This window comes from Methylobacterium sp. J-076 (genome assembly GCF_022829405.1).
In the GTDB taxonomy this organism is placed as follows: Bacteria; Pseudomonadota; Alphaproteobacteria; order Rhizobiales; family Beijerinckiaceae; genus Methylobacterium.
In genome coordinates this window covers 57,672-168,284 of sequence record NZ_JAKSXW010000090.1, presented here as the reverse complement: position 1 = coordinate 168,284, position 110,613 = coordinate 57,672, and the positions used below count along the sequence as shown (strand labels likewise).

Here is a 110,613-nt window from a genome sequence, read left to right as displayed (position 1 = left end):
GCAGGGCCGTCTTGGCCTCCCAGGCGCCGTCCGCGTCGAGGTCGCCGTAGAGGTAGGCCCGGACGAGGGCCGACGCCGCCTGCGCCCGGCGGTCCGCCGGGGCGTTCAGCGTCAGTGCCAGGAATTGGCGGATGATCATGGACTTCTTGATCATGGGCCTCTCCATCGCGGGCATCGCCATCACGGGCCCCTCCTCTGTGCGAACAGGCTGTTGGGGGACGGCCCCGCGCCGAACTCCGCCGGGCGGCGGGGCGGCAGGGGGGCGTTGACGAGGGGCGATCCCGGCCGCGCCGGGGGGGGCGCGAGGGAGCCCGTCGTCAGCGGAAGGGCGTCGGGGTCGGCCGAGGCGACGGCGACGGGCGCCGCCCGCTCGGTCTCGGCCTCGTCCGAGCGCGGGAAGTAGGAGGGCGCCGGCCGCGCCGTGGCGGTGCCGGAGGTCCGGCCCTGCCAGAGCTTGGCGGCGGCGTCCGAGACGGTGGCGCGCCGGTCGGTCTGGAACAGGCTGCGCAGGTCGGATCCGCCGCCGAAGGCGGTCGCCGTCATGGCGGAGGAGGCCGCCTGCGGCGGCTCCCCGGTGGCCTGGGCGGGGCCGTCCAGGCGCACCGCCTGCGTCACGCCGGCCGGGGCCGCGTGGGCCGCCGCCGCCAGGCTCGCGTAGAGCTCCGCCGCCGTGCGGGGGCGGCCGGTGCGGTCGTAGAACAGGGCGCGGTTGGCGGCGGCGGCCTCCGGCAGGTCGAGGGCGGCCGAGCGTTCGGGGAAGGTCTTGGCGGTGGCGATGAGGCTCGCCGCGCCCTTCGCCCCGAGGACGTGGGCGGCGTAGAGGTCGCCCGGCGTGGGCTCCTGGCCGGTGGCCGCCTGCAGCGCCTGCGCGTTCTTCTGGGTGAGGGCGCCGGCCAGCACCGCCGCCACCTTCGGGTCCCGGCGCAGGTCGAGGATCGCCTGTTTCTGGCCGGGGTCGGGCACGGCGTAGGTGCCGTCCGTCTGCCGGACGATGGCGTCCGCCTCGGCTTGGAGGCCGAGCTGCGGCCCGGCATTCTTCATCGTCCCGAGCCAGGTCTGCTCGATGAACTGGAACAGCCCCGTGGCGGACGAGGTCGGCGCCTTGGCCGAGGGGTCGAGGGCGGATTCACGCCGCGCCGTGGCGAGCAGGTAGTCGAAGCCGACGCCCGTGGCGCTGGCCCCGTCGCGGATCGCCTGCACCACCGGCGCCGGCGCGGGGCGCACCAGGGCCGGCGGCGTCGGGATCTCCGGGGGGCTGGCCGTGGTGGTGAACAGGAACATCCGGCTTCGGCCAGTCTGATGGGACCGGCCGAACCTGCGCCCTTATGGTAAACAAAGCCTCAAGGTTGACGGGGACTTAACCATCGCCTCAGGACCCGGTGAACTCCCCCGCGCCCTTCGGCCGGCGCATGGTGAAGCGAGTCTCGGCGGTGGCGTGGAAATAGTCGAAGTAGCCGCCCCGCATGATCGGATGCATCGCGGCGGTGTCGACCATGCCATCGACGACGAAGCGCTCGTCCACGTAGATCGACACCACCTGGCCGATGACGAGGAAGTTCTCCGCCGCGCTCCCGTCCAGGGGCACGAGGGGCACCGTCTGGAGCCAGCGGCATTCGAGGGCGGCCGGCGACCCCGCCACCCGGGGCGGGCGGACCTTGTGGGAGGGCGCGGTCCCGAGCTTCGCGAAGGCGAACTCGCTCTCGCCGCGGGGCAGGGGCGCCGAGGAATCGTTCATCCCGTCGCGCAGGTCCCAGGTGGCGAGGCTGCACACGAACTCGCCCCCCTCCTCCGCGAAGGTCATGGCGTCCTTCCGGCCCGAGGAGGAGAAGGCGACCATGGTGTCGGCCACCGCGTTGAAGAACGAGTAGGGCGCGAGGTTCAGGCGCCCGGCCCCGTCCATGGCGCTGATCCAGCCGATGGGCCGGGGCGCGACGATCGCCTTCAGGGGGTTGTGGGGCAGGCCGCGCGCGTCGCGGGGAAGGTCGAGATCGTAATGCACGTGCGCCTCACAGATAGGTGACGATGTCGGCGAGGGCCGGCCGTGGCCGGTCGGAGGGGATCTCCCGCGCCCGGCCGAGATGGATGTGCCCGGCCAGCCGCTCGTCCGGCGCGAGGCCGAGGGCCTCGAGGACCCGCCGGTCGTAGGCATGCCATTCCGTCAGCCAGGAGGTGGCGTAGCCCATGGCGTTGGCCGCCACGACGAGGTTCATCGCGACGGCCCCGGCCGAGAGCACCTGCTCCCAGTCCGGGATCTTCACGTGCGGCCCGGCCCGGGACACGACGGCGACCACGACCGGCGCGTGCGTCAGGCGGCGGCGCTCCTGCTCCAGCCGCTCGGGCCCGGCCTCCGGGTTGTCGGCGGCGAAGGCCGCGGCGATGGCCTCGCCGATCCGCGCCCTCGCCTCGCCCTCCATGACGACGAACCGCCAGGGGGCGAGCTTGCCGTGGTCCGGCACCCGCGAGGCCAGGGTGAGGAGGGTCGTCAGCTCCTCGCGGGACGGGCCCGGCCCGTCGAGGAGGGGCGGCGGCACCGAGCGGCGGGTCTTGAGCAGGTCGAGGGTGGCGTTCATGGGTCCGTCCGAAAGGCGTCGCGAAGCGGTCCAGCGCCGATGTGGCACGGGGCGCCCCGGTGCGAAAGGGCGTCGCGCGGGTGAGTCGCGGGCGAGTCGCGGGCCATGCGCGGGCCGCCGCGGCCTTGCCGCCGCCACGGTCGCGGGCCAGAGGGGGCGGTCGGGCGCGGAGGCGGCGGGGACGATGGTGGGACGGCGGACGAGGTGGTGTGCGGTGCTCGCGGCGATGCCGTCGGCGCTGGCGCCCTCCATGGCCCTGGCCCAGCAGGGCCTCGTCCAGCCGGGGGGCGGCCCCCTGCCCTCGCCCTCGATCACCAGCCCCACCCTGCCGCCCGCCCTGCCCCGGGCCGAGCCCGACGCGCAGCTCACCCTGTCGGCGATCCTCTCCGGGGCGGCGACGCCCCTGCAGGACGGCCTCGCGTGGCGCATCTTCGACGACCGGGGCGAGGGGGCGCGGCCGGCGATCGTGGCGCGCTCCACCGAGGCCGAGCCGCATTTCACCCTGCCGCCCGGCGCCTACGTCGCCACCGTCACCTACGGTTTCGCCAGCGCCTCGAAGCGGATCGTGCTCGGCGGACAGGCGGCGAGCGACACCCTGCGGGTCGCCGCGGGGGCGCTGCGCCTCTCCGGGGCGGTGGGCGACGTGAAGATCCCGCCGGATCAGGTGACCTTCTCGGTCTTCGTGCCGGTGGGCACCAACTCCGAGGGGCGGCTCGTGCGCGCGGGCATCCATACGGGGGAGCTGCTGCGCCTGCCGGAGGGCACCTACCACGTGGTCTCGACCTACGGGGAATCGAACGCGATCCAGCGGGCCGACCTCAAGGTCGAGAACGGCAAAGTCACCGAGGCGACCCTCAACCACCGGGCGGCGACCGTCACCCTGAAGCTCGTGGCCGCGCCCGGCAGCGAGGCCTTCGCGGGCACCGCCTTCTCCGTGCTCACGCCGGGCGGCGACACGATCCGCGAGGCCATCGGCGCCTTCCCGCAGGTGACCCTGGCCGAGGGCGACTACGTCCTGATCGCCCGCCACGACGGGCAGGTCTACACCCGCGAGTTCAAGGTGGAGAGCGGCCTCGACCGGGACATCGAGGTGACGACCAAGGCGGACGCGCCCGCCGCCAACTGAGCCCCGCCCCCTGCTTCCGGATGAGGCAGATCGGTTCCATGTTCCGGGCATTTACATTTCTGCGAGGGGGGGGAACGATCTCCGGCGACGCGTCATTTCCTGCCGCCCATCACGGGCACTCGGAGATTCTCATGCGTCGTCTCGTTCTCGCCTCCCTCGCCGCCGCGATGCTCGCCGGCCCCGCCCTGGCCGCCGAAAACCACTCTGCCCCGCCGACCGTGGCGCCGAAGTTCGTGAACGTGCCGCAGGACGCGGTGCTGAGCTACAACCTGATCGGCCTGAACGTCACCGACGCGCAGAACAACACCGTGGGCGAGATCAAGGATCTCGTGATCGAGAACCAGAAGCTCTCGGGCTACATCATGTCGGTCGGCGGCTTCCTCGGCATGGGCGAGCACTACGTGGTGGTCTCCCCCGACTCCGTGGCCCTGGGTTACGACGCCAACGCCAAGAAGTGGAAGGCGATCATCGGCGCCAGCAAGGACCAGCTGAAGTCCGCGCCGGAGTTCAAGTACGACGGCAAGTTCAAGCGCTGATCCCGCGCGGTCGCTGACGGGGCCGGCGGCCTGACACTTTCCCCGTCATTGCGAGCGTAAGCGAAGCAACCCAGGGCAGCGGGCCGTATCCGACCTGTGGCAGATCCTTGGATCGCTTCGCTGCGCTCGCAAAGACGGGGGCTGTCGTCGTCCCGGTCAGACTCGCAGGATGAGGGGGATGGGTGGGGCCGGCGGCCTCACGCCCTCCCCGTCATCGCTTCGGCTCCGCCTCGCGAAGACGCGAGGTGCGCGGACTACGTCTCCTCCCCCGAGCGCAGCAGCTCCCCGGCCACGTCGGCCAGGCGCGGCGGCTCGGTGCGCACGAAGGGCAGCGGGCGGCAGACTGCCAGGGCGGCGAGGCCGAAGCGGGCGGTCATCAGGCCGTTGAGCACCCCCTCCCCGAGCTTGGCGGAGACCCGGGCGGCGAGGCCGAGGCCGAGCACCTGCTGGATCACGCTCTCGCCCACGGCCATGCCCCCGGTGACGGTGAGGTGCGCCACCGCCGAGCGGGCGAGCCGCAGGAAGCCGAGGAAGCCGGGGCGTCCGCCGTAGATCGTCGCGATCCGGCGCAGCAGGCGCACGGCGGCGAACAGCACGAAGGCGACGTCCACGATGGCCCGGGGGCTCAGCGCCGTCACCGCCGAGACCTGCTTGGCCGCCACCGCGATGGCGTTGCGGGCCTGCCGGTCGAGGTCCACCAGAAGCTCGCGCTCTGCCAGGCCGATCCGGTCGTCCACGTCGAGGATCGCGTCGGCGGTGCCGTCCAGGCGGGCGCGGGCGGCGGCGAGGCGCTCCCGGCCTGCGTAGAGCGCCGAGACCTCTCGCACCACCGCCATCGCGCCGGTGTGGTCCCGGGCCGCGATGGCGTCGATGGCCGACTGGCGCAGGCGCTCGATCCGCTTCTCCCGCCGCAGCCCGGCGAGCTCCCGCCCGAGGATCACGGCCAGCGCCAGCAGGGCGAGGCCGAGCAGCGCCACCGCGACCCAGCCGAGCCAGGGCGCCGCCTGGAACAGGTCGGCGATCATCCGCTCCACGGACAGGCCGACCCCGAGGGAGACGAGGCCGCCGGCCGCCGACAGGAACAGCCCCCCCCAGGGGGACCGGCGCTTGGGCGCCACCGGGACCGGCACGCCATCGGCCGCGTCCACGATCTCGAACGGCTCCTCCACGATCACCGGCATCGGCGGCGGTGGGGCGAACCCGGCGGCGGGGGGCGGCTCGGGGGACAGGCGGAAGGCGCGGGGTTTCTGGCCCGAAGTCATCGACCGTTCCTCATGACACGACACCAAGCCCCTCTCCGTCTTCGCGAGCGCCGCGACGCAATCCAGGGCAGCGGGACGTTTCCGAACGGGGCGGATCCCTGGATTGCTTCGCTGACGCTCGCAAGGACGGGTTGGGTATCCGCGACGGGCAGGGACGCGGCGACGGGCGACCTTCCCCCACCTGCGCCGAGGGGCGCGTCACCGCGCGGCTGGAATCCGAAGGCCGTCACAGCCGGTCGCCGATCAGGAACTGCATCGCCCGGTCGAGGCGGATCTGCGGCAGGTGGCCGGGGCGGCCGAGGCTGTCGGGGCGGATGAGCGGCGGGCGGAAGCGGGGGAAGCGCAGGGAGCCCGGCGGCACCGCGCCCTCCAGCACCGCCTCCGGCCGGGCCGGCAGCTCGCCGGGGAAGATCGCCGCCTCGCTCTGCCCGTCGAAGGTCTCGTCGCCCACCACCTCGCCGGCCTCCGGGGTGCCGGCGACCGCGCGCAGGGTCTCGCCGCCGTCGTGGACCGTGGTCTCGCGGGTGGCGCGCACGGAGGCGAGGGCCACGGTGCCGACCCGGGCGCCCGCGGCCTCCGTCCGGCGCATGGAGCGGGAGACGAGGAGGCGCAGCAGGGCGTCCAACCGGTCGTGGCTGGTCTGGTGGAGGTGGTCGGCCTTGGTGGCGGCGAACAGCACCCGGTCGGCCCGGGGGGCGAACAGCCGCGACAGGATCGAGTTGCGGCCGATGTTGAGGCTGAGCAGCACCGCGTCGAGGGCCTCCTCCAGCTCGGCGACCGCCGTCGGCCCGGCATCCACCGCCGAGAGCACGTCCACCAGCACGATCTGCCGGTCGACCCGCTGGAAGTGGTCGCGGAAGAAGGGCGTGACCACCTTCGCCTTGTACGCCTCGAACCGCCGCTGCATCAGCCCGGCGAGGCTGTCGGGGTCGATGGTGTCGGGCAGGCGGTCGAGGGGGGCGAAGGTCAGGGCCGGGGAGCCGGCGAGGTCGCCGGGCATCAGGAACCGCCCTGGCGGCGTGGTGGCCACCGCCTCCGGGCCCGCGCGCAGCGCCGACAGGTAGGTCTTGAAGGCGTCGCTCGCCCGCTCGGCCGCCACCTCGTCGAGGGGCCCGGCCGGGTCGAACCCGGCCAAGGCGGCGAGCCAGGGGGCGGCCACCGTCGCCCGGCCGGGCCGGCGGGTGCCGGCGATGGTGGAGCGCGACCACGACACGTAGTCGGTCTCGATCAGCGCGAGGTCGAGGAGCCACTCGCCGGGATAGTCCACCACGTCGAGCATCAGGGTCGCCGGGCCGGAGCGCCAGCCGGCGGCGCGCTCGTAGGCGATCTCCAGGCGGAATTGGCTGATCCGGTCGGTGGAGCGGGGCCAGGCGCGGGCCTCGGTGAGGGTCGCGAAATGCTCCTCGAAGGGGAAGCGCGGCACGTCGTCGTCCGGCTGCGGCACGAGGCGGGCCCGGCGCAGGCGCCCCTCCTGCGCGGGGGCGAAGGCCGGCAGGGCGTGGGTCTCCACGAGGTGGTGGATCAGCGCCGTGGTGAACACGGTCTTGCCCGAGCGGGCGAGGCCGGTGACTCCCAGGCGAAGGGTCGGCTGGACGAGGAGGTCCTGGGACGCCTCGGCGAAGGCGCGCAGGGCCGAGCCGGCGCGGGAGGTGAAGTCGGTCAAGGGTGGGGGCACGGGCCGGCGACGGTTGAACGGGGGCGGGCGTCAGGTGGCGCGGCGGAGGCTCGGCCGCAAGGGTGTCGCGTTCCGTCCCGACAGCCGCGGCCCCCCGGAATCCGGACAAGGCTCTCCCTCCCCCCTCTGCGGGGGAGGGTGGCCCCCGAAGGGGGGCGGGAGAGGGGCAGCGCGACGGTCGAGGCTATGGCCCGGGGCGCGGCCTTTCCGGATAGGTCGCTCCCCCCTCCTCCGCGAGGCGGGTGACCGCCCCGGCCACCAGCTCCGGGCCGGCGCGGAGGGTGCCGAGCTCCACCGCCGACATGGCGAGCATCACCGGGGCGAGGTTCGGCAGGGGCGCCCCGTCCGGGCCGAACAGCAGGAGGTCGTCGTCGGGCGTGAGGCCGACGCTGCCCGCGATCCGGCCGGCATAGGCGCGGATGCGCACCTCGTCGCCCGTGCAGAGGGGGGCGGGGAGCCGCAGGTCGAGGAGGGGCAGGCCTGCGGCGAGGGCCGGCAGGCGGGCCGATTCGGCCACCATCCGCTCCGGGCTCGGCACGTGGGACCCGGCGAGGAGGGAGGCCGGGTCGTCGGCACCGCGCCTCCGCGGCGCCGCGGTGGGTGTCGCCCCGATCCCGGCGGCGATGTCCGCTACCGGCTGCGGGGCGGCGATCCGGGGAATCGCCCTGCTCGGCGGGCGGGCGCCCGCGCGGCCGGCGAGGCGGGCCAGCGGCGACCAGGGCTGCACCCGCAGGGCGGCGGCCCGCCCGCCTCGGGCCGCGGCGAGGCGGGGGGCGCCGCCGGGGCGGTGCCGGGCGAGGAAGCGGGCCCGGAGCGTGCCGCCGAGACCCCGGGGGGCGAGGCCCGCCGACACCGGGGCGGCGGCGACGGCCCGGCCGCCTGGGGAGGCGATCCGGCATTCCGAGGGCGCCCAGCGGCGCACGATGGCCAGCGCGCTGCGGCGGCCGTAGTCGCGGTAGTAGCGCCGCAGCAGGTGGGCGGCGGCGTCGGCCCCGTCGGCCAGGGTCGCGAAGGCGGTGTGCCCCTCCCCGTCCGCGCCGATCTCCCCCGGCCAGCGGGCCGACTTGATGCACCAGCCGTTGTTGAGCCGCACGCAGCGGGCGACGTAGGGCGGGTCCCGGGCGAGGCTCGCGGTGAGGGCGAGCGCCTGCGGGCGCAGGGCCGCCGCGGTCTGCCCATGCCAGTTCGACACCGCCCGCGCCGCCGGGTCGAAGCGGGGGGACTCGGCCGGAACGGCGGCGGCCGGGCGCGGCAGGGCGCGCAGGAGCGCCTCGGCACCCTCCCCGGCCTGGGCGGCGAGGCCCGCGAGCAGGACGATGGCCGCCAGCATCATGCGGGGACGCGGCGGCGGGCCGGGTTCCCCTCCCGCCCGTGCCCGCAGGGCAGGCCTCCGCCCGGTGCGGAGGAGGCCCCCCGGTCGGCCCCCCGGCCGGCCCTCCGGCGCAGGGGCGGGGGGGACGGCAGGGTCGCCCTCACGGGTTCAGCACGCGCAGGGCCGCCTCGTGCAGGCGCGGGTCGCCCGCGGCGATCACCCGGCCCCCGGAGGCGGCGGAGCCGCCGTCCCAGGCGGTGACCCGGCCCCCGGCGCCCTCGACGATCGGGATCAGGGCGCAGATGTCGTAGGGCTTCAGCCCCGCCTCGACCACGAGGTCGATTTGCCCGGCGGCGAGCATGCAATAGGCGTAGCAATCGGCCCCGTAGCGGGAGAGGCGCACTTGGCCCTCCAGGGCGCGGAAGCGCTCCGCCTCCTCGACCCCCGCGAACAGGCGCGGATCGGTGGTGGCCAGCAGCGCCTGCCCGAGGTCGGCGCAGCGGCGGGTGCGCAGGGTGCGCTCCCCGGCGGGCCCCCGCAGCCGGGCGGTGCGGCCATCGCCGGTGAACATCTCGCCGAGATAGGGCTGGTGCATCAGCCCCCGCACCGGCACCCCGTTGCGGGTGAGGCCGATCAGCGTGCCCCAGGTCGGCAGGCCGGCGATGAAGGCGCGGGTGCCGTCGATGGGGTCGAGCACCCAGACGCATTCCGCATCCGCCCGCTCGGTGCCGAACTCCTCGCCGAGGATGCCGTGGCCGGGGAAGGCCTTGCCGATCATGGCGCGCAGGACGACCTCCGCCGCCCGGTCGGCCTCGGTGACCGGATCGAAGGGCGAGCCCCCCCGGGCCTTGTCCTCCAGGGCGAACTGCGCCCGGAAGAACGGCATGATCGCCTGGCCCGAGGCCTGGGCGAGATCGTCCATGAACCGGCCGAGTTCGACGACGCTCATCGGGTCCTGTCTCCGACCTGCCGGCCCTGCGCCGACGGCCAGACGAAGGCGGTCGGTCGGGTCTGCGTCAAGCCCCCTGCCCCATCGCCGGCGTGCCGGGCGCGGGGCTCCGGGCGGGATCGGCCTCCGCCGCGGCGAGCACCCTCTCGATCGCGTCGTGCAGCGAGCCCGCCGTGATGTCGGCGTTCACCGTGAAGCCGGTCCGGCGCTCGCCCTCGTCGGCGAGCCACAGCCCCGCCAGGACCGGCACCGCGGGCATGTGCCGCTTCAGCCGCTCGACGAGGCGGTTGAGGTGCTGCGGCTCGCCGCCATGGGAGATGGAGACCACGCAGGTGAGGCGGACCGCCCCCGGATCGAGCCGGGCGATCCGCGCCGAGGCGGTCTCGGCGAAGGGCAGCGTCCGGGCGCCGATGCCGCGCTTGGCGAGGATCTGCGCCAGGATCGCCACGGCGGCCGGATCGAGGAAGCCCCGGCCGGAGACGCAGAGCACCGCGCCCTCCCGGCTCCAGCCATCGGCCACGTCGTCCGGCCCCGCATGGGCGGGGTGGGGGCTGCAGGAGCCCTGCGCCTCGCAGGGGTCGGCGGCCGTGGGCGTGCCCTTGCGAGCGGCGTCCGTGGGGCCGTCCGAGCGGTCGGCGAGGTCGTCGATGAGTTCGGAGAGCGTGCTGCGCATGGCGCTCTTCTGGGTCGGGGTCAGCACGCCCCGCGCCGCGTCGCGGGCGGCGAGTTCCAGCCCCTTCAGGACCACGTCCTCGTAATAGGACGAGAGGGAGCAGTGCTGCAGGATCAGCTCGGCATGGCCGAGCACCTCCTCCGAATCGCCCGCCAGGATGCGCTGGTAGAAGTTCTGCACGGGGGTCAGGGCCGGCCTGTCGCCGAACAGGACGTCGAGGAATTCGAGGTGCTCGGCGTGGCGCCCGAGCACGACGAGGCAGGCGGTGAGCGGCGTGGAGAGCAGCAGGCCGACGGGCCCCCACAGCCACGTCCAGAACAGGGCCGAGACCAGCACGGCGGTGGGCGAGAGGCCGGTGGACTGGCCGTAGAGCATCGGCTCGATGACCTGCCCGGTCAGGGGTTCGAGGATCAGGAACAGGATCGCGGTGGCGATGGTCATGTTCCAGCCGGGCTCGATGGCGGCGGCGAGCAGCATCGGCAGCAGGGCCGAGAGGAATGCGCCGAGATAGGGCACGAAGCGCATCAGCGCCGAGACGATCCCGCACAGGACGGGGTTCGGCACGCCGATCAGGTAGAGGCCCACGCCGATGACCACGCCGAAGGCGGTGTTGAGGGCGAGCTGGGCGACGAAGTAGCGGGAGAGGCGCCGCGCCGCGTCGTCCATCGCCACCGTGGTCCGGTGCAGGTCCTTGGAGCCCGCGAGCCGGATCAACCGGTCGCGCAGGTCCTCCCGCTGCATCAGCACGAACAGCAGCACCACGAAGACGATGCCGGCGGTGGCGAGCGGCTGCAGGGCCGGCGAGAGCAGGGTGCTCGCCGTCTCCAGGGGGCTCGGCGGGGTCGCCGCCATCTCCACCAGCATCGGCTTGCGCTCGACGGGGGCGGCGTCGGCGGCGGGTTTCGCCTTGGTCTCGGGTTTGGGCGCGGGCTCGGGCGTCGGCTGCGCCTCGGTGTTGCCGGCGTTGTGGATCACCCGGCCGATGTTGGCGACATAGTCGGTGAGGCGCCCGGCCGGGCTGGTGCGCAGGCTCTCGAGCTTGCGCTCGATGGTGGCGCGGTAGCGCGGCACGTCGCCGGCGAGGTCGGCGACCTGGATCCCGATGAGCGTGGCCAGGGCCCCGACGATGCCGAGGGTCATGAGCACGGCGAGGCCCACCGCCACGAGGCGCGGCAGGCGGAAGCGGCGCAGGGCGTTGACCAGCGGTCCGAGGACGAAGGACAGCAGCAGCGCGATCGCGATCGGGATGAAGATCTCCCGGCCGAAATACAGCCCCGCCACGAGGATCGCCCCGACGAGGAGCGGCGAGGCGAGCGCCGCCCGGGGCGTCTCGGCGGCGGCGACGCGGGTCGGCCGGGGACGGACCAGCGGATCGTCCCTGCCGGGAACCCCGGTGTGTCTGCTGACCATGCCCGCCCGATGCCCCCGACGACGCCACCCGGACGCCAAGCTGGGCCACGGCGTCGCATGGACGGGGAACGGCACGGGGCCGCAAAACGATCCCACCGCGGACAGGGTCAGCCGGTGAGGACCCTCAGAGGCCGGCGGGACGATCCGTGTCGTCCCACCCTCCCCCCCTGCATCCTGAGTGTTTCCCGCGAAAGTCCGCGCCCTCCCGTCCTTGCGAGCGCAACGGAGCAAGGACGGGCTGGATCACGACGGGCGGTCCATCCCCCCGATCTTTTCGGCCAGACGCTCAGGCGCGGGAATCGACCAGGAGCAGCGCGAGGATGTCGGTGAGTTCCGCGCCGTCGATCCGGGCGAGGGCCTGTGTGGCCCGATCGGCCGAATCGCAGGCATCGAGGGCGTCTGCAGGGCGGAAAACGACCTGCGGGTTGTAGTCGGCGACGTGCCTCAGCGCCTGCAGGCGGTGGAAGCTCTCGGCGAACTCCCGCGTCGCATCGGACACCGTCCGTCGCCCCAGGATCTGCTGATACCGGCGGGCGAGGTTCGGCCGCTCGATGGAGAGGCAGATGTCTTTCATGCGGGCGTGGGAGTAGCCCCGGTACAGGAGGCCGTAGGCCGGTGCTTCCCCCTCCGCCGGCCCCACGAACCGTTCGGCCGCGGCCTTCAGCGTCGCGTGGAAGAGCGCGTAATACGAGGTGGAGATCGATCGTCTCAGCTCGCCGTCGCGGGCCGACCGTCTTTCGGCCAGCTCGCGGGCGAGGCCCAGCAGCTCACAGGGGTCGAGCACGGAGGTCGACCGTCACATCGCTTCGGGCGAGAAAACGCACGAAGGGATAGTGCTCGTCCCCGCCGTTCACGAGGACATCCCGGATCGTTCGCCTGATCCGGCTCTTGGTCGCCGGAGGCAGCGGAGGATCGTCGTCCTCGTGCACGATGGTGATTTGCCAGACGAGGTCGTCCGTCCAATCGAGCCCGAGTTCGGCCCGCACGTCACCGGCCGGGCGGCCGGCGACGCGGTTCACCGAATCGAGGCTGATCGCGCGGACAGCGGATGGCTCGAACTCACCCATGCCCGGAGAGTGCCGCCCGGCTAAAGCCCCGTCAACACACGTTTAACGGGTGATCGCTCACGCCCCCAGCACGCCGGCCCGGGCGACGTCCCCCGCGTCCTTGAGGTCGGGCAGCGTCCGGCACAGCGCCATCACCCGCGCGGCCTGCGCCGCCGGGAGGACGCCGTCGGCGAGGTCCCTGAACTTCGCCTCGAGCTGCGCGTCGGTCATCGGCGTCTCGACGCTGCCGATGGCGTGGACGATGTGGCGGTGGAGGGTGCGCCCGTCGTTCAGCGTCACGGTCATGTCGACCTGCGCCGCGTCGATGCCGGGGGTGACCACCGGGTTCACCTTCTGGCGGAGCGCCACGACGCGGGGGTCGTTCACCGCCCGGTCGCTGAACTGCTTCTCGCCGCCCGCCCCTTCCACGAAGGCCACCGCCGCCGCGTGGTAGATGCTGAACTTGCCCTCCAGCCCGGTCTTGGGTGCGGTCTTGCCGGTGAGCTCCAGCACCAGCGGGTGGACCTTGAGGTCGATGCTCCGGATGTCCTCCGGCTTCACGTGCTCCTCGTCGCGGATCTGGATCGCCGCGTCGATGGTCGGGTGCATGACGATCCCGCAGGCGAAGGGCTTGTAGGTGTTGAGCGCGCTCTCGTAGCGGGTGCCGAGCCCGTCGGTGATCTGCGACCAGTCCTGCTTGGTGGAGATGGTCTGCGCCCAGCCGCGCCGCACCTCGATCATCCGGTCGGAGGAGGTGAAGCCCTTGGCGGCCAGGATCGCCGCGAACAGCCCGTTGGCGGCGGCGCGGCCGGGGTTGAAGCTCTTGTTCATGGAGCCGAACGATTCGCGCAGGCCCACCGGCTGCGAGGCGGCGAGGCCCAGCGCGTAGACCGTCTGCTCCTGCGTCAGCCCCATCAGCTTCGCCGCCGCCGCGGCGGCGCCGAACACCCCGCAGGTGCCGGTGATGTGCCAGCCGGCATCGTAGTGGTTCGGATAGACCATGTTGCCGATCCGGCATTCCACCTCGATCCCCACCACCAGGGCGTCGAGGAAGTCCTTACCGGAAACGGGCTTCATCTCCGCATAGGCGAGGATCGCCGAGGCCACCGGGCCGGCGGGGTGGATGATGGTCTTCAGGTGGGTGTCGTCGAAATCGAAGATGTGGCTCGACACGCCGTTGAGGAAGGCGGCGTTCATGATGTCGAACCGCTCGGAGCGCCCGAACAGCCCCGCCTGTGGCGGCCCGGAGAAGGGCTGCAGCGCCGAGACGGCGATGTCGAGGGTCTCGTGGTGCGAGCCGCCGATCGCCACGCCCACCCAGTTGAGGAAGCTGCGCACGCCCTCCCGGCGGACCTCCTCCGGCAGGGACTCGTAGGACGAGCCGCGGATCCATTCGGCGAGGATCTTGGTGACCGGCGGGGGCGGGGGCGCCTTGGCCGCGCCCGGGGCGGCCCCCTCCGCGGCCTGGGCCACCGGGAGGGCGGGGACGCTGAGGGCGAGGCCGGCGGCCCCGATGAGCGAGCGGCGGTTCATGGTCATCGCATCCTCCCGTGCGGGCATCCGGGTGCCCGTCACGGTGGAGAGTATACCAGCGTATGCGAGAATGCAGGGTCCCTCGCGCCGTCCCTTCCCCTGGTCGGGAGGGGGTCAGGGGTGGGGGTGGTGCCGGATGGGGCGCAGCGGTGCCTTCTGCCCCGCCCCCACCTCCACCTCCTCCCCACGAGGAGGAGAGCTTCCCCCTCTCACACCACCACCGGCAGCGCCGCCTGCTCGCCCACGGCGAACACCCGCCGGTAGCGGGCGATCTCGTCCGCCGGCCCCTGCGCCTTGGTCGGGTTGTCGGAGAGCTTCACGGTGGGGTGGCCGTCCGCGGCGGTGACCTTGCAGACCACCGAGACCGGATCGAGCCGCCCGTCGGGCATCAGCCCGCGGAAGTCGTTGGTGAGCAGGGTGCCCCAGCCGTAGCCGATCCGCATCCGCCCGTGGAACCGGGCGTGGATGCGCTCGATCTCGGCGATGTCGAGGCCGTCGGAGAAGATCGCGAGCTTCTCGCGCGGGTCGCGCCCGTGCTCCTGCCAGAAGCGGATCGCCTCCTCGCCGCCCTCGATCGGGTCCTTGGAGTCGATGCGGATGCCGGTCCAGTCGGCCACCCAGTCCGGGGCGTGGGCGAGGAAGCCGGTGGTGCCGTAGGTGTCGGGCAGGACGATGCGCAGGTTGCCCGCGTAATCCTCCTGCCAGTCGGAGAGGACCGCGTAGGGGGCCGCCGCCAGCGCCGCGTCATCGGGGGCGAGCGCCGCGTAGACCATCGGCAGTTCGTGGGCGTTGGTGCCCACCGGCTCCACCTCGCGGGTGGCGGCGATCAGGCAGTTCGAGGTGCCGAGGAAGCGCGGCTCGCCCAGGCCCTCGGCCATGGCCTGCACGCACCAGTCCTGCCACAGGAAGCCGTGGCGGCGGCGCGTGCCGAAATCGGCGATCGACAGGTCGGGCAGGCGCTGCAGCCGCTCGATCTTCTCCCACACCCGGGTCATGGCGCGGGCGTAGAGCACCTGCAGGGCGAGCTTGCCGAGCCCGCGCAGGACGGCCCGCGCCCGGAGCTCGTTGAGGATCGCCAGGGCCGGCACCTCCCACATCGTGGTCTCGACCCAGGGGCCGTGGAAGGTCAGCTCGTACTGCCCGTCACGGGTGGCGAGCTCGTATTCGGGCAGCTGGAAGGTCTCGAACCACGCCACGAAGTCCGGTTCGAGGATCCGCCCCTGCCCGCGGAACACGTTGCCCCGCAGCCACGTCACCTCGCCCTTCGACAGGCGCAGGGAGCGGGCATGGTCGAGCTGCTCCCGCAGCAGGCCCTCATCCACCTCGTCGGCGATCCGCACCCGGGCGGTGCGGTTGGCAATGCCGAAGGTCGTCGTCACCTGCGGGTGCCGGCGCAGGATCGTCTGCGCCATCAACAGCTTGTAGAAATCCGTGTCGAGCAGCGACCGCACGATCGGATCGATGCGGAAGCTGTGGTCGTACACCCGCTTCGCCAGATCGAGCATTTTTTCGGGACTTCGGGTCGCGCCGGGGGATCGGGAGGGCGCATGGTTTCGGGGCGCGCGTCAATGTTCGCGGTCGTGGAACCGCGCCTTTGTCCCACGCCCATCGTCATTGCGCGTGAAAGCGAAGCCATCCGGGGAGACGCCGACGCCTGAGACGTCCCGCTGCCCTGGATGGCTTCGCGTAAGTCCGCAAAGACGGTGGAGGGTGTGAGGACGGGCGGCGACCGTCTCCGGCCTGCCGCCCTTCCTGACGTTGGGCGGTCTTACGACAGACCGACCTTCTTGGTCTCGGTCTTCGGGCTCTCGCCGGTGAGGGCGGCCTTCACGGTGCCGTAGAGGTGCAGCATCGTCGCGTTCGGGCTGTCCCAGTACTCGCCCTTCTCCGGGCAGACGCGGATCAGGGCGACCTCGGGGTCGTCCTTGCCGTTGGGAAACCAGGTCTTGAGGCTGGCATTCCACTTCGAATCGATGAGCGCCTGGTCGCGGATCACCTCGGCCTTTCCGGCGACCGACACGTAGTTCTGGCTCGACGGGTCGGAATAGGCGAGGTTCACCTGGTCGTCCCGGCTGATCTCGGCGGTCTTGGGCGAGTGCAGCTTGGTGAAGAACCACAGGTCGCCGTTCTCGTCGATGTCGTTGTTCCACATCGGCCGGCTGTTGAGCGTGCCGTCGGTATCGACGGTGGTCATCATCGCGACCTTCACGTCCTTGATGAGTGCGAACAGCTTCTCGGCGCCCTCGTGATCGCGGTGGTTCTGGTGCACGTCGTCGCTCCTGCCTTGGGTGGCGGGGCATCGCACACGCGTCACCCCGGCCGGATTCGCCTCGACAACGGGCGACGCCCCGGTTGGTTCAGGTCGGGCGCCGGGGTGGTGTTTCCGGCGGGCGCGTATAGATGGGGGGTTCACGCGACAATGACGATCTGGCGCCGCCTCCGACCCGGCGGCCCCTGCGAGTTCCGGAGCCTCCCGCCTTGGCCATCACCCGCGACGACGTGCTGCGCGCCCTGCAATCGGTGACGATCGACGCCGCCGGCACCACCCTGCCGGGGTCCGGGCGCCTGTCGCAGGTCGTGGTCGATCCCAACAACCGGGTGATGTTCTCGATCCTGATCGACGCGAGCGAGGCGGAGCGGTTCGAGCCGGTGCGGCGGCAGGCGGAGGGCGCCGCCCTGCGGATTCCCGGCGTCTCGGGGGTCTTCGCGAGCCTCACCTCCGAGCGCGGCCCCGGCCACCCGGCCCAGAGCGATGCGGCGCCCCGGCCGGTCACGCCGCCCCCCGTCGCCCCGCCCCGGCCCGGCGCCCCGCCGCAGCAGGGGCCGAAGCTTCCGGGCGTGCGCCACATCGTGGCGGTGGCCTCCGGCAAGGGCGGCGTCGGCAAGTCCACCACCGCCTGCAACCTCGCCCTGGCGCTCCAGGCGCAGGGGCTGAAGGTCGGGCTGCTCGATGCCGACATCTACGGCCCCTCGGTGCCCAAGCTGTTCGGCCTCACCGGCAAGCCCAACGTGGTCGACAACAAGGCGATGGAGCCGATGGTCGGCTACGGCCTCAAGGTCATGTCGATCGGCTTCCTGATCGAGCCCGAGGCGGCGATGATCTGGCGCGGGCCGATGGTCCAGTCGGCGATCACGCAGATGCTGCGCGACGTGCTCTGGGGCGAGCTCGACGTGCTCCTCGTGGACATGCCCCCCGGCACGGGCGACGCGCAGCTCACCATGGCCCAGGCCACGCCGCTGTCCGGCGCGGTGATCGTCTCGACGCCCCAGGACCTCGCCCTGATCGACGCCCGGCGCGGGGTGACGATGTTCAAGAAGGTGGCGGTGCCGATCCTCGGCATCGTCGAGAACATGGCGACCTTCATCTGCCCGAATTGCGGCCATGCCTCGCACATCTTCGGTCATGGCGGGGCGCGCCACGAGGCGCAGCGCCTGGGCGTGCCGTTCCTGGGCGAGGTGCCCCTGAACATGACGATCCGCGAGACCTCCGACGCCGGCCGCCCGGTGGTCGCCACCGATCCGGACGGGCCGCAGGCCAAGGTCTACCGGGAGATCGCGGCGGCGCTCTGGACGAACCTGTCCGGCGCCCCCGCCGGGCGGACGGCGCCGAAGATCGTCTTCGAGTAGGCGCGCGGTGGCGGGTCCCGTCCTCGGCCTGATCCTCGCGGGCGGCCTCGGGCGGCGGATGGGCGGGGTGGACAAGACCCTGCTCCCCCTCGGCGGACAGCCGCTGCTGGCGCGGATCGCCGGGCGGCTGCGCCCGCAATGCCCCGCCGGGCTGATGCTCAGCGCCAACGGCGATCCGGCGCGGTTCGGCGATGCCTTCGATGGGCCGATCCTGCCCGATCCCGTGCCGGGCCTTCCGGGGCCGCTGGCGGGGATCCTCGCCGGGCTGGAGCATGGCGCGGCCCGGCACGGGGTTACCCATGTGCTGAGCGTGCCGGGGGATGCCCCGTTCCTGCCGGACGATCTGGTGACGCGCCTCGCGGCCTCCCCCGGCTCAGGCCCCATCGCGGTGGCGGCCTCGGGCGGGCGGGAGCACTACACGGTGGCCCTCTGGCCGGTCGCCCTCCGCGACGACCTGCGGGCGTGGCTCGCGGCGGGCGAGCGCCGGGTCGGCGGCTTCATCGCCCGCCACGGGAGTGCGGTGGTGGAATGGCCGGTGGAACCGGTCGATCCGTTCCTGAACCTCAACGCGCCGGAGGATTTTTCCCGGGCGGAAGGCATCGTCCAAGCTCGATCCTCATCCTGAGAGTCAGACCGAGACGTCGGTGATTCTTCCACACCCGACCTCATCCTGAGGTGTTGGAGCGGAGCGAAGGCCTCGAAGGAGGGCTCCAGGGATCGCGGAGCCTTCCGGGGCCCTCCTTCGAGGCCGCTTCGCGGCACCTCAGGATGAGGGGAGTGATGGGAGTAGGCGGCTTACCGGCCAGACACCGAGACGCGGCGCGGGCCGCCTCGAAGGGAGGGCTCCAGGGCCCGCGAGGGCGCCTGGAGATTTCCTTCGAGTCGGCCCGCTCTCGCGGGCGCCTCAGGATGAGGGAGGCGGGTGGGACGGACGGGTCCCTTACGCGGCCGCGCCGACGGTGACCTTCACGATCTTGTCCGGCGAACGCGGCGGCTCGCCCTTGTTGAGGGTGTCGACCACGTCCATGCCTTCGGTCACTTTGCCCCACACGGTGTACTGCTTGTCGAGGAAGCGGGCGTCCTCGAAGCAGATGAAGAACTGCGAGTTCGCCGAGTGCGGGAAGTTGGTGCGGGCCATCGAGCAGGTGCCGCGGGTGTGCGGCTCGGCGTTGAACTCGGCCTTCAGGTCCGGCAGCTCGGAGCCGCCCGAGCCGGTGCCGGTCGGGTCGCCGGTCTGGGCCATGAAGCCGTCGATCACCCGGTGGAACGGCACGCCGTCGTAGAAGCCCTGGGAGGCCAGGGTCTTGATCCGCTCCACGTGGTTCGGGGCGAGGTCGGGGCGCAGGGCGATGACGACGCGGCCCTTGGTGGTCTCGAGGGTGATGGTGTCGGTGTCGGCCATGAACGATTCTCCGTAGGTTCGGGTGGGGGACAGGGGCGAGCCGGGCGGCCGGGTCAGGCCGGCGGCCGGTAGACGAAGCGCAGGGCCACGGGGCGGCCGGCGATCGCCCGGCCCAGGCCGGGCGTGATCCGGGCCGGCGTGCAGCTCCGGAGCGCGGCCAGGGTGGCGCGGGTGAGGGCCGGCCGGTCGCCGCCCGCGACGCCGGTGGCGTAGGTGATCCGCGGCGGCCCGATCAGGCTGCCGTCGCGCCGCAGGGAGAGTCGCGCCGTCACCTCCACATCCGGCCCCTGGACCTTCCCCGTCAGATGGGGCGCGGTCCAGCAGGCGGCCAGCGCCGGGTAGAGCGCGGCGAGGGTGTCTGCGGGGGCCTCGGCCGGCCTGTCCTTCAACGGCACGGCGACCGTGGCCCGCAGGGTGTCCGGCAGGCTGAGGAAATAGCCGCCGCCGGGGCCGTAGGCGTAGCCGGCATAGGCATGGCCCCCGTCATAGGCGTGCGCCGTCGGCGCCCCGGCGACGAGGGCGCCGACCAACAGGGACCGGAGGACCGGCTTTCCCCGCCCTCCCCTCACTTGCCCTTCTCGGCCAGCGTCATGCGGACGATCTTGTCCGGGTCCTGCACCGCGCCGCCGGCGGCGCCGGGGGGCGCCTTCTTGATCTTGTCGAGGACGTCGAGCCCGTCGGTGACGTTGCCGACCACCGTGTACTGGCCGTTCAGGAACGGCGCGTCGCCGAGGCAGAGGAAGAACTGCGAGTTGGCCGAGTTCGGGTTGCCCGAGCGGGCCATGCCCACCGTGCCGCGCTTGAACTGGGCGGTCTGCGAGAACTCGGCCGGGATGTCGGGCAGGTCCGAGCCGCCGGTGCCGTTGCCCTTCGGGTCGCCGGTCTGGGCCATAAAGCCGTCGATCACCCGGTGGAACTTCAGCCCGTCATAGAAGCCGCGGGCGATCAGGGTCTTGATCTGCTTGACGTGCTTGGGGGCGAGGTCCGGGCGCAGCTCGATGGTGATGCGGCCGTCCTTGGTCTGCAGGTAGACGGTGTTGGAATCGGCGGCGAAGGCCGGGGCGGACAGGCCGAGCGAGAGGGCGAGCGCGAGGAGCGTGCGGCGTTTCATGGCTCTCAAGGGTCCTTGTGGGCTTAAGGGTGGGACGGCGCGAACCGCGCCTTGAGCCGGGCGGCGACCTCGGCCGGCACGAAGGGCGACACGTCGCCCCCCATCCCGGCGATCTGCCGCACCAGGGTCGCGGTGATGGGCCGGGCGCTGGTGGAGGCCGGCAGGAACACGGTCTGGACCTCGGGGGCCATGGCGCCGTTCATCCCGGCGAGCTGCATCTCGTAGTCGAGGTCGGTGCCGTCGCGCAGGCCGCGGATGAAGATCGCGGCGCCGCAGCGCCGGGCCGCCGAGACGGCGAGGTCGTCGAAGGTCACGACGTCGAGGGTCGCCCCCTCGGCCGTCGCCACCGGCCCGCAGGTCTCGCGGAGCAGGTCGGCCCGCTCCTGCGCGGAGAAGAGCGGCGCCTTGCCGGGGTGCACGCCGATGGCGATCACCAGCCGGTCGACCAGGCGGCAGGCCTGGCGCACGACGTCGAGGTGGCCGTTCGTGACCGGATCGAACGAGCCTGCGTAGAGGGCGGTGCGGGTCATCGCCGACCGCCCTAGCGTGTTTTGAGGGCGGACGGAACCTGTCGAGACAAGTTCCCCCTCTCCCCGCCGGCGGGGAGAGGGCTCCGGCGACCTTGTCGTCGCCGGAGCGAGGCGGCAGCCGGAGGTGAGGGGGGCATCCGGACGAGCCCCTTTCGTGGAACCCCCTCACCATCGCCCTTCGGGGCTCGCCTCGCCCCCGACAAGGGGGGCTCGGCCCTCTCCCCACATGTGGGGAGAGGGGAACATCCGCGCCTCTACGGAACCGCACTCTCCCCATGGTGCGAATCCAGCACCGTGTCGCTGGTCGGGACGGTCTCGGCCACCGCCTCGGCGCGGCGGCGGTCGGGGCTGGTCGCCTCGTCCACGAAGCTCGCCACCGCCTCCGCGAGGGGCAGGGTGCGGGTCTGCTGGCTGCCGAGCCGGCGGATCGAGACGGTGCCCTCCTCCGCCTCGCGCTTGCCGAGCGCCAGCAGCACCGGCACCTTGGCGAGCGAGTGCTCCCGGACCTTGTAGTTGATTTTTTCGTTGCGCAGGTCCGTCTCCACGCGGAGGCCGGCGCGCTCGAGTGCCCGCACGACCTTGGCGGCGTAGGGGTCCGCCTCGCCGGTGATGGTGGCGACCACCACCTGCACCGGGGCGAGCCAGAGCGGGAAATGCCCGGCGAAATGCTCGATCAGGATGCCGGTGAAGCGCTCCATCGAGCCGCAGATCGCCCGGTGGACCATGACCGGCGGCTTCTTCTGCCCGTCCGCATCGACGTAGAAGGCGCCGAACCGCTCGGGCAGGTTGAAGTCCACCTGCGTCGTCCCGCACTGCCAGTCGCGGCCGATGGCGTCGCGGAGCACGTACTCGAATTTCGGGCCGTAGAAGGCCCCCTCGCCCGGGTTCACGGCGGTCTTGATCCGCCCGCCCGACTGCGCCTCGATCTGCGCCAGCACCCGGGTCATCACGTCTTCCGCGTGGTCCCACAGGGCGTCCGAGCCGACGCGCTTCTCCGGCCGGGTGGACAGCTTCACGACGATCTCGCCGAAGCCGAAATCCGCGTAGGTGGAGAGGATCAGGTCGTTGATCTTCAGGCACTCGTCGGCCAGCTGGTCCTCCGTGCAGAAGATGTGCGCGTCGTCCTGGGTGAAGCCGCGCACCCGCATCAGCCCGTGCATGGCGCCCGACGGCTCGTAGCGGTGCACCACGCCAAATTCCGCCATCCGCAGAGGCAGATCGCGGTAACTCTTCAAGCCATGCTTGAAGATCTGGACGTGGCCGGGGCAGTTCATCGGCTTGAGGGCGAACCAGCGCTTGTCCTCGGCCTCGTCGCCGGCCGACTGGGCGGCGAACATGTTCTCCCGGTACCAGCCCCAGTGGCCGGAGGTCTCCCACAGGGCCTTGTCGAGGATCTGCGGGGCGTTCACCTCGGCATAGTCGCCGCGCAGCCGCCGGCGCATGTAGGCGATCAGCTCCTGGAAGATCGTCCAGCCCTTGGCGTGCCAGAAGATGACGCCCGGCCCCTCCTCCTGGAAGTGGAACAGGTCCATCTCCCGGCCGAGGCGGCGGTGGTCCCGGCGCTCGGCCTCCTCCAGGCGGTGGAGGTAGGCGTCGAGGTCCTCCTTCGTGGCCCAGGCGGTGCCGTAGATGCGGGTCAGCATCGGGTTGTCGGAATTGCCCCGCCAGTAGGCGCCCGCGACCTTCATCAGCTTGAACGCCGCGCCGACCTTGCCGGTGGAGGTCATGTGCGGGCCGCGGCAGAGGTCGAACCACTCGCCCTGGCGGTAGATCTTCAGGTCCTGGCCCGGCGGGATCGCGTCCACCAGCTCGACCTTGAAGCCCTCCTCCTTGCCCGCGAACAGGGCGCGCACGTCCTCGCGCGTCCACACCTCCTTGGTGAACGGGGCGTCGCGGGCGATGATCTCGCGCATCTTCGCCTCGATCGCCGGGAAGTCCTCCGGCGTGAACGGGGCCTGCCGGTGGAAGTCGTAGTAGAACCCGTTCTCGATCACCGGGCCGATGGTGACCTGGGTCTCCGGCCAGAGGGCCTGCACCGCCTCGGCCAGCACGTGGGCGCAATCGTGCCGGATCAGCTCCAGGGCGCGGGGATCGGCCCGGTCGAGGAACTCGATCCGCGCGTCCCCCGCGATGGGGTCGTCGAGGTCGCAGACCGTCCCGTCCAGCGCCATGGCCACGGTGCGCTTGGCGAGCGACTTGGCGATTCCCTCGACCACGCTGCGGCCGGTGGTGCCGGCGGCGACCTCGCGGGTGTTGCCATCGGGGAAGGTGAGGACGGGCATGGGCGGTCTCCTGGCTCACTCCTGCGAACGGGGCAGGTAAGCGGGTCTTCGGGGGCAATCGCGAGGCGGGCCGTGTAGACCGTTTCGCCGCGCGATGGAATGTGGGGCGGGGCTCGTCCCGCCTACTCCGCCCGTCTCAGGCGGCTCGCGAAGAAGCCGTCGAGGCCGTGGGACGGCAGGGTGCGCAGGTCGCCGTCGCCGTCGATCAGCTCGCCCCGCCCGCCGACCTCCTCCGGGGTCACCGGCACCCGCGCGAAGTTCGCGTTGCGGGCGAGGAAGGCGGCGATCTGCGCCTCGCCCTCCTCGGGCTCCAGGGAGCAGGTGCAGTAGACCAGCCGGCCCCCCGGGCGCACCAGCGTGGCGGCCCGGTCGAGGAGGCGCCGCTGCAGGCCGGCGAGGCGGGCGATGTCGGCCTCGACCTTGGTCCAGGCGACGTCCGGGTGGCGGCGGATCGTGCCGGTGGCCGAGCAGGGGGCGTCGAGGAGCACCGCGTCGAACGGCGCGGCGGCGTAGGCCGTGGCGTCGGCCACCGCGATCTCGGCGGTGAGGCCGAGGCGCGACAGGTTCTCCCGCAGCCGCTCTAGGCGCGGCGCCGACCGGTCCAGGGCCGTCACCGCGGCGTCGCGGCTGGCGAGCTGCATCGTCTTGCCCCCCGGCGCGGCGCAGAGGTCGAGCACCCGCTCGCCCGGCGCCACCGCCAGGAGCCGCGCGGGGATCGCCGCCGCCGCATCCTGCACCCACCACGCCGCCTCCCCGAAGCCCGGCAGGGCGGGGATCGCCGCGCCGTCCGGCGGCAGGCGCAACGAGCCGGTCGGCAGGCGCGTCGCGCCGAGGCGCTCGGCCCAGGTCTTCGCCTCGTCCTCCCGGCGCAGGGTCAGGTCGATGGCCGCGCCGGTGAGGTGCGCGCGGGCGATGGCGGCCGCCGTCTCCGGCCCGTAGGCCGCCCCCCAGCGCCGGGCGAGCCATTCGGGCGTGTTGTCGGCCAGCGGGTCCGCCCCGGCGAGGATCGCCTCGCGCTCCCGCGCCACCCGGCGCAGGACGGCGTTCACCACCCCCGCGAAGCCGGCCGTGCGCGGGTCGGCCTTGGCGAGGCGCACGGCGAGGTCCACGGCGGCGTGGTCCGGCACGGCGAGGTCGAGGATCTGCGCGCAGCCCGTGGCGAGGAGCGACAGCAGGCGCGGCTTGGCCACGGGCAGGCCCTTGGCGAGCCGCTCGGCCAGGACCCGGCGGATCTGGCCCAGGCGGCGGAAGGTCGCCACCGCGATGGCCCGGGCCAGGGCCGCGTCGCCCGATTCGAGCCCTTCGGCCCGGATCGCCGCGCCGAGCGCCTCGTCGAGGGCCGGCGGCCGGTCCTGCCCGATCAGGTCGGCCACCGCCTGCGCCGCCGCCCGGCGGGTGGCGAGGCCGGCCACGTCCTCACCCGCGCCCTGGCCGGTGTCGATGTCATCCGCCGCGTTGCGGACCTTGTCCCGAGATGCCACGTGTCGTCACAATCCCTGTCGATCAGGACACGCCCTCACACCCGAGCGAGCCCGATGCAAGACCGCACCGACGATTCCGTCCCCGCAGGGGCGTCGCGCCGCCCCCTCAGCCCCGCCGCCGAGCGCGCCCTGGCCGAGGCGGCCGAGCGCCGCGCCGCCATCGACGCCCGCGCCGCCGCGATCCAGGCCAGCCCCGAACGCCAGGGCCGGGGGGGGCTGGAGCCGGTGCGCTACGAGGACTGGGAGGTGAAGGGGCTGGCCGTCGACTTCTGACGGCGTTCGCCAGCCCCGGCGCCGTCGCCGCGGGAGGAAGGGCGGGGTGGTGGGCCACCCCGATGGCGCGGCCCGTTTCCCGCCCGGCCCCGTCGGCCCCTCGCCGGAAGGCGGAACAGGCCTTCCCCCAACCCGTTGCCCCGCCATTCACGGAGGTTGGCGATGGCGACGAAGGTTTCGGCGAAGCAGGCGGTCGAGGGTCCGCACGGGGAGATCGGCCTCGCCAAGGGCGAGCGGATCGGCATGCGGATGTGGCGCAACGAGGAGCCGAACTCCGACAAGCCGGCGACCCGGTCCGAGCATGAGACGGTGGGCTACGTGGTGAGCGGGCGGGCGGAGCTCGTCGTGGCGGGCGAGACGGTGACGCTGGCCCCCGGCGATTCCTACCTCGTCCCCGCTGGGGCCGAGCACACCTACCGCATCCTGGAGACCTTCACCGCGGTGGAGGCGACGTCGCCCCCGGCGAAGTAGGATCTCCTCACGCGAAGCGCCGCGCCCCGGCGACGCACAGCACCACCACGGCGCTGGCGGCGAACATCGTCCCCGAGACGGGTTCGCCGACCAGCAGCGCCGCGAGGGCGAGGCCGAGGAAGGGCTGGAGCAGCTGCAACTGCCCGACCCCGGCGATGCTGCCGAGCGCCAGCCCCCGGTACCAGAACAGAAACCCGATCAGCATGCTGAAGACGGAGACGTAGGCCAGCCCGCCCCAGGCCCCCGGGCCGACGCCGTCCCATCGCTCGGGCCACGTGGCGAGGGCGAGGGGCGCCATGGCGGGCAGCGCCAGCAGCAGCGCCCAGGAGATCACCTGCCAGCCGCCGAGCCGCCGCGACAGGGCGGCGCCCTCCGCGTAGCCGAGGCCGCAGAGCAGGATCGCCCCGAGCATCAGCAGGCTCGGGCCCGCCCCCGCCGCCCCGCCCTGCCCCAGGGCGAAGCCCGCCACCGCGGCGCTGCCGAGGAGCGAGAACAGCCAGAAGGCCGGGCGCGGCCTCTCGCCGCCCCGCAGCACCCCGAACAGGGCCGTGGCCAGGGGCAGCATGCCGACGAAGACGACGGACTGCGCCGCAGCGATCTGGCGCAGGGCCAGAGCCGTTAGCTGGGGGAAGCCGACCACCACCCCGAGCGACACGAGGGCCAGGGCGGCGAGGTCGCCCCGCGCCGGGCGCTTCTCCCGCAGGGCCCAGAGCAGCAGCCCGCCGAGGGAGGCGGCGATCACCGCCCGCGCCGCCGTCAGGAACAACGGCGCGAAGCCCGCCACGGCGAGGCGGGTCGCCGGCAGCGCCCCGCTGAAGATGAGGACGCCGAGGAGCCCGCTCCCCCACCCTGCCGTCGTCCGCCGCATGATCCGCCCGCCTCCGCCCCCATGGGCTTAGGCAAGGGGCCGTGGGGGCGACACGGACGCAGGCGGAAGCCGGCGCCGAACTGTACCGCCCCGCCGGCCCGGACGGATCGGGCGGCTCAATGGGTCATGTAGACCGGCGTGCCGACATCGACCCGCTCGTACAGGTCGACCACGTCCTGATTGTACATGCGGATGCAGCCGTAGGACGCCCAGGTGCCGATGGAGCTCGGGCGGTTGGTGCCGTGGATCGCGTACTGGCCGCCGGCCAGGGTCATGGCGGCGGCGCCCATCGGGTTGTGCGGCGAGCCTCCGGCGATGACGTTCGGCAGGCGCGGGTTGTCGCGCTTCACCTCCCACGGGGGTGACCAGGCCGGGGCGACGTACTTCCCGTCGATCGTCGCCGTGCCGAACCATTGCTTGCCCGGCTTGCCCACCGCCACGGGGTAGCGGATCGCCGTCCCGTCGCCGTTCACGAGGTAGAGCTTGCGCTGGGAGACGCTGATCACCACCGTCCCCGCCGCGCCCTCGCCGAACGGGACCACCTCCCGGGCCGAGGCCGCCCCCGCGGCCAGGGTGGCGGCCAACCCGACTGCAATCGATACGCGACGAGACATCCCGGCGACTCCGCAAGCGTGAGCATATGCGGCGCATCAATCCACGGTCGCTGCCGCCGTTCCAGCGAAAGCTATGGTTGATCGGTGGAGGACCACTGAAACCCAAGATGAGGGTAAAGGAGATCAGTGAATCGGGTGCGGAGATGGTGTGAACGACGCGTTCACGACTCTTGCCCGACCCTCGCCCGACCCACCCAAGACTGGCGCCGGCCCCGCCGGTCCATCGCCGTCCTCGCGCGCGCAGCGACGCAATCGGGTGCCGCGGACGCCGCGGATCCCCGCATCGGTTCGCCTCGTCGGCATGATTGGGGCGGCGCGGCTACCGCTCGTAGAGTTCGGCCCCCCTCCGATCCTCCGGCTGCCAGCCATGGCGCTCCAGCTCCGGATCGGGGTGCTCCTCCTGCGGCAGGCCGAGGCAGAGATACGCCACGAGCCGCCAGGATTGCGGCACCGCCAGGATCTCCGTCACCGCGGCGGGATCGAGGATCGAGACCCAGCCGACGCCGATCCCCCGCGCCCGGGCGGCGAGCCACAGGCACTGCACCGCGCCGACCACCGAATAGGCCAGGGTCTCCGGCATCGTCGCCCGGCCGAGGCCGAGCCCGGCCGCGGTGTCCCCATCGCAGAAGGCGGCGAGATGGACCGGCGCCTCCTTCAGCCCCGCCAGCTTCAGCGCCCGGTAGCGCGCGGCCCGCTCGCCCGCGTAGGCCGCCGCCGCCTGCGCGTTGCAGCGGGCGAAGCTGGCGACCACCGCGTCCCGCCTCGCGGGATCGGAGATCCGCACGAACCGCCACGGGCGGCTGTTGCCGACGGAGGGCGCCCGGTGCGCCGCCGCGAGGCAGGCCCGCAGGGCGTCCTCGTCCAGGGGGGTGGTGCGGAAGCGGCGCACGTCCCGGCGCCACGCGAACAGCGCGTCGAGCCGTGCTGCGAAGGCGTCGTCGAAGTCGGGCGGGTCCATGGTCACGCCAGGACATAGCCGGTCGGGCCCCCCCAGCGCAAAAGCCAAAAAGAAGGCCGCCCGGGAAGGACGGCCTTCAAGTCTCTTGGGTCTCGAAACCTCGGAGTGCCGGCTCAGGCAAGGTCGGACGGGGGCCGAGGCTGGGGAGCACGGGTTCGGCCGCCGGCCGGGCAAGACCCGGCGAGGTTCGATGCCTGTTGTCGTGTTGCAACGCGGCCCCGGAAAGGCGCGAATAGGGCGAAAGCATGAAGTTTGTCGCTTGGATGTGTCTTGTCCATCACGCTCCCGTCATCGCCGGGGCGGATCGCGGCGGCGCCCCCGTCCTCCCCTTGCAGCCCGCTCCGGCGCGGACCATCATCCCGGCTAAGGGTTTCCCGCATGGGGCGCGCCGCTGGACGGGGCCGTCGCGGGGACCCTGCCACGCGCGCCAGGAGCGACGATGAGCGAATGGACAGGCGTCGGATCTCGGTCCGACGAATCGGCAGGACACGTCATCCCCTTCCCGTCCCGTGCCGAACCCCCGCAGGTCGCCTTCCAGCGCGACGAGCTGCGGGTGATCTTCAACCTCTACGGCCGTCAGGTCGCCGGGGGCGAGTGGCGGGACTACGCCCTGGACTTCCGCCGGGACAAGGCGGTGTTCTCGATCTACCGCCGGTCCTCCGAGATGCCGCTCTACCGTATCGAGAAGGATCCGAAGCTCGCCCGCCGCCAGGGGGCCTATGCGGTGATCGCCGCGGACGGGCGCGTGCTGAAACGCGGCACGGACCTCGCCCGGGTCATCAGCGTGCTGGAGCCCGGCCCGCGGGCGGTGTGAGGCGGGCTCAGGCGAGCCCCATCTCCCGCACCGTCGCGAGGGCCTGCGCCCGGACCGGCTCCGGCAGGGGCAGGATCGGGCGCGGCGGCACCGCCCGGCACAGGCCGAGGGATTCGGCGAGCCCGTAGGCGATCCGCAGGCTCGAATGGGCCTTGAACAGGTCCCAGAGGGGCGCCATCGCCGCATCGAGCCTGCGCGCCCGGGCGACGTCTCCCGCGCGCACGGCGCGCACGATCTCCAGGCAGGGGCGCGGGAACAGCCCGGCGGCGACGCCGTACCACGCCACTCCCCCGGCGATCAGCGCCTCGGTCGCGTTCCAGTCCCCGCTGAAACCCACCGGGAACCCCTCCGGCACGGCGGCCCGCAGGTCCGCGACGGTCTGGGCCGCCGCCTCGGGGGCCGGGCCGGGGCACTTCGCCGCGACGATCCCCGGCAACCGGGCGAGGCGCCCGATCAGCGCCGGGGTGAAGCGGAAATGGGTGGTGGCGGGGTTGTCGTAGATCACGAGGGGCAACCCGCCCTCCTCCGCCACGGCGGCGAAGTGGGCGACGACCTCCTCCTCGGTCAGCGGCGTGTACGAGACCGGAGCGAGCAGCCCCGCCGCCGCCCCCGCCGCCTTCGCCTCGCGGGCGAGGTGGACGGCCTCGTCGGTGCGCAGGGCGCCGACGCCGACCAGCAGCGGCACCCGCCCGGCCACCACCTCGGCGGCGACGGCGACGGCGCGGCGGCGCTCCTCCCGGGTCAGGTAGGCGTAGGTGCCGGTGCTGCCGAGCGGCCCGATCGAGTCGACCCCCTCCGCCACTAGGGGCGCGAGCAGGCGCCGCAGCCCGTCCTCATCGAGCCGCCCGGCGGCATCGCAGGGCGTGATCGGGAAGGCGGAGAGGCCGGTGAACGCGCTCATGCCGTGGCTCGGGGTGCGGGGATTCCGGAGGGCGAGCCCTCCGGTGGGGTCTCGGGGCAGCGCCCCGGGGTGCGGCAGGGTTCCACCCCGCCGCCGCCCCACGGCTCGCCCTTCGCGAGGACCCCCACGAAAAAGGCCCCGGCGGTCTCCCGCCGGGGCCTTCGCGTCCGGATCCGTCAGCGTCCCTCAGCGGCGGTCGCCGACCAGGGAGAGCAGGAACTGGAACATGTTGATGAAGTCGAGGTAGAGCGTCAGGGCGCCGTTCACCGACATCTTGGCCGCCATCTCACCGTCGAAGCCGCCGTAGAGATACATCTCCTTGAGCTTCTGGGTGTCGTAGGCGGTCAGGCCCGCGAAGATCAGCACGCCGAGCACCGAGATGGCGAACTGCATCGCCGAGGAGGCGAGGAAGATGTTCACCAGCGAGGCGATGATGATGCCGATGAGGCCCATCATCAGGAACGAGCCCATGCCCGACAGGCTGCGGCGCGTGGTGTAACCCCACAGGCTGAGGCCGCTGAAGGCCGCCGCCGTGATGAAGAACACCTGCACCACGCTCGCCCCCGTGAAGACGAGGAGGAGGGTGGACATCGACGCGCCCATCACCGCCGCGAAGCCGAAGAACATCGTCCGCGCCGAAGAGGCCGACATGCGGTCCATGCGGAACGAGAAGACGAAGATGAAGGCCAGCGGCGCGAGCATCAGCAGCCACTTGAGGGGGCTGGTGTAGAGCGCGACGCCGAAGGGCGTCAGCACCGGCCGCGTGCCCTGGTAGGCCGCGACGGACGCCATGTTGAGACCCAGCGCCACGAGGCCGGAGATCCCGAGCCCCACGATCATGTTGTTGTAGACGCCGAGCATGAAGGAACGCAGACCCTGGTCGACTTCGACCTGGGTCCCCGCATAGCCGGCCGGCTGCTGCTGCTGGCCGTATCGGAAGGGGCTGTTTTCGAAGGCCATGGGAGTATCCTCGCGGAGGCTCTCTCAGCGTGGTGTTTCGGGCGAGGCCCACGCAGGACCTCTGGCGCCGGCTGGCGCCTCGTCCCAGAATATGTTGCGGGACGCCCCCGCGCACAAGGCCCGGCCGAGGTTCACGGCGCGGTTTTCGGCGCCGCACGCCTGTAAATTTGTTCATGAAATCCGGGATTAAACTCGGTCCCCACGGGAACGACCGGACTTCCACTGGCAGGCGCGGCGGCGCGACTCCTATAACTCGCGCAGGTAGGGTGCCGGCTTCTGGCCGAGGATCCGCGCCGTGCCGGCAAGCCCGAGCACCACCGCCAGCAGCACCGCCGCGCCCGCGGCCAGCAGCGCCCCCGACAGGTCGAGCTCGAAGCCGAGGTGCATCACCTTGGCGACGATGACCCAGCCCGCGAGGCTCCCGGCGATCAGCCCGAAGACGGCGGTGGCGAGCCCCAGCGCCGCGTACTCGATGGCGTAGGCCGAGAGCAGCCGCCGCCGGCTCGCACCGAGCACTTTGAGCACCACGGCGTCGTAGAGCCGCGCCCGGTGGCCCGCCGCCACGGCGCCGCCGAGGACGAGGAGGCTCGCCAGGATCGCCACGCCGCTCGCCCCGCGGATCGCCAGGACGAGGCGCCCGACGAGATCGCCCACCGCGTCGAGGGCGTCCTTCACCCGCACGGAGGTGACGGAGGGGAACGCCTTGGCGACGCCCCGGAGGATGCGGTTCTCGGCGGCGGGGTCCGCCCCCCCCGGCAGGCTCAGGGTGGCGAGGTCCGAATGCGGCGCCCCGCGGAAGGTGCCCGGCGAGAACACCATCACGAAGTTGATGCCGAGGTTGCGCCACTCGACCTTGCGCAGGTTGAAGATCGTGGCGGTCACGTCCCGCCCGAGCACGTTGACGGTGACGCTGTCGCCCACCTTCAGGCCGAGCAGCCGGGCGAGGTCGCGCTCGAAGGAGACGAGGTGGCCGGCGCCCTCCCCCGCATCCCACCAGCGGCCCTCCTCCACCTTCGTGCCCTCCGGCACCGAATCGGCGTAGGTGATGCCCCGGTCGCCGTCGAGGACCCAGGCGGCGTCCTCCGGCGGGCGGATCTGGCGCACGGGCACGCCGTTCAGGGCGACGATGCGCCCGCGCATCATCGGCACGTCCTCGATCCGCCCGGCCGGGGCCTCGGCGCGGAGGTAGTCCCGGAACCGGCCGGCGTCCCGGGAGGGGATGTCGAGGAAGAACAGGTTCGGCGCCTTGGCCGGCAGGGTCGCGCTGATCGTGCGGCTGACGTTGGCGTCGATCAGGCTGAGCGCCACGAGGAGCGTCACCCCGAGGCCGAGGGAGAGCACGATGGTCGGCGTCAGGGCGCCGGGCCGGTGGAGGTTGGCGAGCGCCATCCGCGGCGCCGCCCCCTTCGGATGCGGCAGGCGCCGCGCCCCCGCCATCAGCCCGACGGCCACGAGGCGGAGGAGCGCGAAGGCGATCCCCGCCGCCGCGATGAAGATCAGCGCCACCCGCCGGTCGAAGGCCGTGGCCACCGAGAGCCCGACGAGGAGCGCCAGGGCGAGGGCGAGCCAGATCCGGTAGCGCCGCCGCGGCGCCACGCCGGACGGATCGACGGTGTCGCGGAACAGCCCCGAGACGGGGACGTCGTGGGCCCGGCCGAGGGGGGTGATCGCGAAGGCGAAGGCGGTGATGAGCCCGTAGGCCGCCGCGAGGGCCAGCTCGCCGGGGGCGACGGTCGGGTTGAGGGGAAGGGGCAGGCTGCCGGAGAACAGGGCGTCCACCAGGAAGGGCAGGCTCGCCCCCGCCGCGAGGCCGATCCCCGTGCCGAGCCCGGCGATCAGCATGACCTGCGTCAGGTACAGGGCGACCACGGTCGAGCCCGGCGCGCCGATGCTCTTGAGGGTGGCGATGGACCCGCGCTTGCGCTCCACGAAGGCGTGGACGGCGTTGGCCACCCCGACCCCGCCGACGATCAGCGCGGTGAGGCCGACCAGCGTCAGGAACTGGGTGAACCGCTCGATGCTCTGGGCGAAGCGCGGATCGGCATTGGCCCGGCTGCGGACCTGCCAGCCGGCCTCCGGGGCGGCCGTGCGCACCCGGGCCTCGGTGGCGTCGAGGTCGGCCCCGGGGGGCAGCTGCACCCGGTAGCTCCAGCGGCTCAGGCTGCCCGGCTGGACGAGGCCGGTCTCGCGCAGGGCCTCCTGCGACACCATCAGCCGCGGCCCGAAGCCGATGCCGCCGGCGATCTTGTCGGGCTCCGACTGGATCGTCCCGCGCAGGATGAGCGGGTGGCCGGCGAGGGTGATCCGGTCGCCGGGCTTGAGGTCCAGGCGGGTGAGGAGGGCCGGGTCGGCCAGCGCGCCGGGCACGCCGTCCTTGCCCGCCAGCAGGTCGGCGAGGGGGCTCGCCGGCTCGGTGACGAGCTCCCCCGCCGCCGGGTAGGTGGCGGGGTCGACGGCCTTCAGCTCCACCAGGGTCGCGTCGCCGCCCGGCGCCACGGCCATGGCGCGCAGCGAGCCGACGACGTCGAGCCCGCCCTCGCGGGCCAGCGCCGCCCGCTCGTCCCCGCTCGCCTCGCGGTTGATGAGGCTGTAGCTGAGGTCGCCGCCGATGATCCGCCGCCCCTCGCGCCCGAGCCCGTCCGACAGGGAGCGCGACACCGAGGCGATGCCCGCGATGGCCGCGACGCCCAGCGCGATGCAGGCGAGGAACACCCCGAAGCCGGAGAGCCCGCCGCGCAGTTCGCGCAGGGCGAGGCGCAGGACCAGGGGCCGGCGGGGGGCGGGACGGGGGCGGGTCAGGGTGCCGTGCATGTCTTTAAGTTCTCACCGGCGAAGGGGGCTCCCCTCCCGATAGGAGGCGTGTCGCGACCCCCACAGGCCCCACCGTCTCTGCTTCGCTGACGCTCGCAAAGACGGCGTGGGTTTCAAGCCTTGCCGTGAAGAGCGGGCGTTGCGGCGTCCGGTGGGGCCTCACGCCGCCACCGCCTCCTCGACCACGCCGGAGCGCAGCCGCACCGTCCGGTCGCAGAGGCGGGCGAGGCCGCTATCGTGGGTCACGAGGACGAGGGTCGCCCCCCGGTCGCGCTTGAGGCGGAACAGGAGGTCCACGATCTGCCGGCCGGTTGCCTCGTCGAGGTTGCCGGTGGGCTCGTCGGCCACGAGGATCGCCGGGTCCGGCGCCACGGCCCGGGCGATGGCGACGCGCTGCTGCTCGCCCCCCGAGAGCTGGGCCGGGTAATGGTGCAGCCGGTGCCCGAGGCCCACCGCCTCCAGCTCCGCGCGGGCGCGCTCCAGGGCGCCCGGCCGGTCGGCGAGCTCCAGGGGCAGCGCCACGTTCTCCAGGGCCGTCATGGTCGGCACGAGGTGGAAGGACTGGAAGACGATGCCGATCCGCCGGCCGCGGAAGCGGGCGAGCGCATCCTCGTCGAGCCCCACGAGGTCGGTGTCCTCCACCAGCACCCGCCCGGAATCGGGCCGTTCCAGGCCGGCCATCACCATGAGCAGCGTCGACTTGCCCGAGCCGGAGGGCCCGACGAGGCCCACGGCCTCGCCCCGGCCCACGGTGAGCGAGATCCCCCGCAGCACGTGGACCCTGGCGGGGCCGCGCCCGAGGCTGAGGTCGATCGCGTCGAGGGCGATCGCCGGGGAGTCCGCCGCGGTGGGGGACACCTTGCCGTCGGTCATGGCCGGTCCGATCTGTGGGCGATGACGAGCATGAGACGCACGGCTCCGCGCCGGGTTGGGTTGCGGCGCGATATGGGTGCCGCATTGCGGCTGCGCCATGACAGGCGACGTCGTTTCGCACTCCCCCCGCTGATTGGCCTGCTGATGAGCCTGATCTTCACCGCCCCGGCCGCCCTGGCCGCCCCCCGCCCGGTCAGGCTCGTGGCCTTCGGGGACAGCCTCACGGCGGGCTACCGCCTGCCCGCCGACGCCGCCTTCCCCGCCGTGCTGGAGCGGATGCTGAAGGCGAAGGGCCGGGACGTGCAGATCGCCAATGCCGGCGTCTCCGGCGACACGACGACGGGGGGGCTGGATCGGATCGACTGGTCGGTGCCGGACGGGACGGACGGGGTGATCCTCGAACTCGGCGCCAACGACATGCTGCGCGGGACCGACCCGGCCGTGACCCGGCGCACCCTCGCGGCGATCCTCGACGCGCTGAAGGCCCGGCACGTCCCGGTGCTGCTCGCCGGGATGCGGGCGGCGCCCAATCTCGGCCCGGACTACCGGGCGAAGTTCGACGCGATCTTCCCCGACCTCGCCCACCAGGACGGCCTGATCCTCTACCCGTTCTTCCTCGACGGGATCGTCGGCGATGCCGGCCAGCACCTCGATGACGGGCTGCACCCGAACGTGAAGGGCGTCGAGACCATCGCCGCGCGGATGCTGCCCACCGTCGAGCGGTTCCTCGACGGCCTGCCGCCCCGGGCGGACCGCTGATGCCGCGGCTGTTCACCGGGCTGGCCCTTCCGCCGGAGGTCGCGGCGGCGCTGTCCGCCCACCGGGGCGGACTGGCCGGGGCCCGGTGGATCGAGCCCCGGGACTACCACGTCACCCTGCGCTTCCTCGGGGATGTGGAGCGGACGGTCGCGGAGGATTTCCTCGACCTCCTCGGCGAGATGCGGCAGCGGGGGCCGCTCACCGTGACGCTGGACGGGCTCGGGGTGTTCGGCGGGGACAAGCCGCGGGCGCTCTACGCCGCGGTCCACCCGGGCCCGGACCTCCTCGACTTGCAGGCCGAGCAGGAACGCCTCGCCCGCCGGGCGGGCCTCGCCCCGGAGACGCGCCGGTTCACCCCGCATGTCACCCTGGCGCGCCTGCGCCGGGAGGCGAGCCCCGAGGCGGTGGCGATGGCCCTCTCGCAGGCCCCGGTCTCCCCGCCGCTGAGCTTCACCGCCGAGCGGGTGACGGTGTTTTCGGCCCGCGAATCGACCGGCGGCGGGCCGTATCTGGCGGAGGCCGAGGTGCCGTTCGCCTGACGGCGAGGCGCCGTCAGCTCGCCCTCAGGAAGGTCTCCATGCTGGCGCCGAGGCCCGCGGAGTGGCCGGCGAGGCGCTCGGAGATCTCCCGCACCGTCTCGGCGAACCGGCCCGTCGAGCCCGCCGCGGTGGAGACGCCGGAGATGTTCACCGTCATCTCCTGCGTCGAGGCCGCCTGCTGCTCCACGGCGCCCGCGATGGCCAGGGTGAGCCGCGACAGCTCCTCCACCGCGCCGGTGATCATGCCGATGGCCGACACGGCCTCGCCGGTGGCGGACTGGATGGCGTGGATCTGCTGGGTGATCTCGTCGGTGGCCCGGGCGGTCTGGCCGGCGAGCTCCTTCACCTCGGCCGCCACCACGGCGAAGCCGCGGCCCGCCTCCCCGGCCCGGGCCGCCTCGATGGTGGCGTTCAGGGCCAGCAGGTTGGTCTGGTCGGCGATCGACTTGATCATCGCGACGACCGAATCGACCTTGCCGGTCTTCTCGGCGAGCGCCCGCACGGTCATGTCGGTGGCCCCGGCCTGGTCGGCGATCTGGTTCGCCCGCTCCGAGACCCGGCCGACCTGGCCGGAGATCTCCTTGACGGTGCTCGACATCTCCTCCGAGCCGGCCGCGACGTTGGCGGCGAGGCTGCTCGCCTCGTCGGCGGAGTGGCCCAGCCCTTCGGCCGATCGCCGCATCTCCTCGATGGCCTGGCCGAGGGCATCGACCACCCGCGTCACCTCGCCGGCCATGGCGAGCTGCGCCGAGATGACCGACCACGTCAGCATCGGGCCGAGGTAGTTGCCCTCCGGATCCTTGATCGCCGAGACCTGCAGGTCGAGGGTTTCCGGCCCGACCTTGATCCGCGTCCGGTGCGGCAGGCGGCTCGCATCGGCCAGCATGGTGCGCTGGTGGTGCGGGTTCTTGTGGAAGACGTCGAAGGACCTTCCGATCATCTCCGAAGCCTTGATCGGCAGGTACTGCTCGATCGTCCCCAGCGTCTTGGTGGACGTCCGGTTCAGGTAGTTGATCTTGAAGTTGTCCTTCGGGTCGGCGGTCATCACCGCCACCGGCATGTCGTCGATCATGGTGAGGAGGCGGCTGACCTCGTTCTTCTTGGCGGTGATGTTCGCGGCGAACTTCACGACCTTGACCGGTTTGCCGGCCTGATCGAGACCGGGGTTGTAGGTGGCTTCCAGCCATACCCGCCGCTTGTCCTTGTCGAGGCGCATGAACTCGCCCGAGGCGAACTCGCCGGCCCGCAGCTTCGCCCAGAACTGCTCGTATTCGGGGCTGCGCGCGGCGTCCTCCTCGATGAAGATGCGATGGTGGCGCCCCTGGAGCTCCGCGAGTTCGTACCCCACGACGGACAGGAAGTTGGCATTGGCCGTCAGGATCGTCCCGTCCATGCCGAACTCGATGATCGCCAGCGAGCGATCGAGCGCTTCGATCGTGGACTGCGATTCGTTGTACTTCGATCGCCTGAACATCCGCGGGCGTTCCTCTCGATGGATGGATTGACTCTAATTAGGGGGAAAGTTTTAAAACTTTTTACTGCTGGTTGAGTGATCGACGACTGCACATCCGGGATTTGTGGACCGTTTCCGGTCACGGCGAGAACCCCCCGAAAACTGTGCCCGGCGATATCCGCGCAATCGACGGGCATGGCGGCGGCCCGGAAAGACTGTCGCGCTCCCTCACGCCTGCCGGGGTCGTGGGGGGGAAGGCGGCTCCGGCCGATGTTGCAACCTGGACGGGAACGGCCCTAGCCTCCGCCGGATACCCCATCGTCTGCCGCCCGGAGGTTCCCGTGGTCCGTTCCCTGCCGACCGCCGCCGCGTCACTCCTCGCCCTGGGCCTTCTCGGCGGCGGGGCCCTCGCCCAGGGCGTGGCGGCACCCCCGGCCGACGGGGCCGCCGCCACCTCGGCCGACGCCATCCTGCTCACGGTCTTCCTCCGGCACGATCAATCGCGCCCCCTCGCCGAGCTGAACCAGCAGCTCGCCCGCCAGGGGTTCTACAAGGCCTTCCCGCCTGCCGGCATGGAGGTGGTGTCGTGGAACGTGGTGATGGGGATCGGGCAGGTGATCGTCCTGCGCCTGCCGGCCTCGCGCCTGCGGGAGGTGAACCGGGTGCTCGAGGACACCGCCTGGGGGGCCTACCGGACGGAGTTCTACCCGACCTACGATTACCGGGCGATCGGCCTCTCCGAGCACGAGAAGGCCCGGTAGGCCGGGCCCGTCCGCTGCGGCGCACAACGCCGCCGCCGGGCGGGGGATGCGGCCAACGCAGGGCGGATATGGCGCCACCGCCCTCACCGCCGGACGGAGTTTGCCCCATGATGCTGCGACGCACCATGATGGGGATCGACCCCGCCGGAGGTTGCCTTGACCCTGCTCGCCAAGACCGTGCTCTCCACGACCGTCGTCCGCGGGATCGCCGCCTCCGCCCCGCGCCTCGCGCGCCGGATCGGCCGGGCCTTCGACCGCTCGGTGGCGGCGCGTTACGAGGAGCAGCGCGCCCAGGTCGAGCGCACCGGCTTCGGCGGGATGCTCTGAGCCCCCTCCCCCGCCCGCCCGGCCCGGCGGCGACGTAGTTTCGTCGCTTTCCCCCGGCATGCCGTGACGCGCCGGCCGCGTTCCGTCGGCGGCCTGGGGGCGGGACCGAGAGGGCGATGGCGATTGGCCTGACGACGAGCGTGCGGGACGGCGACCGGCTGAGCCCGCTCGAATCCTACCTGCACGTCCTCCACGCCCTGATGCTGCGCGACATGCGCACCCGCTTCGGGGGCACGCTGTGGGGCTACGCCGTGGTCGTGCTGTGGCCCTGCGTGCACATCTTCATGCTGATCGGGATCTACACCTTCCAGCATCTCCCCGCGCCCATCGGCAACAGCGCGCCGCTCTTCTTCGCCACCGGCGCCGTCCCCGTGCTGATCTTCCAGTACATCTCCCGGGAGGTGATGAAGGCGACCATCGTCAACAAGCCGTTGACCTACTATCCGCAGGTCAAGCTGTTCGATCTGATCCTCGCCCGGGTGCTGGTGGAGATCGTGACGGGGTTCCTCGGCCTGATCGTCGTCGTGAGCCTGCTCACCGCCCTGGGCACGGATCCCCGCCCGGCGGACAGCTTCATCGCGGTGACGGCGTATCTGGCGGCGATCCTGTTGGGCATCGGCGTCGGGGTGGTGAACGTCGCCATCGTGGGCTTCTTTCCCGGCTGGCTCGTGGGCTACGCGCTCTTCAACATCCTCATGTACGTCGCCAGCGGCGTCATGTTCATGCCGAGCTTCCTACCGGAAAAAATCTACTACTGGCTCAAGTTCAATCCGGCGCTCCAGCTCTGCGAATGGATGAGGCTGGGGTATTACCCCACATCGGGCCTGAAGATCGACTATCTCTACATCATCATGTTCGCCCTGACGTGCCTTTCGATGGGTCTGCTGATCCTCAAGCACATCGTCAGCAAGCGGAACTGAGGCGCCTCGGCGGGGTTCGTCCGCCGGCTTGCGCCGTGCGGGGGCGCCGGGAGGAACCGACCGGCGCGGATGCCGTTGGCGCCGTGTCCGGCGGATCCCCGCCAGGCACGGTGCGGCCCGAGGGGGCTGCCGGGAGCCCCCATGCGCCGGTCCGTTCCGATTCAGGATCTCCTCGCCGCGGCCATGCGCGACGGCGCGGGGCATATCGGCCAAGTCCTCACGCTGGCGCGGATCGAGACCGACGCCAACCTGCGGGCGTGGCTCCGGCTCGCGGGGATCCTCGGGACGATCCCGATCCTCCTGGTGGCGACGTTCTTCCTGGGCCTCGACGCCATCGTGAAGATGATCGCCGCGGTGAGCGGCGCCCCGCTGCTCTCCGCCCTGGTGGTCGCCGCGCCGTTCCTGATCGTCGCGCTGGTGCTCGCCCGCCTGGGCGCCAAGCGCATGGCCCTGTCGAACCTGGAGCCCTGGCGGACGTGGCGCGCCACGGGCCGGCCGTCCGGCCTCGCCCGCCTCCGGTCCCCGGCGTGAGCCCCCTCCCCGTTTCGCGGGGTCCCCGGGTGGCCCCGCGCCTGCGTCCCCGGGTGGCCCCGCGCCTGCGGGGCGCCGGGCGACCGGACTGGGCCGGTCAGCGCGCCGGGCGGATGCGCGTCACCGTCGCGGTGCGCAGGGCAGGCTCGCGCGAGACCGCGGCCCTGCCGCCGAGATGGAGGAAGCTGCGTTCGCCGGTGGCGGCCTCGGCCACGTGCTCGATCGCGTCGAGCAGCTCCGCCACGGGCCGGGCGCCCCCCGGGCGGAAACAGGCGAGCCCCGTGACACGGCGCGGTTCCATCCGCCCGGCCGCGAGCTGCGCCTCGCTCAGCATGTCGAAGTTCCGGCGTTTGGCCATGCCTCAGCTCCTCCCCCCGGAGCCTGGGTCCGTCATGGTTGACGAAAGGTTAACGAAGGCCTGGCGCCGGGCCCGCGGCTCCGTCCGGGGGGGGGCGGCATGACGAGCGCGGTCGTCGTCGGCGCGTCGGGCGGGATCGGTCGCGCCCTGGTGCGCCGGCTCGCCGAGCGCGGCGGCGCGGACGCGATCTTCGCCCTCTCGCGATCGGAGGCCGAGGGGCCCTCGCCGTCGGTCCCCGGGCGGATCGACGTGACCGACGAGGAGTCCGTCCGCGCGGCGGCGGAGCGGGTGGCCCGGGGGGGACCCGTCGGCCTCATCCTCGTGGCGAGCGGGCAGCTGCACGGCGCCGGCCTCGCGCCGGAGAAGGCGCTGAGGGCCCTCGACCCGGCGGCGATGGCGCATCTGTTCGCCGCCAACACGATCGGGCCGGCGCTGGTGGCCAAACACTTCGTGCCCCTGATGCCGCGGGCGGGCCGGAGCGTGTTCGCGGCCCTGTCCGCCCGGGTCGGCTCGATCGGCGACAACCGCCTGGGCGGCTGGTACAGCTACCGCGCCTCCAAGGCGGCGCTGAACCAGATCCTGCGCACGCTGGCGGTCGAGGTCCGCCGCACCCATCCGGAGGCCATCGTGGCGGGTCTTCACCCCGGCACCGTGCGGACGGCCCTGTCGCATCCGTTCCGGCCCGACGCCGACGCGCCCGGCACGTTCACACCCGACGAGGCGGCCGGCCACCTGCTCACCGTCCTCGACGGCCTGACCCCGGCCGAGAGCGGCGGCGTCTTCGCGTGGGACGGCCGACCCGTCCCCCCCTAGCGCCCACCCATGGAGAAGGCTTGCCACGGCGAGGGCAGCCGTCTAGGACGGCGCGGTCCTTGGGGCGTCGCCAAGTGGTAAGGCAGCGGTTTTTGGTACCGCCATTCCCAGGTTCGAATCCTGGCGCCCCAGCCAAGCCTCCGTTAAGTCATTGATCTGATTGCATTCGGCTCTCGGCCGCTTCAGCGGCCATGCCGATTGTACGCGGAGCTGTTGCACGCGCTTGTCCACAGGGGCAGGCCGTTGACGATTTGTTCTAACGTGTTCCGCCGCGGGGCGGTATACTGGTGGCGAAGGCGATTCCGTTGCGATGAGCGGACGCGACCCTCTGGTGCCCCAGTTAGGGGGAAGTCCATCACGGTCGCTCTGAGCCTGGGCACCTCCGACCCAGCAAGTGCGCGCACACTCGGCTGGGGGCTTAACGCGGAAAGCCTCCGCGTCCGGGATGACCCCGCCATGCAAACAGCGGCTCAAATCCGCGACCACCTCCGCGCCTTCGTCGACCGGGAGCGAAGCGCGCGGATCGCGCGCTTGCAGCGTGACCTCAATCCACCGCGCGCGCCTCTCATCGGCGACTGGTCCACGCTCATGGAGAAACGGGAGCGGGAGTACCGGATCTTCGGACGCCTGCAGGCGCTGGCGGCGGAGGAAGGCTTCGACGCAGGGTACGACAGTGAACTCGATGCGCGCCTGAAGCGGGACGGCTTCAGCCTACCGGAGCGTCAAGCCATTCGACGGCGCATCGAGAACGGTTACCTGCGCGATCTCGGTCGGCCAGACGAGACTGGTCGGCTCACGCCACCGCGCGCTTATCTTCAGACGATGCTGACCAGCATGAACGAGCCTTTGACGGAGGCTGGCCTCAATCGCTGCCTCCGTGGCCTCGCGGCGCTCTCCAGCCATGTTTCACGCGAATTCGCCTCCACCTATGCCGAGGCGCGTGCGGATCCACGGGAGGCTTGGGCCAACCTCTCGGCGATGCGTGCCAGGGGTGAGATGCCGCGTGACACGCTGGGCTGGGCCACATCCGACTTCGACGGCGCTGACAGCTTCGAGTGGGGCGACTTCGAAGTCCAGGCCTCCACAACAGCGCCGCTGTCAGAAAGCAGTTATACAGATCCGGCCACTCTCAAATCCGAACCCGTCGGCCAGCCAGCACCCGAGCAAGGCCCCATAGTCGACCGGAACCATCCACCCGCGGCGCCAGCTCCTGCGTCGTACCCTCCAAAAACGGAGGCCGCCGCGCCGGAAGAGGCGTCAAGGCCATCGTCTGGATCTTCGGAGCGCGACGGAGCGGATCATGGTCCAGCCTTCACCGATTGCGCTCCAGGCCTCGACCAGCGAGGCCTGAACGATGCGCATGTGGGTAGCGAAGTCGGTTCTGGCCCGGTCACGAACTCGCTGACCGAAATGGTCGAAGAGCTCATCACGCACAAGGGCGCCACTTGGGACGAGAAGACCCAACGGCAGCATCGGGCGGTCGCGGCAATGCTCGGCGACATCGCTGGCACCGATGACCTGCGGCAGATCCGGCATGCCCATCTCACTGCCTATATCCAGAATCTCTCCAACCTGCCGAAATCCTACGGCAAGAGTTCACGTGATGCGGCACTGTCGATCGCGGACCTAGTCGAACGCGGCCGAACGATGCGGGCCGCGGGGCAGACAGAGAAAGTGGGGCTCAGCCCCGCGACCGTGAACCGACATATCACGCAGCTCTCGACGATCGCGAAGTACTGTCGGGCCAAGCAGCGTCCGATTGGGCAGGTCGAACTTCTGGGCGACTTCCGCCTGATCGACCCGGAGCGGGATGGCGAAAAGCGACCGGCCTTCGAGATCGACGAGTTGAAGACCCTGTTCGCGCACCCCGTCTGGACGTCGACGGCCTCGGAAGCGGAGATGCTGCGGGTCGCACGGGGGCAGCAGATCTTCGCGGCCGTCTACTGGCTGCCGCTCCTGGGCTACTACACCTGCGCGCGCCTATCCGAGTTGGTCTACCTCGAGCTCGGTGACATCGACCTGGAGCAGGCCACGCTCAAGATCCGGCCGACACGCAGACGGCGCCTGAAAAACGCGGTGTCGCGTAGGACGCTGCCGCTCCATCCAGAGCTGATCCGCCTCGGCTTCCTAGATTACGTGCGGGGCAGATCCGGTGCACGAAGCGATCTGATCTTCGCGGAGATCGCGCAATTTGGCGAGAACACGCCGTTGTCGAACCTGTTCGACAAGCGCTGGGCGGTCGTTCTGGACGAAGCCGTGCCCTCGGCCCGTGAGGAGCGCAAGACATTCCATTCCTTCCGGCATTTCGGCAATACGGAGATGATCCGGCGGCTGGTGCTCGATCCGATCCGCGAGTCGATGATGGGCCATGAGGGCTCCACCGTGAACTCACGGAACTACAAGAAGACGCTCAAGCCTGAAGATCTGCGGACGGCCATTGCCGCCATTCCCGAAGTCACGCGTGGACTTCGGGCGTGTGACTGGGCGCTCATTGGATCATCGTTGACGCTCGGCTCTCTGGAAGGCCAAGAATCGGCAGAGGGGCGTTGCTTGCGCCGCCGATGGCTCTCGTCTTCGTCTCCTCACTACGCGCGCAAAGCTGCGGCGAAAGGACCTGGACGGTCCTCCCCATATACGGAAGCTTGTCCGCGCCGAAACCAGAAGCCGTTTAACGTGCCGTGAAAACCCATGCGGCACGTCAGCTTCGGCAACCAACTCGCTGAAGCTGCGGTGCCGCTTTGTGGTCCATCTCGGCCATTCAGCAGACTTCCGGCATCTCAGAGGCGGACACTCTTCTACGCGGCAGCCGTCATGAACCTCGTCAGGCGGCTTGCCCGCTCAGCCTGACTTCTCGGATGGACTCTCAGATGCGCCAAGAGCTGACATCAGCTCGCTGCCCGAAACCAGACGTTCGGCTTCGCGCCCAATTCAGCCATTCAGGGGCATCTGCCGACATCTCCGAAGCGGACATCGGCGCGGAGCGAGTCAGATGTCACAGTTACGTCGCTTCCGAACCTTCATCTGTAGCCAGCGGATGCTCGCTCGTGACATGACGAATATAGCGGATGCGGACGGCCCTAAACTCGAAGCTCGGGTTTCCCGTTCTGGGTCGGGCTTCGCGACGCTTCCGGAGATCCTGCGGCGCCGGAACAGGCCCCGGAAGATGCGGAACTGCAGGAAGCGAGCTTCAGGACGGCCCGGGCGAGCAGGACCGCTAGCAACGCGAGGACGGCCAGGAAAGTGTTAAGCACCGCCGACGACCGCCGATGCCTGGCCCGGAAGGCCGACCGGGTCATTCGGAAGGGGGGATTCTTCCTGTCGGACCTGGCGGATGCGGTCAGGCCGTTCGTCATGCCCGAGCCCGAAGTGGTCGAGAGCCGAGGGTCGGATCACAGGGGTGTCCAAGTCTGGAAACGCGTGTCAGGCCGAGGCGACGACCTTCCCGACGAAGGCAAGGATGTCGGCCGGCAATGTCCGGGGTACTGCCCGACCCATCGTTTGGGACGTTGGCACCCATGCGTGGTTGCGAGGCGGCCACTGACGCCCTTCGAACGAGCCGAGCCATCATGACCCAGTTCGAGCAGCGGCAACTGGCACAGGTCGTCGCCGGCCTCGCCGAGGGCGTGATCCTGATCGAGCCGGATCACACCATCGCCTACGCCAACGACGCCGCCCTCGCAATGCATGGAGTCGCCGAGATCGGCGACCTCGGAGCCACGGTCGCCGAGTACCGGGCCAACTTCGTCCTGCGCTACCGCAACCACCGCGAGGTCGGCCCCCTGCAGCATCCGGTCGAGCGCATCCTGGCCGGCGAGGCGTTTCGCGACGCGGTGGTCGAAGTCCACAATTTCCGGGATCCCGCGAGGATATGGACGCATCGGATGCGGGGACTGGTGACGACGAACGATGCCGGTGCACCGACCGGCCTCGCGCTTCTGATGCAGGACGCCAGCGACCTTTACGAGGCGGAGGAGCGGTTCGAGTGCATGTTCCGGGCGAACCCGGCCCCAGCCGTGGTCTGCCGGCTCTCCGACCTGCGCTACCTCAAGGTAAACCAGGGTTTCGTCGAGCTCACCGGATACGTACGCGACCAGGTCATCGGCCGGACATTCACCGAAGTCGACCTTCTCGGACAGGGCGAGCATCGCGCCTCCGCGGTCGAGCACCTCCATGCCGGCACGACCATCAGGCAGCGGGAGGCGTGCCTCTCGGTCCCGTCCGATGCCGAGAAATATGTCATCGTCGCCGGCCATCCCATCGAGATGCCGGGCGGCGAACGTTGCATGCTGTTCACGTTCGCCGACCTGGAGGACCGGCGGAAGGCGGAGGCCGAGCTCCGTCTCAGCGAGGAGCGCTTCGCCAAGGCGTTCGAGCTCAGCCCGATCCCGACGGTCCTCCTCAGCTCGGCCACCGACCTGCCGACCAACGTCAACGACGCCTACGCCTCCACCTTCGGCGATGCCGAAAGCGCTTCCGTGATGCCCTGGGTGGAGGAGGCGGAGCGGACGCGCTTCAAATGGGAACTCCAGCGCTACGGCAGGGTGCGCGCCTTCGAGGGGCGCCTGCGCACGCGCGACGGCGACGTCCTCGACTGCCTCGTCTCCGCCGAGAAGGTCACCGTCGGCGGCGGCGAGGGCCTCCTCTGTGCCGTGCAGGACATCTCGTCCCGAAAGCGGACCGAGACTGAACTCATCTCGGCCATCGAATCCGTCATGGCTGACGCGTCGTGGTTCAGCCACGGCGTGATCGAGAAGCTTGCCCTGCTGCGCAACCCGCCCAGGCCGGGCAAGCCGCAGGCGGTGGCCGAAAAACTCACGACCCGCGAGTGTGACATGCTGGAGGGCATTTGCCGCGGCGACACGGACGAGGAGATCTCCAAGGCGCTCGGCGTCTCGCTGAGCACCGTGCGCAACCACGTTGCCAGCCTGTATCGCAAGATCGGCGTCAACCGACGAAGCGCCGTGGTCGTCTGGGCCAGGGAACGCGGCATAGGCGAGAAAACATCATTTGAGCATTACGGCAAAAATACAACGCGAAAACCAGGTCGAAAACACTAAGCGGCCTAAGCTGAAATACTTTAATGTAAATCGGCGGAACATTGGTTCGATAGAATTATTCGGTGGGTGTAGCTCTGCTCGTTCCGGGCATCTCGACGACGGCTAAGCCGGACAGAGAGGTGCCGCGAATGGGCAAGGGCCGCAAGGTTCTGTCGAGCGATCACGCCCGTGCCCTGATCAAGCAGGCCATCGGCATGATCTTCGGGGACACCAAGGTTGAGGCGGAGGCCACGACCGAGATCGCTACGATTGAAGCGCGGCACACCACGGACAAGCCAACCCGACCCCGGCGCCCCGCGCGCACCTAGCCCCGGCCCCGCAGGCCATCGAGACCCATGCCCCAGCCCGCGCAGGCCCTGCGTCGGGACCCTTCCGCACGCCGAAAACCGGAGCCCGTCATGTCCCTCCTCGCCTGGATCGTCCTCGGCCTGATCGCCGGCTTCATCGGCAGCAAGATCGTCAACAACACCGGCCAGGGCCTGCTTGTCGACATCCTGCTCGGCGTCGTCGGCGCGGTCGTCGGCGGGTTCCTGTTCAACCAGTTCGGCGAGCCCGGCGTGTCGGGGGTCAACCTCTACAGCCTGCTCGTCGCCATCGTCGGCGCCGTGATCGTGCTGTGGCTCTACCACATCGTCATGGGCCGCCGCCGGGTCGTCTGACCCACCGCGCCCTTCCAGCTTACCGACCTCACAACTCAGGAATACCACCATGGCCACCGTTACCGAGCCCACCCCCGTATCCCCCAGTCGTCCGATCACGGATCGCACCGTCGTCGACCGCGACCTGCCGCAGACCACCATGGTCACTCCGGCCGAGGACATGCGCACGATGATGCTGTATTCCGTCTCTTGGGGTGCGGTCCTCGCCGGAGCCACGGTCGCGCTGATCTCGCAGGTCATCCTGAATATGCTGGGGCTCGGCATCGGCCTCTCGACAGTCGATCCGATGGGCGACGGCACCCCGGCGGCGAGTTCGCTCGGCATCGGTGCCGGCTTGTGGTTCGTCGTCTCCGGCGTGCTGGCGGCTGTAGCCGGCGGCTACTTCGCCGGACGCCTGTCCGGCAAGCCGTCGACCTCAACGGCGGGCTATCACGGCCTCCTCGCCTGGGCGGTCTCGACGCTCGTGGTCCTGTACATGCTGTCGTCGGCTGCCAGCGGCATCGTCAGCGGCGCCCTCGGCACCGCCTCCTCGGCCATCGGCGGGGTCGGCAACGCCATGGGCGGCTCCGCCTCGACCCTGGCGCAGGCTGCCGCCCCGTCGCTGACCAAGGTCACCGACCCGTTCTCGAACATCGAGTCCAATGTCCGCAACGGCACCGGGTCCGATCCGGCCGCGCTGAAGGACGCCGCTGTGACCGCGATGCGCGCCGCCGTCTCGGGTGACGGCGCACAACAGGCCGCCGCCCAGGAGAAGGCCGCCGTGGCCCTTTCCAAGGCGCAGAACATCCCGGTCGAGCAGGCCCGGACCCAGGTCGCGCAGTACACCCAGCAGTTCAGGGAGACCGTCACCTCGGCCAAGGAGCAGTCCAAGCAGATTGCCGACGCCACCGCGCGCCGTGTCTCCCAGGGCGCGCTGTTCGGAGCCCTCGCGCTGATCTTCGGGGCGCTCGCATCCTTCTTCGCCGGCCGTGGTTCGGCCGTCGATCCGACCGTCACCCGCACCGCCCCAAACACCTTGACGCCTCGCCGGGCATGAGCGTCGGCGACCGCGCCGCGACCGAGCCCCGCGGGCTCGGGACGCCCTTCGGTACCGCGGCGGAGGTCGCCATCGGCGAGGAGGCGGTTCTCTCGCTGATCGAGGAGACCGCGCGCATCGAGAAGCGTGCGGTGGAGACCGAACGGGTCCGTGTCAGCACGCGAACCGACACCGTCGACCAGGTCCTGCGCGAGACTCTGCGCCGCGACATGGTCGGCGTGACCCGGGTGCCCGTCAACCGGACCCTCGTCGAGGGCGAGGTACCCCCGGTGGTCAGGACGGAGGCCGGGGTGACCATCATCCCGGTGCTGGAAGAGATCCTCGTCGTCGAGAAGCGCCTCTTCCTGAAGGAGGAGGTGCACATCCGTCGGACCACGGCGGACGAGGACGTCGAGATGCCGGTGACGCTGCGCAGGCAGCACGCCGTGATCGAACGCGTGTCCCCCGAGGGGCACGTCACGGAACAGGCCGCCATGCACCCGTCACAGGAGCCGACATCATGACCCAGACCATCACCGCCATGTACGACACTCATCCCGAGGCGGTCGCCGCCCAGGGCAAGCTCGTCGGCCTCGGCATTCCCGCCGGTGCCATCAAGCTCATCTCCGGTACCCAGGCCGGCGCGGCCGGAACCGCGACCAAGGCCGACGAAGGCATGTGGGGCTCGATCAAGGACTTCTTCATGCCGGAGGAGGACCGTCACGCCTACGGCGAGGGCCTGCACCGCGGCGGCACGATGCTGAGCGCCGAGGTTGACGACGCGCACGTCCACGCCGCCTCCGATATCCTGGAGGAGCACGGTTCGGTCGATCTCGACGAGCGCGAGGCCGCCTGGCGCAAGGAAGGTTGGGACGGCCGTGCGACCGGTTCCACCACAGGGACCGCGCCGGTTGCCACCGCAGCGCTCGGTGAGGGTGCGATGTCGTCCGACCACGCCGCCACGACCCGCGACACCGGCCTGCACGCCGCCGCAACGTCCGAGGCCGTCGCCGCCCACGGTACCGCCACAGGCACCGATTACATCCCTGTGGTCGAGGAGCGCCTCAACGTCGGCAAGCGCATGGTCGATGCCGGCCGGGTCCGGGTTCGGTCCTACGCCGTCGAGAAGGATGTCAGCGAGAACGTCACCCTCCACGACGAGAAGGTGAACGTCGACCGTCGCGTCGTCGACCGCGCCGTCACCCCGGGCGACATGGCGCTGTTCGAGGACAAGGTCATCGAGGCGACGGAGATGCGCGAGCAGGCGGTGGTGTCGAAGAACGCCCGCGTCGTTGGTGAGGTCGGCATCCGCAAGGATGCGGCCCAGCGGGTGGAGACCGTGACCGACAAGGTCCGCCACACCGAGGTCGAGGTCGAGGACGGTCGGGGGGCGGTCAGCCGTACCGGCACCACCGGCACCTCCACGGAAACCACCCCGCGCAAGCCGCTCTGAGCTCAAGTCCGGGACCGATTCGAGCCGGTCCCGGCTCCGTACGATTCCATGTCCACCTATCGCGAAAGCCCCGTCGCCGTGACCAATCTCCGCCACCTCGTCGTATTCGCGGCCCTCGCATCGTCATGCGTCCCGCTCGGCGCGCAGGCTCTTGAGAAGACCGGTTCAAGGGCATCGCTGAAGCCGTTCTGTTCGGCCGACTACGCCCGTTTCTGCAACGGCCTCGACCTAAACGGACCCGAGGTCGTCGCCTGCTTCCGCAAGAACGCCCGGGAGGTCTCGCCTGGCTGCCGGGCTGCCATTGCCGACTACGTCGTGACGGCCTCCGAACAGTCCGCCCCCTCGCGGTAGCGGTCCCTCGCCTGCCCGGTCCGCATCCTATCCCAACCCGAAGGAAACCCCATGAAGATCCTCAACACCCTGTCCGTAGCGGCGGCGATAACGCTCCTTGGCGCCGGCATCGCCTCGGCCAAGCCATGTGCGGTCGGGACGACCACGAACAGCACCGGCCAGGTGGGCTCGGCCGACGCTTCCTCGAAGGTCGACGGTGACACGACCGCGAAGGTCTCGCCCGGTGCCAAGGCAGAATCCCCCGGGACGGTCGGCGCGATGAACAATGTCGGCTCGAATGCGACGCCCGCCACCAACGAGGCCAAGCCGCCCGAGGGCAAGGTCGTGAAGCCCGGCGACGACGATTGCTGATCGGCCCAAAGGTTTCATCGAAACGGAACGGAGACACCCGATGAGTGACGGCTTTCCCTCGATGACCGCGCTGCTCGGCCTGTTGGCCGTGGCGGGCTTCCAGAACCGGGACAAGATCCAAGAGATGCTCGGCGGATCTGGCCACGGTGGTCCCGCAACCGCAGGTACGCCCGCCGGACAGGGCGGGATCGCGGGACAGGATGGTCTCGGCGGCCTGCTCGGTAATCTCGGAGGCGCCCTTGGGGGTGCTGGTGCCGGTGGCCTGCTCAGCGGCGGCCTTGGCCAACTCGTTGACCGCTTTCGCGAGAACGGCCACGGCGAGGCGGCCGACTCTTGGGTCAACCACGGGCCGAACGCCGAGATGAAGCCCGATCATTTGAGATCGGCCATCGGTCCTGACGTCCTCGATACGCTGTCGAGGCAGACCGGCCTCTCGCACGACGACCTTCTGTCCAGGCTCTCGCGCGAACTGCCGTCCGCGGTGGACCGCTACACCCCTGACGGCAGGCTTCCGTCCGCGGTCGCTGGCATGCCCGCCTGAGAAGCCACCCGGTCGATCCCGCTGGTATCGAAGCCGCAGAACCGACCGGCCACACGTTTGCACCGGGGCACGTAAATCCCCGTCACGGGAGGGACAGATGTCCGGAAGCGTGCACGCCAAGGCCGCCGAACACCACAAGGCGGCGGCCAAGTCACACCAGAAGGCCGCTCGCCACCTCGACGACGGCAACGAGAAGAAGGCCGCCAAGCACGCTTCGAAGGCCGACGACCGGGCGAAGAAGGCCAACCAAAGCTCGATCAAAGCGCGACCCAGGAAGGCCGTGTCGAAGAATTAGTCAGCGCCTCGCATCGGCTCTAAGCATGTTTTGCTGCGGGCCGGCTCTACTTTGAACCAAACGGAGATTGATCAGAGGACGAGAACCGCATCACCGGCGCCGCCAAGGAACTCGGCGGCAAGGTTCAGGGCGCTGTCGGTGACGTCACGGGCGACCGGGAGACCCAGGCCAAGGGTACGGCTAACGAGGTCAAGGGGGCCGCCGAGAACCTCGTCGGACAGGCCAAGGACGCCGTGCGCGACGTTGCCAGACAGGCGAGCGACCTCGCCGACAAGGCGATCAACCGGAGCCGCGACGCCTTCCCCGAGGCCGAGCGTGCCTACCGGCAGGGTGGCGATGCCGTCGCACAGTATGCGAAGGAGTCCCCGCTGGTGCTGGCGGCCATGGCCGGAGCCATCGGATACCTGCTCGCGATGGTCGTTCACGGCCGTCGCTGAACGGTCGTCGCCCACGGCTACGCTTCCGACGAGGGCGGTCCTCGGACGGGGACGAGACATGGCGGACCCTCCGATGTCACCCATGCGCACGCTGATCCATGACGGGTCGAACGACGACCGCTGGTACCTATGCCGCGGCGGCGACCCTGCCGACGTGTACGTCTTCCATGAACCAAACGGGCCATCCGGCGGGAGGCCGTCATGCATCGAGATCGCGGATTTCCTCGCCTCGGCGAACGGATCCCCGAGCACCGCGCGCTCCTCGTCATGATCGGCTCCCTGGTCGGGGCGGGTCATGGCGGTCTCGCATCGAGTGTTTCCACCCCCGAGCCGGGGGCTGCCAGTGCCGAACCGACGCCTGGCGAGGCTGCCTCGTCGATCTGATCCGTTCCCTCCAACGCCCGCGAGAACGCCATGGCCATCGACTACCGTTCCGAACTTCGCAGGCCCCTTCCGTTCAGCCTCGCCGTCGTGGCGGTGGTACTCCTGGTCTGGCTCGTCGTTGCCTCCATTGCGGGCGCACGGCAGAGGACCGCCCGGGACCATCGCATCCAGGACCTGGAGACGCGGCAGGTCTCCCTGCAATCGGACCTCGATCAGCAGCGGGCGGCGGCGGGTACCCTCGACGGGCTCCAGGCGAGGATCGCATCGGCCCAGCAGCAGGAGCGGGATATCACTCGGGCCGGCGAACAGGCCAAGACGAAGGCGGCAAGCCTGGCGACGGAACAACAGGAGGCCGAGCGCAAGGCCGGCGAGGCCAAGGCCACCACCGAGGCCGAGACGACCAAGCTCACCGGGCTGCAGGCCCAGGTCACCCAGGCTGAGCAGAAGCTCGCTCCTATGAAGGAGGCCACCACGGCAGCCGGGCAGGCGGCGACCGCCAGGACCAAGGAACTGTCCGACGTCGGGCGCCGGCTGGAAGAGACGCGCCAGCAGGAGGCAAAGCTGCGGTCCGATATCGCCGCCATGTCCCAGGAGGCGACCGCTAAGACTGCCGACCTCGCCAAGGCCGAGGAGAGCCAGCAGAAGGCGCGCGAGGGCTCGGCTGCCGCTCAGAAGGAGCTGGCCGATGCCCGCGCCGCGACTGAGCAGGCGACGAGGCAGAAGGCCGAACTGGAGCGGGCCGTCGACGGTCTGACCGCCAATCGTGAAAAGCTGGCGAGCGACGTCTCGCAGGCTGGCCAGCAGGTGCAGCAAGCCAAGGATGGGTTGGCTTCGACGCAGAAGCAACTCGCCAAGGCGCAGTCCGAGCGGGACAGTGTGATCTTGGAACGGAGCCAGGCTGAGCAGGCTGTCCAGAAGCTGGCTTCCGACCGCGACGGCGCGGCCTCGGCGGTAGAGGCGCTGCAGAAGCGGCAGGCCGACGCCCAGGCGCAGTTGGCGACCCTGACCGAGACGCTGGCCTCCCGCAACAAGGAGATGGCTGCCCTTGAGGACCGGCTGGGAACGACCCGTCATGACCTTGCCGCGGCCCAGGCTAAGCTCGCCGAGGCACGTCAGCAGCTATCGGACCATCCTCCTGCCATGACGGTGCATCCCGGCCCATCCCAGCCGCAAGCGCCTGCCATCGCTCCCAAGTCCGAATGAATCCCGCGGGACGGGGGTCGAAGGGGGCTGAACCAGGATGAGCCCAGCCTCAGATGAGGCTGGGCCCGTTTTTTCGCCGGGCAGGGAACGGACAGGGGGCTGCAGATCGGCGGGATAGGGAGGAAGCGCTCTGACCGGCGGATTTTCGGACATGGCGTCACAGACGCCCAGGGTGGGTGCTTGCTGCGATTTGAACCGTAGTGGTCAATGCAGCTTCGGATTGCATTGTGAATTCCACCCTCGCGTCCGTATTAACGGTTCGCCACCGGAACGGTCCCGCGCGCCGGCCCTTTGCCAAAGACGATGGAAGTCGATCCCGAATGTTCTTTCGAGGTCCTTCCGGACCCATCGACAATAAACCGGAGGCGACATGTCCAGGACGATCTCAGCCGATTTCAAATCCCGCCGGGATGCGGAGATGGCCGTCGAGCACATCGTGCAGGATCACGGCCTTGATCGGAACGCGGTGCAGGTCGGCCCTGCCTCGGACGAGAACACGGCTGGGACCGAGGCGGCGCGGGCGGATGTCGAGGACGGGCACCTGAAGGCCGGGAATGAGGGCGAACCCGCGCTGGCCGGCAAGGTCAGGGTTTCCGTCGCGGTCGACGACGCCATCGCCGAGAAGGTGCTGTCGTCCTTCGCGACCTTCCACGGTGACGTCGGCGGCTGAACCGGCACCCGACGGTCACTCACGGGGGTTGGTCGGCACGGCCGACGCCGGCCCACGGGGGACGGCTCCCACCCATCCGCCCTGACGGAAAGAACCGATGACCGATCCCCTCCATGACCTCGCAGCGGCCGGCGTCGCCATTTGGTTGGATGACCTCAGCCGGCCCATGATCGAGTCCGGCGCCCTTGCGGAAGCGGTCGAGCGCGATGGTGTCATCGGCATCACCACCAACCCGACCATTTTCGCCAAGGCCATCGGGGCCGGCGAGGGCTACGACGGCCACGTGCGCGATCTGGCGCTGCGTGGGACCGCCATCGGCGAGACGGTTCGGCTGCTGACCGCCTGGGACGTCCGGACCGCCTGCGACGTCCTCCGTCCGGTCTACGACCGTACCGGCGGCCGCGACGGCCGGGTATCCATCGAGGTCGATCCGCGCATCTCGGGCGATACCGAGCGCACTGTGGCCGAGGCGCGCGGCCTGTGGTGGCTGGTCGACAGACCGAACCTCTATATCAAGATCCCCGCGACAGATGCCGGCCTGCCCGCCATCTCGACCTGCCTGGCGGAGGGCATCTCGGTCAACGTGACCCTGATTTTCTCGGTGGCCCGCTACGAGGCGGTGCTCGACGGGTTCCTCACTGGACTCGAACGTCGGGCGGCCGCCGGCGAAAGCCTCGTTGGGGTGGAGAGCGTCGCCTCGTTCTTCCTCAGCCGCGTCGACATCGAGGTGGACCGCCGGCTGGCGGAGGGGGCAGGCAATGCCGTCGAACGCGACCGCGTCCGTGGCCAGGCGGCCATCGCCAACGCCCGCCTCGCATACGGGGTATGGGAGGACAGCGTCGCCTCCGCGCGCTGGCACGCCCTGAAGGGAGCACGGCCCCAACGCCTTCTATGGGCATCCACCGGGGTGAAGGACAAGGCCCTCGACGACACCCGTTACGTCGTCGAGCTCGCCGGGCCCGAGACGGTCAACACCATGGCGCAGCCGACGCTTCGCGCCGTAGCAGATCATGGCCGTATCCGGCCGGACACGATCCATGCGCCCGCCGGCGCGGCCCAGGCCATTCTCAACGAATTGGAGCGGCTCGGCATCGACATGGCTGACGTCGCCACCACGCTGGAGGCCAAGGCCGTCGCCTCGTTCGAGGCGAGCTGGAACGAGCTCATCGCCTCGGTCACCGGACAACTCGAACGGGCCGGCGCCGGCGTCATGCCGGCCGAGGCGGTCTGCCCTGCATCCGGCCAGGACGCCCCGAAGGGTGCCCCGGCCGCGGCGGCCCCGGTGCGATCAGGGAACGGCGCTCGGACATGAACTTTTCCACGCCGATTGTCCGTTTTTCGACCCGACCGAAACCAGGGGCGAGGCATACGATATGAGCGACACGGTCCCGAACGTCTCCGATGGCCCACACCTGCGCACCATCGCCATGCCACGCGACACCAACGCGGCCGGCGCCATCTTCGGCGGCTGGACGGTGTCCCAGATGGACCTGGCGGGCGGAACCTTCGCCGCCCAGCGCACCAGGGGGCGCGTCGCGACCGTCAGCATCGACGCGATGCGCTTCCTACGGCCGATTGCGGTCGGCGACGAGGTGAGTTGCTACTGCGCCCTGCAGCAGGTCGGCGAGACGTCGTTGGGCGTGAAGGTCGAGGTCTGGGTGCGTGATAGGACAGGCGGCGATCCCGAGAAGGTCACCGAAGGGGTCTTTACCTACGTCGCCCTTGACGACGATGGAAAGCCGCGGAAGTAGGAGGGGGCCGGCGGAACTGGACATGGCGACATCCTCGGTCCGCGGGCATTCCATCAGACTTGTCCGACCGGCCCGGTCGGCACGGACCTGTCGCCATCGTCGCGGATAGTTCGATTCATTGAACCGAGGTTTCCGAAATCACTTGAGTCCACATGGAAACCTATGTCGTCGTCGCCGGGTTCGGTGTCCTGGTGCTTCTGACGGCTTGGTTGCCGATGGTGCTTCGGGCTCTGCCCCTGTCGCTTCCCATCTGTTGCGTCGGGATCGGCGCAGCCCTGTCGGTCATCCCCGCCATCGGTGAGCTCACGCCCCATCCTGGCTCCCATGCCAAGCTCATCGAGCATGCCACCGAGGCCGTGGTCGTGATCTCGCTGATGGGGGCCGGCCTCAAGATCGACCGCCTCTTCGGTTGGCGGAGCTGGTCGATGACGTGGCGCCTCCTCGGCATCGGCATGCCCCTGACCATTCTCGCGCTGACCGCGCTGGGGTCGGCCCTTCTCGGGCTCGGTCTTGCCTCGGCCCTTCTCCTAGGGTCGTCCCTGGCCCCGACGGACCCGGTTCTGGCATCCGACGTCCAGGTCGGCCACCCCGACGAGGCCCACGAGGACGAGCCGCGGTTCGCCCTGACCTCCGAGGCGGGTCTCAATGACGGCCTCGCCTTCCCGTTCGTGAACCTCGCCATCGCTCTGGCTGGTACCGGCGGCCTGGCCGGTTTTTCGTGGTCTCACTGGCTTGCCGTCGACGTGCTCTGGAAGATCGCCGTCGGCGCCGTCCTCGGGGCGGCGATAGGGCGGGCGCTAGGATGGCTGATGTTCCACCTGCCCAACCTGTCGAAGCTCTCCCGCACCGGCGACGGCTTCGTGGCACTCGGCGTGACCTGCATCGCCTACGGATGCGTCCAGATCGTCGACGGCTACGGCTTCGTTGGCGTGTTCGCGTCGGCCGTCGCGCTGCGCTCTTCCAGCCGCGGGCATGACTACCATCGCAAGATGCATGACTACGCCGAGCAGCTCGAACGTCTCCTGATGATGGTTCTGCTCGTCGGGTTCGGGGCGGTGCTCATCGGCGGGGGACTGCTATACGACCTGACTTGGCCCGCCGTCGCCTTCGCGCTGGTCGCCGTCCTGATCGTCCGGCCCCTTAGCTGCTGGATTGGCCTGATCGGTAGCGGTCGGTCCTCGGAGGACCGTGCCGTCGTCAGCTTCTTCGGCATCCGCGGGCTGGGGACGGTCTACTACTTGGCGTTCGCGACGGGTCACGCGTCCTTTGATGGAACGGATCTTCTGTGGTCGACGGCCGGCCTCACCGTCCTGATCTCCATCCTCCTACACGGCTTCACGGTTACGCTGGTGCTGCGCGCCCTCGACCGCAGGATGGGACGGGACACGGAAAGCGCTCAGCTGGACCTGACCCTTCCCCGTCCCACGGCCTGACCGCGCGTGGCTAAAGGCCGTTTCCTCGTGCCCCCCTCATCAATAGTCGATCAACGGAATACTGCCGAATGCCGATGGACCGGGTGAACCAGTCGACAGCGAACCGAGCTCGCCGACGGGTCGTCCGGCTCGGCGCCATGCCGAAACGCAATCTAGTCCCGCGTCTGATATTGCAGTGCAACAACACGCCTTCTCCGCCGTTGTACCGACGCTACCCTTGCAGTGCCGCGTGAGGGACGGCATCGAGTTAATCGCTCGTCGAGCGCAACTGCGATGCTGCCACCCACCGAAAGCACCCCAATGCGCTTAGCACCCATCCTGGCAACCCTCAGCCTCACAATCTCGCCGCTTCCGGCCCTGGCGTCCTCCTGCGCCGAGCAGATCGGCACCATCGAGCGCCGCCTCGACAGTGCAGGTGCGGTGCAGGTCGCTGGCCTGCAGGCCGGGCGCTCGTTGCGGACGGGCTCGCCGCGCGGGGTGACCGCCGCCCGCAAAGACACGCCCAGCGACCCCGCTACGGTCTCGACGGCCGACCATGTCGTCGGCGCGCGGACCCTGATCCTGCGGGCGGGCGAGGAGGACCGGCGTGGAGACCAGCGCGCCTGCGAGAACACGATGACCGAGGCCAAGGGCATGATCGGCGCCCTGCCATAGGCACGCGTTCAGACGCATGGACCTGCCGACACCAGCATAGGGAAGCCCGGACATGATCGGACCTGCCGAGATCGATGACATGCGGCTGGATCTTCTAGCCATGAACGAGCGGGCACGTCTTTACGATGCCGCCCTGATCCCCCTGAACCGGCACTGGGCCGAGCGCGGCGCCGCCTCCGTCGGCAGCGTCAGCCAGATTTGCGAGCGCGTCTTCGCCCGGGCGGAAGACCGCCCGCTCTCGGACTGGAAGGCGGTCGCCACCGAGGCCGTCGCGGATGCCGGGTTCGGCATCGTCTGGAACGGCGACGCGGTGGCCTCGCTTGAAGCCCACAGGTGATCCGCCAAACTTACGTGGCGGTCTCGATCCCAACGCACCGCCGTCAAGCTGGCGCCGTGCACTCTTAACCGGAGGGGCAAATTCAGCCAGGTCCGACATCGGGATCTCGGCGATGGCGGACCTCCAACCTGAGGGCCTCTAGGCGTAACGGCCGCCGGGGGTCGGCAGGAAGCCTCGGGAGCATCCGTATGGCCGCAGGCACCGGAAGATCCGAGGCTGACCTCCGACGCTTTCGGACACCATCGCGCGAGGAGCGCGTTGAACACGCTCTTACGTTGGAAGTCGGTGCGACAGGGCAGCCCTAAGACCGACGCCTCCGACCCGCATCTCAGGATGCAGACCCCGTCCACGCAATACGTGCAGCCGCCGTTCAACGACCAACGTAGGCAGGCGTAGGGTCACGCCTGCAGTTGGCCTTTCTATAAGCTCCGCGCGATAGGAGTCTCGCACGTGCGATCCAGCGCCCGGAGAGCGGTTTTAGTCGCTCAGACGAGTCTTCCCTCGACCCTGGCATAGGTCCCGGAGGACACCTGGTCGGCAAGCTGTGCCTTGAAGTCCGCGATGCCGAGGACCTGCACCGGGTTTCCGCTGTCGTCGAGGAACTCGTAGAGCGCGTCTTCTATGTTGCGATTGCTAAAAAACACGATGGCGTCCTCATCGCCGCCGCCCTCCATGTGAGGCTCGCCGTTGGCAGCACCGGAGACGTAGCTTCCGGTCGGACGGACCTCCTTCATCTCCCCGTTCTCGCGGTAGAACCGAAGCTCGCCCTGCATCACCAGGGTGACGTAGGGGCACTTGTGCCGATGGAGCATCACCTTTTGGTTGGCCGCGAACTTGAACACGACGTCGACGATGCGGCTCTCCTCGTCGACCTTGTAGACGAAGAACGCGATGTGCGGGAGCCAGTCCAGCGTCCGCCAGGTGATGTTGCCCTCTTCGAAAGCATAGTTCGGCATCGGTTGTCATCCATTTATTATTGTTGTTTGGGGCCAGATGTGCTTGGCGCACGTGTTCCGGCCCCGTCGGGGGTGTTCAGCCGTGCGGCTTGAACACGACCTTGGTGCAGTTGTCCTTCTTGTCCCGGAACATGTCGTACAGCGCCGGGCCATCCTCCAGGTTGGTGGAGCGGTGGCTGATGATGAAGGACGGGTCGATGTCGCCGTTCTGGATGCGCTCCATCAGCGGCTTCATGTATCGGACCATGTGGGTCTGGCCGGTCTTCAGGGTCAGGCCCTTGTTCATCAGGACGCCGAGGGCGACGGGACCGACCGGCCCCGCGAAGACGCCCGGCATCGAGACGTTTCCGCCCGGACGGCAGGCCAGGATTGCCTGGTTTAGGGCGAAGGGACGCTCCAGGCTGACGGTGTGCTCCATGATGGCGGAGGACACCTTCTGGAGGGTGGTGTCGGCCCCGTGCGACTCCATGCCGACCGCCTCGATGACCGAATCCGGACCCAGGCCATGGGTCATCTCCATCAGTGTGTTTTGGACGTTCTCGGTCGACAGGTCGATGGTCTCGGCGCCGGCCTCGCGGGCCAGGGCGAGGCGCTCCGGCACGCTGTCGATGGCGATGACGCGCTTTGCGCCCAGCATCAGGCAGCACTTCACCGCGAGTACGCCGACCGGGCCGCAGCCCCAGATGGCGACGGTGTCCTCCGGGCCGATGTCGCAGTGCTCGGCGGCCTGATAGGCCGTCGGGAAGATGTCGCTGAGGAACAGAACCTGCTCGTCACTGAGACCCTCGGGGACCACGATGGGGCCGACGTCGGCGTAGGGCACCCGCAGGTACTCGGCCTGGCCGCCGGCGAACCCCCCGGTGATGTGCGAGAAGCCGAACAGGCCGGCCAGGGGGTAGCCGTAGGTCTCGGCCTGGAGCTTGCCGTTCGGGTTGGTGCGCTCGCAGCAACTCCAGTTGCCCCACTTGCACTGCCGGCACTCGCCGCAGCAGATGGTGAAGGGCACCACGATGCGGTCGCCGACCTTGAGCTTCCGGTTGTCGCGCCCGACCTCGATGACCTCGCCCATCGTCTCGTGCCCAAGGACGTCGCCGCACTCCATCGTCGGCATGAACCCGCCCATGAGGTGGAGGTCGGATCCGCAGATCGCGCAGGCAGTCACCTTGATGATGACGTCACGGCCATGTTCGATCTTCGGGTCGGGAACGGTCTCGCAGGAGATCTTGCCCCTGCTTTGCCAAGTCAGCGCCTTCATGCGTGTCATTTTCTCCAGTGGCGCCGAACCACTGGATGGAAGAGCCTTCCACCGGTCGACGCCAGTCCAGGATCAATCGCTTCGGAAGCGCGGATGATCCTCCGCCACCGGAATTAGGTTGCCTCGAACGGGGAGTGATGCCGCAGCAAGTAGGCCGGCGTGGAGGCTTTGCTCGGTCCACGCCCTGTCACCCACCAGCCACCACTACGACGAGTAGCAGTGGGGCGATGATGTTGGTGATCTTGATCGCCGAGTTCACGGCGAGTTCGGCGTTGCCATAAGCAAGGTAGCTTGACCGACCGGAGAGGTGCCGTTTGCGTCTAACCGAACGCTCGAAGCCGGGGGGTCGAGGTCCGGTTACCTACCGCATAAACTCCGAAGCAGCCATTCCGCTTACGGCCAAATCCAGCCCCGCCGGCATGGTTCTCTGAATGACCGGGGTGGGTGGTTTGTGGTTAGTCCGCTCGTGGTCGTAAACGGGTTGAAGCGGACACCGCGAATGTCCGGCTGAGGAGCATCCCATGCCGATCGAGCAAGTTACGATCCGGACGCGCGACGGCGACTGCCCTTCACACGTTGTGACCCCCGCAAGCGGCGGACCATGGACTGCGGTGATCTTCTACATGGACGCAGGTGGCATCAGGCCGGCGATGCTCGACATGGCTCAGCAGCTCGCTGACGCTGGCTACATCGTCCTGCTCCCGGATCTCTTCTACCGCTACGGACCCTACGGGCCATTCGTGCCGAAGGAAGTGTTCGCGGGTGACTTCCGCGCAGTCCTCGGGCCGCTGATGGCCACAACGAGCCCTTTAAAGGCCGCTGAAGATGCAGAGGCCATGCTGGCTTACCTCGACACGCGTGACGACGTCGAAGGCCGGAAGATCGGGGTGGTGGGCTTCTGCATGGGCGGCGGCATGGCCTTGGCCACAGCGGGAACCTATCCCGAGCGGTTCGCCGCGGCTGCAAGCTTTCACGGGGGCAATCTTGCGACCGATGCGCCGACGAGCCCCCACCTGTTCGCTGCCAAACTAAGGGCGGAAGTTTACATCGGCGCGGCGGAGAACGATGGCAGCTATCCGCCTGCAATGGCTGAGCGACTGGAGGGGGCACTGACGGAGGCTGGCGTGCGGTTCACAACGCGGACGTATCCGGCCGCGCATGGCTGGATGATGCCGGACTTCCCTGTCTACGACCCTGCTGCGGCCGAACAGGGTTGGAGCGCAATGCTTGCGCTCTTCGGCCGGTCCCTGCACGTCGGAGAGCGATGACGTGGGCGCTGATCCCACGTCCGTTTACGGGCAGGCCGTAGAGTACCCTTGACGGCGAGGTTGGGTCGGAAGCGGGAGGGCCGTTTCCCTACGAACGACCCAGATGCGATCACGATGAGCTGCAGGCACGACGCCATCTTTTCAGTCGGTGGAGTGCTTCGGCCTCAGCATCGACCAAGGTCGACTCTCGGGATTCATGAATGTGGACGATAGGGTCGTTCGTTGGACTAAGTTCCTCCCGGACAACCCATAGGCGAGTTTGGGGGGAAGCGCATTCGAGCCGTTGACACAATGGCATAGGCGGTCGTGCCCAAGCATCGGTGGGACATCGGGCTCGCCCTGCACAGGCTAAACGGTACCGCTCAAGCGCGGTGCCGTGACTGTTCTACGATTGCGCAAACCTGCCGAAGTGCCCGTTCTCAATCTCATCAACTCGCACCTGGCACGGGCGAGCCGCGAAGATCTGTAAATGGCACGTGTCAGTGTGCGACGTCTGAGGCCTGAGCCGCGACCAGGATGCGCCGGGCTTTGTAGACGAAGGGATAATCGATGAACTGGCCGTCGACGCGGATCGCCGCCGAGCCCGTACGTTCCGCCTCCTCGAAGGCCGCGACAACCTTCGTCGCCCATGTGATCTGATCGGCGGACGGCGAGAAGGCGGCGTGCACTACGGCGACCTGATCCGGGTGGATGCAGAGCTTGCCCTGGAAGCCTAGGGCCCGCGCCCTGGCAGCCGAGCGTGCGAAGCCGTCCGTGTCCGGCAGGTTGACCCAGACCGTATCGATCGGCGGCTCGAGGCCCGCCGCCCGCGAGGCCAGCACCATGGCGGCGCGGTAGGGAGCGAATTCGGCCTCGTCGGGCGACCATGCGATGTCCAGGTCGAGGGTGAAGTCGCCCGCCCCGAAGGCGAGGCGGTGCACCCGGGTGCCGGCCTCGGCGATGGCGCGGACATTGGCGAGCCCGAGGCCGGTCTCGATGATCGGGAGGAGGTCGAGGGCCCCGGGCTCAAGGCCCTGCTCACGCTCGATCTGCTCCACGAGCCAGACCGCGGTGCGCAACTCGTCGGCCCGCTCGATCTTCGGGATCACGAGCCCGTCGACGCCGGCCCGCACCGTCGCGACGATGTCGCCGTAGCCGTACTCCGTGGAGAGAGGGTTCACCCGGACATAGCCCCGGGCCTTCCGCGGCCGCTGGAGCGCCTCCACCACGACGGCCCGGGTGGCGATCTTCTCCGCAGCGGGACAGGCATCCTCGAGATCGAGGATGACGGCGTCGGCGCCTAGGGAGAGCGCCTTCTCCGTGCGCCTCGCATGGTTGCCGGGGGCGAACAGGAACGAGCGGTAGAGGGACATGCCGGGAGTCCTTGATGGTTAGTCTGTCAGCCCCGGCCCGCACCGAGCCGGGCCACGCGCCTGTCGACGGCCAGGAGCAGCGCGCCCGCCCCGGTCGCGACAGTGACGAGGAACAGGGCGAGGGCGATCAGCAGACGGACGTCGTTCGTCTCCATGGCCCGGATCACCATGTGTCCGAGACCTCGTTGCGAGGCGAACATCTCGCCGATCAGCGTGCCGAGGAGGGTCAGGGAGAAGCCGATCCGCAGGCCGGAGACGATGCCGGGCAGGCAGGCGGGCAGAATGATGTGGCGGGCGGTCGCCAAGGGGCCGAGCCGGAGCGAACGCGCGGTCCGGAAATAGACCGGCCGCACGCCCCGGACCGCGGCCATGGTGAACAGGGCGACCGGCACGATCCCGTGGATGGCGCCGAAGGCGACCCGCGCGGGCATGCCGAGGCCGAAGAACAGCAGGATCACCGGGTAAAGGGTGATCTTCGGGATCGAGTAGAGCGCCGTCAGGATAGGTTCCGCGACCTCGCCGGTCAGGCGGTGGGCACCCAGCATCATGCCGATCGCCAGTCCGCTCGCCCAGGCGATGGCCAGCGCCAGCGAGAAGGCCCTGGTCGTCTCCCAGACACTCGCCCGGAACTCGGGATCCGCGAAGAGCCCGCCGAGATAGCCGATCGTCTCGACGGGGCCGGTGAGGACCTGCGGGCCGACCCAGCGCGCGGCCAGTGCCCAGAGCGCGGCGGAGGCGCCCACGAGGACGACGGTATCCAGAGGCCCGGCGATGCGACCGGTCTTGAGAGGCTTGGCCGCGGGCATCACGGGGAACCTCCTCAGCGGGTCAGGCGCGCGTGGAGCCGCTTCTCGTGCGACCACAGCAGCATGTTCACGGTGACGACCGCGCAGATCAGAATCAGCATCAGGCCGTACATCGTGGCCGTCTCGAAGCTCTGGTAGGCGAAGGCGATCCGGTAGCCGAGACCGGAGCCCGAGAGGATGAACTCCCCCGCAACGACGCCGATGAAGGCGTAGACGATCGTGAGCTTGACGCCTGTGAAGAGGTAGGGCGCGGCGGCCGGCAGGATGACGTGGCGCAGCGTCTCCATGCGCGTCAAGCGCAGGCTTGCCGCCGTGCGCAGCAGGATCGGGCGCACGCTCAGGAAGCCGTCGACGGAGGCGATGGCCATCGCCACGAACGCGAACACGAAGGCTACCGCCACGAGGGGCCAACGGTTCAGCCCGAACAGCACGATGAACAGAGGATAGAAGATGAAGGACGGCACTGCGTAGTAGCTCGCCAGGAACGGGTCGGCGGCCCGCTTGAGCCGGGGCAGCCGGTAGAGCAGCACGCCCAGCGCGAAGCCTGCGACGACGGAGAGGAGGGCCGCGCCCGCCACCGTCGCGAAGGTGACGAGGATGTCGCGGGTGTACTCGCCGGAGGTGAGGATGCGCAGCGCGGAGGTGGCCATCTCGCTCGGAGGCGAGAGACTGAACCGGTCGATGGCGCCCAGGCGGCAGGCCGCCTCCAGGGCGCCGAGCGCGGCGGCGATGATGCCAGTGCGAAGGAGCCCGGCCCGGGTCACGGCGCGGCCCGCATCGCCTTGAGGGATTCCTCACGCAATTGCCGCCAGATCCGCGCGGTGATCGCGCCGAAGCCAGGATCTGCGGCGAGGCGGCTGTCGCGATCGCGGGCCCAGCCGGTCTCGATCACGTCGATGAACCGGCCGGGCCGGGCGGACATCACGCCGATCCGGTCGGAGAGCAACGCCGCCTCGTCGAGAGAATGCGTGATGAGGAGGATCGTGGCGCCGGTCTCGCGCCACAGGCGAAGCAACTCGTCGCCCATGAGGAGCTTCGTCTGCTGATCGAGGGCGCCGAAGGGCTCATCGAGAAGGATCAGACGGGGGCGCATTACCAGGGTGCGGGCGATGCAGACCCGCTGGCGCATTCCGCCGGAGAGTTGCGCTGGGAAGGCGCTCGCGAAGTCCGACAGGCCGATGAGGGCGAGCGCCTCTTCCACGCGCGGGCGCAGTTGGGCCTCGGGCGTCTTCAGCCGGCGCAGCCCGAAGGCGGCGTTGTCGAACACGCTGAGCCAGGGGAAGCTCGAATCCTCCTGGAACACGACCCCGACCCCATCCGGGACCGTGTCCGCGACCGGCTTTCCCTCGAAGGTGACGCTGCCCGCGCTAGCCGGGGAGAGCCCGGCTAGGATGTCGAGGAGGGTGGACTTGCCGCAACCCGAAGGCCCGACCACGGAGAAGAACTCGCCCGGCGCGAGGTCGAGATCCAGGGGGCCCAGCGCCTGAAGCGGCGGCCGTCCGTTGGCGCCGGGGAAGATCCGCGTCAGGCCGCGAACGGCCACGTGCGCCGCCTGCGCCGTCACGGGCTCGCCGAGGGGGATCTGCGCATGCAGGCCCATCGCCGCCTCACTTGCGCTTCAGGTCGTCGGGCAGGGCGACCTCCGAGACGACCTTCGCCCAGTCGATCGGCTTGTCGTCGACCGCCCCGACGCTCTGCAATGTCCGCAGGGAGGTCTCGAGGCCCTCGTAATCGATGTCGCCCCGGCTCCAGTAGTTCACGCCCTTCACGGTCAGGACGTTCTGGACCGCCTCGCGAAAGTTCTCAGGCTCCATCCGGAACTCCTTCGCCGCGATAGCGGCTGCGGCGTTCGGATCGGCGTAAATGGCATCGACCCCGCGGCGGCGGGCCTCGATGATTGCTCGGACAAGGTCAGGGTGCTTTTCGAGGAAGTCGGTGCGCACGATGCCGACCGTCTGCGAAATCTTCGGAATGAAATCGGCAGAGTTGAACAGCAGGCGGTAATTGCCCTTCTCCCGGCTCCAGATCGGCTCCTGGGTCCAGGCCACGTCGACCCCCTTCTCCCGCAGGGCGGTGAGGCTCGGGCCCACACCGCCGACCGCGCGCTTGTCGACCTTCACCCCCGTCACTCGGATGATCTCGGAGAGCACCGTGTCGGTCCCTCCCTTGGGTGAGGAGTAGCCGACGGCGAGGCCGTTGAGGTCTTCGGGGCGCTTGACCCGGTCGTCATCCTTCCGGGCGATCCAGAGGATGTCGCCCACCGTGTTCACGGCGGAATTGACGATCCGGATCGGCAGGCCCTGCTTGATCGCGGCGATGGCCGCCGAGGTCGCGACTTCACCGTAGGGAAGGTCAGAGGCCAGCGCATTGCGCACACTGGTGCCGCCGCCCTGAGAGGTGAGGAAGCCTGGTGTCTCTATGCCGGCGGCCTTGAAGGCATCCTTCGCCTTCGCGACCGCGTAGGGCACGCCGTACATCGACACGCCGTAATGGGTCACGGTGATCTCGGCCGCGGGGGCGGCACGGGCGGCAAGGCCCGTGCCGAGCGCGAGCGTAACGGCAGCCATACGGCGCCAGCCTGCGAGCATCGCTTCCTCCCATGTCCGGCCGACGATTCGGGGCCGTGCCGCGTCCGCGCGGCTGTGCGGCGGGTCTGATGCCTACCGTCGGCAAGAAACCTGACACGCCCTCTGTTTGCATGCAATAGGCGATCAAATCACCGATTTTGACACTCGGACCAGCTTGTCATAGCCGCCTGATAATGAGATTGCATACAACCTGACCGATGCGGCCGATACGAGCCGCGCGGCGGAGGGAACGCGGAGCGGCGATGGACAAGCTCATCATCGAGGTGCGCGCCAACGAGTACATGCCCCGGGACGTGAACCCGAATGTGCCGTTCACGCCCGCGGAACTCGCCCGCGACGCCGCCGCGGTCGAGGCGGCCGGCGCCTCGATGATCCATTTCCATGCCCGGGACGACGACGGCGCCCCCGCCCATGCCTACGAGCGTTACCGGGACTCGATCCGAGCGATCCGCGAGGCGAGCCGGCTCATCGTCCACCCGACACTCGGCCAGATCACGATCAAGGGCGACGAGGCCCGGGTGGCGCACATCCCGCGCCTCGTCGCCGACGGGCTGAAGCCGGAATTCGGCTCAGTCGATCTCGGCAGCACCAACATCGACATCTACGATTACGAGACGAAGAGCTTTACCTCGCAGGATAAGGCCTACGTCAACTCGACCCGCACGCTGACCTTCCTGCTGAAAGCCTTCCAGGAAGTCGGAGTCCGCCCGGTGATCGCCTGCTGGAGCGTGCCGTTCGTGCGCACCATCGACGCGTTCGTCGATATGGGCCTGCTGCCGGAGCCGGTCTTCGCCCTGCTGATTCACAGCGGCGGCGGACAATTCGGTGCCCACCCGCCGACGCCCGCAGGGCTGCGGGCCTATCTCGACTGCCTCCCGCCGCGAAACATCGTCTGGTCGGTCTCGGCCAAGCCCGGCAACCTGTTCGCCACTGCGGCGCAGGCAATCCAGCTCGGCGGCCATGTCTCGATCGGCATCGGCGACCACACCTATGCCGAACTCGGCACCCCGACGAACGCAGAGCTGGTCACGCGGATCGTGGAAATCGCCCGCGCCTGCGGCCGGGCGGTCGCCACCCCGGACGAGGCCCGGCGCATCCTCGGGCTCGACCCGCGCTGAACCCATTTACGAACAGGTTTTGAGGACAGGATATGAGCGAGGCTAAGGTCACCACGTCCCGCGACGGCGCTCTGACCGGTCTGAAGGTGCTCGACATCGGCACCTTCATCGCCGCGCCCTTCGCCGCGACCTTGATGGCCGAGCACGGGGCCGACGTGCTGAAGGTCGAGTTGCCGAATGTCGGCGATCATGCCCGCCGCCTCGGCACCCCGAGCGAGGCCGGCGACACCTTCGTGTGGCTGAGCGAGGCTCGCAACAAGCGTTCCGTCACCCTCGATCTGCGCAAGCCCGAGGGCGTCGACCTGTTCAAGCGCCTCGTCGCCCAGGCCGACGTGGTTTGCGAGAACTTCCAGGCCGGCACACTGGAGAAGTGGGGGATCGGCTGGGACGAGCTGAGGGCGGTGAACCCGAAAATCGTCCTGCTGCGCATTTCCGGCTACGGGCAGAACGGTCCCTATGCCAACCGCCCCTGCTTCGGCCGCATCGCCAATGCCTTCGGGGGGATCTCCTTCCTCTCGGGCGAGGCCGACCGGCCGCCGGCCCAGCCGGGTTCAGCCACCCTCTCGGATTACATGGCCGGGCTGTTCGGTGCCTACGCGGTGCAGCTGGCGCTGCGCGCCCGCGACCGGGACGGCAAAGGCCAAGTGATCGACGTCGCCCTCTACGACGGCATCTTCCGCATCCTCGACGAGGTCGCCCCCGCCTACCAGAAGGGCGGCTACGTCCGCCGCCGGGACGGGGCCGAGACGCCCATCGTCGTGCCTCACAGCCACTTCCCGACCAGCGACGACCGCTGGATCGCCATCGCCTGCACCAACGACCGCATCTTCGGTCGCCTCGCCACGCTGATGGAGCGGCCCGACCTCGTGGAGGACCCGCGCTACGCCACCAACGCGGCGCGTCTGAAGAGCCGGGGCGCGGTCAACGGCATGATCGCTGACTGGACCTCGACCATGACCCGCGACGAGGCGCTGTCGCGCTGCTCCGAGGCCGAGGTGCCCTGCGGCCCGGTCTACGGCATCGACGAGATCTTCGAGGACCCGCACTACGCTGCCCGCGGCAACATCCTGCGGGTCGAGGATCCCCGCATCGGGGAAATCGCGATCCCGAACGTCGTTCCGACCCTGACCGGCACGCCCGGCGCGGTGCGCTGGCTCGGGCCGACGCTTGGTGAGCACACCGAGACGGCCTACGGCGAGTGGCTCGGTCTGACGCCTGAACAGGTCGCCGACCTGCGCAGCCGCGGCGTCGTCTAGGTGCGGGCCCGATGACCCAGCCCATCGCACAGGCGCTAAGCGCGCGGCTGCGCGACATGATCCTCGCGGGGGAATTCCAAGCGGGCCAGCACCTGCGCGAGGTGCAGCTCGCCCAGCTGTTCGGCGCCTCGCGCACTCCCGTCCGGCTGGCGCTGGCCGCCAACGAGAAGGACGGGCTCCTCGAATACAGCCCCAACCGCGGCTACGTGGTGCGGCCCTTCGCCGGGGAGGACATCGCCGCCGCCTTCGAGATGCGGGCGCAGATCGAAGGTCTCGCTGCCCGCAAGGCCGCCGAGCGCGGGCTCTCTCCGGAGGCCGCCCGCCGCATCGCCGAGACGATCGACACGGATGCCCGGGTCCTCTCCGGCGACGCCCCCCTCGACGACGGGGCCAGGGAGGCGTGGCGGGCCAACAACGCCGTGTTCCACAAAACGATCATCGAGGCCGCCGACAACCGGTTCATCGGTCCGGCGCTCCAGACCGTGCAGCGGATCCCCGGCGTCTACCCGCCGGTCCTCGCCTCCTACGACCCGGTGTTGCTGCGCAAGTACAACGGCCACCATCGGCGCATCGGCGAGTGCATCCTCGCCCGGCAGGGCACGCGGGCCGAGTTCCTGATGCGCGAGCACGTCTTCGAGGCCGGCGAGGACATCCTCACCTCCCTCCATCCGGCGCACGGACCGGCCCAGGACTTGGCGGGGGCCGCCGAATGAACCGGGCCCTGCGCTCACTCCCCGTGGAAGGTCGTGAATTCCGCGACCGGGGCGCGCTCGGAGCGCAGGGCGTTGGCGGGCTCGTCCGGGTCCCGGTGGCCGAGCGCCATGCCGCAGACCACCATCTCGTCCCCGCCGACGCCGAGTTCCCGGCGCACGATGCCCGGATAGCTCGCGATGGCCGCTTGGGGACAAGTGTCGAGGCCCGCAGCCCGCGCAGCGATCATCAGGGTCTGCAGGAACATGCCGTAATCGATCCAGCTGCCCTGCTCCAGGTCCCGGTCGATGGTGAAGACGAGACCCACGGGCGCACCGAAGAAGCTGTAGTTGCGTCCGCGCTGCCGCAGCGACGCCTCCCGGTCGCCTCGGGCGACGCCGGTCAGTTCGTAAAGCTGCCAGCCGACCCGGCGGCGGCGGTCGAGGTAGGGGGCGCGCCACGTCAACGGGTAGTACTCGTATTCCCGCGCCTCCGGCTCCCCCGCGAAATGGGCGGCCGACAAAGCGATGGTCAGGCGGGCGAGGGCCGCGCCTGTCACGACATGGGCCTTCCACGGCTGAATGTTGCTGCCGCTCGGGGCCCTCGCGGCCAGTGCCAGCAGCCGCTCGACAATGCCCCGGTCGACCGGGCGGTCGAGGAAGCCGCGTACGCTCATACGTCCCTCGATCGCCCGGACCACGACCTCGAAGCCGGCCGTCTCGCCCTGCGCCGCGCTGGTCCCGCCCATCCGCATCCTCCCAAAATCAGCGCCGGCAATGAGGAGGCGCTTGAATGATTTAAAAGACTATCATACGGTTAATTTCGTAGATAAATCAAGTAAATATTGTGTATTCCTTAAATATAACGGGAGCACGTAGAGGAAGCGCATGAGCGAGATCAAAGCCGCCGGGGGCAATCCCGACGTCGTAAAGCCGCTCGCCGGCTTCAAGATCCTGGACATCTCGAATTTCCTCGCGGCACCCATGTGCTCGATGTTCCTCGCCGATTTCGGGGCAGATGTCCTGAAAGTCGAGCGCCCCGAGCACGGCGACGAGGTCCGGCACTGGGGCGAGAACCGGGACGGGGTCGGGCTGTATTACAAGGTCCTGAACCGGGGGAAGCGCTCGATCACCCTCGACCTGCGCACGCCCTTCGGCGCCGAGACGGTCAAGCGCCTCGTGCGCGACGCCGACGTGATCGTCGAGAACTACCGCACCGGCACCCTAGAGAAGTGGGGGCTCGGCTACGACGTGCTCAGCGCGATCAACCCGCGCCTCGTCATGGTCCGCGTTACCGGCTGGGGCCAGACGGGGCCACACAGCCCGCGGCCGGGCTTCGGGACGCTTGCCGAGGCCTATGCCGGGTTCGTGGCGATCAACGGCGAACCGGACCGGCCGCCACTCCTACCGGGCTTCGGGCTCGCCGATTCCACCACCGGCCTGATGGCCGCCTTCCTTACCGTCACCGCCCTGCACGAGGCCAAGCGCAGCGGGCGAGGCCAAGTGATCGATCTTGCGATCTACGAAACCCTGCTGACACTGCTCGGCCCGCAGGTCGTGAACTACGACCAGCTCGGCCTCGTGCAGCAGCGCTCGGGCTCGCGGCTGCCTTTCACAGCGCCGCGCAACACCTACCGTACCAAGGACGGGCAGTACGTCGCCATTGCGGGCAGTGCACAGTCGACCTTCGTGCGCATCTGCGCGGCGCTCGGCGTACCGGCCCTCGTGGAGGATTCTCGCTTCGCGACCAACCGCGCCCGGCTCGTGAACGCGGCCGTCCTCGACGAGCATCTCCAGGCGGCGATCGAACGCTTCGACCGGGACGATCTGCTGTCCACCTTCATCGAGATCGGCGCCACGGCCGCCCCGGTGAACACGGTGGCCGACATCGTGGACGACCCGCACGTCCAGGCGCGTGAGAACATCGTTTCCCTCGACGATCCCGAACTCGGAGGCCAGCTGCGGATGCAGAACGTGGTCGGCAAGTTCTCGCGCACGCCGGGCGAGATCGCGGCGCCTGGCCCACGGCTCGGCGAGCACAACCGCGCGGTGCTGGTCGGCCAGCTCGGCTACACGGAAGCGGAGCTTGCCGAGGCGGGGATCGCCCTCGACGGGCCCGCCCCGGCGGCGGAGGCGGCGCAGTGAACGTCCCCGTCCTCGAACTCCTCGTGGGCGGGATCCTGCTCGGGGGGCTCTATGCCCTGATGGCGGGCGGCCTGAACCTGATCTTCGGGGTGATGCGCGTCATCAACTTCGCCCATGGCGAATTTCTGGCGATCGGGGCGCTGGTGACGGTCTCCCTCGTGGCGGGGGCGCAGATGCCCTACTGGGCCGCCCTGCTGATCGTGCCGGCCGGAGCCGCGCTGGCGGGTCTCGTCCTGCAGAAGGTGGTGATCCGGCGTCTGGTGGATGCGCCTCTGATCATGTCCCTGCTCGCCACTTATGCCGTCTCGACGGTGCTTGTGAACGTCGCGATCCTGATCTGGGGCGGCGGGTATCGGGGCCTGCCGGGCATCCTGGCCGGTTCGGTGCGGGTGGCGGGGGTCGACGTGTCCCAGTCCCGTCTCGTGGCCTTCGCGGTGGCGGTGGGCACGAGCCTCGGCGTGTGGATCTTCCTTCGGGCCACGCGCACAGGCCGGGCGATCCGCTCCGTCGCGCAGGCGCCGGAACTCGCCATCATCTCCGGCATCTCGGTCGAGCGGGTCCGAAACATCACCTTCGCGCTGGGCTCGGCCATGGCAGGGCTCGCCGGCGTGCTGATGGCCCCGACCTTCGCCTCGGACGCGCAGCTCGGCTCGCGCTTCCTGATCAAAGCCTTCGCGGTGATCATCGTGGGCGGCATGGGCAGCTATCCCGGCGCGATCGCGGCGGCCATGCTGCTCGGCATCCTCGAAGTATTCGGCGGCTATGCCATCGGGCAGGTGATCGGCTCGGCGATGCTCTACCTCGTCATGCTCGCTGTCCTCCTCATCCGGCCCCGCGGCCTGTTCGGCGCGCAGGTGCGCGTATGAAGACGCTCGCCCTCCTCCTGGCGCTCGTCGCGCTTCTGGCCGTCCTGCCCTTCGTCGGCAGCGACTACGCTCTGTCCTTCACCATCCAGCTCCTGATGTTCACGTCGCTCGCCTACTCGTGGAACATCATCGGCGGCTACGCAGGCTACACCCATTTCGGTCAGGTCGCCTTCTTCGGGCTCGGCGCCTATGTCGGCGCCCTGCTCGTGGGCGCGGGCTGGCACTGGCTGGCGGCGGCGGCCGCCGCAAGCCTCGCCGCCATCGCCCTCGCACTGGCGCTCGGCAGCGCGATGCTGCGGCTCAAGGGCTCGTTCTTCGCCATCGGCATGTACGGATTGGCACGCGTCGGAGAGAATTTCGCTCTCGGCTTCGACGGTATCACCCAGGGCGGCACCGGCCTCTACCTCACGCCCACGGACCTGACGCCGATCTATGCCGTCCTGGCGGCCATCGCCCTGGCGCTCATCGCCTTCACCCACCGGCTCGACAATGCCCGATTCGGCCTGCAACTCCTCGCCATCCGCGAGGATGAGACGGCGGCCGAGGCGCTCGGCGTGCGTACGACGCGGCTCAAGATCACGGCCTTCATGATCTCCGCCGCCGCCCCCGGCGCGGTGGGAGCGCTGTACGCCAGCTATCTCGCGTTCATCGATCCCGCGACCGCTTTCGCGCCGATGACCGAACTGACCACCATCGCGATGGTGCTGCTCGGCGGGCTCGGCACCGTGCTTGGGCCGCTTGTCGGTGCGGTGGTGCTGTCCGTCGTCAACGAACTGCTGTGGTCGCGCTTCCCTGAACTCTACCTCGGGCTCGTCGGCATCATCATCCTCGGCGCGGTGCTGTTCATGCCCCGCGGTATCGTCAACGCCTTCGCCAAAAGGCGCTGGCGCTGGGTCTCAGCGCCCCGCGCCGGCCTGCGCCGGCTGGCGGATGCCGCCCGCCCCGTCCCGGCGGCCTCCCCCGCCCGGACCCCGGCAGAGTGAGGCCGCCCGCGATGAGCACCCTGACGCTGGCCGCCCCGCGGAGCACCGCCCCCGGCCTCCGGGACGACATCCTCGTCGTCGAGGGCGTGTCGAAACGCTTCGGCGGCCGAATCGCCCTCGATGCGGCGAGTCTCGAAGTCCGGCGCGGCTCGATCACCGGGGTGATCGGCCCCAACGGCTCGGGCAAGTCGACCCTGTTCAACATCGTGGCGGGTGCGCTTCCGCCGGATGGTGGCCGGGTGCGCATCAACGGCCGCGACACGACCCGGCACGGGCCGGCACAGGTCTGCCGTGAGGGGGTCGGGCGGACCTTCCAGATCAGCCGGCTCTTCTCCGAGATGACGGTGCTGGAGAACCTCGTCGCCATCGCCCACGGCAAGAGCGACGTGGAGGCGGTCGAGCGGGCGAGGGAGCTTCTCGACTTCCTTGAGATCGCCGGCCTGCGCGACAAGTGGGGCTCCGAGCTGAGTTACGGCCAGCGCAAGCTCGTGGAGATCGCCCGGGCGCTGATGCTCGAACCGACCCTGATGCTCCTCGACGAGCCCTTCGCCGGCATCAATCCGCGCCTGCAGAACCGGATCGTCGAGCATCTGGACGCCCTGCGCCGCAATGGCCTGACCCTGTTCTTCATCGACCACGAGATGCGCATCGTCCTGGAGGTCTGCGACGAACTCTATGTGCTCGCCGAGGGGCGGGTGATCGCGCGCGGTGCGCCGGAGGCCGTGCGGGCCGATCCGGCCGTCGCCGAAGCGTATTTCTGAGGTGGCGCCCATGCGGATCCCCGACCGCGTCCTTGTTTCCGAAGTGGCACCGCGCGACGGTCTCCAGAGCCTTGGGCGGTGGATCGGAACCGAGGCCAAGGTGGCGATGGTCGACCGCCTGAGCGAGGCGGGTTTTCCGGTGATCGAGGTGACGGGCTTCGTCCATCCCCGCGTCATTCCAGCGCTGCGGGATGCCGAGGAGGTCTGTGCCCGCATCCGCCGTCGGCCCGGCACCATCTACCGCGCCCTCGTCCCGAACGCCCGAGGTGCCGAGCGTGCGCGGGGGGCAGGGCTCGATGAACTCCTCGGCCTCATCACGGTGAGCGAGACCTACCTGCGCAAGAACCAGAACATGACGCAGGACGAGGCCGTCTCCGAGGCGGCTTCCGCCTTCCGCATCGCCGATGCGGCGGGGCTCGGCTTCGTCATGGCGGTGGGTGTCGCCCTATGGTGCACCTACGAAGGGGCGATCCCCGACGACCGGACGGTGGCGCTGGTCGGGCGCCTCCGCAACGCCGGCATCCGCCGCTTCTACATCGCGGGCTCCGCCGGCCTGGAGGATCCCCGGCAGGTCGGCCGCGTCTTCGGCCGGCTCACCGACGCCCATCCCGACTGCACCTTCGGCTACCACGTCCACGACCTCGCCGGGATGGCGTCGGCGAACATCCTGGCGGCGCTGGATGCCGGCGCCGCCTTCATCGAAAGCGCGGTCTGCGGACTGGGCGGCGGCATCGCCATGCCGGGGCAACTCGGGTCGGTGGGCAACATCCCGACCGAGGACCTCGTTGCGATGCTCGACGCCATGGGTGTCGCGACAGGCCTCGATCCGAAAGCCGTGCAGGCCGCCGCCCGCGACGTGGCCCGCATCCTCGACATCGCACCCCGAAGCCGCGCGGCCGCCGGCCTGACGCGCTGGGATATCCTGAACGAGCCCAAGGCCGTCTGAAGCGGTCGAAGACGAGAGGGGAGGAACACCATGGTGACACCCACGCGCCGGAGCGCGACCGCCGGCCTGATTGGACTCGCGGCAACCGGATGGACGGCACGCGCCCGGGCGGCTGAGCCCCTGCGGATGGGCTTCGCGGTCTCCCAGAGCGGGAATCTCGCGGATTCAGGCGAGTTGTTCAAACGCGGCGTCGACCTCTGGAAGGAGAGCATCAACGCGAGGGGCGGCCTGCTCGGGCGACCGGTGGAGATTGTGGTCTACGACGACCGCAGCGACCCTGCGACCGCCGCCCGACTCTATGAGCGGCTGATCACCGGCGACAAGGTCGAGCTTCTGCTCTCGCCGTGGGGCTCGGCCTCCTGCGCCACCGCGAGCGCAGTGGCGGAGAAGCACAAGCGCGTTTTCCTCAACGCGGGCGGCGCCTCGGAATCGATCCACCTGCGCGGATTCAAGTACGTATTCCAGTCGGCGCCGGCCATCGGCGCCTACGTCTCCGGCGTGGCGCCGATGGCGACCCGGCACGGCTTCAAAACCATCGCCGTCGTTTCCCGGGACTACCCGGCCGCTCGCGACATGAGCAAGGCGCTGGAGAAGATCGCGGCGGAGAACGGCCTAAAGATAGATTCCGTCGAGTACTTCCCCGCCGGGACTACCGATTACTCGTCCAACATCGCCCGTGTCCGTCAAGCGAATTCCGACATCTGGATCGGCATCGGCTATCCCAACGAGGCGATCGAGATGGTCCGCCAGTTCCGGGCGGTGAACTACCTGCCCAAGATGTTCATCCACAACGGCCCGGCGCAGGACGACTTCGTCGCCGCCACCGGAAAGGATGGCGAGTACGTGATCGCCATCTCGCTCTACGAGCCGGTGCTCAAGACCGAGGGCAATGCCGAGTTCGTCGCCGCCCACAAGGCCAAGTACAAGTCGGAGCCCGGCTACTACGCGGCCTTCTCGTATCAAGGTGCTACGGTGCTCGAACGGGCGGTGACCAAGACCGGCAGCTTCGACCAGGACAAGATCCGCGAAACCCTGACGACCTTCGAGACCGACGGCGTCATGGGACACCACAAGGTCGATCCGAAGACCTACGTGCAGATCGGGCTGAAGGGGCTCCTCGACCAGATCCGCGGGGGTAAGCGCGAGATCGTTTGGCCGGACGATCTCAAGACCGCCGACGCAGTGCTGCCCATGCCCGGCTGGGACAAGCGATGAGCACCGCCTCGCCCCTCGAACTGGAGGCGCTCACTACGGGCTACGGCGACGTGGCGGTGGTGCGCGAGGTCTCGATGCGCTTCCCCACGGGGCTGATGAGCGCGATCATCGGCTCCAACGGGGCCGGCAAGTCGACGGTCATCAAGGCGGCAGCGGGGCTGCTGCCGGTCTGGTCGGGGACAGTCCGCGTCGATGGAACCGACGTGACCCGTGAGGCGGCCCACCTGCGCCTGGGACGGGGCCTCGCCTACGTCCCGCAGGGGCGGATCGTCATCCCGGAGATGAGCGTGCGGGACAACCTCGAACTCGGGGCACACATCCTGGGAGGCGACCGGACGCGCATCGCCCACGCGATCGAGCGCCTCGTCGCCCTGTTCCCGATCCTCGGGAACCGGCTGCGCCAGCAGGCCGGCACCATGTCCGGTGGCGAGCAGCAGATGCTCGCCATCGCCCGTGCGCTGATCACCGAGCCGCGCCTGATCATTCTGGACGAGCCCTCCCTCGGCCTCTCCCCGAAGCTCGTGGACGTCGTGTTCGACAAGCTCGCGGAGGTGTGCGCGAGCGGCCTCACCGTCATCATGGTCGAGCAAAAGGCGTCCCGCGCCCTGGCCATCGCCCACCGGGGCTACGTCATGCACGGGGGCCGGGTCGCCTACGAGGGCGAAGCGGGTTCGCTGCTCGCCAACGAGAACGTCAAGCGCCTGTTCCTCGGGGAGGTGCCGGAGGACCTGGAGCGCACGATCGACGCCGTCGCCTGAATCGGATCGCCATGCCTCAATCTTCGAACCCCGTCCGCCTGCAGCGCTCGGAACTCGCGGTCCCCGCGACGTCGGAGAAATTCTTCGCGAAAGCTGCTGCCGGCTCGGCCGACGCGGTGTTTCTCGATTTGGAAGACGCCGTCGCCCCTGAGCGTAAGGACGCGGCGCGGGCCGCCGCGATCCTCGCTCTCGACGAGTTCGACTGGGGTGACAAGACACTTGCGGTGCGGATCAATGGGCTCGACACCCCCTGGGCACACCGCGACATCATCGACGTGGTGTCCGCTTGTCCCCGCCTCGACTTGATCCTCCTGCCCAAGGCCGAATCCGCCTTCGACGTACGCTTCGTGGATCAACTCCTGACCGGCCTGGAGCGGGAGCATGCCAGGCCGAAGCGCGTCGGAATCGAGGTGCTGATCGAGACCGCCAAGGGCGTGGCCCATGTCGAGGAGATCGCCGCCGCCTCCGGCCGGCTGGAAGCCTTGATCTTCGGGGTCGGCGACTACTCCATCGAGATGCGCACGTTCGACACCGCCTTCGGTCAGCCGAACCCCGGCTACGCGATGCGCACCCAGGGGGAGGGACCGCCTCAGCGACACTGGAACGACCAGTGGCACTTCGCCCTCGCTCGTATCGCCAACGCCGCCCGCGCCTACGGCCTGCGTCCGATCGACGGCCCCTACGCCAACTTCGCGGACGAGGAGGGCTACCGGAATTCCTGCGAGCGTGCCGCAGCGCTCGGCTTCGAGGGCAAGTGGGCGATCCATCCCTCTCAGGTGGCGATCGCCAACGCGGTGTTCTCGCCCTCGCCCGAACTGGTGGCCGCCGCCGAGGGCATCGAGGAGGCCCTGAACCGCTCCGTTGCGGCGGGCGCGGGCGCGGTGGGACACGGGGGCCTGCTGGTCGACATGGCCCATGCCAAGCTCGCCGCGATCCTCCTCGGCCGGCATCGGGCCATCCGCGAGCGCGACGGGCGGCGGGGCACCCGATGACCGGCATCGATCCCATCCCCGCCATCCGTGAGGAGGACGCGCAGGGAGAGACCGCGACCATGTTCGCGGATCTGCGAGCCAGCCTCGGCGTCCCATTCGTGAACCTGATCTGGCGAAACCTCGCCACGATCCCCGGCGGTCTCGCCTGGACCTGGACCCTGGTGAAGCCGCTCTACGCGTCGCAGGACCTCGCGGCGGTGGCCGCCGACCTGCGTGGGATGGTCCGCCTGCCCGACCTCGAGCCGGTACCTGGACACGCCTGGGACGCCGCGGGACTCGAGGCAGAGGCCCGCACCGCGATCCTGCGCTTGGTCGCCAACTACAATCACGCCAACAGTCTGAACTTCCTGGCGATGCTGGTGGCGCGCTCCGTCCTGCGGGGCGAGGGCGAGGGACAGGACGTCCCGGCCTCAGCTGCCGTACCGGCGGCGCCCGCTCCGCCGGAACCGACGCCGAGGCTTCTCGCCATGAGCGAGCTATCGCCGCCTGTCCTGCGTCTAGTGCAGGATCTCGACGGCTTCGGCCGCCTCGGCAACAACGAGGCTATCGCCAGCCTCTATCGCCACCTCGCCCACTGGCCCCCCTATCTCGCGATGGCACGGACGGCGCTCCTGCCCCTTCACCGGTCGGGCTTCCTGGCCGCTGAGCAAAGGCGTCTGATCGAGGCCGGGCAGCGCCACGCCGCGGGCCTCGTCCGGCACGCTGCCCGGGTGCCATCCCTGGAGACGGAGGCCACCGGGCGGGCCCTGCCGGTGATCGAGGCGTTCACTCGGCTGATGATCGGGCGCATGATCGTCATGGGGACAGCCCTGCAGACGCTCGTCGCCGCTCAGCCGGCTGGCCAGCCGCCAGCCCGGGAGGATCGACCGAACGGAACATGAGGCGCGACGCCCGGGCCACGCCTCATGTAGAACCGGATCAGTTCGTCCCCTTCTTGTCCTCGGACGTGGCGACGATCGTGCCGCCGCGCACCTCGCCCATCACCGCCACGGAGGTGTCCTTGAATGCCTCGTGGTCGGCGGCGGAGAACGGCTTATCGTAGGTCATGATGAGGCCGTCGACCTTGGTGTTCAGATTCTCCAGCGCGTGCTGGATCTTCGGTCCGGCCGTGCTGCCGGCCTGGGTGATCGCAGCGGCCAGGATGTAGACCGTATCGTAACCCTGGGCCGCCCAGACCGGACCGGGAATCCGGGTGCCCCCCGAGATCTTGGCGAAACCGTCGATAAAGGCCTTCTTTTTCTCATCCGGGTTGGAGAGGATGATCGTCTGGGGCATCCGCGCGCCCTCGCCGTTGGCACCGGCATTCTCGATGAAGTTCGGCATCGATAGGGTCCAGGAGCCGACGATTGGCACCTTCCATCCGAGTTTGGCCATGCCGTTGGCGATCTGCGCCAGTTCCGGCCCGACGCCGTAGGTGAGAATGACGTCTGCGCCGGCCGACTTTGACCGCAGCAGTTGGGCGGTCATGTCGACGTCCTTGACGTTGAACTTCTCCACCGCGACGGGCTTGATGTCCTTCTTATTCAGGCCGTTGACGAGATCATCGCGCCCGAGTTGTCCATAGTTGGTCGAATCTGCGAGGATCGCCGGTTTCTCGAACTTACGGCGGATGATCTCATTGACGATCATGTCGACCTGGATCCGGTCTCGCAGCGACACGCGGAAGATGTAGCTCGCATCCGTATTCGGCGGTGCGAACTGTTCGGTGAGGCTCGATCCCGAGGGGCCGGGGGTAATCAGGGGGATCTGGGCCTCTTGATAGAAGCGGGCGCTCGCCAGCGCGACGCCGGTGTTGATGATCCCGACATTGGCGACGACCTTTTCCTTGCTGATCAGCTCTTGGGCGACCTGCGCCCCGACCTCGTTCTTGGCCTCGTCGTCACGCTCGACCAGTTCGAGGGGCCGGCCGAGAACGCCGCCTTTGGCGTTGATCTGGGAGACCGCGAGGCGCGCGCCATCGCGCATCGAGACACCCATCGGCCCCGACCCCCCTGTGAAAGGCCCCGACATACCGATGCGGATTGGCTCAGCGGCCTGGACGGCGAGGGGAAGCGGTGCGGCCAGCAGGGCGAGGCCGAGGGCAAGGGTGTGACGGCGGTCGAGATGGCATGGCATGAAAAGTTCCCTCCATGGGTTAAACGATTGCCTTTTCTTATGTTTTTGAATCGATCCGTCGGATGGCGCCGTCAGTGGATGTGCAGGCCGCCGTTTACGTCGAGCGTCACGCCGTGGACGTAGGCCGCGAGGTCGGAGGTGAGAAACAGGCAGGCACCTGCCACCTCGGCTGGTGTTCCAATCCGCCCCATCGGTGTCGCCGCGATCACGGCGGCCCGTCTCTCGGCGTCGAGGCGCCCGGCGATCAGGTCGGTCTCGATCAGGCCCGGCGCGACGGCGTTGATGCGGATCCCCTCGGCGGCGAACTCGCGGGCCATCGCCTTGACGAGGGAATGCACGCCTCCTTTGGCCGCCGAGTAATGCGCCCCACCCATGACGCCGCCGCCCCGCTCGCCAGAGACGGAGCCGATGGCGACAATAGATCCGCCGCCCCGGTCGAGCAGGTAAGGAACGACCGCCTGCGCCATGTTCAGCGCGCCGCGCAGACTGGTATCGACGACGCGGTCGTAGCCCTCCTGGGTGATATCCAAGAGCTTTCGCGGTTCGCTCACCCCGGCATTGGCGACGAGGATGTCGAGCCCACCGAATGCCGCCGCAGCCTGGGCGGTCGCCGTCCGGCAGGCTTCAGGGTCACGGACATCACAGGCGAAGCCGCGATGCATCGGCCCGATGGCCGCGGCCGACTCGGCTGCTTCCGGCCCGCGCAGGTCGAGGATCGCCACCCGCGCACCGTGCTCCGCAAAGGTCATCGCGATGGCCCAGCCGATGCCCCGTGGCGAGGCGCCCCCGGTCACGACCGCGCATTTGCCTGCGAGCATCATTAGCGTGTCCCCGAAGGTCAGTGGATGTGCAGGCCGCCGTTCACGTCGAGGACGGTGCCGGTGACGAAGCTCGACAGGTCGCTCGCTAGGAAGAGGCAGGCCCCGGCGATATCCTCCGGCCGGGCGAGGCGGCCGGCCGGGGTGTTGGCGATGGCGCGGGCCCGACCGTCATCCGTCAGTTTGCCGAGGAGCAGATCCGTCTCGACGAGGCCTGGCGAGAGGGCGTTGACCCGCACGTTGTCCGGCCCGAGCTCCCGTGCCATCGCCTTGGCCATGGCCTGCACCGCGCCCTTGGCCGCCGCGTAATGGGGCCCACCGAGGATGCCGCCGCCTCGCTGCGCGGCGACCGAACCCATGCAGACGATGACCCCGGAGCGCTGCCTCCGGAAATGCGGCACCACGGACCTGGACATGTTGTAGGTGCCGCGCACGCTCGAATCGAAGACGAGGTCATAATCGTCCTGCGTGCTGTCCATCAGGTGGTGGGGCTGGCTGACGCCGGCATTGTTCACGAGGATGTCGAGCCGGCCGAACTCCGCCAGAACTTGCGCCACCCCCGCCTCACAGCGCGCTGCGTTGCGCACGTCGCAGGCCAAGCCGCGATGGCCCGGACCGAGGGCGTCGGCCGCCGCCTGGGCCGCGCCGGCATCGAGATCGAGGAGGGCGAGAGTCGCCCCCTCGCCGGCGAAGAGGCGGCCGCAGGCCCAGCCAATTCCTCGCACGGAGGCCGCGCCGGTGATGATCGCGACTCTGCCCGTCAGAAGTCCCGGCATGGCCGCCTCACACCGTCAGGATGGTGGAGCCGGAGGTCCGGCGGCCGGCGAGATCGGCATGCGCCCGGGCCGCCTCGGCGAGGGGATAGGACTGGCCGACCGTCACCTTGATAGTGCCCTTCGCGATCAGGTCGAATAGAGCGCCGGCGCCCTCCCGCAGATCGGCCGGGTCAGCCACGTAATGCGCGATGGTCGGACGCGTGACGAACAGCGAGCCGCGGTTGCGGATGTCGGCGAGCTTCACCGGATCGATATCGCCGGAAGGCCAGCCGAACGAGACGACCAGACCGAAGCGCGCCGCGCAGCCGAGGGACCGCTCGAAGGTCTCTTTTCCAATGCACTCGTAGACGATGGAGACGCCCTTGCCGGCGGTAATCTCCTGCACCCGGGTGACGAAGTCCTCCTCGTCCAGGGCGATGCAGTGGGTGATCCCATGCGCCTTCACGGCCGCCCGCTTGTCGGCCGAGCCGACGGTGGCGATCACCTCCGCCCCAAGATGGGCGAGCCACTGGATGAGGATGAGCCCGACGCCCCCGGCAGCGGCGTGGACGAGGACGGTATCTCCCTTCGCGATGGGGCGCATCCGCGTGGCGAGGTACCACGCCGTGAGCCCCCGGAAGAGCGCGCCGGCGGCGGCCTCGGCGGACATGTCCTGGTCGGGCAGGCGGATCACCCGCTCCGCGGGCACGGCGCGGGCCTCCGCATAGGCCCCGGCCACGGGGTAATGGTACGCGACGCGGTCCCCGACGGCGAGCCCGGTGACACCCTCGCCCAGAGCCGCCACCGTGCCGGCCGCCGAGAACCCGAGTCCAGTCGGCAGGGCCGCCGGCAATAGGCCAGAGCGCAACTGCGTGTCGATGAAGTCGACGCCGATCGCCTGCTGCCGGATGAAGACCTCACCCGCCGCCGGGCTAGGCACCGGCTCCTCCACGAGGCGCATCGCCTCGGGCGGTCCGGCCTGCTCCACCACGATCCTTTTGGCCGTCGCGCTCATCGCGTCCATCTCTGCGTTTGAAGGAGAGGTCATTGGGCGGTCCAGCCGCCATCGACGAGGAGACATGTGCCCGTGACCATCGCGGCGGCGGGCGAAGCAAGATAGATCGCGGCGCCGATCATGTCCCGGACGCTCGCCATGCTGCCGAGGGGGATCTTCGAGACCAGGAAATCGTGCTTCTCGGGGGTGTCCACGATCCGTCGGATCAGCGGCGTGTCGACGAAGGTCGGGCCGATGGAGTTCACCCGGATCCGCTGGGGCGCCAGCTCGACCGCCATGGCCTTGGTCAGGCCCTCCACCGCATGCTTGCTCATGCAGTAGGCGGTGCGGTTGGGGGAGCCGACGTGCCCCATCTGCGAGCTGATGTTGATGACGGCGCCGCCCCGCTCGGCCCGCTGAGGGTCCTCCAGCATCTTCCGGACGGCGGCCTGCGCCACGAGGAAGGCGGCCCGCACGTTCAGGCCGAGGATGCGGTCGAGGTTCTCCTCGGAGACGTCGACGAAGGGCTCCGGCACGTTGGTGCCGGCGTTGTTCACGAGGATGTCGAGCCGCGGCAGCCCGGCGATGGCGGCGGCGATGCCCTGCGTGTCGCAGACGTCGAGGGCGAAGGTCCGGGCCCTCGGCAGACCGGCGGCCTCGATCCGCCCGGCGAGGTCGTCCAGCGGGCCCTGGCTCAGGCCGATGAGCACGGTCTCGGCTCCGGCCTCGGCGAAGCCGGTGGCGATGGCCTCACCGATCCCCGCGCCGGCCCCGGTGATGAGCGCGACCCGGCCGTCGAGGCGGAAGCTCGGGGTAAGAATTTCTGGGGAGGGCACGACCATCCCCTCAGCGGATCACGAACGGGTCGGCGACCTCGGTCGCCGTGCTGATCCAGACGCTCTTCGTCTGGAGGTACTCGTGGATCGCCTCGATACCGTTCTCGCGCCCGAGCCCCGAGCGCTTGTACCCCCCGAAGGGGGACATGAAGCTCACGGCCCGGTACATGTTCACCCAGACCATGCCGACCGACAGCCGCTCCGACATCGTCAGCATGCGGCGGACATCCGAGGTCCACACGCCGGCCGCAAGGCCGTAGGGCGAGTCGTTGGCGATGGCGACCGCCTCGTCCTCGTCCTCGAAGGGGATGCAGGACAGGACAGGCCCGAACACCTCCTCGCGCGCGATGCGCATCGCATTGTTCACGCCCGAGAAGATCGTCGGCTCGACGAACTGCCCGGCACCGCACTCCGGGCGCGAGGCCGGCTGTCCGCCAAGGCGGCACTCGGCCCCCTCGGCCTTGGCGATGGCGATGTAGTCGAGGATTTTGTCGTACTGGGGTGGGGTGGTGACCGGCCCGACCTGTGTCTCCTTGCGCATCGGGTCGCCCATCCGCGCCGTCGCCGCGAAGTCCACGAGGCGGCCCACGAACGCGTCGTAGATCGAGCGCTGGACCAGCAGCCGGGAACCCGCGACACAAGTCTGCCCCGTGGCGGCGAAGATGCCAGAGACGGCGCCCTTCAGGGCGTTGTCGAGGTTGGCATCCGCGAACACGATGTTGGCGGACTTGCCGCCGAGTTCGAGAGTGGCGCGCTTAAAGTCGCGGGCGGCCGCCTCGGCAACCCGCTGACCGCCCACCTCGCTGCCGGTGAAGGCGACCTTGGCGACCTTGGGATGCGCCACCAAAGCCGCACCGACATCGGCATAGCCGGTGACGACGTTCACCACTCCCTGTGGCAGGCCCGCTTCCTCGAACAAGGTGGCGAGTTCGAGCACCGAGGCCGAGGTGTATTCCGAGGGCTTGACGACGAAGGTGTTGCCGGCGGCGAGCCCCGGGGCCAGCTTGTTGACGGCGAGCAGCAGGGGCGAATTCCAGGCGGTGATCGCGATGCAGACCCCCAACGGCTCGTGTCGGGTGAAATTGAATGTCTCCGCCTTATCGATGGGGAGGACCGAGCCTTCGATCTTGTCGGCGAGGCCGCCGAAGTAGCGGAAGTACTGCGGCAGATATTTTACCTGAGCCGAAATCTCATTGATCAGCTTGCCGTTGTCCGTGACCTCGACGCGGATCAGCCTGTCGGAATAGGTCTCGATCAGGTCCGCCAGCCGGTGCAGGATCTGACCGCGCGCGGTCGGGGTCATCGTGCGCCACGGCCCCTGCAGAAACGCTCGGTGCGCCGCCTCGACGGCGGCATCGGCATCAGACGCCCCGCCCCGGGGGATGCGGGCCCAGGGCTTTCCGTCGAAGGGGTTGACGGTCTCGAAGGTCTCGCCGGACGCCGCCGAGACCCACTCCCCACCGATATGCATCCTGTAATCGTGCATGGCCGTCCTGCCTGGATTTCCGTTCGAGCGATGGAGCGTGGGCGGGCGCCTCAGATCACACCGTCACGGCTCAGCGCATCGATCTCGTCGGGGCCGAGCCCGAGGAGATCCGAGAGGATGCTGGCGTTATCGGCACCGAGCGCTCGTCCGGCGTGTCGGAACGTCGCCGGGGTCTCAGAAAGCCTCGGGACGGCGCTCGGCAGCACCAGCGGGCCGGCCCGCTCGTCGTCCACGCGCAGGAGATTCCCCCGCTCGGCGTAGTGGGGATCCGCGAAGATGTCCTTGATCGAGTAGACTGGCCCGCAGGGCACCTCACCCGCCCGCGTCCGCTCCATCACCTCGTCGAAGGAATGGCTGCCGACCCATTCGGCCACCTTCGCGTTGATTGTTGCTCGGTTAGCGACCCGGTCGGGCGCGGTGACATAGGACTGCGCCAATTCCGGCTGTCGCATCACCGCACAGAGGCGAGCGAACATCTTGTCGTTGGTGCATGCGATGGCGACCCATTCGCCGCTGCCGGTCTGATAATGGCTGTGGGGCACCACGTTGACGGTGTCCGGTCCCATGCGCTCGCGGACGATCCCGAACTTTGCGAAGGCCGGCGCGGCCTCGTCGAGGAGGCGGAAGACGGACTCGTAGAGCCCGATGTCGATGAACTGCCCGCGACCCGTCGCCTCTGCCGACCGTAGAGCGATCAGCACGCCGATGGCGCCCCACATGCCGGAGAGGTAATCAGCCATCGAGGTCGAGCCCGGCACGACGGGCGGTCCATCGGGCGTGCCGGCGAGGTAGGCGAGGCCGCCGAAGCCGTGGGCGATGCGGGCAAAGCCGGGCTCACCCTTCTTCGGCCCGGTCTGTCCGTAGGCCGAGACCCTCAGCATCACGAGCTTCGGGTTGATAGCGCGCAAATCTTCGAAGCCGAGGCCCCAGCGCTCCAGCGTGCCTGGGCGGAAGTTCTCCAGGACCACGTCGGACTGCGCGACGAGCTTCCGAAACAGGTCGGCGCCGGCCGGCTTGCGCAGGTCGAGGGTGGTCGTGCGCTTGTTGCGGGCCTCGCTCAGCCACACCAGTGTGTCGCCGCATTCGGTCGGCGTGCCGAAGCGCCGGAGGGAATCTCCCGAAATCGGCTGTTCGATCTTGATGACCTCGGCACCGAAGTCGGCGAGGATCGTACCGCAGAATGGGGCCGCGACGAAGGTCGCGATGTCGAGCACCCGCACGCCATCGAGGGCACCAGGAGTGAGTTCGACTTGGCCGGTCTGGGCTTTGGCCTCTTCAGGCACGAGCTCCTCCTCGACTGCACTGCGTGCGCTTTGCGATCTCGTGCCGCTCTGCTTCGCAAGACTTCGATGAAGGCTATGGCGAGTCTTCACTCACCTCAAACGCGATTATTGCGCCGATTGTGCACTCTGGCCGCACAATTGCTGCGGGCATAAGTCGAGGAGGGCCGCGTGCTGCCCTCCTCAGGTATCTCAAGGAATTTCGATGGATCTCACGCGTCTTCCCGGATCATGTCGGCGGCCTTCTCGGCGACCATGATCGTCGGCGCGTTGGTATTACCCGAGGGAATGCGAGGCATAATCGAGGCATCGACCACCCGTAGCCCGCCGACACCGTGCACCCGCAGGCGGCTGTCGACGACGCAATCAGTGTCCTGGCCCATCCGGCATGTGCCCACGGGGTGGTACATCGATTGGGCGTTGGCGCGCAGGTAGTGCGTCAGTTCCTCGTCGGATTCGTGGCCGCCGCCCGGCATCAGCTCGTCGCGGACCGCCGGGGCAAGGGGTGGCGCGGCGAAGATCCGCCGCAGCAACCGCAGGCCCTCGATCATCGGCGGCAGGTCCCGCTCGTCTGTGAAGTAGTTCGCCACCATGCCCGGCGCTTCGCCGGGATCGCGCGAACGGAGGGTGACCTTGCCGGTGGAATGCGGCCGCAGCAGCGTACAGGAGGCCGTCACCGCCGGATCGGGGCTCGCGGCATACATCCCGCCCTTGCTGATCATGCTGAAGGGCCGCATCTGAATCTGCAGGTCTGGCCCGTCGAGGCTCGGCGAGGATCGCGTGAACAGACCGACCTGAGCCGCGGCCGAGGTGAGCAGTCCCCGCCGTGTCGCGGCGTAGCGCAGGACATGGGGGATAAGCCGCAGATTGCTGGCGATCGTCCGATTGATCGAGAAGGCGGGATTCACCGCGCGCAAGTAGTGGGCATAAACATGGTCCTGCAGGTTGGAGCCGACGCCAGGGCTGTCAGTCACCGGTGCGATCCCCAGGGTCTTGAGGACGGCGGCCGGGCCGATGCCTGAGAGCATCAGCATCTGCGGCGAGTTGATGGTTCCCCCCGACAGCACGACCTCGCGCGCCTGCACCTGACGGATGTCTCCGTCGCAGCGGTATTCCACGCCCGTGACGCGCCGTCCGTCGAAGAGAAGGCGCTGGACCAGGACGCCCGTCCGCACTGCGAGGTTCGGCCGCCGCCGGGCCGGCTTCAGGAAAGCCGCCGCCGCCGAGGCACGCACCCCATCGCGCATCATGAACTGGAGATAGCCGACGCCCTCCTGCTGCGGCCCGTTGAAATCCGGGTTGGCGGCGATGCCGACGGCCCGCGCTGCCGCCACAAAGGCCGCCGAGGCCGGGTGAGGCTCGTGCAGCGGGGAGACGTCCAGTTCGCCGGCCCCCCCGTGCAACTCGGATTCCCCGAGGAAATGCCGCTCGCCACGCTTGAAATAGGGAAGCACGTCCCGCCAGGCCCAGCCGGGATTACCCATCTGCCGCCACGCATCGTAATCGTCCGGCACTCCGCGCATGTAGACATGGCCGTTGATGGCGCTGCTGCCGCCGAGGGTCTTGCCGCGGGGCCAGATGATGCGACGGTCGTTCAGCCTTGGCTCTGGATCGGATAGGTAGCCCCAGGTCAGACGAGGATGGTTCACCACGCGCGGTACGCCCGCCGGGATATGGATCCAAGGGTTGCGACTCGCCGGTCCCGCCTCAAGCAGAAGCACGCGTCGCGCCGGATCGGCGCTCAGGCGGTTGGCGAGCACGCAGCCTGCCGTCCCCGCGCCGACGATGACGATGTCGAAGATCTCGGTCATGGGAGAAGCCAACGAGCGGAAGTGGACATCATCCCTTCGTTACGCCGTCCAGATGATAGAGGTGTGCGCTGGATGATCTGAGCCGGAGATCGAGGATGTCCTGGTAGGCCTTCGAGTAGAAAAAGGCGTGCGCGGTTTCCGGTGAGTTGAACTCCAGCAAGATGATCCGCTTTACGTCGCGACCGCCCTCAATCACTTTTACGTTGTTGGTGGCAATCAGAAATTTTGCGTCGTACTCAGCTAAAATTGGCCGCACGGCGGGCATGTATTCATCGTAGAACGTCGTCGAGTCCGTAACGTCGAGCTCGGCGTATATGTAACCCTTCGGCGTGCTCATCACTGTGTCCCCAGGCGCTCGCACCGCGAAAGCCCAACTTGTCGCTTGCGCGGACTGCACCGGCAAACGCCTTTATGTTGTCGATTGTGCTATCTGGCTTCACTATCAGGGTGGGGTGAGCGATCGGCGGGGAGGACAGTGAGTGAGGTTCGAGGCCAGGAGGCTGCCGCACGTGAATCTGAAGCTGCTGCACACCTTCCTGCTGGTGGGCGAGCACAGCAGCTTCCGGATCGCGGCGGAAAAGTCCTTCCGCTCTGCCTCGGCCGTGAGTGCGCAGATCCGCCAGTTGGAGACGCAACTTGGCGTCGTCCTGTTTCACCGCACCACCCGCAACGTGCGGCTGACGGCCGAAGGCCACGAACTTCTGGCTTGCGCCGAGCGTGCCTTGCTCGAACTCGACAGCGGCCTGCGCACAATCCGCGAGGCGGCCGACATTAAGCAAGGCCGGGTCTCCTTTTCCTGCTCGCCGACCATTGCTGAGACGCGGCTTGCCCAGGTCTTGGCGGCGTTCCGGCAGGATTACCCGGGGGTTGAGATCCGCGTGCGGGAACTGACCTCGGAGGCACTTTTCGAGAGCATTCGCCAGCGCGAGGCCGATTTCGGCATCGGTCCACAGCCGGAGTCGGACGAGTTCGACTTCGATCTGATCCTCGTCGATCCGCTATACGCTTTGGTGCCGCGCAGCCTTGTCACGACCCGGCCCACGACGATCGGCTTTGCGACGCTCGCCAGCATGCCCCTGTTGCTACTCAACCAAGCGACTGCGCTTCGTCATACGGTCGAGGCAGCCCTGAAGGATCGGGGAGTCAAGCTCGACACGCGCTACGAGTTCGCCCAGGCGCAGACGCTGATCTCGATGGCCCGCAGCGGGCTCGGTGCGGCGATCCTTCCCCGCGTGGCTCTGCCCGAGGGCGACGACCCTCTCACCTTCCGCCTTCGGATCGTGAATCCGTCGCTTTCCCGCAACATCGGTATAGTCACGAGCCGAGGGCAGTCGTTATCGCCCGCTCCGCTCCGCCTAATTGAATTGATCAGGCAGCTTATTGGCACGGACTCTCAATAGATATGTGCTAGATTAAGCGCAACGGATACGTATCAAGTAGCAACTTAGCAAGATGTAAGCCGTATAGCCGCAAGATAGTCATCCAATCCGTATGAGATGGTAATGTGTAGGCGAATGGTGGCTCGATACGGCTCAAAAGAAACATTTTGATCAAAATTGTGGCCTGTGATTGCGGCAGCTACTCAAAGGCGATCAATAACCTCGTCCGGTTAAGTTCCGACCTGGGTCCGTACGGCTGGCGTTAATCGATAGAAGGCCGTCCGCTTTTCCGGTGGACTTTCTCCGAAGGGGTCATTCCGCTCACGGCCAACTTCGGTCGCGTTGGCAGACGCCGCTGAACGGCTGGGTTGGGTAGAAAGCCGCAGGTCCGCTCTCGGACGTCAACGCAGAGAAGCAGACGTCGCCATCGCGCGCGTTTCCAACCTTTCTTTATGGTTCGAAAAATTTACTTGCAGGCAACCTGATCCGCCGCTGCGACCAAGTCTGATCAGACCCGCTGCACCACAGCGTTCCACACGAGTCATAGGTGTCGGCCTTTTGAGCGTTCCAAACTCTGCACATACCTCTTGGAACGACTTGGCCGAAATTTTAGATCGTCCCACTGGGGCAAGCTTTAACGGAACGGTGATTCCACGTTATGGTCGCGATTTCAATGCTCCGTCCCCGGCATGTTTGGACGTGGCACACCGCCGTGGTCCTTGATGAGGTTGGAGCGTTCCGGGTCACCTTTTAAATTAGCGACTTGCTTCCGCGCGCCCAGTGCGAGGAAGCCGACGCCGCCGATCGTGCCAAGCGCCAAAAATAAAAGGAAGATGCCACTGCCCATGAGACGTGCCTTTCGTCGGGAGAACCGTCGAAGGAAGGGCGACGGGGAGCACAATGCTATAAGATGAACTTGGCACCCGACCATAAGTTACTGATTTTGATTGGAATGAGGGTGCGACATCTTCCCTCAATATTTTTAGTCAGGATCATTCAGGGCTCGAGCCACGTTGATTTTGGCGGCCTCTACCGCAGCTTGGAGAGTCTTATGTACAATCCTTTCTTTTCGTCGATGATGCTAGCGATTGAGGCTCAGCGCGTCATCGAACTACGCATGGTCCGTCTCGCCTGGGGCGGCCGTGAGGGCCGAGCCGAGGCTCAATCCATGGTCGTTGAGAAAATGCATGCGGCGAGCGAGGCGATGACAATGTTGATGTCGGGTGGATCGCCTGAGATGGTCATCGCGCGCTACCGCGAGCATGTCGCTTTCAATACCAAGCGCTTGACCGCAGCCCAAACCCCATCACACGAGCCACACGCGGCGCTACCATTGGTGTGCCACTCGCGAAGCACTCGGAAACATTCCTCAACTTAAGCGTTTGGCGTTCCGCACCGTAAGCCCTATTGGAACGCAGACCCCACGTCTGCATATGGGTGCAGCTCATATCGGTAGTAACGGCGAGGTTGGGTCGCTATCCGACCGGCTGTTCGGGTCGAGATTGCGCCGTCGCGCTCTCGACCACACGAGGCGACGGGGCCTTACTGGTCTCATCCTATAACGACGTCGACTGCTGATATCCCCAGCAACGCAACAGTTGGGTAGAATGTCAGGGCGAACCCGAGCGCACGACCGTGTGCACCACGCTGATAGCCGATCCAAAACATTGCCCGGCCGACGCAAAACAGCGCAGTGACCATCATCAACACGCTCATCGGATGGACTGCGGCCGTCGCGAACGCCAGGTGTGTTGGGATTGCTAGAATGCTCTGCTCTAGAGTGTTCTGTAGAAATGCTACGGCATCTTGCACGGGTTTTGATCCGGGCCCTGCCTTGCTTCCTGCGATATCATCAAGTGAGAAAAACCTCAGTCGCGCGACATTCGCGATTGCAGCAGCAAGCCAGACGATGACGAACAGGTCTGTTCGCAGTGCAGCTTGCAGACGTTCAGCAAGCGGTTTCACCGGCATTCCCACCGGCTCCCACGAAGTAGCCAGCGTCAATGCCAGGGCAGTGATTGCTAAGCCCGACGCCATCCCCACCGCTACCCGGCGCTGCTCCATATGGAATTCGTCAGTGTCTTGCATCATCTGCCAGCAGCGTTCGCGTATCCCATGCACACTCCATCAGCACGACGAGCGGCTTGCAACGAAGGTTCTCCGAAACGGCGTCCGCTCCCGGGAAAAGCGAAGCAGGGATTAAGTGGCAGAGTTGGGTCGAAAGCAGCCAATTAACCACGATTTTGCAAACCAAAATGGCATGCGCTGATGGCCTAAGCTTATGATCTATATGCGATAAATGGTCGGAGTGGCGGGGTTCGAACCCACGACCCCTAGTCCCCCAGTTTGGTCACAGTCGTTGAAGCGCGACGATAATTTTGCAAACGGAACAACCCGGCCAGCATTGATCTCATTCGGCTTCTCGCCCGTTTTGCAAACGTAATTTCGACTCTCGCAGCGGCGCGAATGACTCGCTGCGCCTTGACGCTGCGGCGTTCGATTGGCGGAGGGGAAATCCGCTGGCGATTGGCGAACGTCTGGATCGGGCGGATTTCAGTCGGTCCGTTTTTACAAAGCTAGACAAATTAAGCAGCTGCCATAGAGGCGGCCAATTTATCTCGATTATACTCCAGAGAAACTCTGGCATAGAGCTAAGCCTGTTGGCGTCTCTATCGCCCACTTGCATCTTGCCTCTGAAATATCTTCAGAGAGCAATTGGGTCTCTACCGACCCACCTCACAAGCTCATCCGCAGCCATCGGACGGGCAAAGTGGTAACCCTGTGCTTCATCGCAGCCTGTCGTTCGCAAAAGCTTTAACGCTTGCTGAGTTTCCACGCCTTCTGCAACCACTCGGTAGCCAAGATGTTTAGCCATCGACACCATCATTGTCACGAGCGATAGCTGACGAGGGTCGACGTCAAGACCCATCATGAAGGCGCGGTCGATCTTCACAACATGAACGGGCAGCCTCTGTAGGTAGGCCAGACTGCTATATCCAGTCCCAAAGTCGTCGATCGCCAAACGGATGCCGGCCGCTCTAAGCTTACTCAGCTGGACGAGCGCCTGCGCGGCATCGGTCATCACCGCCGTCTCGGTTACTTCGAGTTCGAGCCATTCCGGTTCCACGCCATGTCGAACCAGAATTTGGCTGACACGCGAGGCGAAATCCGTTTCATGCAAATTGGTGGACGAGATGTTGACCGAGACGACGAAGTCTATGCCGTGGTTACGCCACCGAGCAATTTGTGAGATTGCCGTCTCCAGTACCCAAGCGGTTGCTGGCGTGGCCAAAGCTATGCGTTCGATGAGCGGGATAAATTCGCCCGGTGAGATCGATCCAAGGGTTGGATGCGTCCAACGCATCAGCGCTTCGGCACCTACACAACGTCCGGTCGCGAGGTCGATACGGGGCTGGTAGACCAATCGTAATTCGACTGGATTTTTCAGGGCGGCCTCGAAATCCCGAAGCAATATGAAGCTTCGCTGCGAGGCCGTATCGAGGGCCTGCGAGTAGATCTCAAACGACTTGTTCATGGAACGGGCGTCCAGCGCCGCCCCTTGAGCGATCCTTAGTATGTCGATGGGTGGCAGGCCGCCTAATGGGAATGGCGCAATGCCGACAACCGTCGAACCGAGGGCATGTGGCCCCCCGAGCTTGCGCAGGCGTTCAGCTTGGGCGGTCAAGAAATTACTGCAGGCGATTTCATCCATCCCATCGGGAGTTAATGCCGCGAGTTGGGTGGCGCCGACGTGGTAGGCCTTTTGCTGCGGACCAATCAAATGACGAAAGAGCCGTCCGGCTGTCTTGACCATGTCATCTACGACAGCCTGTCCCATCACACGGACGACGTGATTCATTTGATCCACGGCGATTAGGTCCACTAAAACCGCCGTCCGCCGTTGCCCGGGCGTTTGATCCCGCGCGAGGTCGCTGAGGTCCTCTATGAACTGCGTTCGGTTCGGCAGTTCGCTAATCGGGTCTATCCGTCCAAAAGCATGCTGCAACTCGATCTGCGCCATGACCGTAGCAGCGAGGTCACGAAGTGCCGTCAATTCTTCCCGATGTATCCTTCGCGGCGTCATTCCCAACACACACATGGCCCCGAGGCCGAAGCCGTCGCGTGTGACTAGGGGCGCGCCAGCGTAGAAGCGTATACCAGCCTTGGCCAAAAGACTGTCACTATAAAAAGGGTCTGCAAGGAAATCTTCGATTATGACCACGCCACAAGTCTCGGCGACTTGGCTGCACGGGGCCTTCTCGCGTGGGATAGACCAGTGCTCCACGCCGACCCTTGATTTGAACCATTGCCGATCGCTATCAGTCAGAGAAACCGCGGCTATTGGCAGATTGAAGATCTTGCTGGCCAAGCGAGTGATACGGTCAAAACTCTCGCTGGCGGGCGTGCCCAGAATTTCGAGTTGAGTGAGAGAATGCAGCCGCTCAGCTTCCGCGTTCATTTGACGAACCACATAAAACTAACGTGGATCGAATTTATAGCGTATCATCGTTTCGAAATTCTACATCTAAGAAGCGGGTGCGACAATTAATCAAATACAATACAGATCAGTATTCGAGATTGATTTATATTAGGTTCGCGCTTGCCCACTTTGGCGTTTGATTATGCGTGCATCGCGCCCGGTAAGATCGTCTGAATTCTCTGCGACAATCCCCCTATGCTGTCCGCTTCGAAGCATCGACAAAACGTTCATTAATTGCCACGTTGGGTCCCGACCGGAATGACTGCTTAGGTTGGTATCCTGACTGCCCAGTCTTGAACTGTCCCATAGGGGAAGGGGACATTCGCTCCGGTCATGCGATGGGTAGCCCTTGCCGATTAGGTGGCTTCCTACTGATTTGCATAATAATCAATGTAGGTGGCGCTTGATAATGCTAACATTGATCACGGCGCCACATTCGACGCCAAGCTGGATAGGATCACCCAATGCGGTTAGAGCGCAACGAACGTGGAGATTGGATGCTTGATCCCGAACAGCTTCACTCCCGCCTCATGATCAATCCAGGCATCATGCGGCAAAAGATGAGACTCGGCCTAGTAACAAGCCGAATTGAGGAAGGATTTGACGCGGATAATGGCAAGACTCGTGTGACGATGAAGGTTGCCAACTCAGTTTGGGAGGGCATTTTCGACGAACATGGCTACTTAAAAAGCGAAAAAATGATATAGATAGGATTCTAGCTGATTTATAATACTCAAGGAAGGCTCGATCAGCGCCTTGGTTTCGGATTGATACCTTATAGACAGCTTATTCCGGCTTATGATGGGCAAACATTGTGCAGCTTAGATGACAATGAGAATATTTTCGAGGTATTATAGCCATATAGAGGATTTATGAGTCGACGCATCTGCGCTGACAATCTACAAATATTCCTAAGAACTATGAGTAAAGAAGATGAGCAAAATCTAATATCAGCGATTGATGTGATGGAATGAGAGCTATCATTGTCGTTGCCACCTCCGCTGGTGGCCTTGATCCGCTCAGGCAGATCGTTTCAGCCCTACGAACTCCCTGCAACGCCTCCATGTTTATCGTCCAGCACATCGGCGCGAAGCCGAGCCATCTCCCCGACCTCCTCAACGCGTGTGGCGGTCTCCCAGCAGCTTTCGCTCGGCACGGTGAGGCCATTGCAGCTGGCCGGATTTACGTGGCTCCGCCTGACTATCACATGCGACTGCGCTTCGGCGCGATCTGCCTGGATCAGGGTCCAAAGGTTCACTTCACTCGCCCGGCTGCCGATCCGCTGTTTATCTCGGCGGCGGAAGCCTACGGCAAACGTGTCGTCGGTATTGTACTCAGCGGCAGCAATGCCGACGGAGCTGAGGGTATGCGTGCAATCACGGCATGCGGTGGCCTTGGTCTCGTGCAAGATCTAGCCGAGGCTGAATACCCCGAGATGCCGCTAGCAGCGATGAAGCTCGATCACCCAGAGGCATCTCTCACTGGTGCTCGACTGGCCGAGCGGGTCGTCGCACACTGTATTAACAACGATTGAGGGCTCTGCAATAGCAAGTGTCTGCTTTATCCCAATCTGAAGCTGACGAGCATCAGCTTATGAACATGATCATGGCAACATAAACGGCTACATTGGGCTGTAATGCGTCAGAATTAGCTTGAAAAAATCTACCGGAGATGGGATATTCATTCTCGGAATATTTGCACCTCATCGCCTGCAAGCGCCATCCGCTGATCGGCACACCACTGCTGCTCACCGACCGCCTTCACCTCGTCGAAGCGGCGCGCCAACTCGCTTTTGAAAGCGGCCTCTGATTGCTCCTTACCGAGTATCTCCGTCGCAACATCGCGGGCAGTTTGAGAGATCCTGAGTGCGGTCGTGCTGTCGATCTTAAAATGCTTCGTGCAGAAGGTGATGATCGCCGACTGCGCGCTGGAGGCTCGGAGAAGGGCCAAGGCCTGTTTTTCCTGACTCTGAGCTCTGCTTGAACCGACCATAGCGGAACTCACTACGGTGACAACGATAAGAGTTCGCAAGAGCACGTGCACATCCCGCTCGCCCGCAATCACACGCTGCGGGTATATTGGCGGGAAGCTTCGAGGCGCTCTTCTGTTCCCAGCTCACCACCCTCACTGTTGAAAAATGATTGCCCTGCGCGCAACGGACGAGCGTAAGATTTAAGGTTACAATAGGTATTAGATGGACGGTAGCACCAGAGGACGCATTGGCCGCCTCACGCCAAGAGGTGCTCTCACGCGGTTAGAGCGACTGCTTTCAGGGTATCCGTTCCGTCCCCGGGATGGCTGTTTGGGTCGAGTGCGGAATGGCGACTCGTGGTGGAACTGCGACCGTCCGCTTTCGGGCGATAATGTATCAGGGCGGATATCGACGTCACGCCCTCTCATGACCCAATGCGTGACCCGGAGATGCTCGGTTGAGGATCGGCTACTGGGCAGCCTCTGCCCCTTTACGCTCCGGCGACTTATCAATGACGATGAGCACCGACCCAGTTAGTACGCTCATGCCGGCCTCGTCGCGAACTTCGGCCCGAAACTGAGCGGCAGGTCGACCCTTGTGCTCGTCTCTGAGCATGCTGGCCAAAGTCTTGCGGACAACCTCCCGCACCGCGTCCTCATTGGGCAAGTCTTGGCCGACATCATCTATGACGATGATGCTGTCGTAGGTGTCGAAAAAGAAACGAGGCATCAAACCCTCCGGGTTGCAGGCGGGAGCACTCGCCTCACCCAGCCGCTAGCGCCTACAATCGACCAGCCAGCGATACTCAACTAAAACACATACAATCTACAAGCGGTATAATTTATGTTTTAATAGTACGCTCGATGCCCGAATTTTCTCAACTAAAATCCCGCCGTGCATCAATCGATTAGAGAAATTTTCGTCTTATATCTGTTGGGCTTTGGTCGTAAAAAAGTTTTGGGAACTACTAAGTATCGCTCTATGTTAACTGTGGGATTATGATTCGGTGAAACCTGAAAGATGCCCTGCTACTTCCCTTTATAAGGGCGGCCGAATTACGGGGGGGTGAATGTCCAATCCGCTGATCATGAAGCTCGAACACGGAGCGCAACTGACAGACGAAGACCGCGCTGTCCTCCAGCACCTTACCGGTACGACCCGGCGCGTTGCGCGGCATATGGACATCAGCCCCGAAGGCGAGCGCCCTGAGGATGTGCATCTCGTTATGCAGGGCTTCGCCTGCCGCTACAAGACGCTCAGAGATGGGCGACGCCAGATCATGGCTTTCCTGGCGCCTGGCGACTTCTGCGACCTGCACGTGGCCATCCTCGGCGAAATGGATCATAGCATCGGCACCGGCTGGGGCTGCACCATTGTGGACATTCCACGCTCCACCATCGAGGATCTGACGGCCCACCACCCTCGCATCACGCGGGCACTCTGGTGGGCGACGCTGGTCGATGAGGGCACGCTGCGGGCGTGGCTCGTCAACATGGGCCAGTGTGAAGCCGACCGTCAGATGGCGCATCTCATCTGCGAGTTGCACGTGCGACTGCGGGTGGTTGGCCTAGCGGGCAATGACAGCTTCGAGTTCCCGATTACTCAGGAGGATCTTGCCGACACACTGGGTATCACCAATGTGCATGTAAACCGGGTTCTTCAGGATCTGCGAGCCCAGGGGTTGGTTGAGTGGAAGAGCAAGCGCGTGCGCATTCCCGACGTGGAGCGATTGAGGGCCTTCGCCGAGTTCGACCCGAAGTACCTTCACCTGAACCGGCGCAGTGAGGATGAGCGTCCGTTTTGGGGTACGCCGTAGCTCGCCGACTGTGAAACGTCAGTTTCAGGATGGAGGGTCGTGGATTATTTGTCGTCGCGAGCCAAAGCTGTCGGACGGTTGACCCATGACCGCTTTTGGGAAGCGCCGACGACTGCTCGCACGACCAGGTTCGGTCGGCAACGGACGAGCGCGGACGTAGCGATATTCCCCGCTTCCGACCCATGGCAGGTGCAGATTCGGCCCATTGAAACGAATGGCGCGCTCTGGGCTTGAGAGTGCAACGCCGAGGTACCTATGCTCTACGAACTCACTACCCTTTCGTGCCCGTTGCTAGCTGTCGGTCGAGCATCCGAGGGCGTTTATGACTGGGTGAACGACGCAGAGGCCAAGGGTAAACTGTTTGGCTGCTGGCGGACCGAGATAGGAACACTCGGTCGCCTGATCGTGCTGCGTGGGTTCGAGGCACCGGAGGATATGACTGCCGAGCGCCGCCGGGCGCTTCTGAGCGCTAACCCGTTCAATGCGGGGAGCGTGGTGACGGCGCTGGAAATGGACAGCTACGCGCCACTTGCCTTTCTGCCGCCGATCCGGACCGGGGACCGGGGTGGGGTGTACGAGTTCCGGACTTACCACCTGAAGCCGGGCGGGCTGCTGCCAACGCTCGCAGGCTGGGAAGCCGCTATCACACCGGCACATGAGTATACCGAGCATCTTGTCACGAACATGTACGCCCTCGATGGAGCACCGCGGATCACACACATCTGGGGCTTCACGAACTTGAAGGAGCGGGCCGATCTACGCTCTTGGGCCTATGGTGCTGGTGTATGGCCGCCTGAGGGAGGCCCCGAGCAGATTGCCGAAGGGACTTCGACTATTGCGCTTCCACAGGGGCCATCTCCTCTGGCGTAAACAGTCCTCAGAATGGCTCGCAGATGACTGCTTTCGGATTGCGTTGGCAGCCGTCAGGATAACTGACATTGTCGCCAGCGGAGCGACCGCTTGGGGTGGTTTTGCGACTGTCCGCTTCCGAACGCGGATGCATCGAAGCGGACATACTTTCGGAGAGCGCCCCCTACGCCTCTGAGATCAGCTTGATCGAGAAGGCGGCAAGTAGGCTGCCCATAGCCCAACGCTGGGCCAATAACCAAGATGGACGCTTTGCCAAACCCGTTGCGAGGGCGCCGGCCGTGCTCGCGATGACGACGCCGAAGCTGAGGTTCACGGCAATGTGGATCAGCCCGAGAACAAGGGTCTGGCCCAGCACGCTGCCGTGCCCCGGAACGACGAACTGCGGTAGCAGCGCGAGGTAGAGCAGCGCGGCCTTCGGGTTCAAGAGCGTCGTTACGAAGCCCATGGTGAAGACTTTGCCTTTGCCGCTGCTCGGAAGCCGGTTCACCTGGAAGGGTGAGCGTCCGCCGGGCCGTACCGCCTGCCAAGCCAGGAACATGAGGTAGCCCGCCCCAGCGACGCGAAGCGCATCGAAAGCGAGTGGCACGGCCATCAGGAGCGCTGTGATGCCGAAGGCAGCGCAGGCCATATAGACGATGAAGCCGAGCGCGCTGCCGCCTAGCGAGACGATACCGGCCGTCCGCCCTTGGGCGATGGAGCGAGAGATTAGGTAGATCATGTTCGGCCCTGGCGTGACCGCCAAGCCGAGGATGACGATGAGGTAGGCCGTGAGGGTGGATGTATCGGGCATGGGGCCTCGCAGGGCGCGGGTTCAGCGCTTCTTCTCACCGCCACTTCGATAGGTAAAATACGAAGATCGAATGTCTGTGATCCGCTGAGCCTATCGCCGATGGTCAACTTCCGCCTGCTTCGGCATCTCTGGCTGTTTCAGGCCGTCGCGGAGGAACGCCACTTCGGGCGTGCAGCCCAACGGCTCGGGATGTCACAGCCGCCCCTCACCGAGCAGATCAAGGCGCTGGAGCAGGCCCTCGGCACAACGCTGTTCGCCCGTGACCGTCGTGGTGTTCGGCTCACGGCGGCAGGTGCCGCAATCCTCCCGGCCGTGCGCAAGTTCGTCGATCAGGCGGGGCGGTTGGAACTCGCGGTACGGGAGGCCGTGGCCGGTCGGACCGGGACACTCACCATCGGCGCCATCAACGCGGCGCTGGTCGAGGACATACCGCCCCTGGTCGCCGCTCTGCGGACCGCGCATCCCGACCTGACGGTAGCCATTAGAGAGATCGACAGCGTCGAGGCGGTCCCGGCCCTTGAAGCTGGTGACATCGATCTGGCCTTCGCTCGGCTCGAAGGGGTGCTCGGTCAGACGATCCAGTCGCGGCCGGTGGCGCAGGACAGGCTTGCGGTGGTCCTTCCCGAGGGACACCGCCTCGCGACAATGCCCGAGGTTCCCCTCGCTATGCTGGCGCAGGAGGACTTTGCGATGTTCGCGCGCCGTTCGAGCCCGGTCTACTTCGACAGGGTGCTGGCCGCCTGCCAGGATGGCGGCTTCTCGCCCCGCATCCTGCATGAGGTCCGCTCCGTCACATCGCAGATCGCGTTTGTGGGCTGCGGTCAGGGGATCGCCCTCGTCCCGTCGAGGTCCGAGAGGCTTGCTCCATCGAGCGTCGTCTTCCGGCCACTGAAGGAGCGCGTTGAGATTGTTGTCACCGCGCTAGTCTGGTCCACAGCGCATCATAACCCGCTAGTCGATACGGTCCTCGAATTGATCGAACAGAACTGCGTGGGTGGGTCGTAAAAAGAACGTCTGCTTCAGGTCGATCGGCCAAGGTCGGCTTCCCACCCCGAGCCGAAGTTGCCGGACGGCCGGCGAATGGCCGCTTTCGGGAAGCGCTGATGGCGGTCCCTACGACTGTGTTGGGTCGCGAGCGGGAGGGCTGCTGAGGGTGGAAAGCAGTCTTGCCGCTTTGAGCACCACACAGCCGCGAAGCGGACTATCGTTAGCTGCTCGATACTACCTGAGGCACGCATCAGCAGAACGGCCTCTCAATCAATGAGCAAAGGCCGGTACAACCTTCCGTCCGAAGGCCTCGATGAACGCAGCCTGATCGCCCGCGACCTGATGCACAATGATCTCGGCGGGGCCTAGCTCGGCGAGTTCGGCGAGCCACGCCGTCTGGCGGCCGAGATCCTCGGAGATGCGCACGTAGCCCGGTACATCCTCCGCCCGCACAAAGCGCGAGGCGGTGTCGAAATCCTCCGGCAGGCGCAGGTCCCAGTTCACGTCGCCCTCCAGCATGTTGCTCGCCCATTGGTCATGGGCCAGGGCTAGGGCCCGGGACGGATCGGGATCCCAGCAGACCTTCGTCTGCAGGAAGATCGGCTTGCCCGCGCCTCCTCCCTCGCGGAACGCGTCGAAGACCTTGCGCAGCTTGGCCGGGTCGATCCCCACCGTCGCGAGGCCGTCGGCCCAGCGTGCGACCTGTCGGGCGGTCTCTGGGGTCACCGCGCCGGCGATCAGCAGCGGCGCGCGCTCGGGCCGGGAATACAGCTTGGCATCGACCACGGTCACCCGCCCGCGATGGGTCACGGTCTCTCCGGCGAAGAGGGCACGGATGACGGCGGCGCACTCGGCCAGCCGGGCGGTCCGCTCCGCCTTCTCCGGCCAGGGCAGCCCGGTGACGTCCTCGTTGAGGCGCTGGCCCGAGCCCAGCGCGAGCCACAGCCTCTGCGGGAACATCTCGGACAGCGTCGCGGCCGACTGCGCCAGGACCGCCGGATGGTGGCGGTAGCCGGGGGCCGTGATGATCCCGAACGGCAAGCGGGTCGTCGCCAGCGCCGCGCCGAGCCACGACCACGCGTGGCCCGAATGACCCTGCTTGAGGCTCCAGGGGCGGAAGTGCTCCGAGGACATGGCGCAGGCAAAGCCCGCCGCCTCCGCGGCCTGGACGTAGCCCAAGAGCGCCGAGGGCGCATGCTGCTCGTGCGAGACGTGATAGCCGATCCGTGTCACAGTGTTTGCCCTCTTGTTCCCTTGATACCGTTCACGCTGCGATCGTCGGCGCGCGCCGGGTGTCGGTTTCCCGCAGGGTCCGGTCGGCGTAGGTGCCCTGCACGGCGGCACGTCCCCCGTGCTCGTAGAGGTCGAGCATCAGCGCGGAGTGGATCAACCCGAGATGGCTGAACGCCTGCGGGAAGTTGCCGAGGAATGCGCCGTCCTCCCCGGTCTGCTCCGCGATCAGCCCGACATCGTTCTGAAGCACCCGCAGGGCGGCGAAGCGGGTCCGGGCCTCGACCTCCCGGCCGAGCCACAAGAGCGCATCCACCAGCCAGAAGGCGCAGAGGACGAAGGTCCCCTCCTTGCCGGGAAGGCCGTCGTCGTTCTTGTACCGGTAGACGAGCTGGCCATGGCCCAGGCGCTCGATGATGACATCGACCGTGCGGGCGAAGACGGCCTCGTCGACGGGGAAGCCCACCATCGGTGCGATGAGCAGGGCCGCGTCGACATCCCCGCCCCCGGCATATTGCGGGTAGTAGCCGTCCGCATGCACCGCCTCGCCGTTGACGAAGGCGACGATGCGATCCCGCTCGGCGCGCCAGCTCTCCCGGGGGCCGAACAGGCGGATCGCCCGATCCAGGGCCACCCAGTTCATGATCGCCGCGTGCAGGTAGCGCTGCTCCGGCTTCCTCGGCTCCCACAGCCCCGCATCGGGCTCATGCCAGTGGGCGGCGGAGATGTCCGCCAGCCGCGCCCCATGCCCATGCAGGCCCTCGGGCAGGGTGCCGCCGAGGCGCTCGTAGAGATAAAACAGGTCGAGCACTTGGCCGTAGGCGTCGGCCTGATGCTGGTCGGCCGCGCCGTTGCCGTGGTGGACGGGCCCCGATCCGCGCCAGCCCTCGAAGTGCTCGACCACGGTCTCTTCCAGGTCGGCCTCCCCGGAGATGCTGTAGAGCGGCTTAAGCTGTCCCTCCTCCCGGTCGCACAGGGCGCAGACGAACTCGAAGAACCTTTCCGCCTCGCGGGACATGCCGAACTTCTTGAGGACGTAGAAGGACAGGCAGGCGTCCCGGATCCAGCAGAAGCGGTAATCCCAGTTGCGGATCCCGCCGACCTCCTCCGGGAGGGACGTCGTGGCCGCCGCCACGATCGCCCCGGTGGGCTCGTACGTCAGGGTCTTGAGCACGAGGGCCGACCGCATCAACTCGTCGGCCAGCGGGCCGACATAGGCGGAGTCCCGCGTCCACAAGGCCCAGGTCCGGCGCACGTCCTCCATCAAGGCGTAGGCGTCCGGCGGCGTCGCGGGCGGCTCGCCGAGATACAGGGCGAAGGACCGGCTCTCGCCACCCGACAGGGTGAAGCGCGCGACCCCCACCCCGTCCTCGGTCTCGAACCGGGCGTCGGTGGAGAGGCTGGGGCATCCCTCGGCGGTGATGCGGCCGTCACGCACCGTCAGCGGCGCGAAGGTCTCCGCGAAGCCGGCCAGGGGGCGGTAGGCCGCGATCATGGGGACAGATCCCGATAGTCCCACGATGAGGCGCACAAGCCGCGGGCGCCTCTGGCCGCCCTCCGGACCGACCATGAAGTCGTAGAGGTGGACGAAGCCGTCCGCCGTGGTGAAGGTCGTTTGCAGGATGTTGGTGCGGCTGAGGTATTGCCGCGCCGTCTCGTAGTCACCCTCGGGGCGAACGACGAAGTACCCGCCCCGCCGGCGGTCGAGCAGCCGCGAGAAGGTCGGGTCGGCATCGAACCGCTCCAGGCAAGCCCAATCCAGGGATCCATCCCGGGCAACCAGGGCACAGCCTTCGCAATTGCCGAGCAGCGCGTAGGCTTCGATCGGTTGATAGGCACGGTCTTCGGGCACAGGCATGGCAGCTCCTCGGCGGCGCTCTCGCGGCGCTCGTTCGGTTTGGGAATGAGAGGGATCGCCGGAGGTCAGACGGCGAGGCGAAACGCCGGTTCGAGCAGTCCTCGGACACCGACATCGACCAGCAGTGTCCGGCCGTGATGGGGATCGGCAGTTCGCGCTGCCTCGTCCATGCCTTCGTAGCCGGCGGTCACCAGCAACCGGTCGAGGGCGCGTCCGGCGAAGGTGGGGCAGGTCGGTTGCCGCACGGGGACGGGGATCGTGCGGACGCGCTCGCCGGACGGGCTGTAAGCGTCGAGGCAACTCGCCCCGAAACGCGCCGTCCAGATCAGACCTTCCACGTCGGTGGCTGCTCCGTCGATGCCACCGTCTCCGTCGCTGTGATCGTAGTGCGTCTCGGGCTCGCCCCGCGGCAGGCCGGTGGCTGGATCCAGGGCCACGCGCCGAAGCACGCCTTCGGCGGTATCGACGAAGTAACCCGTGGCCCCGTCGGGGGAGAAGGCGATGCCGTTGGGTGTGGTCAACCCGCGATAGAGGCGCGTGATCTGCGATCCGGCTACGTGGTAGATCGATCCACGTCCTGGCTCAGCCTTCCGCCCCATGGTGCCGATCCAAAGGGCACCGCTCGGATGTACCCGGCCGTCATTGGAGCGGTTGCCGGGAATGTCTCCTTCAAGGGGGCAAAGCAAGCCCAGATCGCCGGTCGAGATTGTCCGAACGTACAGTCCATCGTCGGCGGAGAGGAGATGACGGTCTGCATCAATGGCGGCGACGTCGCTCGCCATGACCGGCAGCGCATGGATCTTTGCCCGCGTCGTTGCCGGATCAAGGGATCGTTCGAACAGCCGGGATTCGAGGATATCGACCCACCACACGGTATCGGTCGCGGGATCGTAGCTCGGCCCTTCGCCGAGGTGGCACCGGGTACCGTCCAGAATGACCACCGACTGCTCAGTCATTGACAAGCTCGCTCTCCACGGTCGAGCGATGACGCGTGTACAATCGGCTAGTTCCCAATCCTCGATAACTTGCCGCAGATAGCCTTGATCGCTACACACGTATCAGAATTGCTTCTAATCCCCACTTCATCTAACGCATTCGTCTGTTGTGCCGATAAGTGGGCGGTCTTTGGGCGACACCAAGCGCATCTGGCGTTCCCACTTCCATCGCGCGCTCGACCTACCAGAGCTCCTTACCGCGGGTTGCGAGCAGCCCTACCTACAACGCGACGGGATACTCGCGATGCTGGTCCTGGCCGTGGCGCACAGCATCTTCGCTCGGTCCATGGACGTCATGACGCGCGACGCGGCCGAGGACGTTACCTTCAGCCCTATCGACAAAAGCGAATGGCGCATCACTGCCAGAGTAAGGGCGGAATATACGTCTGCTTTCAGGCTTGTCGGTGAGGCGGTCCAAGCGACTGGTGTGGGTCGCAATCAGTCCGTCCGCATTTGCGTCTGCCAATTCCCGATACGGCCGGTGGCTCTCGAAGATTGTCATCCGTTCCAACAAGAGCATGTCCGGAACGGCGTTTTTAGGCGACGCGTCCGACCATAGCTGCACGCTTTGTCCAAGGCAGAAGTAATCGGCCCTTCCGGGGTTTGGATCGGTACCCATGCCTCTCCCGAGGCGGCTTCCGCGACGGGCGCCGCGGATGTGTTCCCTCAGGCGCCACCGCCGATGCGATGGCATCGGCGGTGGCGCGGATCCTCGGGCTATGCCGACCGGCGGCGTAGGTCAGCGATCCGGGCGTTCAGCACGGCGCGCAGGTCCTGCACCTCGACATAGGCGGCCTCGGCCTTCTCGAAGGCTGCCAAGCCATCCTTCTGGATCTCCCGGGTCAGCGCCTCGATGCGCCGGACTGCCGTCAGGAAGCTCGGCGTCTCGGGTGAGCGGGTCTTGGTCATGGTCTAACTCCTCGATGTATGATCAGTTGTAGGTGACGAAGGTCGGCACGACCCGGACGAAGATCGTCCCGTCGCGGAAGTGCAGGAATAGCGGCATGTGGGACTTAAGCTCTCGATAGCGCTCAATGACGAGGCCGGTGTCGGCCGCCGTCACCAGCGCCCACCCCGGTTCCCAGGGTGGGTCCTCGTCGTCATCTCCGTCGCCGAAGCCGAGCACCTCGACGGGAGGGGCGGACGGCTCGATCTCGGCCGTCGCGCCGGTCGCCATGCCAGCTGCCGCGGCGAGGCCGGTCAGCAGGCTGCGCTCCACGCCCCGATTGAGCTGTCGCAGCCGCCGATCGGCGAGCTCCGCGAGATCGCCCAGGCTCGCAGCGAAGCCCTGCAAGGCCTCCGCCAAGGCGATGCGCCCGGCCGCCTCGAGATCCTCCGCGAGGGTGGCGTCGAACGCCGCGAGCGCGCGGTCGGCCCGCACACCGGTGGCCTCGACGAGTCGGCGCACCAGCATCGCCGCGGCCGTCGGGGTCGGCTCCGATCGCGACGCGACCGCGTCTAGGGCGGTGAGCGGCGTCCCGGCATGGCCGAGTCCGGCGACGAGGTTCGGAACCCTGGTGGCCGCGCGCACCGTCGCGTAGGCGTTGAGGGCCTGGAACCCCTCGACCGGACCGCCCCCTCGGCATACCAGGGTCGCCGACAGGCCGTGATCGCGGTGCAGCTCGCCCACTCGGGCGAACGCCTCGCTCAACGAGCGCTCCGCCGACGATCCCTCGAACGTCGCCCAGATCCTATGGAGCTGGATCAGGCCGTTCTCCTCAAGCGGGCGCAGGACGTGCTCGACGTCGCGACGGGCATCGCCGAACTCGGCGGCGATCAGCACAACATGGCGTGGATCCTCCTGCTCCACCCATGTCCCGGGGCCGAAGCGGCGCCCCTCGCGCCGTAGGCGCTGGAGCGTACGCTCGCGCTCGATCTCGCCGTCGATCGACACTGCGTCGACCGAGATCACGGCGGTGACCCGGGCCTGCACCCCAGCCCCGCGCCCGTAGCGCTGGCGCAGGCTGGTCTGCAGCCTAACCACGATCCGCCTGTTCACCAGGGCAGCTGGATCGAGGGCTTCGCCGATCGCATCCCGGAAGGCGGCGAAGTCGGCCGCGGCGAGCCAAACCTTGAGCCGGGGCGGCTCGCCGCCGCCGCCGGGATCGGCCTCGCCGAGCAGCAGCAGGTGACCGTCGGACCCGTGAGGCTCGACGGTCAGTACGCTGGCCCGCACCGTGTACTCGCCACGCAGGCGCTGGCGCAGCCAGCCAAGAAGGTCGCGCAGCTCGCGGACCTCGTCGGCGGGCCGGGCCGACTGTGCATCGTCCATCGGGATGGGGGCAGGACGGACATCCCCCGGGTGAGCTGGGGGTACAGGCCCCCCACGGGTCGTACGGAAGAATCTGTGGTGTCGCATGGTGTCTTTCGCTTAGGTCGGGATGGGGCAGTGGTCCGGCGGCCAGCATGCCGGCGGCCGGATCGTCGAGGGTGGCGTCAGTCGAACAGCGGCCCGGGCTTGCCGTGCGGCGTCTTCGCCTTGCGCGTGGGCTTGGGGATCGCCTCGATCAGTTCGGCGATCGCATCGAGCCGCGCCCGGTCGGCCATCCGCAGCTCCTGCCGGAGGATGCCGGCGAGGAAGGCCAGGATCTCGTCCGGGTGATCGAAACAGCGGTGGGCCAAGCCGTCGAGCAGCGTCGGCGACGACGCGCGGCGCGTGATCACCGGCACCGGCAAAACGGCGACCTGACGCATCAGCCCGTCGTCCGACAGCTCGCGGAACGCGAACCCACAGCCCGGGTCCACGACCACCACGTCCAGGGAACCCCACTCGTACTGATCGATCGCACAATCGAACGCATGCCGAAGCGCGGCGACCGAGCCCGGCTGCTCGAACGCGATCGGATGTCGGATCAGCTCGATGGCGCCCTGATCCCACCAATGGGCGAGGGCATTGACCAGCGGGTGCTGAGCGCCGTCATCCGGCTCGATTAGGAACACCCGCCGGAGCCGGCGCGGGATCGGCAGGTCGTGCTGCCGGACCCACAAATAGTCGGCTTCCAGGCCATCCCGAACCACAGCGTCCTGCTCGGCCCATCCCGTCAGGAAGGCGTCGCGCACGAAGCCGGCGACCCCCGCGGTGAGGTTCCCCAGCGGCTCGGCCACGAAGGTCAGCTTGAGTTCGTGTTCGCCCAAGATGGCACTGGGATCGAGCAGGATGCCGGTCGCGTCCTGAATCTGGCGGATGAGGTCGCCGGAGAGGAAGGCGTGAAGCCGTCCGGTACGGTCGGGATCGACGGGTTGAAGCTCGAGGACGAGGCCGTCCTTATTCCGGCGCGGACGCTCGACCCGGGCGCGAACCTGCAAGCCTGGCGGCTCGTGCGGGCGGCCGGGCTCGTTCGCGCCCGAGAGCACGTGATCATTTGTCATTTTGGGTGTCCGTAATCTGGAGAGAGGATCGAAGGAGCCTCGTCGACATCAGGCGGGTGCTCTTCGAGCGCTGCCTGAGGTCTTCGTCCCGTTCTTCCCGGGGTTTTCAGCGGAGGTGCCTTCGCCCCTATCTTTCCGGTCCCCTTCTCACTCCAATCGAGCATCGCGAGATTGGGCGACGAGCGGCGGCTCGTGGCCCCATCAGATCTCTAATCCGGAGTCCACTTTCGTCCCCCGACGCCGTCTCGCCTGCTTGCGCTGATGCCTCGTTTCTCCCACCTCGATCGGTCGAGGGGCCTGTTCAGCGGCGGAGCCGCTCCCTTTGCTCAGGGACTTCGCCGAGATCGCCGTGAGGATTGCGCGGGTCGTCCGGACTTGCAAATCCAGCCAGTCGGTGAGTGAGCGCCCCCAACCGTCGAGGCGCTCAATCTCCCGCCATCGGGCAAATTGCCGGGCGAGACGTCCCGGCTTCACCATGACATCGCGGTCCGGGTCGGAGAGACCAGCCGTCAAACCCATGATCTCGGCGCATTGCCGCTCGAGCAGTTCGCCGATTCCCTCCGCCCATATCTCCAGTCGTCGCAGGATGCGTCCGCGAACGAAGCCACCTGGCTCCGGCCCGTCGGTCGCCTTTCGGGACACAGCGCCCTCCTGTCGGTGGGGCAGCGCGTCCGCCAACGCGGCCGTGTCGGTGATTTGACGGGCGATCGGCTCCGCGATCGTCTCGGCCCAGTCCGTCAGCGCTGCGACCTCCCGGCCGCGCGCGAATCCGCGTCTCAGGCTGACCCGGGTGAGGCCGCGCTGCGCGCAGGCTTCCAGGGGTGCCAGCGCCAGAGGCAACGTCCGCCGAGCGTCGGCAGCGACCTCTCTCGCCCGTGAGACCAGGGCCGTTGCCGTCACGACCGTAGGCTCGCGTGAGAGGTTGGCTGCCACACGGTCCCAGATCTCGTCGTCGGTCACGGGGCGCCGGGCACCGATCGGGCGTCGGCCCGCGATCGCTACGCGCTCCGCAGTCTCACCGCAGATCAGGTAGCTTCGCGCCCGGTGCCGGCTGGCCGCGGTATAGCCACGGAAAGCATCGACGGGTGCCGAGCCGTTTGGCATCACGAAGATGCTCTCCTCGCTCGTCACGCCCTGGATGCTGTCGATCGTTAGGACGTCACCATATCCCAGCCGGTAGCGAGGCTCGGCGGGATCGCCGTCGGGATGGAGCAGCGTCGTCCAGGCCACCGACCCCGAGCGGCCGCCGGCGTCGCGCAGGCGTACGCCCTCCGGCCCGATCGTCTCGATCTCCAGCACGCTGCCGTTGACCCCGATCTCCAAGGTCTGCCCGCTGGAACTCCGGGCCGGCGTGTGTGCGAACAGCCGAACCCTGTCGCCCACGGCTAGGGTGACCTCGAACTTGCGTCCGACGTTGTCGGTCGCCTGGACAAGGTGATCCGGGCCGACGAGTTCTCCCGCCTTCCTCCTCCGGGCACGGATCGCACCCGCCAGCATCAGAGCATCGGCGTTGGTCGGGGCGCTCACCGACAGGCTGTAGGTCGGATCGTCGGCGTGCTCGGCGTGCCGCTCGGTCCACAGGTCGGCGACCAACTCAGCAACCGCGGCGGGCGAGCCGGGCACGAGCCGCGCAGTTCCGTCGCGTCGCTTGCGCATCAGCGCTTCCGCCGCCCGCCCATGCCGGAACATGCCAGTCGTCTCACGCTCGTCCTGCTCGCGCTGACGAACGGTCGTCAGGATTTCGGGGATCGCTTCCGACCCCAACGCCTCCCGGAGCAGCTCGATGACCGGGCCGGCCGCCACGGAGGAGCATTGGCGCGGGTCCCCCACCGCCAGGATCCGGAACCTCCCGTTGGTGGTGCGCAACCGCATCAGCCGGAGCAGGTCGCGGGTGCCGACCTGCCCGAGTTCGTCGACGACGACGACCGTGTCCGGCCCGAGGACGATCTTGCCCCGCTCGCCATCCTCCAGCAGCTTGGCCAGGGCGAGACAGCGCTCAGCCGGGATACCGGTTTCGGTCAACGCGCGCGTCTGCTTCCATCCGAGCGACGTCCCGAACACGGTGGCGCCTGCGGCGGTGTAGGCGTCGACCAGGGGCTGGAGCAGGGTGGTCTTGCCGCTGCCCGCCACGCCGATCACCGCGGTGAAGGCCGCACCGGTCCCGAGCCGGTCCATCGCCTCGCGCTGCGTGCGCCCGTGCGCCGTCCCGGAGAAGTCCCGGCCCAAGCGCGATATCGCCGCGGTGATCGCCTTCGCGCTGAGCGCCCCGCGCCGCTCCGCGGCCGCCTCGCGGACGAGATCGATCAGCTCGCCTTCACGCTCGATGTGCAGTCCGGTGGTGTAGGATCGGGCCCCGCGCTGCCAGCCTGTCGCGTCTGCGTCAGGGCCAGGAGCTCCGGGCAAGAGCGTGACGATACGGCCCTCCTGGCGGACGCCACGGGTGTGGATGAGTTCGAGGACCCCTTCGACATCGCCCACTTCCTCGATCCCGGCGGCGATCAGCGAGCGCGCCGCGGCCAGCCGTACCTGGCTCTCCGGCAGGACCGCCACGTTCTCCAGCTTCGGCTCAAGCAGGTCGAGGGCGACCGCATAGGCTCGCTCCAGGCGTTGCTCTCGGGTCGGCATCGGTTGTACAGGCTCCGTGCCGAGCACGCCGAGATGCCGGTAGCCCAGGCTCGCCGCTTCGGCCTGCCAGCTCACACGATCGCCGAGGTCGTCCCGCTTGGCCGCGCGCGGATCGCCCTGCACACCCTGTTTCAGCAGGGCGATGCGGGAGCGCTCCTCGAGGTCGTCCCAATCGAGGCCCAGCTCGCCCGCCTGAGCATAGGCGGCGGTCGTGCCGATCATAGTGCGCTTGGCGAAGGCGGAGCGCACGGCGTCCGGGATCGCGGTGATCCGGGCACAGCCGAGCGTGGGATCGAGCGCGACCGCGATCCCGGCGCGACGCAGGTTCCGCGCGAGGTTGGCCTGGAAAATGGCACCGAGTTCGTGGACGCGTCCATTCAGCCGTTGCAGGTCGAGGCCGCCGACGTGACCATCCGTGGTTCTGACGACGTTCAGGACGGGGCAGTGGACATGAAGCTGGGCATCCCCTGCAGCGCCAGGGGTCGGCCGGCTAGTCCAGTGATCAAATGCAATCCAAGCGATCGAGCCAGTCTCGGAGCCGGCGCTTCCGGCCTTGCCTCGGCGTGCCCGTCCGATCAGGGGGGCGACCATACGAACCATCGTCTCGTGAACCGCTTCACGGATGGCGAGCGCGATCACCGCCGCTTCCGCAGGAGTTCTGGCGAGCGCCCAGGCGATCGACACGGATTTGTCCGCGCTCCAGCAAAGGTCGATGAAAGTCAGGCGCTCCCCGGCTTGGACTCGCTTGCCCGGTATCGGCCGGCCGTCGGCGCGGTGCCCGGCGAGTAGGTTGGCGATGGTCTCTAGGTCGAGCAGAGTGACCGGATCCAAGCCGAGGAGTTGTGCCAAGCGGGGATCGAGATCCGCCCGCAGCCGGGGCGCCGGACGGCCGGCATCCGGTCCGGTGTCGAGATCGTGCGCCCAGCCATAGTAGGCGGCGACCGCCCTGAGATCGGGAGGCAGCGTCACCTGCATGTAGTGCCGCGCCAGCGCCAGCGCCGGCGTGGCGAGCCGTCCGGTCAGGTAGGTGAGCACGGGCGATACTAGGGCGTCGCCGGTGATGTTCCGCCGAC

General features: G+C 68.3%; 113 protein-coding genes, 1 tRNA gene and 1 pseudogene (2 of these 115 running past the window's edge). 54 read left to right on the top strand and 61 right to left on the bottom strand.

The features are described from left to right. From MKK53_RS08450 to MKK53_RS08435, 4 genes are all read right to left on the bottom strand, one after another. On the bottom strand, nt 1-154 hold the start of the coding sequence (locus tag MKK53_RS08450; RefSeq protein ID WP_243928246.1) for a DUF2336 domain-containing protein. The gene continues 1,310 nt to the left of window position 1, outside the view; only the first 154 of its 1,464 coding nucleotides appear in the window; its start codon is at nt 152-154; its stop codon lies off the left edge, out of view. A gap of 26 nt (nt 155-180) precedes the next feature. Further along, nucleotides 181-1,281: a lytic transglycosylase domain-containing protein gene (locus tag MKK53_RS08445; protein ID WP_243928245.1), complete on the bottom strand. Its 1,101-nt coding sequence runs from the start codon at nt 1,279-1,281 to the stop codon at nt 181-183. Nucleotides 1,282-1,369: 88 nt separating this feature from the next. Beyond that, nucleotides 1,370-1,999, bottom strand: a complete 630-nt coding sequence (locus tag MKK53_RS08440) for a flavin reductase family protein (RefSeq protein WP_243928244.1) — start codon at nt 1,997-1,999, stop codon at nt 1,370-1,372. A gap of 7 nt (nt 2,000-2,006) precedes the next feature. Next, a complete protein-coding gene (locus MKK53_RS08435) occupies nt 2,007-2,570 on the bottom strand; it encodes a nitroreductase (RefSeq protein ID WP_243928243.1) in 564 nt (187 codons plus the stop codon). A 184-nt stretch (nt 2,571-2,754) separates the two neighbouring features. On the opposite strand from MKK53_RS08435, the gene MKK53_RS08430 reads away from it, so the two are divergent. Then, a complete protein-coding gene (locus MKK53_RS08430; protein ID WP_409564294.1) occupies nt 2,755-3,696 on the top strand; it encodes a hypothetical protein in 942 nt (313 codons plus the stop codon). Nucleotides 3,697-3,827: 131 nt separating this feature from the next. Continuing rightward, nucleotides 3,828-4,232, top strand: coding sequence for a PRC-barrel domain-containing protein (locus MKK53_RS08425; RefSeq protein WP_243928242.1), 405 nt, complete (start codon nt 3,828-3,830; stop codon nt 4,230-4,232). Between the two features lie 254 nt (nt 4,233-4,486). Here the strand turns inward: MKK53_RS08425 and MKK53_RS08420 are convergent, their stop codons facing one another. From MKK53_RS08420 to MKK53_RS08375, 10 genes are all read right to left on the bottom strand, one after another. Next, on the bottom strand, nt 4,487-5,494 hold the full coding sequence (locus tag MKK53_RS08420) for a YcjF family protein (RefSeq protein WP_243928241.1): 1,008 nt from the start codon (nt 5,492-5,494) through the stop codon (nt 4,487-4,489). A 226-nt stretch (nt 5,495-5,720) separates the two neighbouring features. Further along, nucleotides 5,721-7,157: a YcjX family protein gene (locus tag MKK53_RS08415; protein WP_243928240.1), complete on the bottom strand. Its 1,437-nt coding sequence runs from the start codon at nt 7,155-7,157 to the stop codon at nt 5,721-5,723. A gap of 196 nt (nt 7,158-7,353) precedes the next feature. After that, entirely contained in the window at nt 7,354-8,502 is a 1,149-nt protein-coding gene (locus tag MKK53_RS08410; protein WP_243928239.1) for a hypothetical protein, read from the bottom strand. A gap of 139 nt (nt 8,503-8,641) precedes the next feature. Continuing rightward, nucleotides 8,642-9,430, bottom strand: a complete 789-nt coding sequence (gene hisN, locus MKK53_RS08405) for a histidinol-phosphatase (RefSeq protein WP_243928238.1) — start codon at nt 9,428-9,430, stop codon at nt 8,642-8,644. A 67-nt stretch (nt 9,431-9,497) separates the two neighbouring features. After that, the gene (locus MKK53_RS08400; protein ID WP_243928237.1) at nt 9,498-11,513 is read right to left on the bottom strand and encodes an AI-2E family transporter; all 2,016 of its coding nucleotides are present in this window, start codon (nt 11,511-11,513) and stop codon (nt 9,498-9,500) included. Between the two features lie 286 nt (nt 11,514-11,799). Further along, nucleotides 11,800-12,297 carry a hypothetical protein gene (locus MKK53_RS08395; protein ID WP_243928236.1) on the bottom strand — a complete coding sequence of 166 codons (498 nt, stop codon included), beginning with the start codon at nt 12,295-12,297 and terminating at the stop codon, nt 11,800-11,802. Further along, nucleotides 12,281-12,532 (bottom strand): hypothetical protein, encoded by a 252-nt coding sequence (locus MKK53_RS08390; RefSeq protein ID WP_243928235.1) that lies wholly within the window; start codon nt 12,530-12,532, stop codon nt 12,281-12,283. Before MKK53_RS08390 ends, MKK53_RS08395 begins: the two co-directional genes overlap by 17 nt. A gap of 105 nt (nt 12,533-12,637) precedes the next feature. Beyond that, nucleotides 12,638-14,098 carry an MmgE/PrpD family protein gene (locus tag MKK53_RS08385; protein ID WP_243928234.1) on the bottom strand — a complete coding sequence of 487 codons (1,461 nt, stop codon included), beginning with the start codon at nt 14,096-14,098 and terminating at the stop codon, nt 12,638-12,640. Between the two features lie 203 nt (nt 14,099-14,301). Beyond that, nucleotides 14,302-15,597 (bottom strand): nicotinate phosphoribosyltransferase, encoded by a 1,296-nt coding sequence (locus MKK53_RS08380; RefSeq protein ID WP_243928233.1) that lies wholly within the window; start codon nt 15,595-15,597, stop codon nt 14,302-14,304. A 263-nt stretch (nt 15,598-15,860) separates the two neighbouring features. Beyond that, the gene (locus MKK53_RS08375) at nt 15,861-16,361 is read right to left on the bottom strand and encodes a pyridoxamine 5'-phosphate oxidase family protein (protein WP_243928232.1); all 501 of its coding nucleotides are present in this window, start codon (nt 16,359-16,361) and stop codon (nt 15,861-15,863) included. A 209-nt stretch (nt 16,362-16,570) separates the two neighbouring features. Between MKK53_RS08375 and MKK53_RS08370 the strand changes: the two genes are divergently transcribed. Then, nucleotides 16,571-17,719 (top strand): Mrp/NBP35 family ATP-binding protein, encoded by a 1,149-nt coding sequence (locus tag MKK53_RS08370; protein ID WP_243928231.1) that lies wholly within the window; start codon nt 16,571-16,573, stop codon nt 17,717-17,719. A gap of 7 nt (nt 17,720-17,726) precedes the next feature. Continuing rightward, nucleotides 17,727-18,344, top strand: a complete 618-nt coding sequence (gene mobA, locus MKK53_RS08365) for a molybdenum cofactor guanylyltransferase MobA (protein ID WP_313901536.1) — start codon at nt 17,727-17,729, stop codon at nt 18,342-18,344. Nucleotides 18,345-18,659: 315 nt separating this feature from the next. Here mobA and MKK53_RS08360 read toward each other — a convergent pair whose 3' ends face one another. From MKK53_RS08360 to MKK53_RS08335, 6 genes are all read right to left on the bottom strand, one after another. Then, a complete protein-coding gene (locus MKK53_RS08360) occupies nt 18,660-19,121 on the bottom strand; it encodes a peptidylprolyl isomerase (protein WP_243928230.1) in 462 nt (153 codons plus the stop codon). 53 nt (nt 19,122-19,174) lie between these two features. Beyond that, nucleotides 19,175-19,690, bottom strand: coding sequence for a hypothetical protein (locus MKK53_RS08355; RefSeq protein ID WP_409564293.1), 516 nt, complete (start codon nt 19,688-19,690; stop codon nt 19,175-19,177). After that, on the bottom strand, nt 19,687-20,232 hold the full coding sequence (locus tag MKK53_RS08350) for a peptidylprolyl isomerase (protein WP_243928229.1): 546 nt from the start codon (nt 20,230-20,232) through the stop codon (nt 19,687-19,689). The genes MKK53_RS08355 and MKK53_RS08350 overlap by 4 nt, the downstream gene beginning before the upstream one ends. Nucleotides 20,233-20,255: 23 nt before the next feature. Then, the gene (gene coaD / locus MKK53_RS08345; RefSeq protein ID WP_243928228.1) at nt 20,256-20,762 is read right to left on the bottom strand and encodes a pantetheine-phosphate adenylyltransferase; all 507 of its coding nucleotides are present in this window, start codon (nt 20,760-20,762) and stop codon (nt 20,256-20,258) included. Between the two features lie 254 nt (nt 20,763-21,016). Next, a complete protein-coding gene (thrS, locus tag MKK53_RS08340; protein WP_243928227.1) occupies nt 21,017-23,044 on the bottom strand; it encodes a threonine--tRNA ligase in 2,028 nt (675 codons plus the stop codon). A gap of 122 nt (nt 23,045-23,166) precedes the next feature. Beyond that, nucleotides 23,167-24,417 carry an RsmB/NOP family class I SAM-dependent RNA methyltransferase gene (locus MKK53_RS08335; RefSeq protein WP_243928304.1) on the bottom strand — a complete coding sequence of 417 codons (1,251 nt, stop codon included), beginning with the start codon at nt 24,415-24,417 and terminating at the stop codon, nt 23,167-23,169. 162 nt (nt 24,418-24,579) lie between these two features. On the opposite strand from MKK53_RS08335, the gene MKK53_RS08330 reads away from it, so the two are divergent. Further along, complete coding sequence (locus tag MKK53_RS08330; RefSeq protein WP_243928226.1) at nt 24,580-24,798, top strand: DUF1674 domain-containing protein; 219 nt, start codon at nt 24,580-24,582, stop codon at nt 24,796-24,798. A 162-nt stretch (nt 24,799-24,960) separates the two neighbouring features. Then, nucleotides 24,961-25,269, top strand: a complete 309-nt coding sequence (locus tag MKK53_RS08325; protein ID WP_243928225.1) for a cupin domain-containing protein — start codon at nt 24,961-24,963, stop codon at nt 25,267-25,269. A gap of 7 nt (nt 25,270-25,276) precedes the next feature. Here MKK53_RS08325 and MKK53_RS08320 read toward each other — a convergent pair whose 3' ends face one another. The 3 genes from MKK53_RS08320 to bluB all read right to left on the bottom strand — a co-directional run bounded on the left by MKK53_RS08320 (nt 25,277) and on the right by bluB (nt 27,709). Next, nucleotides 25,277-26,137 (bottom strand): DMT family transporter, encoded by an 861-nt coding sequence (locus tag MKK53_RS08320; RefSeq protein ID WP_243928224.1) that lies wholly within the window; start codon nt 26,135-26,137, stop codon nt 25,277-25,279. Between the two features lie 116 nt (nt 26,138-26,253). Further along, on the bottom strand, nt 26,254-26,751 hold the full coding sequence (locus MKK53_RS08315) for a L,D-transpeptidase (RefSeq protein ID WP_243928223.1): 498 nt from the start codon (nt 26,749-26,751) through the stop codon (nt 26,254-26,256). A 319-nt stretch (nt 26,752-27,070) separates the two neighbouring features. Continuing rightward, nucleotides 27,071-27,709 carry a 5,6-dimethylbenzimidazole synthase gene (bluB, locus tag MKK53_RS08310; RefSeq protein ID WP_243928222.1) on the bottom strand — a complete coding sequence of 213 codons (639 nt, stop codon included), beginning with the start codon at nt 27,707-27,709 and terminating at the stop codon, nt 27,071-27,073. 439 nt (nt 27,710-28,148) lie between these two features. Between bluB and MKK53_RS08305 the strand changes: the two genes are divergently transcribed. Further along, the gene (locus tag MKK53_RS08305; protein ID WP_243928221.1) at nt 28,149-28,523 is read left to right on the top strand and encodes a DUF2794 domain-containing protein; all 375 of its coding nucleotides are present in this window, start codon (nt 28,149-28,151) and stop codon (nt 28,521-28,523) included. Nucleotides 28,524-28,530: 7 nt separating this feature from the next. On the opposite strand, the gene MKK53_RS08300 is transcribed toward MKK53_RS08305, so the two are convergent. The 4 genes from MKK53_RS08300 to MKK53_RS08285 all read right to left on the bottom strand — a co-directional run bounded on the left by MKK53_RS08300 (nt 28,531) and on the right by MKK53_RS08285 (nt 34,068). Beyond that, nucleotides 28,531-29,424, bottom strand: a complete 894-nt coding sequence (locus MKK53_RS08300; RefSeq protein WP_243928220.1) for a dihydrodipicolinate synthase family protein — start codon at nt 29,422-29,424, stop codon at nt 28,531-28,533. A gap of 186 nt (nt 29,425-29,610) precedes the next feature. Beyond that, nucleotides 29,611-30,384 carry a Bax inhibitor-1/YccA family protein gene (locus MKK53_RS08295; protein WP_243928219.1) on the bottom strand — a complete coding sequence of 258 codons (774 nt, stop codon included), beginning with the start codon at nt 30,382-30,384 and terminating at the stop codon, nt 29,611-29,613. Nucleotides 30,385-30,630: 246 nt separating this feature from the next. Next, the gene (locus tag MKK53_RS08290) at nt 30,631-33,195 is read right to left on the bottom strand and encodes an ABC transporter permease (protein WP_243928218.1); all 2,565 of its coding nucleotides are present in this window, start codon (nt 33,193-33,195) and stop codon (nt 30,631-30,633) included. A 159-nt stretch (nt 33,196-33,354) separates the two neighbouring features. Continuing rightward, nucleotides 33,355-34,068 (bottom strand): ABC transporter ATP-binding protein, encoded by a 714-nt coding sequence (locus tag MKK53_RS08285; protein WP_243928217.1) that lies wholly within the window; start codon nt 34,066-34,068, stop codon nt 33,355-33,357. A 144-nt stretch (nt 34,069-34,212) separates the two neighbouring features. Here MKK53_RS08285 and MKK53_RS08280 point away from each other — a divergent pair, with 144 nt between their 5' ends. Then, on the top strand, nt 34,213-34,827 hold the full coding sequence (locus MKK53_RS08280; protein ID WP_243928216.1) for an arylesterase: 615 nt from the start codon (nt 34,213-34,215) through the stop codon (nt 34,825-34,827). Further along, nucleotides 34,827-35,366 carry an RNA 2',3'-cyclic phosphodiesterase gene (thpR, locus tag MKK53_RS08275; protein ID WP_243928215.1) on the top strand — a complete coding sequence of 180 codons (540 nt, stop codon included), beginning with the start codon at nt 34,827-34,829 and terminating at the stop codon, nt 35,364-35,366. The genes MKK53_RS08280 and thpR overlap by 1 nt, the downstream gene beginning before the upstream one ends. A 13-nt stretch (nt 35,367-35,379) precedes the next feature. On the opposite strand, the gene MKK53_RS08270 is transcribed toward thpR, so the two are convergent. Beyond that, nucleotides 35,380-36,840 carry a methyl-accepting chemotaxis protein gene (locus MKK53_RS08270; protein WP_243928214.1) on the bottom strand — a complete coding sequence of 487 codons (1,461 nt, stop codon included), beginning with the start codon at nt 36,838-36,840 and terminating at the stop codon, nt 35,380-35,382. 320 nt (nt 36,841-37,160) lie between these two features. On the opposite strand from MKK53_RS08270, the gene MKK53_RS08265 reads away from it, so the two are divergent. From MKK53_RS08265 to MKK53_RS08250, 4 genes are all read left to right on the top strand, one after another. Continuing rightward, nucleotides 37,161-37,580 (top strand): hypothetical protein, encoded by a 420-nt coding sequence (locus MKK53_RS08265; protein WP_409564292.1) that lies wholly within the window; start codon nt 37,161-37,163, stop codon nt 37,578-37,580. Nucleotides 37,581-37,736: 156 nt separating this feature from the next. After that, nucleotides 37,737-37,907 carry a hypothetical protein gene (locus MKK53_RS08260; protein ID WP_243928213.1) on the top strand — a complete coding sequence of 57 codons (171 nt, stop codon included), beginning with the start codon at nt 37,737-37,739 and terminating at the stop codon, nt 37,905-37,907. A 116-nt stretch (nt 37,908-38,023) separates the two neighbouring features. Next, nucleotides 38,024-38,827, top strand: coding sequence for an ABC transporter permease (locus MKK53_RS08255; protein WP_243928212.1), 804 nt, complete (start codon nt 38,024-38,026; stop codon nt 38,825-38,827). Nucleotides 38,828-38,968: 141 nt separating this feature from the next. Beyond that, nucleotides 38,969-39,358 (top strand): phage holin family protein, encoded by a 390-nt coding sequence (locus MKK53_RS08250; protein ID WP_243928211.1) that lies wholly within the window; start codon nt 38,969-38,971, stop codon nt 39,356-39,358. Nucleotides 39,359-39,455: 97 nt separating this feature from the next. On the opposite strand, the gene MKK53_RS08245 is transcribed toward MKK53_RS08250, so the two are convergent. Beyond that, a complete protein-coding gene (locus MKK53_RS08245; protein WP_243928210.1) occupies nt 39,456-39,716 on the bottom strand; it encodes a hypothetical protein in 261 nt (86 codons plus the stop codon). A gap of 99 nt (nt 39,717-39,815) precedes the next feature. Here MKK53_RS08245 and MKK53_RS08240 point away from each other — a divergent pair, with 99 nt between their 5' ends. From MKK53_RS08240 to MKK53_RS08140, 21 genes are all read left to right on the top strand, one after another. Then, nucleotides 39,816-40,529, top strand: a complete 714-nt coding sequence (locus MKK53_RS08240; protein ID WP_243928209.1) for an SDR family NAD(P)-dependent oxidoreductase — start codon at nt 39,816-39,818, stop codon at nt 40,527-40,529. Nucleotides 40,530-40,589: 60 nt separating this feature from the next. Then, nucleotides 40,590-40,664: transfer RNA gene (locus MKK53_RS08235), tRNA-Gln, on the top strand. A 321-nt stretch (nt 40,665-40,985) separates the two neighbouring features. Beyond that, nucleotides 40,986-43,211: a tyrosine-type recombinase/integrase gene (locus tag MKK53_RS08230; protein ID WP_243928208.1), complete on the top strand. Its 2,226-nt coding sequence runs from the start codon at nt 40,986-40,988 to the stop codon at nt 43,209-43,211. Between the two features lie 884 nt (nt 43,212-44,095). After that, a complete protein-coding gene (locus MKK53_RS08225) occupies nt 44,096-45,586 on the top strand; it encodes a PAS domain S-box protein (RefSeq protein ID WP_243928207.1) in 1,491 nt (496 codons plus the stop codon). Nucleotides 45,587-45,714: 128 nt separating this feature from the next. After that, nucleotides 45,715-45,894: a hypothetical protein gene (locus MKK53_RS08220; RefSeq protein WP_243928206.1), complete on the top strand. Its 180-nt coding sequence runs from the start codon at nt 45,715-45,717 to the stop codon at nt 45,892-45,894. Between the two features lie 90 nt (nt 45,895-45,984). Further along, the gene (locus MKK53_RS08215; protein WP_192710943.1) at nt 45,985-46,245 is read left to right on the top strand and encodes a GlsB/YeaQ/YmgE family stress response membrane protein; all 261 of its coding nucleotides are present in this window, start codon (nt 45,985-45,987) and stop codon (nt 46,243-46,245) included. A 49-nt stretch (nt 46,246-46,294) separates the two neighbouring features. After that, a complete protein-coding gene (locus tag MKK53_RS08210; protein ID WP_243928205.1) occupies nt 46,295-47,281 on the top strand; it encodes a PhnA-like protein in 987 nt (328 codons plus the stop codon). Further along, entirely contained in the window at nt 47,278-47,784 is a 507-nt protein-coding gene (locus MKK53_RS08205; RefSeq protein WP_243928204.1) for a YsnF/AvaK domain-containing protein, read from the top strand. The genes MKK53_RS08210 and MKK53_RS08205 overlap by 4 nt, the downstream gene beginning before the upstream one ends. Continuing rightward, the gene (locus MKK53_RS08200) at nt 47,781-48,713 is read left to right on the top strand and encodes a YsnF/AvaK domain-containing protein (RefSeq protein ID WP_243928203.1); all 933 of its coding nucleotides are present in this window, start codon (nt 47,781-47,783) and stop codon (nt 48,711-48,713) included. The genes MKK53_RS08205 and MKK53_RS08200 overlap by 4 nt, the downstream gene beginning before the upstream one ends. A 48-nt stretch (nt 48,714-48,761) precedes the next feature. Continuing rightward, nucleotides 48,762-49,064: a hypothetical protein gene (locus MKK53_RS08195; protein WP_243928202.1), complete on the top strand. Its 303-nt coding sequence runs from the start codon at nt 48,762-48,764 to the stop codon at nt 49,062-49,064. A gap of 51 nt (nt 49,065-49,115) precedes the next feature. Next, the gene (locus MKK53_RS08190) at nt 49,116-49,415 is read left to right on the top strand and encodes a hypothetical protein (protein ID WP_243928201.1); all 300 of its coding nucleotides are present in this window, start codon (nt 49,116-49,118) and stop codon (nt 49,413-49,415) included. Nucleotides 49,416-49,455: 40 nt separating this feature from the next. Next, nucleotides 49,456-49,956: a YidB family protein gene (locus tag MKK53_RS08185; protein WP_243928200.1), complete on the top strand. Its 501-nt coding sequence runs from the start codon at nt 49,456-49,458 to the stop codon at nt 49,954-49,956. A 97-nt stretch (nt 49,957-50,053) separates the two neighbouring features. Then, nucleotides 50,054-50,251 (top strand): hypothetical protein, encoded by a 198-nt coding sequence (locus MKK53_RS08180; protein WP_243928199.1) that lies wholly within the window; start codon nt 50,054-50,056, stop codon nt 50,249-50,251. Nucleotides 50,252-50,340: 89 nt separating this feature from the next. Continuing rightward, nucleotides 50,341-50,688, top strand: a complete 348-nt coding sequence (locus MKK53_RS08175; RefSeq protein ID WP_243928302.1) for a CsbD family protein — start codon at nt 50,341-50,343, stop codon at nt 50,686-50,688. Between the two features lie 414 nt (nt 50,689-51,102). After that, the gene (locus MKK53_RS08170; protein ID WP_243928198.1) at nt 51,103-52,275 is read left to right on the top strand and encodes a chromosome partitioning protein ParA; all 1,173 of its coding nucleotides are present in this window, start codon (nt 51,103-51,105) and stop codon (nt 52,273-52,275) included. 418 nt (nt 52,276-52,693) lie between these two features. Beyond that, on the top strand, nt 52,694-52,945 hold the full coding sequence (locus MKK53_RS08165) for a hypothetical protein (RefSeq protein WP_243928197.1): 252 nt from the start codon (nt 52,694-52,696) through the stop codon (nt 52,943-52,945). 97 nt (nt 52,946-53,042) lie between these two features. Next, entirely contained in the window at nt 53,043-54,257 is a 1,215-nt protein-coding gene (gene tal, locus MKK53_RS08160; protein WP_243928196.1) for a transaldolase, read from the top strand. 61 nt (nt 54,258-54,318) lie between these two features. Next, on the top strand, nt 54,319-54,696 hold the full coding sequence (locus MKK53_RS08155; protein ID WP_243907806.1) for an acyl-CoA thioesterase: 378 nt from the start codon (nt 54,319-54,321) through the stop codon (nt 54,694-54,696). A 152-nt stretch (nt 54,697-54,848) separates the two neighbouring features. Beyond that, a complete protein-coding gene (locus MKK53_RS08150; protein WP_243928195.1) occupies nt 54,849-56,129 on the top strand; it encodes a cation:proton antiporter in 1,281 nt (426 codons plus the stop codon). 300 nt (nt 56,130-56,429) lie between these two features. Further along, nucleotides 56,430-56,783, top strand: coding sequence for a hypothetical protein (locus tag MKK53_RS08145; protein ID WP_243928194.1), 354 nt, complete (start codon nt 56,430-56,432; stop codon nt 56,781-56,783). Nucleotides 56,784-56,835: 52 nt separating this feature from the next. Beyond that, nucleotides 56,836-57,120 carry a hypothetical protein gene (locus MKK53_RS08140; protein ID WP_192710956.1) on the top strand — a complete coding sequence of 95 codons (285 nt, stop codon included), beginning with the start codon at nt 56,836-56,838 and terminating at the stop codon, nt 57,118-57,120. Between the two features lie 485 nt (nt 57,121-57,605). Here MKK53_RS08140 and MKK53_RS08135 read toward each other — a convergent pair whose 3' ends face one another. Further along, on the bottom strand, nt 57,606-58,076 hold the full coding sequence (locus MKK53_RS08135; RefSeq protein WP_243928193.1) for a regulator: 471 nt from the start codon (nt 58,074-58,076) through the stop codon (nt 57,606-57,608). A 76-nt stretch (nt 58,077-58,152) separates the two neighbouring features. Further along, a complete protein-coding gene (locus MKK53_RS08130; RefSeq protein ID WP_243928192.1) occupies nt 58,153-59,331 on the bottom strand; it encodes a zinc-dependent alcohol dehydrogenase in 1,179 nt (392 codons plus the stop codon). Between the two features lie 521 nt (nt 59,332-59,852). Between MKK53_RS08130 and MKK53_RS08125 the strand changes: the two genes are divergently transcribed. Beyond that, nucleotides 59,853-60,599 (top strand): dienelactone hydrolase family protein, encoded by a 747-nt coding sequence (locus tag MKK53_RS08125; protein WP_243928191.1) that lies wholly within the window; start codon nt 59,853-59,855, stop codon nt 60,597-60,599. 479 nt (nt 60,600-61,078) lie between these two features. Here the strand turns inward: MKK53_RS08125 and MKK53_RS08120 are convergent, their stop codons facing one another. Genes MKK53_RS08120 through MKK53_RS08100 form a run of 5 tightly spaced genes read right to left on the bottom strand, consistent with a single transcriptional unit; the run spans nt 61,079 to nt 65,345 of the window. Beyond that, nucleotides 61,079-61,951, bottom strand: coding sequence for an HpcH/HpaI aldolase/citrate lyase family protein (locus MKK53_RS08120; protein WP_243928190.1), 873 nt, complete (start codon nt 61,949-61,951; stop codon nt 61,079-61,081). 26 nt (nt 61,952-61,977) lie between these two features. Further along, on the bottom strand, nt 61,978-62,757 hold the full coding sequence (locus MKK53_RS08115) for an ABC transporter permease (protein ID WP_243928189.1): 780 nt from the start codon (nt 62,755-62,757) through the stop codon (nt 61,978-61,980). A 14-nt stretch (nt 62,758-62,771) separates the two neighbouring features. After that, complete coding sequence (locus MKK53_RS08110) at nt 62,772-63,521, bottom strand: ABC transporter permease (RefSeq protein ID WP_243928188.1); 750 nt, start codon at nt 63,519-63,521, stop codon at nt 62,772-62,774. Next, nucleotides 63,518-64,357, bottom strand: a complete 840-nt coding sequence (locus MKK53_RS08105) for an ABC transporter ATP-binding protein (protein ID WP_243928187.1) — start codon at nt 64,355-64,357, stop codon at nt 63,518-63,520. Before MKK53_RS08105 ends, MKK53_RS08110 begins: the two co-directional genes overlap by 4 nt. A gap of 7 nt (nt 64,358-64,364) precedes the next feature. After that, nucleotides 64,365-65,345, bottom strand: coding sequence for an ABC transporter substrate-binding protein (locus MKK53_RS08100; RefSeq protein WP_243928186.1), 981 nt, complete (start codon nt 65,343-65,345; stop codon nt 64,365-64,367). 242 nt (nt 65,346-65,587) lie between these two features. Here MKK53_RS08100 and MKK53_RS08095 point away from each other — a divergent pair, with 242 nt between their 5' ends. From MKK53_RS08095 to MKK53_RS08085, 3 genes are read left to right on the top strand one after another with little or no spacing between them, the layout of a single operon-like run. Further along, nucleotides 65,588-66,463 carry a 3-keto-5-aminohexanoate cleavage protein gene (locus MKK53_RS08095; protein WP_243928185.1) on the top strand — a complete coding sequence of 292 codons (876 nt, stop codon included), beginning with the start codon at nt 65,588-65,590 and terminating at the stop codon, nt 66,461-66,463. A 32-nt stretch (nt 66,464-66,495) separates the two neighbouring features. Further along, nucleotides 66,496-67,719, top strand: a complete 1,224-nt coding sequence (locus MKK53_RS08090) for a CaiB/BaiF CoA transferase family protein (RefSeq protein ID WP_243928184.1) — start codon at nt 66,496-66,498, stop codon at nt 67,717-67,719. An 11-nt stretch (nt 67,720-67,730) separates the two neighbouring features. After that, nucleotides 67,731-68,432, top strand: coding sequence for a GntR family transcriptional regulator (locus MKK53_RS08085; protein WP_243928183.1), 702 nt, complete (start codon nt 67,731-67,733; stop codon nt 68,430-68,432). 14 nt (nt 68,433-68,446) lie between these two features. On the opposite strand, the gene MKK53_RS08080 is transcribed toward MKK53_RS08085, so the two are convergent. Beyond that, nucleotides 68,447-69,157: a nitroreductase gene (locus MKK53_RS08080; protein WP_243928182.1), complete on the bottom strand. Its 711-nt coding sequence runs from the start codon at nt 69,155-69,157 to the stop codon at nt 68,447-68,449. A 139-nt stretch (nt 69,158-69,296) separates the two neighbouring features. On the opposite strand from MKK53_RS08080, the gene MKK53_RS08075 reads away from it, so the two are divergent. The 9 genes from MKK53_RS08075 to MKK53_RS08035 are packed head-to-tail and all read left to right on the top strand — an operon-like array spanning nt 69,297 to nt 77,955. Further along, entirely contained in the window at nt 69,297-70,553 is a 1,257-nt protein-coding gene (locus MKK53_RS08075; RefSeq protein ID WP_243928181.1) for a CaiB/BaiF CoA transferase family protein, read from the top strand. After that, a complete protein-coding gene (locus tag MKK53_RS08070) occupies nt 70,550-71,419 on the top strand; it encodes a branched-chain amino acid ABC transporter permease (RefSeq protein WP_243928180.1) in 870 nt (289 codons plus the stop codon). Before MKK53_RS08075 ends, MKK53_RS08070 begins: the two co-directional genes overlap by 4 nt. Beyond that, nucleotides 71,416-72,402: a branched-chain amino acid ABC transporter permease gene (locus MKK53_RS08065; RefSeq protein ID WP_243928179.1), complete on the top strand. Its 987-nt coding sequence runs from the start codon at nt 71,416-71,418 to the stop codon at nt 72,400-72,402. Before MKK53_RS08070 ends, MKK53_RS08065 begins: the two co-directional genes overlap by 4 nt. 11 nt (nt 72,403-72,413) lie before the next feature. Beyond that, a complete protein-coding gene (locus tag MKK53_RS08060; RefSeq protein ID WP_243928178.1) occupies nt 72,414-73,163 on the top strand; it encodes an ABC transporter ATP-binding protein in 750 nt (249 codons plus the stop codon). A gap of 10 nt (nt 73,164-73,173) precedes the next feature. Further along, the gene (locus tag MKK53_RS08055) at nt 73,174-74,109 is read left to right on the top strand and encodes a hydroxymethylglutaryl-CoA lyase (RefSeq protein WP_243928177.1); all 936 of its coding nucleotides are present in this window, start codon (nt 73,174-73,176) and stop codon (nt 74,107-74,109) included. Between the two features lie 30 nt (nt 74,110-74,139). Further along, nucleotides 74,140-75,324 carry an amino acid ABC transporter substrate-binding protein gene (locus MKK53_RS08050; RefSeq protein ID WP_313901535.1) on the top strand — a complete coding sequence of 395 codons (1,185 nt, stop codon included), beginning with the start codon at nt 74,140-74,142 and terminating at the stop codon, nt 75,322-75,324. Further along, nucleotides 75,321-76,082, top strand: coding sequence for an ABC transporter ATP-binding protein (locus tag MKK53_RS08045; RefSeq protein WP_243928175.1), 762 nt, complete (start codon nt 75,321-75,323; stop codon nt 76,080-76,082). Before MKK53_RS08050 ends, MKK53_RS08045 begins: the two co-directional genes overlap by 4 nt. Nucleotides 76,083-76,093: 11 nt before the next feature. Continuing rightward, nucleotides 76,094-77,074, top strand: a complete 981-nt coding sequence (locus MKK53_RS08040) for an HpcH/HpaI aldolase/citrate lyase family protein (protein ID WP_243928174.1) — start codon at nt 76,094-76,096, stop codon at nt 77,072-77,074. Further along, nucleotides 77,071-77,955, top strand: a complete 885-nt coding sequence (locus tag MKK53_RS08035; RefSeq protein WP_243928173.1) for a hypothetical protein — start codon at nt 77,071-77,073, stop codon at nt 77,953-77,955. The genes MKK53_RS08040 and MKK53_RS08035 overlap by 4 nt, the downstream gene beginning before the upstream one ends. Before the next feature lie 37 nt (nt 77,956-77,992). Here the strand turns inward: MKK53_RS08035 and MKK53_RS08030 are convergent, their stop codons facing one another. The 9 genes from MKK53_RS08030 to MKK53_RS07990 all read right to left on the bottom strand — a co-directional run bounded on the left by MKK53_RS08030 (nt 77,993) and on the right by MKK53_RS07990 (nt 87,506). Continuing rightward, nucleotides 77,993-79,189, bottom strand: coding sequence for an ABC transporter substrate-binding protein (locus tag MKK53_RS08030; RefSeq protein WP_243928172.1), 1,197 nt, complete (start codon nt 79,187-79,189; stop codon nt 77,993-77,995). A 71-nt stretch (nt 79,190-79,260) separates the two neighbouring features. Next, a complete protein-coding gene (locus tag MKK53_RS08025; protein WP_243928171.1) occupies nt 79,261-80,010 on the bottom strand; it encodes an SDR family NAD(P)-dependent oxidoreductase in 750 nt (249 codons plus the stop codon). Between the two features lie 17 nt (nt 80,011-80,027). After that, nucleotides 80,028-80,783 carry an SDR family NAD(P)-dependent oxidoreductase gene (locus MKK53_RS08020; protein ID WP_243928170.1) on the bottom strand — a complete coding sequence of 252 codons (756 nt, stop codon included), beginning with the start codon at nt 80,781-80,783 and terminating at the stop codon, nt 80,028-80,030. A gap of 7 nt (nt 80,784-80,790) precedes the next feature. After that, nucleotides 80,791-81,777 carry a quinone oxidoreductase family protein gene (locus MKK53_RS08015; protein WP_243928169.1) on the bottom strand — a complete coding sequence of 329 codons (987 nt, stop codon included), beginning with the start codon at nt 81,775-81,777 and terminating at the stop codon, nt 80,791-80,793. Between the two features lie 29 nt (nt 81,778-81,806). Next, nucleotides 81,807-82,592, bottom strand: coding sequence for an SDR family NAD(P)-dependent oxidoreductase (locus MKK53_RS08010; RefSeq protein ID WP_243928168.1), 786 nt, complete (start codon nt 82,590-82,592; stop codon nt 81,807-81,809). A 10-nt stretch (nt 82,593-82,602) separates the two neighbouring features. After that, complete coding sequence (locus tag MKK53_RS08005) at nt 82,603-84,078, bottom strand: aldehyde dehydrogenase (protein WP_243928167.1); 1,476 nt, start codon at nt 84,076-84,078, stop codon at nt 82,603-82,605. Nucleotides 84,079-84,128: 50 nt separating this feature from the next. Beyond that, nucleotides 84,129-85,361, bottom strand: coding sequence for a CaiB/BaiF CoA transferase family protein (locus MKK53_RS08000; protein ID WP_243928166.1), 1,233 nt, complete (start codon nt 85,359-85,361; stop codon nt 84,129-84,131). Between the two features lie 209 nt (nt 85,362-85,570). Further along, nucleotides 85,571-87,169 (bottom strand): GMC family oxidoreductase, encoded by a 1,599-nt coding sequence (locus tag MKK53_RS07995; RefSeq protein ID WP_243928165.1) that lies wholly within the window; start codon nt 87,167-87,169, stop codon nt 85,571-85,573. 28 nt (nt 87,170-87,197) lie between these two features. Continuing rightward, nucleotides 87,198-87,506 (bottom strand): DUF1330 domain-containing protein, encoded by a 309-nt coding sequence (locus MKK53_RS07990; protein ID WP_243928164.1) that lies wholly within the window; start codon nt 87,504-87,506, stop codon nt 87,198-87,200. A gap of 172 nt (nt 87,507-87,678) precedes the next feature. Between MKK53_RS07990 and MKK53_RS07985 the strand changes: the two genes are divergently transcribed. Continuing rightward, nucleotides 87,679-88,569 (top strand): LysR family transcriptional regulator, encoded by an 891-nt coding sequence (locus MKK53_RS07985; RefSeq protein WP_243928163.1) that lies wholly within the window; start codon nt 87,679-87,681, stop codon nt 88,567-88,569. A gap of 649 nt (nt 88,570-89,218) precedes the next feature. Here MKK53_RS07985 and MKK53_RS07980 read toward each other — a convergent pair. Then, a complete protein-coding gene (locus MKK53_RS07980) occupies nt 89,219-89,395 on the bottom strand; it encodes a hypothetical protein (protein ID WP_243928162.1) in 177 nt (58 codons plus the stop codon). 204 nt (nt 89,396-89,599) lie between these two features. Here MKK53_RS07980 and MKK53_RS07975 point away from each other — a divergent pair. Next, nucleotides 89,600-89,842 (top strand): annotated as a pseudogene (locus tag MKK53_RS07975) (hypothetical protein); the annotation flags it as partial. Between the two features lie 257 nt (nt 89,843-90,099). Here the strand turns inward: MKK53_RS07975 and MKK53_RS07970 are convergent. Both MKK53_RS07970 and MKK53_RS07965 read right to left on the bottom strand, forming a co-directional pair. Continuing rightward, on the bottom strand, nt 90,100-90,639 hold the full coding sequence (locus MKK53_RS07970; RefSeq protein ID WP_243928161.1) for an MAPEG family protein: 540 nt from the start codon (nt 90,637-90,639) through the stop codon (nt 90,100-90,102). A gap of 613 nt (nt 90,640-91,252) precedes the next feature. After that, complete coding sequence (locus MKK53_RS07965) at nt 91,253-93,007, bottom strand: GGDEF and EAL domain-containing protein (protein ID WP_243928160.1); 1,755 nt, start codon at nt 93,005-93,007, stop codon at nt 91,253-91,255. 485 nt (nt 93,008-93,492) lie between these two features. On the opposite strand from MKK53_RS07965, the gene MKK53_RS07960 reads away from it, so the two are divergent. Both MKK53_RS07960 and MKK53_RS07955 read left to right on the top strand, forming a co-directional pair. Continuing rightward, entirely contained in the window at nt 93,493-93,735 is a 243-nt protein-coding gene (locus MKK53_RS07960; protein ID WP_279598890.1) for a DUF6522 family protein, read from the top strand. A 263-nt stretch (nt 93,736-93,998) separates the two neighbouring features. After that, nucleotides 93,999-94,562: a chemotaxis protein CheB gene (locus MKK53_RS07955; RefSeq protein WP_243928158.1), complete on the top strand. Its 564-nt coding sequence runs from the start codon at nt 93,999-94,001 to the stop codon at nt 94,560-94,562. Between the two features lie 146 nt (nt 94,563-94,708). On the opposite strand, the gene MKK53_RS07950 is transcribed toward MKK53_RS07955, so the two are convergent. Then, a complete protein-coding gene (locus MKK53_RS07950; protein WP_243928157.1) occupies nt 94,709-95,020 on the bottom strand; it encodes a hypothetical protein in 312 nt (103 codons plus the stop codon). Nucleotides 95,021-95,468: 448 nt separating this feature from the next. Then, a complete protein-coding gene (locus MKK53_RS07945) occupies nt 95,469-95,729 on the bottom strand; it encodes a DUF6894 family protein (RefSeq protein WP_243928156.1) in 261 nt (86 codons plus the stop codon). 340 nt (nt 95,730-96,069) lie between these two features. On the opposite strand from MKK53_RS07945, the gene MKK53_RS07940 reads away from it, so the two are divergent. Further along, complete coding sequence (locus tag MKK53_RS07940; protein WP_243928155.1) at nt 96,070-96,816, top strand: Crp/Fnr family transcriptional regulator; 747 nt, start codon at nt 96,070-96,072, stop codon at nt 96,814-96,816. 255 nt (nt 96,817-97,071) lie between these two features. Further along, on the top strand, nt 97,072-97,686 hold the full coding sequence (locus MKK53_RS07935; RefSeq protein ID WP_243928154.1) for an NIPSNAP family protein: 615 nt from the start codon (nt 97,072-97,074) through the stop codon (nt 97,684-97,686). Nucleotides 97,687-97,849: 163 nt separating this feature from the next. On the opposite strand, the gene MKK53_RS07930 is transcribed toward MKK53_RS07935, so the two are convergent. Beyond that, the gene (locus MKK53_RS07930; RefSeq protein ID WP_243928153.1) at nt 97,850-98,476 is read right to left on the bottom strand and encodes a LysE family translocator; all 627 of its coding nucleotides are present in this window, start codon (nt 98,474-98,476) and stop codon (nt 97,850-97,852) included. Nucleotides 98,477-98,575: 99 nt separating this feature from the next. Here MKK53_RS07930 and MKK53_RS07925 point away from each other — a divergent pair, with 99 nt between their 5' ends. Beyond that, complete coding sequence (locus MKK53_RS07925; protein ID WP_243928152.1) at nt 98,576-99,481, top strand: LysR substrate-binding domain-containing protein; 906 nt, start codon at nt 98,576-98,578, stop codon at nt 99,479-99,481. A 252-nt stretch (nt 99,482-99,733) separates the two neighbouring features. On the opposite strand, the gene MKK53_RS07920 is transcribed toward MKK53_RS07925, so the two are convergent. From MKK53_RS07920 to MKK53_RS07880, 9 genes are all read right to left on the bottom strand, one after another. Further along, complete coding sequence (locus MKK53_RS07920) at nt 99,734-100,696, bottom strand: TIGR03885 family FMN-dependent LLM class oxidoreductase (RefSeq protein ID WP_243928151.1); 963 nt, start codon at nt 100,694-100,696, stop codon at nt 99,734-99,736. A gap of 31 nt (nt 100,697-100,727) precedes the next feature. After that, nucleotides 100,728-102,551 carry a glycoside hydrolase family 15 protein gene (locus tag MKK53_RS07915; RefSeq protein ID WP_243928150.1) on the bottom strand — a complete coding sequence of 608 codons (1,824 nt, stop codon included), beginning with the start codon at nt 102,549-102,551 and terminating at the stop codon, nt 100,728-100,730. 65 nt (nt 102,552-102,616) lie between these two features. Continuing rightward, the gene (locus MKK53_RS07910) at nt 102,617-103,507 is read right to left on the bottom strand and encodes an SMP-30/gluconolactonase/LRE family protein (protein ID WP_243928149.1); all 891 of its coding nucleotides are present in this window, start codon (nt 103,505-103,507) and stop codon (nt 102,617-102,619) included. 259 nt (nt 103,508-103,766) lie between these two features. Beyond that, nucleotides 103,767-104,165: a hypothetical protein gene (locus tag MKK53_RS07905; protein ID WP_243928148.1), complete on the bottom strand. Its 399-nt coding sequence runs from the start codon at nt 104,163-104,165 to the stop codon at nt 103,767-103,769. 98 nt (nt 104,166-104,263) lie between these two features. Then, nucleotides 104,264-104,455, bottom strand: a complete 192-nt coding sequence (locus tag MKK53_RS07900) for a hypothetical protein (RefSeq protein ID WP_243928147.1) — start codon at nt 104,453-104,455, stop codon at nt 104,264-104,266. Between the two features lie 22 nt (nt 104,456-104,477). Then, nucleotides 104,478-105,818 (bottom strand): exodeoxyribonuclease VII large subunit, encoded by a 1,341-nt coding sequence (locus MKK53_RS07895; RefSeq protein WP_243928146.1) that lies wholly within the window; start codon nt 105,816-105,818, stop codon nt 104,478-104,480. Nucleotides 105,819-105,982: 164 nt separating this feature from the next. Continuing rightward, nucleotides 105,983-106,915, bottom strand: a complete 933-nt coding sequence (locus tag MKK53_RS07890) for a hypothetical protein (protein WP_243928145.1) — start codon at nt 106,913-106,915, stop codon at nt 105,983-105,985. A 201-nt stretch (nt 106,916-107,116) separates the two neighbouring features. Further along, nucleotides 107,117-110,575, bottom strand: a complete 3,459-nt coding sequence (gene mobF, locus MKK53_RS07885; RefSeq protein WP_243928144.1) for a MobF family relaxase — start codon at nt 110,573-110,575, stop codon at nt 107,117-107,119. A gap of 8 nt (nt 110,576-110,583) precedes the next feature. Then, on the bottom strand, nt 110,584-110,613 hold the 3' end of the coding sequence (locus MKK53_RS07880) for a hypothetical protein (RefSeq protein WP_243928143.1). The gene runs 267 nt beyond the window's last position; only the last 30 of its 297 coding nucleotides appear in the window; its start codon lies beyond the right edge, outside the window — the gene reads right to left on this strand; the stop codon is at nt 110,584-110,586.

What these genes read in the sequence shown, in the direction of transcription:
- MKK53_RS08400 (WP_243928237.1), bottom strand. Translation starts at nt 11,513, where the DNA reads ATGGTCAGCAGACACACCGGGGTTCCCGGCAGGGACGATCCGCTGGTC.
- MKK53_RS08240 (WP_243928209.1), top strand. Translation starts at nt 39,816, where the DNA reads ATGACGAGCGCGGTCGTCGTCGGCGCGTCGGGCGGGATCGGTCGCGCC.
- thrS (WP_243928227.1), bottom strand. Translation starts at nt 23,044, where the DNA reads ATGCCCGTCCTCACCTTCCCCGATGGCAACACCCGCGAGGTCGCCGCC.
- MKK53_RS08190 (WP_243928201.1), top strand. Translation starts at nt 49,116, where the DNA reads ATGAAGATCCTCAACACCCTGTCCGTAGCGGCGGCGATAACGCTCCTT.
- MKK53_RS07990 (WP_243928164.1), bottom strand. Translation starts at nt 87,506, where the DNA reads ATGAGCACGCCGAAGGGTTACATATACGCCGAGCTCGACGTTACGGAC.
- MKK53_RS08380 (WP_243928233.1), bottom strand. Translation starts at nt 15,597, where the DNA reads ATGCTCGATCTGGCGAAGCGGGTGTACGACCACAGCTTCCGCATCGAT.
- MKK53_RS07995 (WP_243928165.1), bottom strand. Translation starts at nt 87,169, where the DNA reads ATGACCGAGATCTTCGACATCGTCATCGTCGGCGCGGGGACGGCAGGC.
- MKK53_RS07970 (WP_243928161.1), bottom strand. Translation starts at nt 90,639, where the DNA reads ATGATGCAAGACACTGACGAATTCCATATGGAGCAGCGCCGGGTAGCG.
- MKK53_RS08330 (WP_243928226.1), top strand. Translation starts at nt 24,580, where the DNA reads ATGCAAGACCGCACCGACGATTCCGTCCCCGCAGGGGCGTCGCGCCGC.
- MKK53_RS08200 (WP_243928203.1), top strand. Translation starts at nt 47,781, where the DNA reads ATGACCCAGACCATCACCGCCATGTACGACACTCATCCCGAGGCGGTC.
- MKK53_RS08205 (WP_243928204.1), top strand. Translation starts at nt 47,278, where the DNA reads ATGAGCGTCGGCGACCGCGCCGCGACCGAGCCCCGCGGGCTCGGGACG.
- MKK53_RS07905 (WP_243928148.1), bottom strand. Translation starts at nt 104,165, where the DNA reads ATGGGTACCGATCCAAACCCCGGAAGGGCCGATTACTTCTGCCTTGGA.
- MKK53_RS08425 (WP_243928242.1), top strand. Translation starts at nt 3,828, where the DNA reads ATGCGTCGTCTCGTTCTCGCCTCCCTCGCCGCCGCGATGCTCGCCGGC.
- MKK53_RS08315 (WP_243928223.1), bottom strand. Translation starts at nt 26,751, where the DNA reads ATGTCTCGTCGCGTATCGATTGCAGTCGGGTTGGCCGCCACCCTGGCC.
- MKK53_RS07940 (WP_243928155.1), top strand. Translation starts at nt 96,070, where the DNA reads ATGTCCAATCCGCTGATCATGAAGCTCGAACACGGAGCGCAACTGACA.
- MKK53_RS08085 (WP_243928183.1), top strand. Translation starts at nt 67,731, where the DNA reads ATGACCCAGCCCATCGCACAGGCGCTAAGCGCGCGGCTGCGCGACATG.
- MKK53_RS08420 (WP_243928241.1), bottom strand. Translation starts at nt 5,494, where the DNA reads ATGACTTCGGGCCAGAAACCCCGCGCCTTCCGCCTGTCCCCCGAGCCG.
- MKK53_RS08050 (WP_313901535.1), top strand. Translation starts at nt 74,140, where the DNA reads ATGGTGACACCCACGCGCCGGAGCGCGACCGCCGGCCTGATTGGACTC.
- MKK53_RS07955 (WP_243928158.1), top strand. Translation starts at nt 93,999, where the DNA reads ATGAGAGCTATCATTGTCGTTGCCACCTCCGCTGGTGGCCTTGATCCG.
- MKK53_RS08140 (WP_192710956.1), top strand. Translation starts at nt 56,836, where the DNA reads ATGATCGGACCTGCCGAGATCGATGACATGCGGCTGGATCTTCTAGCC.
- MKK53_RS08290 (WP_243928218.1), bottom strand. Translation starts at nt 33,195, where the DNA reads ATGCACGGCACCCTGACCCGCCCCCGTCCCGCCCCCCGCCGGCCCCTG.
- MKK53_RS08180 (WP_243928199.1), top strand. Translation starts at nt 50,054, where the DNA reads ATGTCCGGAAGCGTGCACGCCAAGGCCGCCGAACACCACAAGGCGGCG.
- MKK53_RS08115 (WP_243928189.1), bottom strand. Translation starts at nt 62,757, where the DNA reads ATGCCCGCGGCCAAGCCTCTCAAGACCGGTCGCATCGCCGGGCCTCTG.
- thpR (WP_243928215.1), top strand. Translation starts at nt 34,827, where the DNA reads ATGCCGCGGCTGTTCACCGGGCTGGCCCTTCCGCCGGAGGTCGCGGCG.
- MKK53_RS08060 (WP_243928178.1), top strand. Translation starts at nt 72,414, where the DNA reads ATGAGCACCCTGACGCTGGCCGCCCCGCGGAGCACCGCCCCCGGCCTC.
- MKK53_RS08030 (WP_243928172.1), bottom strand. Translation starts at nt 79,189, where the DNA reads ATGCCATGCCATCTCGACCGCCGTCACACCCTTGCCCTCGGCCTCGCC.
- MKK53_RS08270 (WP_243928214.1), bottom strand. Translation starts at nt 36,840, where the DNA reads ATGTTCAGGCGATCGAAGTACAACGAATCGCAGTCCACGATCGAAGCG.
- MKK53_RS08280 (WP_243928216.1), top strand. Translation starts at nt 34,213, where the DNA reads ATGAGCCTGATCTTCACCGCCCCGGCCGCCCTGGCCGCCCCCCGCCCG.
- MKK53_RS07960 (WP_279598890.1), top strand. Translation starts at nt 93,493, where the DNA reads ATGCGGTTAGAGCGCAACGAACGTGGAGATTGGATGCTTGATCCCGAA.
- MKK53_RS07935 (WP_243928154.1), top strand. Translation starts at nt 97,072, where the DNA reads ATGCTCTACGAACTCACTACCCTTTCGTGCCCGTTGCTAGCTGTCGGT.
- MKK53_RS07945 (WP_243928156.1), bottom strand. Translation starts at nt 95,729, where the DNA reads ATGCCTCGTTTCTTTTTCGACACCTACGACAGCATCATCGTCATAGAT.
- MKK53_RS08080 (WP_243928182.1), bottom strand. Translation starts at nt 69,157, where the DNA reads ATGGGCGGGACCAGCGCGGCGCAGGGCGAGACGGCCGGCTTCGAGGTC.
- MKK53_RS07910 (WP_243928149.1), bottom strand. Translation starts at nt 103,507, where the DNA reads ATGACTGAGCAGTCGGTGGTCATTCTGGACGGTACCCGGTGCCACCTC.
- MKK53_RS08055 (WP_243928177.1), top strand. Translation starts at nt 73,174, where the DNA reads ATGCGGATCCCCGACCGCGTCCTTGTTTCCGAAGTGGCACCGCGCGAC.
- MKK53_RS08145 (WP_243928194.1), top strand. Translation starts at nt 56,430, where the DNA reads ATGCGCTTAGCACCCATCCTGGCAACCCTCAGCCTCACAATCTCGCCG.
- MKK53_RS08250 (WP_243928211.1), top strand. Translation starts at nt 38,969, where the DNA reads ATGCGCCGGTCCGTTCCGATTCAGGATCTCCTCGCCGCGGCCATGCGC.
- MKK53_RS08195 (WP_243928202.1), top strand. Translation starts at nt 48,762, where the DNA reads ATGTCCACCTATCGCGAAAGCCCCGTCGCCGTGACCAATCTCCGCCAC.
- MKK53_RS07895 (WP_243928146.1), bottom strand. Translation starts at nt 105,818, where the DNA reads ATGGACGATGCACAGTCGGCCCGGCCCGCCGACGAGGTCCGCGAGCTG.
- MKK53_RS08125 (WP_243928191.1), top strand. Translation starts at nt 59,853, where the DNA reads ATGCCGATCGAGCAAGTTACGATCCGGACGCGCGACGGCGACTGCCCT.
- MKK53_RS08100 (WP_243928186.1), bottom strand. Translation starts at nt 65,345, where the DNA reads ATGCTCGCAGGCTGGCGCCGTATGGCTGCCGTTACGCTCGCGCTCGGC.
- MKK53_RS08035 (WP_243928173.1), top strand. Translation starts at nt 77,071, where the DNA reads ATGACCGGCATCGATCCCATCCCCGCCATCCGTGAGGAGGACGCGCAG.
- MKK53_RS08245 (WP_243928210.1), bottom strand. Translation starts at nt 39,716, where the DNA reads ATGGCCAAACGCCGGAACTTCGACATGCTGAGCGAGGCGCAGCTCGCG.
- MKK53_RS08230 (WP_243928208.1), top strand. Translation starts at nt 40,986, where the DNA reads ATGCAAACAGCGGCTCAAATCCGCGACCACCTCCGCGCCTTCGTCGAC.
- coaD (WP_243928228.1), bottom strand. Translation starts at nt 20,762, where the DNA reads ATGACCCGCACCGCCCTCTACGCAGGCTCGTTCGATCCGGTCACGAAC.
- MKK53_RS08325 (WP_243928225.1), top strand. Translation starts at nt 24,961, where the DNA reads ATGGCGACGAAGGTTTCGGCGAAGCAGGCGGTCGAGGGTCCGCACGGG.
- MKK53_RS08090 (WP_243928184.1), top strand. Translation starts at nt 66,496, where the DNA reads ATGAGCGAGGCTAAGGTCACCACGTCCCGCGACGGCGCTCTGACCGGT.
- MKK53_RS08150 (WP_243928195.1), top strand. Translation starts at nt 54,849, where the DNA reads ATGGAAACCTATGTCGTCGTCGCCGGGTTCGGTGTCCTGGTGCTTCTG.
- MKK53_RS08215 (WP_192710943.1), top strand. Translation starts at nt 45,985, where the DNA reads ATGTCCCTCCTCGCCTGGATCGTCCTCGGCCTGATCGCCGGCTTCATC.
- MKK53_RS08255 (WP_243928212.1), top strand. Translation starts at nt 38,024, where the DNA reads ATGGCGATTGGCCTGACGACGAGCGTGCGGGACGGCGACCGGCTGAGC.
- MKK53_RS08350 (WP_243928229.1), bottom strand. Translation starts at nt 20,232, where the DNA reads ATGAAACGCCGCACGCTCCTCGCGCTCGCCCTCTCGCTCGGCCTGTCC.
- tal (WP_243928196.1), top strand. Translation starts at nt 53,043, where the DNA reads ATGACCGATCCCCTCCATGACCTCGCAGCGGCCGGCGTCGCCATTTGG.
- MKK53_RS07965 (WP_243928160.1), bottom strand. Translation starts at nt 93,007, where the DNA reads ATGAACGCGGAAGCTGAGCGGCTGCATTCTCTCACTCAACTCGAAATT.
- MKK53_RS08020 (WP_243928170.1), bottom strand. Translation starts at nt 80,783, where the DNA reads ATGCCGGGACTTCTGACGGGCAGAGTCGCGATCATCACCGGCGCGGCC.
- MKK53_RS07925 (WP_243928152.1), top strand. Translation starts at nt 98,576, where the DNA reads ATGGTCAACTTCCGCCTGCTTCGGCATCTCTGGCTGTTTCAGGCCGTC.
- MKK53_RS08045 (WP_243928175.1), top strand. Translation starts at nt 75,321, where the DNA reads ATGAGCACCGCCTCGCCCCTCGAACTGGAGGCGCTCACTACGGGCTAC.
- bluB (WP_243928222.1), bottom strand. Translation starts at nt 27,709, where the DNA reads ATGGACCCGCCCGACTTCGACGACGCCTTCGCAGCACGGCTCGACGCG.
- MKK53_RS08065 (WP_243928179.1), top strand. Translation starts at nt 71,416, where the DNA reads ATGAAGACGCTCGCCCTCCTCCTGGCGCTCGTCGCGCTTCTGGCCGTC.
- MKK53_RS07950 (WP_243928157.1), bottom strand. Translation starts at nt 95,020, where the DNA reads ATGGTCGGTTCAAGCAGAGCTCAGAGTCAGGAAAAACAGGCCTTGGCC.
- MKK53_RS08120 (WP_243928190.1), bottom strand. Translation starts at nt 61,951, where the DNA reads ATGTCCCTCTACCGCTCGTTCCTGTTCGCCCCCGGCAACCATGCGAGG.
- MKK53_RS08225 (WP_243928207.1), top strand. Translation starts at nt 44,096, where the DNA reads ATGACCCAGTTCGAGCAGCGGCAACTGGCACAGGTCGTCGCCGGCCTC.
- MKK53_RS08155 (WP_243907806.1), top strand. Translation starts at nt 54,319, where the DNA reads ATGAGCGACACGGTCCCGAACGTCTCCGATGGCCCACACCTGCGCACC.
- MKK53_RS08445 (WP_243928245.1), bottom strand. Translation starts at nt 1,281, where the DNA reads ATGTTCCTGTTCACCACCACGGCCAGCCCCCCGGAGATCCCGACGCCG.
- MKK53_RS08210 (WP_243928205.1), top strand. Translation starts at nt 46,295, where the DNA reads ATGGCCACCGTTACCGAGCCCACCCCCGTATCCCCCAGTCGTCCGATC.
- MKK53_RS08040 (WP_243928174.1), top strand. Translation starts at nt 76,094, where the DNA reads ATGCCTCAATCTTCGAACCCCGTCCGCCTGCAGCGCTCGGAACTCGCG.
- MKK53_RS08385 (WP_243928234.1), bottom strand. Translation starts at nt 14,098, where the DNA reads ATGACCATGAACCGCCGCTCGCTCATCGGGGCCGCCGGCCTCGCCCTC.
- MKK53_RS08105 (WP_243928187.1), bottom strand. Translation starts at nt 64,357, where the DNA reads ATGGGCCTGCATGCGCAGATCCCCCTCGGCGAGCCCGTGACGGCGCAG.
- MKK53_RS08130 (WP_243928192.1), bottom strand. Translation starts at nt 59,331, where the DNA reads ATGAAGGCGCTGACTTGGCAAAGCAGGGGCAAGATCTCCTGCGAGACC.
- MKK53_RS08220 (WP_243928206.1), top strand. Translation starts at nt 45,715, where the DNA reads ATGGGCAAGGGCCGCAAGGTTCTGTCGAGCGATCACGCCCGTGCCCTG.
- MKK53_RS07980 (WP_243928162.1), bottom strand. Translation starts at nt 89,395, where the DNA reads ATGGGCAGTGGCATCTTCCTTTTATTTTTGGCGCTTGGCACGATCGGC.
- MKK53_RS08185 (WP_243928200.1), top strand. Translation starts at nt 49,456, where the DNA reads ATGAGTGACGGCTTTCCCTCGATGACCGCGCTGCTCGGCCTGTTGGCC.
- MKK53_RS07915 (WP_243928150.1), bottom strand. Translation starts at nt 102,551, where the DNA reads ATGCCTGTGCCCGAAGACCGTGCCTATCAACCGATCGAAGCCTACGCG.
- MKK53_RS08430 (WP_409564294.1), top strand. Translation starts at nt 2,755, where the DNA reads ATGGTGGGACGGCGGACGAGGTGGTGTGCGGTGCTCGCGGCGATGCCG.
- MKK53_RS08095 (WP_243928185.1), top strand. Translation starts at nt 65,588, where the DNA reads ATGGACAAGCTCATCATCGAGGTGCGCGCCAACGAGTACATGCCCCGG.
- MKK53_RS08300 (WP_243928220.1), bottom strand. Translation starts at nt 29,424, where the DNA reads ATGAGCGCGTTCACCGGCCTCTCCGCCTTCCCGATCACGCCCTGCGAT.
- MKK53_RS07890 (WP_243928145.1), bottom strand. Translation starts at nt 106,915, where the DNA reads ATGACAAATGATCACGTGCTCTCGGGCGCGAACGAGCCCGGCCGCCCG.
- MKK53_RS08410 (WP_243928239.1), bottom strand. Translation starts at nt 8,502, where the DNA reads ATGATGCTGGCGGCCATCGTCCTGCTCGCGGGCCTCGCCGCCCAGGCC.
- MKK53_RS08435 (WP_243928243.1), bottom strand. Translation starts at nt 2,570, where the DNA reads ATGAACGCCACCCTCGACCTGCTCAAGACCCGCCGCTCGGTGCCGCCG.
- MKK53_RS08170 (WP_243928198.1), top strand. Translation starts at nt 51,103, where the DNA reads ATGGCCATCGACTACCGTTCCGAACTTCGCAGGCCCCTTCCGTTCAGC.
- MKK53_RS08005 (WP_243928167.1), bottom strand. Translation starts at nt 84,078, where the DNA reads ATGCACGATTACAGGATGCATATCGGTGGGGAGTGGGTCTCGGCGGCG.
- MKK53_RS08165 (WP_243928197.1), top strand. Translation starts at nt 52,694, where the DNA reads ATGGCCGTCGAGCACATCGTGCAGGATCACGGCCTTGATCGGAACGCG.
- MKK53_RS08025 (WP_243928171.1), bottom strand. Translation starts at nt 80,010, where the DNA reads ATGATGCTCGCAGGCAAATGCGCGGTCGTGACCGGGGGCGCCTCGCCA.
- MKK53_RS07900 (WP_243928147.1), bottom strand. Translation starts at nt 104,455, where the DNA reads ATGACCAAGACCCGCTCACCCGAGACGCCGAGCTTCCTGACGGCAGTC.
- MKK53_RS08295 (WP_243928219.1), bottom strand. Translation starts at nt 30,384, where the DNA reads ATGGCCTTCGAAAACAGCCCCTTCCGATACGGCCAGCAGCAGCAGCCG.
- MKK53_RS08285 (WP_243928217.1), bottom strand. Translation starts at nt 34,068, where the DNA reads ATGACCGACGGCAAGGTGTCCCCCACCGCGGCGGACTCCCCGGCGATC.
- hisN (WP_243928238.1), bottom strand. Translation starts at nt 9,430, where the DNA reads ATGAGCGTCGTCGAACTCGGCCGGTTCATGGACGATCTCGCCCAGGCC.
- MKK53_RS08320 (WP_243928224.1), bottom strand. Translation starts at nt 26,137, where the DNA reads ATGCGGCGGACGACGGCAGGGTGGGGGAGCGGGCTCCTCGGCGTCCTC.
- MKK53_RS08015 (WP_243928169.1), bottom strand. Translation starts at nt 81,777, where the DNA reads ATGAGCGCGACGGCCAAAAGGATCGTGGTGGAGCAGGCCGGACCGCCC.
- MKK53_RS08360 (WP_243928230.1), bottom strand. Translation starts at nt 19,121, where the DNA reads ATGGCCGACACCGACACCATCACCCTCGAGACCACCAAGGGCCGCGTC.
- MKK53_RS08135 (WP_243928193.1), bottom strand. Translation starts at nt 58,076, where the DNA reads ATGCCGAACTATGCTTTCGAAGAGGGCAACATCACCTGGCGGACGCTG.
- MKK53_RS08305 (WP_243928221.1), top strand. Translation starts at nt 28,149, where the DNA reads ATGAGCGAATGGACAGGCGTCGGATCTCGGTCCGACGAATCGGCAGGA.
- MKK53_RS07930 (WP_243928153.1), bottom strand. Translation starts at nt 98,476, where the DNA reads ATGCCCGATACATCCACCCTCACGGCCTACCTCATCGTCATCCTCGGC.
- MKK53_RS08075 (WP_243928181.1), top strand. Translation starts at nt 69,297, where the DNA reads ATGAGCGAGATCAAAGCCGCCGGGGGCAATCCCGACGTCGTAAAGCCG.